Here is a 114747-nt window from a genome sequence, read left to right on the forward strand (position 1 = left end):
CTGTCCGCGCCCCCGAAGGGCCGTGATTGGGTGGACGATTTCCTAGTTGGGATCACCCCAACCAGACGGCGGTGCCTCACCCGGAGCCACTGCGACCACAGCACGACACGCCAGCGTTAACGGCGACGCCCGACCAGGCGATCAAGGACCTGGCCCGGCGGCCCGACGTCCATGGCGACACCAGTCAGGCGCCCGCGAGGTGTCCATTCCTCCGAAAGCGCGCACCCATGTCGAACTTCTGGGTTCTGGACTGGGATCGGCCGAACGAGCGTCGACGGTCTAGGTCCAGCCTCGTCTTGTCGGGCGGGTGGCCGGGGTGGGTTCTCGGTCTCGGGTTCGGTAGACGACGTAGGGGCGGAAGAGGTACCAGACGGGGGCGCTGAAGGCGTGGACGAGTCGGGTGAAGGGGAAGAGCGCGAAGAGGGTGAGGCCGATGAGGGCGTGGAGCTTGAAGGCGCCGGAGGCGGCGGTCATGGCGGTCACGTCGGGTTGGAGGATCCAGATGCTGCGGAACCAGGGAGAGACGGTTTCGCGGTAGTCGGTTTCGTGCGCGCCTGTCAGGCCGGCGACGGCCGAGATGAGGGTCGTGGCGAGGCCGGCGAGGATGGCGGCGACGAGGACGAGGTACATGAGCTTGTCGTTGACGGTGGTGGCGCTGAAGACCGGGCCGGTGGTGCGGCGGCGGTAGATGAGGAGCGCGATGCCGCCGAGGGTCGTCACGCCCGCGATCGCGCCCAGGGTGAGGGCGGTGACGTGGTACTGGTCGTTGGTGATCCCCACGGCGTCGGTCCATGACTCGGGGATGAGCAGGCCTACTACGTGGCCGATGATCACGACGAGGAGTCCGAAGTGGAACATCGGGCTGGCGACGCGGAGGAGTCTCGACTCGTAGAGCTGGGAGGAGCGGGTGGTCCAGCCGAAGCGGTCGTAGCGGTAGCGCCAGATCGTGCCGCCGATGAGGACGGCCAGCACGACGTAGGGCAGCGCGCCCCACAGCAGGTAGTCGACCGTGGTCGGGTTCATCGCTTGGCTCCCATCGCCATCGGCATGCCCAAGGGCACGGTGCCGCCGTACGGGTCGAGTCCTACGTCCTCTGCCGGGGGTCCGGCGGCGGCCATGCGGGCGGCCTCGCGGCGGGCTTCGTCGGAGGGCGGGAGGGTTGCGGCCACGGCGTCCAGGACAGCGGCGTAGGCGCTGCGGGATTCGTGAAGGGCGGCGCGGAGCAGCTCGATGCCGGGCTGGAAGGCCCGTAGGAGCCGCAGTCCTTGGGCGGCATCGCCTCTGGCCGCGAATTCGAGGACCACCGCCAGGTGGTCGGGAAGTTCGCCGGGGTCGAGCCGCCATCCGCAGGCCGCATAGATCTCCTTGATCCGGGCCAGCGCGTGGCCGCGTCGTCGAGTGTCGCCGTCGGTGTAGTAGGTCAGGTGGAGGGCTCTTCGGCGCTTGAGGTCGAAGGTGCGCACGTATTCGGCGCCGAGGTCGAGTTCGCCTGCGCTCCTGGCGTGTTCGCAGAACGCCTGCAGCGCGGGATGGCCCGATTCGGCGAGGGCTTTCTCGATGAGCGGCAGGCGCTCGTAGAAGGCGGCGTCGGGGTAGCAGAGGAGCATCGCGGCGGCTTGGCGGATCACGGCGTTGTCGTTCACTTCGCCTCCTCGGTCCGGTCCTGACGGTCGCGGCTGTGCCGCTGGTCCCGTTCCGGGAACAAGCCGGGTGGCCTGCCGTTGCCGTCCCAGTTGAGGAGGTTGAAGCGGCGTCCCGGGCCGGTGCGGCCGTCGCTGGTCTGGCGGTCGCGGAGGGCGTGGAACGTCTCGACGCTGGCGGGCCGGGGCCGGCCGGAGGCCTCGCCGAAGGGGACCGCGCCGCCCATGCCGCCCATGCCGGGGCCGCCTTCGAAGTCGAGGGAGCAGCCGATCTCTTCGATGACGCCGCGGTCGGCCTCGTCGACACCGTAGGCGGTGGGGATGACGTAGCGGTCGTCGTATTTGGCGAGGGCGAGCAGGCGGTACATCTGCTCGATGTCCTTGCCGGTCAGGCCTACCGCTTCGGCGATGGTCTCGTCGGGGGTGTCGCCGAGGTTGATGCGGCGCATGTAGGCGCGCATCGCGGCGAGCTTGTTGAGGACGGCGGTGACGGGCGCGGTGTCGCCCGCGGTGAAGAGTTCGGCGAGGTATTCGACGGGGATGCGGAGGGTGTCGACGGCGGCGAAGAGGTTGGCGGCGTCCTCGCCGTCGTGGCCGGTCTCGCTGAGGGCGTCGACGACGGGCGAGAGCGGCGGTATGTACCAGACCATGGGCATGGTCCGGTATTCCGGGTGGAGCGGGAGGGCGACGCGGAAACGCTTGGCGAGCATGAGGATCGGTGAGCGCTGGGCGGATTCGATCCAGCGTTCGGGGATGCCGTCGCGGGAGGCGGCGGCCTGGACGTCGGGGTCGTCGGGGTCGAGGAAGACGTCGAGCTGGGCTTCGTAGAGGTCGCGTTCGTCCTTGACGGCGGCGGCCTTGCCGACGCGTTCGACGTCGTAGAGGACGACACCGAGGTAGCGGAGGCGTCCGACGCAGGTCTCGGAGCAGACGGTGGGCATGCCGACCTCGACGCGCGGGTAGCAGAGCGTGCACTTCTCGGCTTTGCCGGTCTTGTGGTTGAAGTACACCTTCTTGTAGGGGCAGCCGGTGACGCACATGCGCCAGCCGCGGCACTTGTCCTGGTCGACGAGGACGATGCCGTCCTCGGCGCGCTTGTACATGGCGCCGGAGGGGCAGGAGGCGACGCAGCTGGGGTTGAGGCAGTGCTCGCAGATGCGGGGCAGGTAGAACATGAAGCTCTGCTCGTACTCGAACTTGACCTTGTCGCCGATCTTCTGCACGATCGGGTCCTGGGAGCCGAGCTGCTCGCCGCCGGCGAGGTCGTCGTCCCAGTTGGCGCTCCAGGTGATCGGCATGGGGTCGCCGGTGATGAGGGAGCGGGGCCGGGCGCCGGGGATGTCGTCGCCGAGGGGGGCGGTGACGAGGTGCTCGTAGTCGTACGTCCAGGGCTCGTAGTAGTCCTGTATGGACGGCATCTTGGGGTTGGCGAAGATCGTGGCGAGCTTCTTGAGGCGGCCGCCCGCGCGGGGCTTCAACCGGCCTGCGGCCGTGCGCTTCCAGCCGCCCTGCCAGCGCTCCTGGTCCTCGTGCCGCCTGGGGTAGCCCTGGCCGGGGCGAGTCTCGACGTTGTTGAACCACACGTATTCGACGCCGGAGCGGTTGGTCCACGCCTGCTTGCAGGTGACGGAGCAGGTGTGGCAGCCGATGCACTTGTCGAGGTTCATGACCATGGCGACCTGCGCCATGACCTTGCCGATGCGCTGTGCCATCAGTACTGGACCTCCGTGGTGCGCTTGCGGACGACGGTGACCTCGTCGCGCTGGTTGCCGGTGGGGCCGATGTAGTTGAACGCGTAGGAGAACTGGGCGTACCCGCCGATGAGGTGGGTGGGTTTGACGAGGAGGCGCGTGAGCGAGTTGTGGATGCCGCCGCGTTTGCCGGTGGTCTCGGTCTTCGGCACGTCGACCACGCGCTCTTGGGCGTGGTACATGTACACGGTCCCTTGCGGCATGCGGTGGGAGACGACGAGGCGGGCGGCGACGACGCCGTTGCGGTTGACGGCCTCGACCCAGTCGTTGTCCTTGGCGCCGATGGCATCCGCGTCCTGCGGGCTCATCCAGATGTTCGGCCCGCCGCGGGAGAGGGTGAGCATGAGCAGGTTGTCCTGGTACTCGGAGTGGATGGACCACTTGGAGTGCGGCGTGAGGTAACGGACGGTGACGGATCGGGTGCCGGTGGGGCCGATCCCGGGTTCGCCGAAGAGTTGGTGCATGTTGAGCGGGGGCCGGTAGATCGGGAGGGTTTCGCCGAACTCGTGCATCCAGTCGTGGTCGAGATAGAAGTGCATGCGCCCGGTGAGGGTGTGCCAGGGCTTGTCGTGTTCGAGGTTGATGGTGAAGGGCGAGTAGCGCCGGTCGTGCGCCTCCTTGCCGGACCATTCCGGGCTGGCCCCGACGGGCGTGGGGCCGTGCTGGGTGTCGGAGAAGACGACGCGGCGATCGGCCGAGCCGTGGATGAGCTCGTCGAAGTCGGTGCCGACGCGGGCGGCGAGGCGTTCGAAGCCTTGGGCGGCAAGGCGTCCGTTGCTGGTGCCGGATAGGGCGAGGATCATCTCGCAGACCTTGACGTCGGTGTCGAGGAGCGGCCTGCCGGTGGCCGGCGCTCGGGTGGAGGTGCCGTTGCGTGCGGCGAGCCAGCCGATCTCGACGTCCGGCGTGAACGAGACGCCTTTGACGGGAAGACCTTTGGTTTCGGCGAGCGGTCCGAGGGCGGCCATTTTGGCGGCGACGGCGGGGTAGTCGCGATCGACGGCGATGATCGCGGGCATGGTCTTGCCGGGGACGGGTGGCGCGCCTGTGGCTCTCCAGTCCGGCGCGGTGCCGCCCGGTTGCGCGAGCTCGCCCGGAGTGTCGTGCTGGTGCGGGGCGGCGACGAGGTCGGTCGCTGCGCCGAGGTGTTCCTCGGCGAGTTCGCTGAACCGCTCGGCGAGAAGCTGAAAGGCTTCGAAGTCGGTGCGGGCCTGCCAGGGCGGGTCGATCGCGGGCGAGAAGGCGTGCACGAAGGGATGCATGTCTGTTGTGGACAGATCATGCTTCTCGTACCAGGTGGCGGCCGGGAGCACGATGTCCGACAGGAGCGTCGTGCTGGTCATCCGAAAGTCGAGCGAGAGCAGCAGGTCGAGTTTCCCTCGGGGCGCTTGGTCGTGCCAGGTCACGTCTTCGGGGCGGTGGATGGGCTCGGCTTCCTCGCCCTGCACCGAGTTCTGGGTGCCGAGCAGGTGCTTGAGGAAGTACTCGTCGCCTTTGGCAGAGGAGCCGAAGAGGTTCGCGCGCCAGACGGTGAGGATCCGGGGCCAGTTCTCGGGCGCGTCGGGGTCCTCGCACGCGAAGTGCAGCTGACCGGAGGCGAGTTCGTCCGCGATGTACTGACCAGGTTCCCTGCCTGCCTCCTTCGCCTCCTGAGCGAGGAGGAGCGGGTTGCGGTCGAAGGTCGGGTAGGAGGGCATCCAACCCATCCGGGCCGAGGCGGCGACCAGGTCCGCCGTGTGCCGTCCGCCGAGGATGCCCGTACTGGTGGCCGAGGTCAGGGCGCAGGCGTTGTAGGTGTCGTAGCGCCACTGGTCGGTGTGGAGGTACCAGTACGGGGTGGATGCCATGAAGCGCGCGGGCCTGGTCCAGTCCATCGCGGAGGCGTATGCGGCCCAACCGGTCTGGGTGCGGCACTTCTCCTGGCCGACGTAGTGGGCCCAGCCGCCGCCGTTGACGCCCTGGCAGCCCGTGAGCAGGAGCAGGGTGAGGAACGCGCGGTACATGGTGTCGCCGTGGAACCACTGGTTCGTACCCGCGCCGAGCACGATCATGGCCCGGCCGCCGGAGTCCCTCGCCGTGGCGGCGAACTCGCGCGCGATGCGCACGGCCCGTTCGGCTTTGACGGAGGTCAGCGTCTCCGCCCAGGCGGGCGTGCCTGGCTGGGAGGCGTCGTCGTATCCCGTGGGCCACTCGCCCGGCATGCCCGGCCTCGCGACCCCGTATTGCGCGAGCAGCAGATCGAACACGGTGGTGACAGTGCGGCCCTCGACCTTTCGGATGGGAACGCCGCGCACCATCAGGTCGCCCTCGCCATCGAAGCGCGGCAACACGATCGCGGCCGACCCGCCTGCCTCGTAGACGCTCAGTCGAGGAACGACACCTTGAAGGTCGAGGTTCCAGCGCCCCGGATGCTCCTCATCCCACCGGTGCCCGAGGGTCCCGTGCGGGGCGAGGGCCTCGCCGGTGCGCTCGTCGATGAAGACCGGCTTCCACTCCGCGTACGGCTCCTCGCCGGGGAGGGCGTCGCGGCGCAGGAACTTGCCCGGCACGAGGCAGCCGTCGCGCTCGACGAGCTCGACCAGGAACGGCAGGTCGGTGTACTTGCGCACGTAAGCGTCGAAGGCCTCCGTCCGCGCCTCCACGAAGTGCTCCTTGAGGATCACGTGGCCCATCGCCATCGCCAGCGCGCCGTCGGTGCCCGGGTGCGGGGCGAGCCATTCGTCGGCGAACTTCGCGGCGTCGTTGTAGTCGGGCGCGACGGTGACGACCTTCTGGCCGCGGTAGCGGGCCTCGGCCATCCAGTGCGCGTCCGGGGTGCGGGTGACGGGCACGTTCGAGCCCCACAGCATGAGGTACGCGGCGTCCCACCAGTCCCCCGACTCGGGCACGTCGGTCTGGTCGCCGAAGACCTGCGGGGACGCGACCGGCAGGTCGGCGTACCAGTCGTAGAACGAGAGCATCGAGCCGCCGAGCAGGTTGACGAACCGCGCGCCGACGCCGTGCGAGACCTGCGACATCGCGGGGATCGGGCTGAACCCGGCGATCCGGTCGGGGCCGTACGCGCCGATGGTGTGGACATGCGCTGCGGCGGCGATCTCGACCGCCTCGTCCCAGGTGATGCGCACGAGCCCGCCCTTGCCGCGCGCGGACTGGTAGCGGCGGCGCTTGTCGGGGTCGGTGGTGATCTCGGCCCAGGCGGCGACCGGGTCGCCGAGGCGCGCTTTGGCCTCGCGGTACATCTCGACGAGGACGCCGCGTCCGTACGGGTAGCGCACGCGCGTGGGCGAGTAGGTGTACCAGGAGAACGCGGCGCCGCGCGGGCAGCCGCGCGGCTCGTACTCGGGCCGGTCGGGGCCGACCGAGGGGTAGTCGGTCGCCTGGGTCTCCCAGGTGATGATGCCGTCCTTGACGTAGACGTTCCAGGAGCACGAGCCGGTGCAGTTGACGCCGTGCGTGGAGCGCACGACCTTGTCGTGGCTCCAGCGGTCGCGGTAGAACACGTCCCCTTCGCGGCCGCCCTCCTTGAACACCGCCCGCATGTCCCCTGTGGACTCGCTGCGGGTGAGGAAGACGCCCGTGCGCAGGAGCAGGTCGGCGGCGCCGGAGGCGGCCTCGTCGGTTCGCGGCATGCGCCTGGCTCCCTTCGCGCGGCGGCGGGCGGCCCCCTGGTGCGGGAGTCGCTGCCCAGATTAGGTTCTTTCGACCCCGTAAAGAGGACTAATCGGCATACTGTGCACGGGGCCGATGCCACCGCTCCGGTCAGCGGCGGCGCGCTCGTTCCGCCCCGCGAGGAGGCCCTGCAGATGAGCACCGCCGGACAGACCGCGGCCGCCGAAGCCGCCGTGCAGCGCGGGGCCGGATCGAACCTGGCCCTCGCCACCGCCGCGTTCGCGCTCACGTTCTGGGCGTGGAACCTCATCGGGCCGCTCTCGAAGACCTACGCCGACCGGCTCGACCTCGACCCCACGCAGACGTCGATCCTGGTCGCGTTCCCCGTGCTCGTGGGCGCTGTCGGGCGCATCCCGGCGGGCATCCTCACCGACCGGTTCGGCGGGCGGGTCATGCTCACCGCCTCGTGCTTCGTCGCGATCGTCCCGGTGCTCCTCGTCGGGCTCTCCGGCGATTCGTATCCGGCCCTGCTGGTCTCGGGGTTCCTCCTCGGCATCGCGGGGACCTCGTTCGCGGTCGGCATCCCGTTCGTCAACGCCTGGTACCCGCCCGCCCGGCGCGGCTTCGCGACAGGGATCTTCGGCGCGGGCATGGGCGGCACCGCGCTCTCGGCGTTCCTCACTCCGCGCCTCGTGGACGCCATGGGGCTCTTGGCGACGCACCTGGTCATGTGCGGCGCGCTCGCCGTCATGGGCGTCGTGGTGTGGATGTGCGCGCGCGACGCCCCGCAGTGGCGGGCCTCGACCGAGCCGGCGCTGCCGCGCCTCAAAGGGGTCATGAAGCTCAAGGTCACCTGGCAGATGTCACTGCTGTACGCCATCGCGTTCGGCGGGTTCGTGGCGTTCTCGACCTACCTGCCGACGATGCTGGTCGCCGAGTACGGCCTCTCGCAGACCGACGCGGGCCTGCGCACCGCCGGGTTCAGCCTCGCCGCCGTCGTCGCGCGCCCGGCGGGCGGCATCCTCTCGGACCGGGTCGGGCCGCTCAAGGTCTGCCTCACCTCGTTCTTCGGGGCCTCGATCATGGCCGTGATCCTCTCGTTCGAGCCGCCGCTGGAGATCCCTGCCGGGGCATCGTTCGTCCTCATGGCACTGTTCCTCGGCCTCGGCACCGGCGGCGTGTTCGCGCTCGTCGCCGAACTCGTCGACCCCGCCCGCGTCGGCGGCGTCACCGGGATCGTGGGCGCGGCAGGCGGGCTCGGCGGGTACTTCCCGCCGCTCATCATGGGCGCGAACTACCAGGCCAACGGGGACTACACGATCGGGCTGCTGCTGCTCGCGGTCACCGCGCTCCTGGTCGGGCTGTTCACGCTCAAGGCGTTCCGGAACGTCCCGAAGCCGACCTGATTACTCCTCGCGAATGAACGTGGCCGGGCCGGAATCCCCCTCAAGGCGGAGGATCCGGCCCGCAGCGCGTCCTAGGGTGAAGCCATGCTCGAAATCAAGGACCTGCACAAGCGGTTCGGCGACACCGTTGCCCTCGACGGCGTGTCGCTCACCGCCGCCCCCGGCGAAGTGGTCGGGTTCGTCGGCGCGAACGGCGCCGGGAAGACCACCACCATGCGCATCGCCATGGGCGTGCTCGCCGCCGACTCCGGCCAGATCGTCTACAACGGCTCGCCGCTCGGGGTCGAGCACCGCCGCCGCTTCGGGTACATGCCCTCCGAGCGCGGCCTCTACCCGAAGATGAAGACCGGCGAGCAGATCGCGTACTTCGGCGAGCTGCACGGCATGAGCCGCGCCGCGGCCCGGCGCTCCGCCGCCGACCTCCTCGACCAGCTCAACCTCTCCGATCGCGCCGGCGACTTCGTGCAGGACCTCTCCCTGGGCAACCAGCAGCGCGTCCAGCTCGCGGTCTCGCTCGTGCACGACCCCGAGGCGCTCATCCTCGACGAGCCGTTCTCCGGCCTCGACCCGATCGCCGTGGACGTCATGGGCACCGCCCTCAAGGACCGCGCCGCCGCCGGCGCGCCCGTCATCTTCTCCAGCCACCAGCTCGACCTCATCGAACGCCTCTGCGACTCCGTGGTCATCATCGGCAACGGCCGGATCATCGCCGCCGGAGGCGTGGACGAGCTGAAGGCCAAGGAGGTCAAGCAGCTGCGCGTCAGCGTCCAGACCGGTGAGGACCTCACCGCCTCGCTGCCGGGCGCCGTCACCCGCGACGGCGACGACTACCTCGTGGAGGACGCCGACGACCAGGAGGTGCTGCGCATCGCCGCCGCCGCCGGGCGCGTCACCCACTTCGCCTACGACCAGCCGACCATCGCCGAGATCTTCAGAGAGGCCGTGACCCGATGAGCGCCGCCAACCCCGAGCCCTCCCGCCTGCGGGGCCTCCTCCTCGTCGCCGGGCGCGAGATCCGCGTGCGCGGCCTGTCCAAGGCCAATATCGTCAGCCTCATCGTCACCGTCGTCATCGTCGGCGCCCTCGCCGCGCTCCCCACCCTCATCGGCGGGGACGACGGCGACGAGAAGATCGGCCTCGCCGGCGCCAACGCCGCAGCGATGCAGGCCCAGCTCGACGCCATGGGCGGCTTCGACATCACCGTCTACGGCACCGCCGCCGAAGCCGAGCAGGCCGTCGAGGACGAGACCGTCGAGGCCGCCGTCGCCGACGGGTCGCTCTACAGCCGCGACGGCGTCGGCAACGAGCTCGAGACCCGGCTCGACGCCGCCTGGCAGGCCGCCGGCGTCCAGACGAACCTCGCGAACGCCGGCCTCTCCGACCAGGAGATCGCCGGGGCGCTCACCGTCAAGCCCCTCGAGTTCGTGACCCTCGAATCGGGCGGCGTCACCGGCCCGCTCGACTACTTCACCGGCCTCGTCATCTCCATCATCATGTTCATGATGCTCATGACCCCGGTGCAGTACATCGCCATGGGCGTCGTCGAAGAGAAGTCCAGCCGCATCGTCGAGATCCTCCTGACCAGCCTCAAGCCCTGGCAGCTCCTGGGCGGCAAGGTCATCGGCCTCGGCGTGATCTCCCTGGTCAACCTCGTCGCCATGGTCGCGGTCGGCCTCGGCGTCTCGGCCGCCACCGGGATGCTCTCGGACCTGCCGCCGGGCACCGCCTCCGCGGCCGTCTCCACGGTCGGCTGGTGGCTCATCGCCTTCGCGCTCTTCGGGACCCTCGCCGGCGGCGTCGGCTCGCTCGTGTCGCGCCAGGAGGAGTCCGGGTCGGTCCTGACCCCGCTCATCATGTCGCTCACCGTCAGCTACATCGGCGCGATCTTCCTGCTGAACGCGCCCACCAGCACCTTCGCCGAGATCCTCTCGCTCGTGCCGCCGTTCTCGGCCATCGCGATGCCCACCCGCATGGCGATCGCCGACGTCCCCGCCTGGCAGATCGGCCTCTCCGCAGGACTGCTGGCCCTCGCGGCCGCCGGGGCGCTCGCGCTCGGCGCGCAGCTGTACAAGCGCAGCGTGCTGTTCACCGGCTCGCGCCTCAAGCTCTCGGAGGCGCTGCGCCGCGCCGCATGAGCGCACGGAGAAGGGCCCGGGATTCGATCCCGGGCCCTTCTCGCTTGTCCTGCTTACTCCGTCAGGAACAGGAAGTACCCGGCCGAGGCGAGCATGAGCACCCACGCGATCGGGTGCACGTCGCGCCAGCGGCCCTTGGCGGCCATCATGATCGGGAAGAACACCAGGCCCAGGGCGATGCCGTTCGAGATCGAGTAGGTCAGCGGCATCGCGGCGACGATGAGGAACGCCGGGATCGCGTACTCGAGCTTCGCCCACTCGATCTCGCCGAGCGCCTTCGCCATAAGCACGCCCACGACGATGAGCGCGGGCGCGGTGACCGCCGGGTTGTTGGCGACCAGGCCGAACACCGGGAACGCCACGAGCGACACGATGAACCAGAAGCCGGTCGTCACCGCGGTCAGGCCGGTGCGGCCGCCGACGGAGACGCCCGCGGTGGACTCGATGTACGCGGTCGTGGTCGAGGTGCCGAGCACCGCGCCCGCCGACGTGGCGATCGAGTCGGTGGCGAGGGCGCGGCCCGCGCGCGGCAGCTTGCCGTCCTTGACGAGCCCGGCCTGCCCGGCGACGGCGAACAGCGTCCCGGCCGTGTCGAAGAAGTCCACGAACAGCATGGTCAGGATGACCGCGATCATGTGGACGGTGAACGCGTCCTCGAAGCCGGTGAACGCCGCGCCGAACGAGTCGAGGTTCGGGGTGAAGCCCTCGGCGAGCCGCAGGTCGATGACGCCGGTGAGGACGCCGACGACGAGGGTGGCGAGCATCCCGTAGAAGACGCCGCCCTTCCAGCCGAGGACCATGAACACGGCCGTCACGAGGAGGCCGAAGACCGTCAGCAGTACCGTGCCGTCGGTGAAGTCGCCGATGGTGACGAAGGTGGCCTCGGAGGCGACCACGACCTCGCCGCCCTTGAGGCCGATGAACGCGATGAACAGGCCGATGCCCGCCCCGACCGCGAGCTTCAGCTGCGCCGGGATCGCGTTCACGATCGCCTCGCGCGCACCGGTGACGGCGAGGACGAAGAACAGCACGCCCGATACGAACGTGCCGGTCAGCGCCGTCTGCCACGGGATGCCGAGGGTGAGGACCACGGTGAACGCGAAGAACGCGTTGAGGCCCATGCCGGGCGCGGTGGCGATCGGGTACTTGGCCCACAGGCCCATGATGAGGCAGCCGAGGGCCGAGGCCAGAGCGGTCGCGGTGAAGACCGCGCCGGGGTTCGGCGCGTCGACGCCGGCGGCGGAGAGTCCGAAGCTGAGGATGCCGGGGTTGACGGCGAGGATGTACGCCATCGCGAGGAAGGTCGTGGTCCCGGCGAGGACCTCGCGCTTCCAGTTGGTCTTGTTCTCGGTCATCCCGAAGAACCGGTCGACGCGGCCGGTCTGCGGCGCGTCCTGCTTCTCTTCTGTGGCGTCGGTGGCCATGTGGCGGGCACTCCTGTGCGGGCGTGGTGCGATGCCGGGCAGCTGGCACCTCGGAAAACAGGGTAACGGGGCAGGTACTGAACCTGCGGGTAATGTACCGGGTCCGCCGGGGAGAAGAAAGTGCTCGGGTCCTGCGAATGTGAGTTTTACGCACCCGATATGACGTGGAAAACAAGCGACGCCCCGGAGCCAAGGGGGGGACGGCTCCGGGGCGTCGACTTAGGGTCGAGCCCCCGGTGGCAGGATTCCGGGGGCTCGACAAGGACCGCACCGTCAAGCAGCGGGCGGTAGTCGCGGTCTCACTGCCCGACGAATCGGGCTTCCTGCCTTGAGACAACTGCTAAACGCGACGGCGACTCGGCCGGTTGCATAACAGTTGGGTAACGGCCACTACGCCCCTTCGGCTTCGCGGCGGCGGCTCATGAACACGAGGATCACCGCGCCGGCCACCAGGAGCACGCCGGCAGCGGCGAGCACCCAGGCGAGCGGCGAACCGGTGATGGGCAGCGACGAGCCCGGCTTGGTCGTGGACTGCTGCGGCGCTGAGGTCGTGGCGGCCGGGCTGGAGGACTGCTCGCCGGGGCTCGAGGACTGCTCCCCCGAGCTGGACGGCTCGTCCTCGGTGGTCGGCTCTTCGCCGGGGCTCGAGGGCTCGTCCTCCGTGGTGGGCTCTTCGCCCGGACTGGAGGGCTCGTCCTCGGTCGTCGGCTCCTCACCGGGGCTGGACGGTTCGTCCTCGGTGGTGGGCTCGTCGGGGCTGGACGGTTCGTCCTCGGTGGTGGGCTCTTCAGACGGGGTCTCCTCGTCCGGCTCGTCCTCGGTGGCCGGGCAGGTGTGGGTGAGGTTGAACTGCGGCTCCTTGTCGCCGCCCTTCTTCTTGTCGTCGTCGACGAGGTCCACTTCGGCGTCGGCGTCGATGAGGGTCAGGCCGGCGGGCGTGATGATGTACGCCTTGTTGTCGCCGCTGCCGCTGACGATGCCGCCGTCCGCGTTCGTGTCGTAGCGCAGGACGTTGCCGTCCTCGTCCTGGAAGACGGCCTCGATGTACTTGAAGTTCCCTTCCGCCGGAACGGAGTTCGGCAGCACGAACACCCAGCCGTCGAGCCAGGCCGCGGTGCTGTCGGGGATCTGGTCGCAGCTGCGGTCCGAGAAGCCCGCGGCGGTCGTGGGCACGTTGCCGGGGTTGATCGAGATGGTGTCGTAGCCGTCCGCGAGCGCGGGAACGGCGAAGGCGAGCGCAATGGCTCCGGTGAGGCCCGCGCCGGCCGCGGCGGCGAGGGTCGTGTGTCGGCGTGTGAATCGCAAGGGAGTCTCCGTGATGGGAATGGTCGGAGCGGTCGAAAGCGCCGGATTTCAACCGTTTCGTCTGCGGCGGAACCGCATTCGAGGATGGGCACTCCTTTAACGCGGCGGGGGGCGGGCGCGTTGCGCCGCTTTCGGCCGACACGGGTCTCACCCGAACGGCTGACCTGCGTTAACGTCTCGAACCGCCGCAGAAACGACACCGCCCCCGGGGAGGTCCCCGGGGGCGGCGCGTCGGTTCGCTTCGCGGACTACCAGTCCTGGGCCTCGCGGCGGCGGCGCATGACCATGTAGATCGCGGCGCCGCCCGCGGCGAGGGCCGCGGCGGAGACGAGGGCGATGGTCAGCGGGGTGCCGGTGGTCGGCAGGGTCGAGCCGGCGGGGCTGGTCGAGGCCTCGCCGGGCGTGCCGCTCTCACCGGGGGTCTCCGAGCTCGGGCTCGAGGACTCCTCGCCGGGGGAGGACGGCTCCTCTCCGGGGCTGCTGGGCTCCTCCTCGGTCGGCTCGCCGGGGCAGGTGTGGGTCAGGTTGAACTGGGCGCCCTCGTCGGGGTCCTCGACCTCGGCCTCGGCGTCGACCAGGGTCCAGCCGGCGGGGGCCAGGATGTAGGCCTTGTTGTCGCCGGAGCCGTCGACGATCGCGCCGTCGCCGTCGGTGCTGAGGACGTGCTCGTCGCCCTCGGCGTCCTCGTAGGTCGCGGTCACGGAGATGAAGTTGCCCTCCGCGCCGGCGGCGGCGGGGAGCACGAAGACCCAGCCGTCGATGTCCGCCGCGATGTCGGCGGGCAGGTTCTCACAGGAGTTCTCGAACTCCCCGGCGGTCGTGGGCACGTTGCCGGGGTTGATGGGGATGGTGACGATCGCGGCCTGCGCGGCCGAGGCGATGGCGAGCGAGCCGACCAGGCCCGCCGCCGCACTGAGGCCGAGAAGGCCCGTCTGCTTGAAGGATTGCTTGAGTTCCACTGGGGAAGGCTCCGTTTTCCGTCTGCCAAAGGAAACGAATGTGCCGGATTCGTGATGGGCACTGCCATCACGCTCAAGGGGAATCCGAGGTTGCAACACATTCGCATAACGAAGCCCGGCCGTTCGACGGAGCGTCAGAGCGCGGGGAAGTCGGCGCTTCGGGGTATCTGCGCCGCAAGGGAACCGGTGCGGACACGGCAGTGCCCCCGCGGTAGGGCCGCGGGGGCACTGGCTGCCGTGATCGGCGCGGCGGAGGTGATCAGGCTCCGGCGCCGCGAGACGCTAGCGCGGGAAGCCGCCGCGCGGCTTGCCCGGGCAGGTGTGCGTCAGGTTGAAGAACGCGTCGTCGTCGGGGTCCTCCACCTCGGCCTCGGCGTCGATGAGGGTCCAGCCCGGGGGCGAGACGATGTAGGCCTTGTTGTCGCCCGAGCCGTCGACGATGCCGCCGTCGCTGCCGGTGTCGAGGACGTGCGGGTCGCCGTCGCCGTCCTCGAAGAGCGCGGTCACCGAGATGAAGTTGCCCTCGGCGCCGGCGGATGCGGGGAGGACGAACACCCAGCCGTCCTCGGTCTTGGCGATGTCGTCGGGCGGGATGTTGTCGCAGGACTGCGTCTGGAACTCGGCGGCGGTGGTGGGCACGTTGCCCTCGTTGATGAAGATCGTCTCGACCGCCGCGAGGGCGGGCGAGGGGAGCGCGAAGGCGCCGAACACCCCCGCGGAGACGGCGACGCCCGTAGTGATGGATTTGACCGTGTGTCGCATGTCGATTACCTTCCGTTGTCGGTCGATTGCAGAGGGGAATGTACCGACACTCTGGAGCAATGCGGTCTGAAATGGACTATGAAAACGTTGTAGCGCCGCCGATCGGTCCACCGGCGGGGCGCCGGGACTGGACAAAGGCGGGAGATCCTATAGGATCTCGGGCATGGCAGCAGCATTGAAGCTCACCTACGACACCGCCCCCGACGCCTGGCACGAAGGCCTCCCGATCGGGGAAGGCCGCATCGGCGCGATGCTCTGGGGCCCCCGGATCGAACTCAACGAGGACGGCTTCTGGGCGGGCGACGGCTCATGGAGCGTCCCCGAAGGCGCCGAAGGCCTCGCGGCCCAGGCCGCCGAAGCGGTCCGCCGCGGCGACTACGTCGCCGCCGACCAGCTCGTGACCGGCATGACCGGCGAGGAGTGCGACGCCTACCAGCCCGCCGGCGCCTTCGTCGTGACCCACTCCGGCGACGCCGGTCCCGAGCGGCGTGAACTCGATCTGCGCGACGGCGTCGCCACGATCGAGCGCGGCCGCGTCCGCCAGGAGGCCCTCGCCTCCGCCGTCCACCAGGTCATCGCCCTGCGCTGGACCGCCGCCGCACCCTTCGACCTCGACCTGCGCTTCGAATGGCCTCATGAAGGCGGCACGATCGCCGCCGGCGCCGCCGAACTCGACGTCACCGGTCGCGCGCCCGTGAGCGTCGCCGGCGGCGTCCCCGACTACTCCCGCACCGAAGGCGTGCGGCGGCTCGGCCTCAACGCCCAGCTGCGCTGCGACGGCGACCTCGCCGGAACCGAAGGCGGCCACCGCTTCACCGGCTGCCGCAGCGTCGAGGTCTACCTCGCCCTCCGCTCCGACACCGACGAGGCGACCGCGCTCGACGCCGCCCGCGCCGAAGCCCGGCAGGCCGCCGCTGCGGGCTGGCAGACCCTCTTCGACACCCACATCGCCGCGCACCGCGAGGTCATGGACCGCGTCGCGCTCGACCTGAACCCACAGGGGGCTGTGGACGACGACGCCACCACGGCCGAGCGACTGCACCGCCGCGCCGCCGGCGGCCAGGACGAGGACCTCGCCGTGCTCGCGTTCCAGTTCGGCCGCTACCTCCTCATCGGCTCCTCCAGGGCCGGCACCCAGCCCGCGAACCTCCAGGGCATCTGGAACCACCACGTCACCCCGCCGTGGAACTGCGACTACACCACGAACATCAACGTGGAGATGAACTACTGGCCCGCCGAGACCTGCGCGCTCCCCGAGTTCCACGAGCCGCTGTTCGACCTCGTCGGCGACCTCGCGCGCACCGGTGTCGAGACCGCGCGCCGCCTCTACGACGCGGGCGGCTGGTGCTGCCACCACAACACCGACTACTGGCGCACCACGGTCCCCGTGCAGGGGCGCGCGTGCTGGCAGAACTGGCCCATGGCCGGCCTGTGGCTCTCGATGCACCTCGCCGAGCGCTGGCGCTTCTCGCGCGACGAGGAGTTCCTGGCCGACCGCCTGCCGATCGCCCTGGGCGCGGCCCGGTTCGCGTTCGACCGCCTCTCCGAGGGCAAGGACGGCACGCTCGTCACCAGCCCCGCCACCAGCCCCGAGAACGAATTCGTCACCCCCGAAGGGAACTCGGCGGTCGACGAGTCCACCGGCATGGACGCGACCCTCGTGCGCGAGCTGTTCGCCTTCGTCCTCGAAGCCGCCGACGTGGTCGCCGAGACCCTGCACGGCGACGACCTCCAGCTCGTCGAAGGCATCAGAGAGGCCATGCCGCGCCTGGCCGGGGCGAAGATCGGCGCCGACGGACGGCTCCTCGAATGGGCCGACGAGCGCGAGGAGTCCGAACCGCACCACCGGCACGTCTCGCACCTGTACGGGGTGTACCCCGGCGCCTCGTTCGCGGACGCGCCCGAACTGCTCGACGCCGCCCGCAAGAGCCTCGAAGCGCGCGGCGACGCCGGCACCGGCTGGTCCCTCGCGTGGAAGACCGCCCTGTGGGCCCGCCTCGGCGACGGCGACCGGGCGCACCAACTGCTCGGCGAGTTCCTGACGCCCGTGGGCTTCCGCGGCGAAGGCGAGTACGCCGACGGCGGCGTCTACGCCTCGCTGCTGTGCGCCCATCCGCCGTTCCAGATCGACGGGAACTTCGGCACGACCGCCGCGATCGCCGAGATGCTCGTCCAGTCCCACCGCACCGCCGACGGCGCGCCCGTCCTCGACCTGCTGCCCGCGCTGCCGAGTGCCTGGCCCGAAGGGGAGGTTCGCGGCCTGCGCGCCCGCGGCGGGGTCACGATCGAGCGGCTCGCCTGGAGCGGCGGCCGGGCGACCGAGCTGACCCTGGTGGCCGCCTGCGACACCACCGTCGTCGTCGACGGCGCAGCGGTCCGCCTCGCCGAAGGCGAACGCTGGACCGCGAAGTTCTGAGCAGCACAAGGGTTTACGAGTGCACCGGTCTTAGGAGTGCACTGGTTTTAGGAATGCACAGGGGAGCGGCCGGAGCCATGAGGCTCCGGCCGCTTGGGTATGAAGGCCCGCGGCTGCGCTAGCAGTCGGTGGCCTCACCGGTCTGGCCGACGGCGACGCCGCAGACCGACCAGTGGAACGCTCCGGTGGTGTCCGCGTTCACCAGCGAGATCCCGTCCTGGGGACTCACCGGCTCCTTCGGGCCCGGTATCGAGTTGTCGCACTCAGCCGGCTCGACGTCAGCCGCCACAGTGATGCCGCAGACCTGCCATTTGGCGAAGTCCCGCAGGTCGATGTTCGCGAGCGACGGCATGCCCTGCCCCTCAGGGGACTCGGGCAGCTCCCGGCCGTACGTCACGGCCTCGTCCTCGACATCGGAGCTGAACAGGCTCTCGCATGCGGTGTCGGTGAGCGGGCCGGTATCGCCGGTCTCGCACACCGCCGGCAGCATCGACCGGTGCTCGTCGTCCACGGAGGCGACCGTCAGCCAGTCGGGCGTGGCCGCGGTGGCGGCGCCGCCCGTGAGGGCCGCCGCTGCAGCGGCGGCGACGGCGGAGGCCGCGACCATGGTGGTGTTGCGCATTGCTTCTACCTAACACTCTCGACCAGGCCCGAGGTTGCCCTAGGACCTAGTAGTCGCCCTGGTCGGCGCCCTTGTCGGGGTTGCCGTTGCCGTTGTCCGAGATGTGGTCGGTGTTGTCGCAGTTCTGCCAGAAGGACTGGGTCAGCACGTTCTGGCCGCAGATCTGCCAGTGCGCGGCGCTCGAGGCGTCGACGTTCGCGGCGGAGACGTCGCCGGCGTTCACGCCGGACTGCGGGCCGGGGCCGATGTGGTCGCGGTTGTCGCAGTTCTGGTTGTACGACGTGGTGAGCACGTTCTGGCCGCAGATCTGCCAGTGCGCGGCGCTCGAGGCGTCGATGTTCGCGAGGCTGACCGGGCCGGCCCAGACGCCCGAGTTCTGGGCCATCGCGGGCGAAGCGGCGCCGAGGACGGCGACACCGGCGGCGGCGACGGCGAAGGCCGCGGTAGCGGTGGTCTTGCGCATTTGCTGTGTTTCCTTTCGAGTTGGATGAGGCGAGCCCGGCGGGCCCGCCCCCAGGTCGACCTACTGCGCCGTGTTGGGCATGTGGTCGTAGTTCAGGCACTGCTGGTCGAGCGACGGCGCGACGCCGACGTTCTGGCCGCAGATCTGCCAGTGGGCCGCGTCCGAGATGTCCAGGTTCGCGGCGGAGACGTCGCCGGCGTTGACGCTGGACTGCGGGCCCTCGCCGATGTGGTCACGGTTGTCGCAGACCTGTCCGAAGGACTGGGTCAGCACGTTCTGGCCGCAGATCTGCCAGTGGGCGGCGCTCGAGGCGTCGATGTTCACCAGGCTGACCGGACCCGCGTTCACACCGGAGTTCTCGGCCATCGCCGGCGAGGCGGCGGCACCGATCGCGGCGATGCCGGCGGCGGCGGCGAGGACGTAGGTGGACTTGCGCATGAAATTCCCCCGATTCGAAATGCTTTCCGGAACCGTCGGGCCGCGTTGCGACCGGCCCGACGGGGCTTGCTCATGCCGTTTCGGCTACTGGGCCGAGTCCGACATGTGGTCGTAGTTCTTGCACATCTGGTCGAGCGACGGCGCGACGCCGACGTTCTGACCGCAGATCTGCCAGTGGGCCGCGTCCGAGATGTCCAGGTTCGCGGCGGAGACGTCACCGGCGTTCACACCCGACTGCGGGCCCTCGCCGATGTGGTCGCGGTTGTCGCAGTTCTGCCCGAAGGACTGGGTGAGAACGTTCTGGCCGCAGATCTGCCAGTGGGCGGCGCTCGAGGCGTCGATGTTCACCAGGCTGACCGGGCCGGCGTTGACGCCCGAGTTGTTGCCGGCCATCGCGGGGGCGGCGGAGAGAGCGGCGGCGCCGGCGGCGACGGCGGCAACGGTGAGAACCTTGCGCATGAGTTGCGTTTTCCTTCTTGGGTTGTGCGCCCGGAGGTCCCGGGCGGCTTGACTTCGTCTTCCCCGCCCCGTTCAGGGGCGGGGCTGCGACCGGCTTCCGCGCGTCGGCACGCCGGAGGGGCGTGGGATCAGATCCCATGCACTGCAACCGGAGGGAGAGTTTGAAGGCGGACTTCAAGTTCCCCGCGCACCGACGCGCGGAGGCCTTAGTCTGGGGCGACGGACAGCTCGGCGGCGCGGTCCAACGGCCGCCCCAATTCCCCGATCACCGTGCGGGAGAGTGACACCTCTTCCCCCGCGGCGGACGGGGAGACGCAGACAGCGGTGTGGCCGCTGTCGACGCTTATTCCTGCGGTCGAGCCGGTGGCTCCACCGGGGATGATCTTCAGGTCAGGCAGGCCGGGGCCGTCGTACAGCCACGGTCTGGCCGAAGTGCGCGGCACGCCGCGCACGTCCTCGACCTTGGATCGGTCGGTCCCCCGCACAAGTTCGGCGGGGCACTCGGCGGCGGCGGCCGGCCGGCCGTCGTTCGCTCCGTGAAGCGACGCCGCCACCTCGTTGGAGGCCTGCACTGTGAGCGCGGTGAAGCTCGGTTGTCCTGCCCCTGCGGCGGGGACGCTCCCGGGCGTCGTCCCGTCGCCGAAGCGCAGGCCATCGGTCACCAGTCGCGCCAGTGCGTCGACCGGATCGGTCGAGGGCGCGACAGTCTCGTAGACACCGGGCGCCGCGGGGGCCGGGCCGTCCGCAATGGAGGCCGTTCCCTTCACGAGGTTTCCCACCAGCGGTGCCACTACTCCGGCAGTGCGGTCTCCGACAGACTCGTCATCCAAGTCGAGCAGGCCAGGCAAGGCGTCGCCCTGCAGCGCAGTGCGCACGACCCCGTCCGTCTCGTCCATCAGGGAGTCCACCGGCTCGTCCAGGCCCGACACCAGCCCCGAGACCTCCCCCTGCACCGCTGCCGCCCGATGTCCCTGCTGGTACTGCGGGACCAGTCGCGCGGCCAGGCGCGACATGTCGGACACCTCTGCGGAGAGGGGGTCGGTCATCGCGGCAAGGCCCTGCGATGCTGCGGAATCGTCTGATGCCCAAGCGGAAGCGGCCAACGCGAAGGCTCCCAGAAGCAGGGAGCCGAATGCGGTGAGCGCGGCGCCGAGAAAGAACCGGAGCACGCTGAAGCGGCGAGTGACCTCGCTGCCCCCGGCGGTGCGTCCCATCGTCTCCCCCGTCGTCCTGAACCTGAGCGCGAGCGTTCTCGCCGCTCGCAACTGTAAGAACGAAAAGGGATTGATCGGGGATACGGGGCGAATCAGATTTTATTCCCGAAAATAGGGTGAGACGGACTCACAGCTCCTCATTGCTCACGCACAGCAGCGGTTAACAGACTGTTTACATGACTTCAACGAACGAGAAATTGCTTTTTGGGAGCGTGGCGGAACAGCCCACGGCTCGGTCGAGCCCCGGCTGGACCGCGTCACTGCAAGAAGGGCTCCTACCTGATGGCTATCAAGGCCGAGTACATCTGGATCGACGGCACCGAGCCGACGGCCAAGCTGCGTTCCAAGACCAAGATCCTCGACGAGGGCCAGGAGCCCCCGATCTGGGGCTTCGACGGCTCCAGCACCAACCAGGCCGAGGGCCACACCTCGGACTGCGTGCTGCGCCCCGTCAAGGTCGTGCCGGACCCCATCCGCGGCGGCGACTCGATCCTGGTCCTGTGCGAGGTCCTCGACATCGACTTCACCCCGCACCCCACCAACACCCGCGCCAAGACCGCCGAGGTCGCCGAGCAGTACGCCGGCCAGGAGTCCTGGTTCGGCATCGAGCAGGAGTACACCTTCATGGTGGGCTCGCGCCCGCTCGGCTTCCCCGAGGGCGGCTACCCGGCCCCGCAGGGCGGCTACTACTGCGGCGTCGGCGCCGACGAGATCTTCGGCCGCGAGATCGTCGAGAAGCACCTCGACAACTGCCTCGCCGCGGGCCTGCCGATCTCCGGCATCAACGCCGAGGTCATGCCCGGCCAGTGGGAGTTCCAGGTCGGCCCCGCGTCGGCCCTCGAGGTCTCCGACTCGCTGTGGATCGCGCGCTGGCTGCTCTACCGCACCGCCGAGGACTTCGGCGTGTCGGCCACGATCGACCCCAAGCCCGCCAAGGGCGACTGGAACGGCGCCGGCTGCCACACCAACTTCTCCACCAAGGCCATGCGTGAGGACTACGAGCCCATCATCGCCGCGTGCGAGGCCCTGGGCGAGAAGGCCGCCGAGCACATCGCCGTCTACGGCGACGGCATCGCGGACCGCCTCACCGGCGCCCACGAGACCGCCCACTACACCCAGTTCTCCTACGGCGTCTCCAACCGCGGCGCCTCGATCCGCATCCCGTGGCAGGTCGAGAAGGACAAGAAGGGCTACCTCGAGGACCGCCGCCCCAACGCCAACATGGACCCCTACCTGGTGACCGGCAAGATCGTCGACACCGTCTGCTCCGCCCTGGAGAAGAAGGGCCTCGTCTAACCACGAGCCTCCCGAGCGAACGGAAGGGGCGCCGCGCATTCGCGCGGCGCCCCTTTCGTCGTCCTGCCGCCAGCGTCGAGACCGCCCCCACACGGCCAATTCTCGCAGCTCACGGCCATGGGGACGAATGTATATAATTGCCGGGCCTCCGCTCCCGAACCCCATGCAGATCGGTCAAATGCGCATCGACAATCCAGCCGCGACGCCGGAAATGACCCGGCGCGCACTCGCGTTCGGCAAGCCCGCATCGATCGGGCGGATCTATGAGTGGGGCCTCTACCACCGTTCGCGGCTGGCCGTCGACGTCCTCGCCCGCCTCGCGCACCCCGACGACCCGGGCGTGTTCCGCGACCTCCCCGCGGGGGCCGACCGGATGAACCGCGACCGCTGCAACCTCCGCGCCGTCGCCGCCCTCGGCTCCTACCTCACGCTCATGGCCCGCGACGCCGACGAGTACGCCTGGGCGCTCGAGGTCTTCGAGCTCGCGCAGCGACTCGGGCCCGGGCGCGTCCCCGCCGAGCACCACGACATGTACGTGAACGCCGCATACCTGGCCGGGCGCCACGAGCGGGCACGCCAGTTGCTGGACGAGCTCAACGACGTCGGCGACGCGCTGCGCCGCGGCCTCCCGATCCTCGAATCGCATCCCCGGCACGGCGGCTCGGCCCACGAGTACCTCCGCCGGTTCAAGCAGTTCGTCGGCTGGCCCGACCTCCTCGAGCTCGGCGAGGGCGACACGCTCGGATTCGAATCGCTGCGGACGGCCCCTGTGAAGCCGGTCGAGCACGGCCCGCTCATCTCGGTGGTCATGACCTGCTACAAGCCCGGTCCCGCGCTGCTGAGCGCCGTGCGCTCCATCGTCGCCCAGAGCTGGCAGCAGTGGGAGCTCCTGCTCGTCGATGACGGCTCCGGTCCCGAATACGAAGCGGTCCTGCGCGAGGCCGCAAGGCTCGACTCCCGTGTGAAGATCCTGATCCAGTCCGAGAACGGCGGCACCTACCAGGCCCGCAACCGCGCCATGGCCGTCGCGCAGGGCGAGTTCGTCACCGGGCTCGACTCGGACGACTGGGCGCATCCGCTGCGGCTCGAACGCCAAGCCGCCGCCATGATCGACAACCCGCGCCTTGTCATGGTCGAATCCCGCAGCCTTGCCGTCCGCGACGACCTCGCGCTCATGGTCGATCCCGAAGTGGCGCTCGTGGCCTCGCGGTCCACCCTCGTGATGGTCCGCACCGACGCGATCAGAGAGCACATCGGATTCCACGACGAAGTCCGCAAGACCGCCGACTCCGAATTCCGCATGCGCGTCAAAGAGCACTTCGGACGCCGCGCCTGGAGGCGCATGAAGGGCGAACCGCTCACCCTCGTCCGCTACACCGGCGACACCCTCTCCAGCGGCGAGGTCGGCCGGTACTGGATGACGACCAGCCGGCTCGCGTACCACTCCGGGTTCACCCACTGGCACCGCCGCATCAGCGCCGGGCAGGCCACCGCGTTCCTCCACTCCTACTCGCGGCCGCGGCCCTTCCCGATCACCGAGGACATCACCCTCCCGAACGCGCGCCTCAAGGACGCCGCCTACGACCGGGTCTACGCGGCCGACTGGCGCCATGTGGACACCGCACGCTCCGCGCTGCTCGACGCCGCCGCGAACGACGCCGAAACCGGACTCCAAGTGGCACTGGCGCACTGCCCTGAATGGCACGACGTCGACGGCGAGCGCGGGCTCATCCACCCGTCCGTCCTCGAGACCGCCTCGGCCAAGGGGATGCGCTTCATCGACGACACCGGGAGCGCGCCGGTGGTCGTGCCCACCGACGCCTACCGTGAGCTGTACCTGTTCGAGCACCCCGACGCCGACGCCGCCCTGGTGCAGTCGGCCGGGCACGCCGAGACCCCCGCACCCGAGCACCCCGTCGTCCCGCGGGCGCGCTTCGACCGCGCCGCCGCACCGCTGCGCGATGCGGTGCGGCGCCGCGACCTGGCCGCCGCCGCACTCGGCCTCGTGGCCGTGGCCGCCGAAGGAGCCGTGGCCTGGGCGGTGGCGCCTGAGACGCTGCCATGGGCGCTCGCCGCGGGCGCCACCCTCTGGATCGGCGCCTCGGGCGCGGTCCTCACGTGGAAGGCCGCGAGCGCCCTCCGCCCGTGACCGCACCCGATCCGATCCCTGGAAAGACGCGAACCCGCACATCATGAGATTGATCCGACTGTTCAAGAAGGCGCTCCGACAGCCGCTGTGGCTGGCGGCGGCGGTCCTGCCGCTGGCACCGCTCCTCGCACTGCCGTTCGGCGGCGGAGCGGAGGCGATGCTCGCCCTGGCCGCCGCGGCGCTCGTCCCGCTCGGATCGCTCGCCGCGGTCGCGGTCTGGCACGCCGCCAAGCGCATCCGCGAGCAGATCGCCCGTCCCGCGCTGAGTCCGGCGGTGCGGACGGGGACCACGAGGCTCCCCCGGCCGCGGCAGCGCGAACTCGATCGGTGGCGGGCCCGGCTCAACGGCGGCTGGGCACTCACGGCGGGAGCCGAACTACTGCGCGCCGCCGAGAACGGGCAGGAGCACTCCGAGTACCGGGTGCGGGCGCTGACTGCCCTCGCCGAGCACCATGCCGCGAAGCGCCGCGACGACCGGCCGCCACGCCACCACGACCTCGACATCGTGGTCGTCTCGGCGATGAACCTGCTCGGCGGCACCACCTCCGCGAACGAAGCCGAGATCCTCGCCTACCGGGGCGCGGGCCTGCGCGTCGGCGTCCTGCACCACCCCGTCTACGACCGGGCGCTGGACCGCCCTGTGCACCAGCGGATCCGCTCGCTCATCGACGACGACCGGGTCGTCGAGGTGCGGCCGTGGGACACGGTCCGGTGCGACCTGCTGATCGTGCGGTTCCCGATCGCCTTCGAAAGGCTCATGGACGAACTGCCGAAGATCGACGCAGGGCGGACGGTCCTGCTGGTCAACCAGACCCCGCACGAGGAGTACGGCGCGGCGGGCGGCTACGGCACCTCTTGGAGCATTCCGGACGTGCACGCGAACCTGAGCGAGTGGATCGGCCCGCACACCTGGTACGCGATCGGCCCGGCCGTGCGCGACGTGCTGCGGACCCACCACGCCGCCGACATGGAGGGCATCGACCTCGCCACCGACTTCTGGTACGAGACCATCGACCTCGCCGAATGGACCCCCGCGACCCGCCGCGTCCGCGGACCGCACGACCCGATCCGGGTCGGGCGGCACAGCCGCGACCACGTCACCAAGTTCCCGAACATGGCGAAGCGGCTCCTCGACGCCTACCCGGCGCGCCACGACATCGAGATCCACGTCCTGGGCGGCGAGCACGCGCTGCGCCGCATCCTCGGCGGCCCTCCCGCCGGATGGGTCTCCCACCCGTTCGGCGAGATCGCCCCCGTCGAATTCCTCGGCGGCATCGACGTGCACTCCTACTTCATCGATGAGCAGTACATCGAGGCGTTCGGACGCTCGCCCCTGGAGGCCATGGCCGCACAGGTGCCGTGCATCCTCCCACCGAGCTTCGCGGAGCTGTTCGGCGAAGGCGCGATCTACTGCGAACCCGGCGATGTGGAGGCCAACGTGCGCCGAATCGCCGACGACCCCGCGTATCGCGCAGCGCGCGTCGATGCGGGCCTACGGGTCATCGAGGAACGGTTCTCCCCGGCGGCCCTGATTCGCCGGGTTCGCGGACTCGGCGTCACCGGCGGGCCGCAGGCGGCCTCCACCGATACGGAACAGATCGTGAGCGCAACCCAGTGAACCTCCCCGTGAAATCCCTGATCGGTCGCGTACGGCGCTCCAAGCGGCTCACCGCCGCGGCCGGCGCCGCCGCAATCGCGACGCTCGCGGCGGCGGCCCTGGTCCTCGCGGTCCCGCCGTGGGCGGGTCTGGCACTGGCCGCGCTCGCCCTCGCCGCGCTCGCGACCGCGGCGATCGTCGGGATCCGGGTGCTGCTGCGGCTGCACCGCGACCGCATCGCGGAAACGCTCATCAGCGACGACTTCGCTCCGCAAGTCGGCGGGGGGACCTCCGCCCGCCGCATCGCGAAGGCGCACGAAGCGCTCGTCGGTGGGTTCCCGGAGAGCGCACTGGAGATCGCCAAGGAGATCACCGCCGACGCAGGAGTGCCGGTCGATCGCCGCATCGACCTGATGCGCACGGTCCTCGACTGGTACCGCGACGACGAGCGGGCGCGTCGCGAAGGGCCGCGCCGGTCGCGGCTCGACGTCGTCGTGGTCTCGCATTTCGGCCTGCCCGGGGGGAACACCTCGGCGATCACCGCCGACATCCAGGCGTTCCTCGAACTCGGCCTCCGCGTCGGGCTGGTGCACCACCCGGTGTTCGACTGGCGTATCGACGCCCCCGTCAGCGAACGCGTCCTGCGGCTCGTCGACGGGGAGCGCGTGCGGCTGCTCGGCCCGCACGACGAGGTCGAGTGCGACCTCGCGCTGGTGCGGCTCCCGACGGTCCTCGCCAAGCCGCTCGAATCACGGCCGACCGTCCACGCCCGGTCCACCGTGGTCATCGCGAACCAGACCCCGTTCCGTTTCTACGGTCCCGAAGGCCCGCGCGAGCAGGCCTGGGACATCGCCGCCGTCGAGGCCGGCCTGACGGCGTGGCTCGGCCCGCACACCTGGTACGCGGGCGGGCCTGCGGTGCAACGGATCCTCGAACGCCATCATGCGGACGCGTTCGCCGGGCTCGACCTCGCCGCGAAGCCATGGAACGAGTGCATCGACGCCGCCCAGTGGCGGCGTGGCGAGCCGCGCGTCCGCGACGGTCGCATCCGCATCGGGCGCCACTCCCGCGACCACCGCGTCAAGTGGCCCGAGGATGCCGCGACCCTGCGCCAGAGCTACCCCGAGGCCGACGGATTCGAGATCCACGTCCTCGGCGGCGCCGACACCCCCCGCCGACTGCTCGGCAGACTGCCCTCCAACTGGACCGTCCACCAGTTCGGCGCCGTGTCCTCGAGCGAGTTCCTGGCGGGCATCGACGTCTTCTCGTACTACATCGCGAGCGACGGGGCCGAGGCGTTCGGCCGGGCCCCGCTGGAGGCCATGGCGGCCGGCGTTCCGGTGGTCATGGACCCGGTCTTCCAGCCGACATTCGGCGACGCCGCGCTCTACCGGGACCCGGCGGACGTCGAGTTCACTGCGCGGAAGCTCATGGACGACCCCGAGTGGTACGCCTCGCGGCAGCGCGCGGCGTGGGCGTTCGTCGAGAAGCACTGCTCGCCCCAGGCTCTGGCGAAGCGCTTGTCCCGCCACGGAGTCGGCGTCGAAGTCGTTGAACCCCAAGGGCAGCCGTCGAGCTGAGCCGCCTGGACCCTTCCCTGGGTTCGGTGTGGGCCCCGGTGGAGGCGGCGGCGACACGTGTCAGCGATACGCTCGCCTTCACCACGGTCCGCTCCTCCCTGCACGCGGAACCCCCGCCGTGGCGACGAGAGGAACGTGATGACCCGATCCGGGGAACAGCTCCACCGGTCCGCACGGCTACGCGGCACCGGTGGGGGCGACGCCGCTGAACGGGACTTCGACGTGGTGATCGTCTCCGATCTCATGCTGCCCGGCGGGACGACGGTCAGCAACGTCAGCGAGATCCGGCTCCTTGCGGCGAGCGGGAAGCGGGTCGGTCTCTTCCACCATCCGCGGCGGGACTACGACCCGCCGCGTCCGATCAACCCGAAGGTCCAGGAGCTCGTGGACGGCCGCGACGTTGCCTGGGTCGAACCCGATGCGAAGGTCGCCTGCGACCTGCTGCTCATGCGGTTCCCGCCGTTCGCGTCCCGCCTCGGCGGCGAACTCCCCTGCATCGACGCGAAGCGGAAACTCCTCGTCGTCAACCAGACGCCGCTGACGCACTACGACACCGAGGAACGGGGCGCAGAGGTCTGGGACGTCGCCGGCGTCCACGCCAACCTGTCCGAATGGATCGGCGACCACGAGTGGATCGCCGCCGGGCCCCGGGTCCGGGACGCCCTCCTCACCCACCACGCCGGGGCGATGCGGGGAGTGACGCTCGCGGACTGGTACTGGTACCCCATCATCGACACCGCCGACCTGCCGACGCGGCCCGACCGTGCCGCCTCCCGACCGGTGCGGATAGGACGCCACTCCAGGGACGACATCACCAAATGGCCCGCTTCCGCCGACACCCTCAGGTCCTGCTACCCCGCGGACTCGGCGTTCGAGGTGCACGTGCTCGGCGGCGCGGTCGCCCCGCGACGCATCCTCGGCGGCCTGCCCGCGAACTGGACGGTCCACCCCTTCGACGCGCTCACACCGGGGCAGTTCCTCCCTGGGCTCGACTTCTTCGTGTACTACCCCGAGCCCTCCATGCTGGAGGCGTTCGGCATGGCCCCCGCGGAGGCGATGGCCGCAGGGGTCCCCACTGTGCTGCCGCCGATCTTCGAGCCGCTGTTCGGGGAGGGCGCCCTGTACGCCGAACCCGGCCGCGTGAGGAGCCTGCTCCTCGAACTGGCGGACGACCCGGAACGGTACGCGCAGGCGCAGCGGCGCGGGCCGGCCGTGATCCGCGAGCGGTTCGGATGCGACGCCCACCGCGCGCGCTTCGCGGCGATGGGCGTTGCGCTCTGACGAGCGGCCCGTGACGAGCGCCGCGTGACGGCCCCCGCTCGGCGTCAGTCCGGACACTGTGGTCCGCGAACCACCGCCCTGACCCGGTACGCTGGTCGTCACCCGGTCGGGGAGACTCGAAGGGTCAGACCCGCGATCCGCGACACCTCGCCCCGTCGCCGACGCCCCTCGGAAGGACGCCATGCCCCCCATCGACGACCCGTCGGACCGTGATGCGGTGCTCAGGTCGAACCTGCGCCAGCTCCGGCGCGGCCGCATCAGCAACCGCGCCGTCGTCGCCTCCGTGCTCCGTTCGGGCTCCCGCGAGGCGCGCCACCTCCTCGCGTTCCGGGCGGTCAACCCCCACCTGCCGCTCGAGGCGATCGCCGACGCCGCCGCAGACCCCGCGGCGCTGAACGGGCACAAGATCGATGTGAACTGGATGGCGGCGCTCGCGAGGGTCCACCTCCTCGGCAACACCAGCCGCGAGGACCAGCTCCTCGGCCTGCGACTCTTCGACCTGCTCCTGGAGCATCACCCCGAGCACAAGATCGCGAAGCGCGACAAGGAGATTCACCTCCAGGCCACGGGTGCCCTCGGCTCCCGTGAACGCGCCGTGGAGCTGCTGGAACGCTATGCGGACGTGCACCCCGAGATCGCGTACGCCGTGCGCGCCGACCTCGCCAACCCGTGGACCGCCCGCGGGTCCGAAGCGGCGTGGCTGCCCGGATTCGACGCGCTCTTCCCGGCCCCCGCGATCCGCTTCACCGACGACCCGGCCAAGGCCCCCTTCGACCGCATCGCCGTCGACCCCCTGCCCGCGGTGGACGCCGCCGAGACGATCGCGGTGATGGTCACCTGCTTCAAACCCGACGAGACGATCCTGACCGCGATCACCTCGATCCTCGGGCAGACCTGGCGAAACCTCGAAGTGCTGCTCGTCGACGACGGGTCGGGCGACGAATACTCCGGACTACTCGAACGCTGCGCCGGACTCGACCCGCGGGTGAAGGTGATCCGATCGCCGGAGAACCGCGGCACCTACCACTGCCGCAACCTCGCCCTCGACGCCACCGACGCGCCATTCGTCACCACTCACGACTCCGACGACTGGATGCACCCGCGGCGGCTCGAACTCCAGGTCGCTCCGCTGCTCGCGGACGACGCACTCGTCGGCACCGGCTCCGACTGCGTGTTCACGACCGATCGGCTCGAACTCAACCGGGTCGGGCGCCTCCACCGGTCGCTGTGCACCGCCGCGTTGCTGTACCGCCGCGAACGGGTGCTGGCGCGACTGGGCTATATGGACGCCGTGCGCAAGGCCGCTGACACCGAGTACTTCCGGCGCATGGTCGCGGCGTTCGGCGCGGCGGCGTTCACGCACCTGGAGCAGAACCTCACCCTGGTGCGGACCAGGTCCGACTCCCTTTCCGGCGGCGATTTCCGGGCCGGCTGGATCCACCCGGCGCGGGCGGTCTACCGCTCCTCGTACGAGGCCTGGCACCGCTCGATCGCCGCCGGGGACGCCTCGCCGTACCTCCCGCGCGGCGAACGCGGCCCGTTCTACGCGCCCCGCCAGTTCCGCCTGGCGCCACCGGAGCCGGAGTCCTACGACGTCGTGTTCGCGGCCGACCTCACGTCGACCGGCACACCGCGCATCTCGTTCCTCAACGACCTGCGGGCGTGCGTCAGCGCCGGGCTCAAGGCGGGCGTCATGCACCTGCCCACGCTGCGGTTCGCCGATATCCGCCGGCAGCCGCTGCTCGGGCCGGTCCAGGACCTCCTGAACGCGGGGCGGATCGCGCACGTGACCCTCGAGGACCAGGTCGACATCGGCCTGCTCGTGGTGCGCAACCCCTCGGCCGTCCAGTATCCGCCCGACACGGTGTGCAAGGCGCGCATCAGCCGCGTCGTGCTGCTCGCCGGTTCCTCACCCGCCGCTCCTTTCGGGGAGCTGCGCTACGACCCGTCCACATGCGAGGCGTTCGCCGAACGGCTCTTCGGACGGACCCCCACCTGGTTCTGCCGCAATGACGCCGTCCAGGGGGCGCTGCGCTTCCTCGGCGCCACCTCGGACCGCATCGCCGCCGAGATCCTGCCCGAGGTGGTCCTGAGCGCCGGTCCGCCCCGCTCGGGCTTCCGCGCGGCGCTGCCCGTCATGGGCCGCTTCGACTTCACCGAAGGGCACCGCTCCTGGCCGTCCGACCCGGCGGCCCTCGCCGACGCGTATCCGTCCGACCTCGGCGTGGACGTGCGCTTCATGGGGAGCCTCACGGTCCCGCTGGAGCGGCTCGGACGGACCCGGCTCCCGGCGAACTGGACCCGGTTCGGCCTCGACCCGGCCGAGGTGCGGAGCTTCCTGCATCAGATCGACTTCTTCGCGTGCTTCCCGCAGGAGGACGTGGCGTCGATCCCGCCCGCCGAGGTGCTGGAGGCACTGGCGGCGGGGTGCGTGGTCCTGATGCCGCCGCGCCTGCGCGACGCGTTCGGCGAAGGTCCCGTGTACTGCGAGCCCTCCGAGGTACTGGACGTGATCGCGGAGTTCCACGCCGACCCACAGCGGTTCGCGGAGTATTCCAGGAAGATCCAGCAGGCGACGTTCGAGCGGCACGGCCCGGCGGACTTCGCCGCGACCCTGCGCCGCCTCGCCCGAGTCCTGATCCCCGCCCACTGACACACCATCTCAGGAGCAACAATGTCCAAGCCCCGCAACGGGTCCCGTTCGACGCCGCGCCAGGTCGCGGGACTGCTCGCCGTAGCCGCCCTCATCGCGGCCGGTACGGCGGCGGTCCTGCTCGACCGGGGCGATCTCGCCTTGGCCACACTGGTCGTCGCGAACGGGCTGGTGCTGGCGGTGCTGCTGCGGCTCCATCGCGGTGCGGCCCGAAGCGGCGACGTGGGCTCCCTCGCCGCTCAGGTGCGCGAGCTCGGCGAGGGCGTCGCGCGTCTCGGGCAAGAGGTCGATGCGCTGCGTGAACGGGCCGAGTTCTCCGATCAGCGGCTGCTGGCGGTCGTCGAGAAGGAGCGGCTCGCCGCCGAAGAGCGTCACCGCGAACTCCTGCGATCGCTCGGAAGGTCCGGACACGACGACGCCGCGCCCCCGGAAGACCAGGTGCGCGGCGTGCGTTAAGGCTGCGGCTCAGGCGTTCCACGTCTCCGGGATCGGCAGCGACTCGGCAAGCGTCATGCAGGCGGTCTGCACGGCCTGGCCGCCACCGCCGTCGCCCCACTGGCACGACAGCTCAATGAGGTGGCGACCGGAGAACAGGTAGTAGTAGTGCCCTTCGACGAAGCCGCCCGCGTTCTCGGCATAGTAGTAGCGGTGCAGGCCCTGCTCGCGGTGCACGAGGGCGTCGCGGTAGTTGTCGGCCCGCGAGGTGTTCCCCAGTTCGGCGTCATGGGGCTGGACAAGCGCGATCTGCGCGGCGCGGTCGGCGTCCGCGGCGTCTTCGGGCAGGTAGTACGAGCTCACGATGATCTGGTCCGACTCGCCGCCGCCCGTGAGCTGGAAGACCTGGTCCAGGTAGTCGGGGGAGACGTGGTGGGCGCGCTCGGCGCCGGCGACGGCCTCGAAGCCCGTGGGCGCGGTGATCTGGAGCTCGTAGGGGGTTTCAGGGGCGGCCGAGGCGGGGGCGGTGGTCGCGCCGTCGCCGCTGGGGTCGTTCGACGTTGTGCAGCCGGCCCCGAGGACGAGCACTCCGGCCAGCACGATCAATCGCTTCATGGTGAACTCAGGTCTCCGTGTGTGTTCCAGGGGATCTCTCGGGTCCGCTCCATCGTATAGCACCCCCGCAGGGGCGCGGTGTCCGCGAAGCGCCGCGCATCCGGGGTCAGAGCTGGGGCAGCGCCGCCTCGAGCACGTCCGCAAGGGACGCCGCGTACGGCGTCGCCATGTGGTGCGTGTCGCGGTACACGAGCAGGTCCCCGACGACGACCGGGCACTGCTCGTCGACGCAGAACCATTTGCTCGTGTCGATGACGTTGGCGCCGATCCCCTGCTGCACTTCGATACCGACCTCGCGCCGCTCGGTGAACTTGATCCCGTAGTCGTCGTTGCACTCTGCCAGCGGGTGCAGCGAGACGCAGTCCGCCGCTGACAGATCGAAGCTCCACGGCGTGTCGGCGAGCGCTGCCACCTTGGTCGAGTCGGGCATCGACTCCAGTGTCTCAGTCCAGCCGTTGCGCCAGCGGCCGAGCCCGCCGCCCTCGCTCGCGTCGACCACCGACGCGGCGTCGGAACCGGCGATCACGATCAGCGCGGGCGGCGCTGCGGCCAGCTCTTCGAACACCTTCTCGCGCCAGTCGGCGCATTCGGTGTACTCCCGGTCGAGCGAGGAGTTGTCTACGGCGACCGAGACGGGCGTGCAGGCGCTCTTGGTGCGCGGCACGAGCTTCCAGCCGTTTTCGACAGCGAGGGACTCCAGCGCCGGGAACCACTGCGCCGCATGGGAGTCACCGAACAGGTAGACGGCGGTCGCCGACTCGGTGTCGCCGTAGACGCAGTCGTCGGGCAGCTCGACCTCGTCGGTGCCCAGGTGGCAGCCGTCCGCGTAGATCACCGGCTCGTCCTTCGTCACGTCGGCGAGCGCCGGAGTGAGCTGCGCCGGGGCCTCGGTAACCGTCAGCGCGTCTCTGAGCTGCTGCTCGATGTGCGCGTCGTCGACGGCCTGCTCGATGGCGCCGAGGTCCACCGGGTCCTGCTCCTCGGGGACCTTCGAATAGACGGTCGTGAACGCGAGCAGCACGGCGAGGCCGATCATGGAGCAGAGCACGCCCGCTCCGATGCCGGGCACGGGGCGCGCCATCAGCTTCGCCTTCCGGAACGGCTCCTCGATGTACTGGTACGAGAACTGCGCCACCGCGACCGCTCCGATGAGGAGCATCACGTTGAGCACGAGGCTCTGGTCGGCGCCGACGGCGAGCGGGACGAGGATGAGGATCGGCCAGTGCCACAAGTAGAGGCTGTAGGAGATCTTGCCGACGAACTGGAACGGCCCGGTGCCGAGCAGTGACGAAACCGGGTTCCCGCCTGCGGATGAACCCGCGATGATCACCAGTGCGGTGCCGGTGACGGGGACGAGCGCGGTGTAACCGGGGAACGGCGTCGCGTCCGTGTAGAACACGCCCGAGGCGATGATCGCCGCGAGGCCGACGATGCCGAGGACCCAGGCGAGGTACTTCGGTGTGCGCTTCAGCGTGGGCAGGGCGATCGCGAGGAGCGCTCCGGCTGCGAGCTCCCAAGCGCGCGTGTGCGCACCGTAGTAGGCGACGGGCTGGGACTGCTGGGTGACGTACACCGAGAGGACCAGGCTGACCACGAGGATGCCCGCCGCGAAGGCGGTAGCGGCGGGAATGAGGCGGTCGGGGCGGCGCTTCACGAGCAGGAGCAGGCCGAGCAGCAGCAGGGGCCAGACGACGTAGAACTGCTCTTCCACCGCGAGGGACCAGAACTGCTGGAAGGGCGAGGGCATCTGGTCGGCGTTGAGGTACTCGGTCTCCTGCGCGATGAAGCGGTAGTTGACCACATAGACGATCACGGTGAAGGCGTCTTGGAGGACCGCTTCGAGGCGGGTGATCGGGAACCACAGCCAGGCGCCGATGATGGTCGCGGTCGTGACGGCGCTGGCGGCGGGGAGGATGCGGCGGGCGCGGCGGGCGTAGAAACCGGCGATGGAGATGTTGCCGGTGTCGTAGACCTCCTTCACCAGCAGCGAGGTGATGAGGAAGCCGGAGAGCACGAAGAAGACGTCGACGCCGACGTAGCCGCCTGCGGCGAAGCCGAAGCCCGCGTGGGAGAGCAGCACGAGGGTGACCGCGATGGCACGCAGGCCTTGGATGTCGGGACGGAAGCCCATGCCCTCCCGGCGGGGCCGGGCCGCGGGGCGGGCCGGGGCCGGGCCGGTGGGTCCCGCTTCAGCTGCGGGCGGCATGGGCGGGCGGAACGCGGGACGGACCGGGTACGGGCTGGGCGCGGTGCGGGGCGGGGCGGTCGCGGCGGCGATCGTGGGCAGGTGGAGGGTCTCCTCGTTGACACCGTTCCCGGCTGCGGCTCGGGGCTGGGGCGGCCCGGGGGGCTGGGGCGAGGTCATGGTGCAGATTCTCCGTCTAGGGGTGCCGGGCGCGTCGAGTCGCCCCATACTAGGCGTTCTGTCCCCGTCCGGCGGGCCGGTGTGAGCGGCCGGTCGGTTCGGGCACATGGGGAGGGACCGCGAGTCTCCCCATCGTACCGAGGGAAGTCCGGTGGGGCCGTACCGAGCAGCGCCGCGGCCCCGACCTATAGAACAGGTCGGGGCCGCGGCGGTTCGTTAGAGCGCCTTGAGGACGCGGGGTTCGAGTCGGTAGAAGATCCAGCGGCCGAAGAACATCAGGAAGGCCGAGAAGCCGACGGCGACGCAGAGCTGGTACATGTTGGGCGCCAGGCCCGGGATGAACGCCGCGCGGTGCATCGAGAAGATGCCGATGAGCGGGTTCGTGGAGAACAGGTCGTACAGCCAGGGGTTGTCCTTCATCGTGTCCGCTTCGGAGACCTTGGTCAGCGGGAAGATGATGGCCGAGGCGTAGAAGAGGACGCGCATGAACAGGCCCAGGAACCGCTCGACGTCCTTGAAGAGCACGTTGGCGGAGGCGAGGACGAAGACCATGCCGGTCAGGAGCATCACCTGGGTGAGGATGGCCGGGAAGAGCCACAGCAGGTTGAGGCCCCACGTGCCGTTGTCGAGGATGGCGACCGCGATGAGGATCGGGAAGCCCACGATGTACTCGGCGAAGCGCGCGAAGACCTTCGAGACCGGGAAGACCTCGCGCGGGACCTTCATGACGGTGATGAGGGCCGACTGGCCGCCCAGGGAGCGGGTGCCTTCGTTCACCGCCGAGGAGAACCACTGGTAGGCGAAGATGCCGGAGACGATGAAGAGCAGGTAGCCCGGGCTCTCACCGTTGGGGTTCTCCGGCAGGGAGTTGCCGCTCTTGAAGACGACCTCGAACACGAACCAGTAGATGAGCGTCAGGCCCAGCGGTTCGATGAGCGACCAGACGTAGCCCATCGCGGTCGACTGGTACTTGACGGCGAGGTCGCGGCGGACCAGGACCGACAGGGCGTGCCGGTGGCGCAGGAGCGCGGTGAAGCCGGTCGTGAGCGGGAACTTCCGCTTGAGCGGCTTGACCTCGGCGGTGCGGATGGCGCCGGTGGCCGGGCCTTCGTCGCTGCGGGCCGAGTCGAGGAAGGCCGGGAGCTCGGCGGTGTCGTCGAGGTTGCGGCGGATCGGGGAGGCGCCGGCGACCGGCATGTCGCGGCTGGGTTCGGGGCGGGTCGCGTAGGGCGCCTGCGGGACCTGGCCGGACGGGTCGGGCTGGGGAGCCGTCACCGGAGGCGGCGGGGTCTGGTGGGCCGCGGCAGGGGGCGGCGGCGGGGTCGAGCTGTGGGGGGCCGGAGCGGTCGCCGGGGGCGGCGGGGGCTGCTGCGGCTGGTAGTGGCCGGGGGCGGGCTGGCCGTAGGGGTTCGGCTGGCCGCCGTGCTGGCCGGGGCCGTGGGGCTGCGGGCCGCCGTACGGCTGCTGACCCGGGCCGTGCGGCGGCGGGGGCTGGGTGCCGTAAGGCTGCTGCTGGCCTTGGGGCGCACCGTAACCGGGCGGCGGGGCCTGGTGGCCGGGGGCGCCGTACGCCTGCTGCCCGGCGGGCGCGGCGTAGCCGGCGGGGCCGTAGCCCTGCGGGGGGCGCGGCGGCGGGGAGCCGGCGGGCGCGCCCTGATGTCCCGGGGTGATGCCGGGCGCGGCGGAGGGCGGCGGACTGGCGAAGGCCGCCGATCCGGAGCTCATGGACCCCGGCGGGTATCCCGCGGGGTTGGCCGAAGGCCCGGCGCCGAAGCCGCCTTGGGGGGCGGTCGCATCGGTGTGGTCCGGGTTCCCGTCATTGTTCCCGGCTGGGCCGGAGACGCCGTCGGGGTGCGGGCTAATCGAGCTCATGCATCATCTCCGTCAGGTGTCGCTCCAGCGCCACCGAGTCCAGTTCACGATGTTCGAGAATCGTATAACGGCCTGGCCGGGTACTCGGCGCGTAGGCCACCGCTGTGGCGAGCTCCGCGGTCGTCAACCCGAGTTCACTTGCCGTGCGCGGCAGGCCGTGCCGCCGCAAGGCGGCCGACAACTCCTGGAACAGGGCCTTGTCGCCCCGCAGCCACGTGCATATGAGCGCCCCCACGCCCCCTTGCGCCCCGTGGGACGCGAGGCCGGGGTGGAGCGCTTCGAGCGCGTGCGCGATCTCGTGGCACCCGCCCGAGCAGGGCCGGGACGATCCGGCCATGCTGGAGGCGAGGCCGCCTTGGATGAGCGCGTCCGCGAGGGTCGCCAGGAACGCGTCGTCGGCGATCGTCCCGGGGTGGCGCAGCACGGCCTCGGCCCCGGTGCGCGCGATGGCGGCGGCGAGGCCGTCCACGGGTTCGCCGTTCACCTCGTGCGAGAGCTGCCAGTCGGCGACGGCCGAGAGGTTCGTCAGGGCGTCGCCGATGCCGGACTGCAACTGGTGCGCGGGCGCCTGGCGGATGAAGTCGAGGTCGGCGAGGACGGCGAGCGGCGGGTGCACCCCGTAGGAGACCGAGACGCCGTCGCGTTCGAGGGACGCGGTGGGCGAGGCGAGGCCGTCGTGGGCGAGGCTCGTGGCGACCGAGACCATCGGCAGGCCCAGGTCGGAGGCGGCCCATTTCGCGGTGTCGAGCAGCTTGCCGCCGCCGATGCCGACGAGCGCGTCCACCCGGTGGTCGTCGCGGAGGCGCTTGGTCAGCTCCTTGGCGCTGTCGAGGCTGCCGGGGACGACGGTGTGGACCGTGGCGTCCGGCAGGTGGTCGAGCTCGGCCGCGATGCTCTCGCCCAGGCCGGGTCCGAGCGCGACGGCGACGCGGCCGCCGGAGGAGATCCGGGAGTCGGCGAGCAGTTCGGGGAGTCGCTTGAGCGCCCCGGCCGAGACCTCGACCGTGATGGGCGCCAGGACGGTGCGCGCGAACGTCGGCACCTAGAGGCCTTCCGCGATTTCCCGCGCGACGGCCCAGTCGGCGTGGTCGTCGACCTCGGTCCAGGCCACGGGGCCCGTGGAGACGGTGCCGATCTGGCCGGCCTCGGCGAGGAGCTGGAACGCGTCCTCGTAGTAGAGGGTCGAGTCGCGCGTGTACGTCGCCTCGAGGGCCTTGGTGAGGTCTTCGGCGAGACCGGCGGGGATGAGGCTCACGCCGATGTACTCACCCGCGGCGGTCGCGATCGGCTGCAGCTTGTGGATGAGCTCGACGCCGCCTTCGCCGACGCGGACCTTCATCGCTTCGTCGGTGAGGGTCTTGTGGTCGTCCAGGGCGATGAGGAGCCGGGGGTCGGCCGCGGCCGCGGCGAGGAGGTTCCGCTCGATGCTCCTGGGGTGGACGGTGTCGCCGTTGACGAGGACGGCGCCGTCGCGGTAGTGCTCGCGCGCGGTCCACAGCGAGTACGCGTTGTTCCAGTGCGGCTTGTCGTTGTCGACGATCGTGACGGTCACGCCGTAGCGCGACTCCAGGACCGGGGCGTGCTCGCGGATCTTCTCGGCGGCGTGGCCGACGGTGATCGCGAGATCGGTGACGCCGACCTCGGCCAGGCCCCGCACGATCGTGTCGAGGATCGTCTCGGTCGCGGTGACCGGCAGGAGGGTCTTGGGGAGCGCGTCGGTGTCAGGGCGCAGGCGCTGTCCCTGTCCGGCGGCGAGGATGACGCCTCTCACGAGTTTGCGGCCTTCCGATCGACGGGTGTAACCCGCCTAGTTTACAAGTCCCGAAAGGGGGGAGGCCCCTGCCGAGTGTGCGCCTGCACACGTCGGCCGGGGCCTCCAACTGGGAAGGGGCGGCAACAGCCAGCTTGCGAGCTGTGCGTGAGCGCAGCCCGAAAGATCGGTCACCGCTTCCTTCTACAACGAGCCGCGTAGCGGCCCGGTTACGCCTTACTTCGCGACGGCCTTGGCGAGGTTCTCCGACAGGGTGTCGAGGAACTCGTCCGTGGTCTGCCACTCCTGGTCCTTGCCGACGAGGGCGGCGAGGTCCTTGGTCATCCTGCCGCTCTCGACGGTGTCGATGACGACCTTCTCGAGCTCGTCGGCGAAGCCGGTGACCTCGGGGGTGCCGTCGAGCTTGCCGCGGTGGGCCAGGCCGCGGGTCCACGCGAAGATCGAGGCGATCGGGTTGGTCGAGGTCTTCTCGCCGCGCTGGTGGGCGCGGTAGTGGCGGGTCACGGTGCCGTGGGCGGCCTCGGCCTCGACGGTCTTGCCGTCGGGGGTCATGAGCACGGAGGTCATGAGGCCGAGCGAGCCGAAGCCCTGCGCGACGGTGTCGGACTGGACGTCGCCGTCGTAGTTCTTGCAGGCCCAGACGTAGCCGCCCTCCCACTTCATGGCCGCGGCGACCATGTCGTCGATGAGGCGGTGCTCGTAGGTGAGGCCCTTGGCGTCGAACTCGGCCTTGAACTCCTCGTCGAAGACCTCCTGGAACACGTCCTTGAACATGCCGTCGTAGGCCTTGAGGATGGTGTTCTTGGTGGACATGTAGACCGGGTAGTTGCGGGCCAGGCCGTAGCGGAACGAGGCGCGCGCGAAGTCCTCGATGGACTTCTTGTAGTTGTACATCGACATGGCGACGCCGCCGCCCTCCGGGTACTCCGCGACCTGGAACTCGATCGGCTCCGAGCCGTCGGCCGGGGTGAAGGTGACGGTGAGGGTGCCGGGGCGGTCGACCTTGAAGTCGGTGGCCTTGTACTGGTCGCCGTGGGCGTGGCGGCCGATGATGATCGGCTGGGTCCAGCCCGGGACCAGGCGGGGCACGTTGCTCATGATGATCGGCTCGCGGAAGACCACGCCGCCGAGGATGTTGCGGATGGTGCCGTTCGGAGAGCGCCACATCTTCTTGAGGCCGAACTCCTCGACGCGGGCCTCGTCGGGGGTGATGGTGGCGCACTTGACGCCGACGTTGTACTGGTTGATCGCGTTGGCGGCGTCCACGGTGACCTGGTCGTCGGTCGCGTCGCGGTGCTCGATCGAGAGGTCGTAGTACTTGAGGTCCACGTCCAGGTAGGGGTGGATCAGCTCGTCCTTGATCTTGCTCCAGATGATGCGGGTCATCTCGTCGCCGTCGAGCTCGACGACCGGGTTCGCCACTTTGATCTTCGCCATAGTCTCGCTACCTCTCCTCAGCGCTCACCTGCGCCTGGTGTGGATGCGCCGCCTGACGGCGCCGGGGCCAGCGCCCCTAACAGTACGAGCGTACTGGCTTTACCGTGGAAGGCCGCGCCCGGCCCCGGGAGTCAATGGTCACAGCACGGACGCTCGGATAACGATTCCGTCTCAAGGCTGGCGTGCGCCCGGTCACGACGGGTAGCTTTCTTAACTAGAAACAATCTTTCCAATTTGTTTCGCCCCCAGACACCTGGAACTTCACGGCTCGTCCGCGAGCCCAGTCCCGACTAGCGCACGAAGGAGTGCCCGAGGTGACCGCACCTGCCGCCTCCCTTCCGCAATCCGCTGCGGAAGGCACGCCGTCCCGCACCGCCGCCATCGTGGTCAGGCGCGTGTGGACCTCTTACGCCTTCCGCCGGGTCCTCCAGTCCGTGTTCGTGATCTGGCTGGTCTCGACGATCACCTTCCTGCTCATGCACTTCATGCCCGGCGACCCGATCGAGATCATGGCCGGCCGCCTCAACAGCGCCGGCATGTCGCACGACCAGGCCATGGCCACCGCCGCGAACCTCGTCAACTACGACCCCGACGCCTCGGTCTGGGGCCAGTACCTCGAATTCCTCAAGGGCCTGGTCACCCTCGACTTCGGCAACTCCCTCACCAACCCGAGCAAGACGGTCTTCGAGCACGTCATGGAGTACCTGCCCTGGACGCTGTTCTCGGTGGGCGCGGGCGTGGTCTTCGCGGTCGTCATCGGCGTCTCTGCCGGCATGGCCATGGCCTACCGCCGCGGCTCGGCGTTCGACCACTCGATGACCTCGCTCGGCTCGTTCCTCACCGGCGTGCCGAACTACATCCTCATCGCGGCCGTGGTCGTCATCGGCTACACGGTGCTGGGCATCCTGCCCTTCCTCGACATGCGCGGGCGCATCACCGCCGGCGTCGAGCCCGGGTTCGACCCGGTGTTCCTCGGCGACGCGGTCTTCCACGCGATCCTGCCGATCATCGCGTTCGCGTTCACCGCCACCGGCTCCTTCATGCTCAACATGAAGGCCGCCACCACCGAAGTGCTCACCGAGGACTACGTGACGGTGGCGCGCGCCCGCGGCCTCAAGCCCGGCCGCATCTCCCGCGGGTACGTGGGGCGCAACGCGCTCCTGCCCGTGGTGCCGCAGATCGCGCTGCAGATGGGCATGCTCGTGGGCGGCTCGATCGTCATCGAGCAGATCCTCGACTACCCCGGCGTCGGCCAGATGCTCATGAGCGCCATCTCCGACCGGGACTACCCCGTCGTGCAGGCCGCCGTGATCATCCTCGCGACCTCGGTGGTCGTCGCCAGCCTCATCGTGGACCTCGTCCTGGTCAAGATCGACCCCCGCATCAAGTCCGAAGGGCAGGACGCCTGATGACCACCCTGGACGCGGCGATCGCCAAGCCGCGCAAGCAGTTCAAGGAGACGTTCCTCGGCCGGGTGTGGACCGGGCTGACCCGATCCCCCGCCGGGTTCGCCGGCACCGTGCTGGTCCTGGGGATCGTGCTGTTCTCCTTCGTCGGGCCGCTCGCGATCGATCAGGACAACCCCACCGACACGACGAAGATCTGGACCGAGCCGTCCGCCGAGCACTGGCTCGGCACCCAGTACGAAGGCAAGGACACCTTCACGATCCTGGTGAACTCCGGCGCCGAGCCGATCTGGGTCGGCACCCTCGCCGCTCTCATGGCCGTGTTCGTGGCCGTCGTCTTCGGTTCCGCCGCGGGCTACTTCCGCGGCAAGATCGACGCCGTCCTGCTGCAGCTCACCGACGTCACGGTCACCATCCCGCAGTTCCTGCTCATGCTCGCTGTCGTGGCGTTCTTCGACGACATCCCCGCGTGGGGCATTGCGTTCGTGGTCGGCTCCACCATGTGGGCCTTCCTGTTCCGCTCCATCCGCGCGCAGGTCATGTCCCTCAAGGAACGCGAGTTCGTCGAAGCCGCACGGCTGCAGGACCTCGGGACCGCCCGCATCGTCTTCCGGGAGATCCTGCCGAACATGGCCGGGTTCATCTTCGTGAACTTCGTGATCGCGGTGAACCAGGCGATCTACGCGATCGTCGGCCTCTACGTGCTCGGCCTCATGCCCTCCGGCACCCCCAACTGGGGCCTGATGATCCACCAGTCGTGGAGCCAGAACTTCTACCTCAACCCGGTCGCGCTGCCGTTCGTCATCGCGCCGCTGCTCATGATCGTGCTCTTCACGATCGGCCTGGTGACCATGGGCCGCGGCCTCGACCAGGCCCTCAACCCGCGACTGCGAGAAAGGTAAGAGGCATGAGCGACCCGATTCTCAGCGTCCGCGACCTCTCGATCGCCTACCGCACCGGCCGGAAGGAGTCGGTGACCGCCGTCAGCGGCGTCGACCTCGACCTCTACGAGGGCCAGTCCCTGGCGCTCGTGGGCGAGTCCGGCTGCGGCAAGACCACCCTCGGGCTCGGCCTGCTGCGGCTGCTCCCGAACCTCGGCGAGATCACCTCCGGCTCCCTCACGTACCGGCTCAAGGACGGCACGCGCGCCGACCTCCTCGCGATGAAGAAGGAGCCGCTGCGCCGCTTCCGCTGGAACGAGGCCGCCATGGTCTTCCAGGGCGCCATGAACGCCTTCAACCCGGTCATCCGCATCGTCGACCACTTCGCCGACACCCTCCGCGACCACGCGGACGGCAAGAAGTGGACGAAGGCCGCCGTCGAGGCCCGCGCCGGGGAGCTCCTGGAGACCGTGCGGCTCGACCCCGACCGGGTCCTCCAGTCCTACCCGCACGAGCTCTCCGGCGGCATGAAGCAGCGCGCGCTCATCGCGCTCGCCATCGCCCTCGACCCGCAGGTGCTCGTCCTCGACGAGCCGACCACCGCCCTCGACCTGCTCACGCAGCGCTCGATCGTGCAGCAGCTCCACGAGCTCCGCAGCAAGTTCGGCTTCACGATGGTGTTCATCACCCACGACCTCGGCCTCGCCGCCGAGCTCGCCGACCGGGTCGCCACCATGTACGCCGGCCGCATCATCGAGACCGGCTCGGCCCGCGACATCTTCTACGAGCCCAAGCACCCTTACACGGCCGGGCTCATCAACGCGGTCATGCCCGTCAAGGGCGACCGGCCCGCGCTCGAATCGATCCCCGGCTACCCGCCGAGCCTCAAGGCCATGCCCGACGGCTGCGCCTTCAACCCGCGCTGCGCCTTCGCCACCGACGAGTGCAAGCGCGACCGCGTCCCGCTCTCGCTCCTCACCGAGCGCCCTCTGGGGATGGACCACTCGGTGGCCTGCCTCCATCACGACCAGGTCCGCCTCCCCCGGAAGGAGAGCGCCAATGTCTAGCGCCCCCTTGCTGAAGCTCTCCGGCATGGAGCAGGTCTTCGACACCAAGAAGGGTCCGGTGCCCGCCGTCGGCGGCGTCGACCTCGAGGTCGAGCCCGGCAAGGTCCTCTGCCTCGTCGGCGAGTCCGGCTGCGGCAAGACCACCACCGCCCGCGCCGCCGCCGGCCTCACCCGGCCCACCGCCGGCACCGTCGAGTACCGCGGCAAGAACCTCGCGGACATGACCGCCGCCGAACGCGGCCGGTACCGCCGCTCGGTGCAGTACATCCACCAGGACCCGTACGCCGCGCTCAACCCGACCCGCACCGTCTACTCGACGCTCAGCGCCGGGCTCAAGCGGCACGGCATCGTCAAGAACCGCACCGAGGCCCGCGCCAAGGCCGCCGAGCTCCTGCAGCTCGTCGACCTCACCCCGCCGGAGTCCTACCTGGACTCCTATCCGCATCAGCTCTCCGGCGGCCAGCGCCAGCGCGTGAACGTTGCGCGCTCGCTCGCGCTGAACCCGGACCTGCTCATCTGCGACGAGTCGACCTCCATGCTGGACGTCTCGATCCGGGTGAGCCTGCTCAACACCCTCGGGAGGCTGCGCGACGAACTCGACGTCGGCTTCCTGTTCATCACCCACGACCTCGCCGTCGCGAAGTACTTCGCGTGGGACGGCGAGATCGCGGTCATGTACCTGGGGAAGGTCGTCGAGCACGGCCCGACCCCGGAGGTCATCGGGAACCCGCAGCACCCGTACACCAAGGCCCTCATCGGCGCGGTGTGCGAGCCGGACCCTGACCTGGCGAAGGCCAACCGCGCGGCGGAGCAGCTGCGGTCGGCGGAGATCCCGAGCCTCCGCGACCTGCCCGCCGGGTGCGCCTTCCACCCCCGTTGTCCCGCTTTCGAACCGGGCCTGTGCGACACCGCCGAACCGGCCCTCCAGGCCACCCCTTCGCGGAGGCGGTTGTCCTGCCACGTGGTGTCCCGCGACTTGCAGCGGGCGCCGGACGCGGACCGGACGATCACCTTCGAGGCCGTGCCCGGCTCACGGCGTCCCGAGCCCGAGACAGCGCACTGACCTCGCGGCCCGGACACCTTTACGGCTCTATCCCTACCTCATCTCGATCAACCCGTAGCCCTCACTTTGAAAGACGGCTCAACGAAAGGAACTGGCGATGACCTCTCAGCAATTCGAGCTCAGCCGACGTCGGCTCATGCAGGCGGTCGGCCTCGGCGCCGGCGCCGTGGCGACGACGAGCGTGCTCGGCGCCTGCCAGGCCAAGGGCTCGGAGGGCGAAGGCGCCTCCGGGAAGTTCGTCTACGTCTACCCGTTCGACGTGACCACGCAGCACTTCAACGCGGCGATCCCCAATGCGGCCCTGCTGGTCCCGGCCCCGAACGCGGAGCTGTTCATCCCGCGCCCGGCGATCCTGAACTGGGACAGCCAGGAGTGGATCCCGCAGCTGGCCGAGTCCGTGGACCTCGCCGGCACGACCCTGACGATCAAGCTGCGCTCGGGTGTCAAGTGGACCGACGGCAACGCCGTGACCGCCAAGGACCTCGTGGGCACGATCTACCTGCAGAAGCTCAACGCCCCGCAGGGCACCGTCGGCTGGGACCAGCTCACCTCGGCGACCGCCGACGACGACACCACCGTGACGGTGCAGTACTCGGCGGCGTTCCCCGGCGTCGAGCACGGCGCCCTCAAGGTGCAGGTGCTGCCGCACGCCCGCTACGGCGAGTGGATGGACGAGGCCGAGGCGCTGGTCGCGGCCGGTGCGATCCAGGGCTCCCCGGAGCAGTCGGCGCTGGCCGAGAAGATCGCCGCTGAGGACTTCAAGGACGCCGAGGGCGGGTTCATCTCCTGCGGCGCCTACAAGTTCAAGGACATCGGCGAGACCGTCATCACCATGGAGGTGCACCAGGACGGGCTGTTCGCCGACCAGGTGAAGTTCCAGACGTTCGAGATCCAGAAGGGCGACAACGCCACTTCGGTGCAGCTGCTGCTGGCGAGCGAGGTGGACTACTCGACGCAGGTGCTCGGCGCGACCGACCGCCAGACGATCGCGGGCGTGCAGGGGCTCAAGGAGCTCTCGACCCCCGGTTACGACGGCATCGGCCTGATGCTCAACCAGGGCCGGTTCCCGGAGTTCGCGGACGTCGACGTGCGCAAGGCGTTCATGTACGTGCTCGACACCGAGCAGATCGGCGAGATCGCGAAGGGCCAGGGCGGCTACTACCTGCCGAAGACGTACACGGGTCTGGCCGACCCGCACGCCGAGGGCCTGTTCGACGACGTTGAGCTCGAGTACTACTCGGTCGACCACGCGAAGGCGACGAGCCTCCTCGAGGGCGCGGGCTGGAAGAAGGAGTCGGACGGCTGGCACAAGCCGGACGGGTCGCTCGCGGAGTACACCATCATCGGCGTCGAGGGCTGGACGGACTTCACGCTCTCGGGCGAGCAGGCCGCGGCGCAGTTCAAGGAGTTCGGGCTGCAGATCTCGTACGAGAACGTCCCCGAGGACAACCCGTGGGGCATCTGGGGCGCGGGCGACTACGACATCGCGGTGCGCCAGTGGGCGAACCCGTTCGTGCCGTACGTCTACGGTGCCTGGCAGATGACCTGGTTCACCGACAACGGCTTGACCGCCGACGCGATGGGCATGGGCCTGCCGGTGGACGCGGTCGAGACGGCGACCCAGGGCACGGTGAACGTCGCGGAGCTGTACCTCCAGTCCCAGCAGGGGACCGAGGAGGAGCAGATGGCCGCGCACAAGATCCTCGGCGTGGTCTTCAACGAGACCCTGCCGCGCCTGCCGCTGTTCCTGAACCAGCGCGTCTCGTACGCGGTGGACGGCAAGCGCGTCAAGTCGATCGACCCGGGCGACTACGACCTGAACGACATCTACTTCGACAACCCGATCATGGTCCGCATCCTCGAAGGCGCCATCGAGCCCGCTTAGGTCGCACCCCATAGGGGTCCGTGAACCCGCTCCCCCCGAGCGGGTCCCGCGGCCCCGCTCCCCGGGCGGCCTGCTCCCGCCCGGGGAGCCCCCAAGCCCGGGCCGGGCCCCAAACCCCGGCCCGCGCCGCGCACGACCGAGGCGGGTCAGCGCGGCGAACAAGAAGAGCGAGGCCCCGGCCGCCAGGCCGGGGCCTCGCTGCTTTCAGTTCCGGCGGGCGATGGCGCGGGCTTGCCTTTCGATGGACGCCAGTCGGGCGAGTCGGCGATGGCGTCGGGCCGAAGCCCGCGCATCGCATACAAGAACCATCACCATCGAGGTTGAGAACCAGCAGGCCATGATCGCTGATCTCGCCGAACTGGTCGAGCAGCTCCAGCTGGCGGTCGAAGCCCTCCGCTCAACTGGCTCCAGCGGCGGAGCCCCGACAAGTACTCCGACCCCCGGCGCACTGCCAGGACCCGTTTCCCCATGGAGCCACAGAACCAGAATCGATCGCGCCGACGTGACCCGGCCGCGATTCGCTCCCGACCCGAACCGCCTCCCCGGCGGACCCCGACGGCGCTGCAAGGCACCTCAGCAAATCAGCAGGACCTGCGCCTAGCAAGCCGACCGGATAGTGTCGTCCTCGCCGAGACTGCCGCCCTCGACTACTTCGCCGAAACGCTCGGCCGCATGAATCGCTACTCAAGTCACCGGGCCGGCCGCGACGAACGCCAAGTCACGGTCTCGACCAACACCGCCAAGGAAGACCCGGAGATGGCGACCCTCGTCTGAGCGAGGAGGGCATCGTGCTCGATCAGGCCCTTCTGGAACCCGACGGCGACAACCGCCACCACACCCTTGACGACATCCTCGCCAAATACCCGGTCCGCGAGATCGAGCAAGTGCTCCTTTGACTCCAGTCGCGAACTCGCCGAGTGTGGGGCCTTCGGGACGACGATTGAACGGGTGAGTGCCCGGCCGCTTCGCGGCCGGGCACTCACCCGTTCAATTGCTAGTTGTTGCCGTCGTTGTTGCAGGGCGGCGGGTCGAGGGCGCCGCAGGTCTCGGACGGGGACTCGGAGGTCTCGTCGTCGCCGCCTCCGCCGCCGTTGTCCTCGGCGGCGGTGATGGTCACCGTGGAGCCGGGGGCGACCGCCATGCCGCTGGTGATCTCGCCGTCCTCGTTGGCGACCGAGGCGATGGTCTCGGCGGCCGGGTCGCCCTCGATGTTGACAGTGAGGCCGAGGCCTTGCAGTGTCGCCTGCAAGTCCGCCGGTGCGGTCGTGGCGTCCCAGGTGATCACGACGCCTTGGGCGGTGATGACCACCATCGAACCCTTGCTGAGGGTCGAACCCTCGCCCTGGTCCTGTTCGTAGACGACGTCGACCTGGTCGCCTTCGTTGCCGTACTCGACTTCGACCTCGAACCCGGCTTCGGTGAGCGTGCTGGTCGCCAGTTCGACGGTCATGCCCTTGACGTTCGGCACCGTGGCCTGGCCGCCCGCGGAGACGGTCAGCGTGATCTCAGTGGTCGGCGGGACCTCGGTCCCGGCCTTCGGGTCCTGCGTCAGCACCTCGCCGGAAGGCTCGGGGCTCTCCTGCTGGACGATCTTGACCTTGAGGCCCTGGCCTTCGAGCTTAGTTCTCGCCTCGTCCTCGTCGTCGCCCACGACGTCTTGGACCTTGACGTTCTCAGGGGCGACTCTCACCGTGAGCGTCACCGTGTCGCCCTCATCGACCTCGGCGTTCGGGTCCGGCGTCTGATCGGTGACGTAACCGATGTTCGTGTCCTTCGGGTCGGTCGCGACTTCGGTCTCGACCTTCACCTCGAAGCCGTCGTCCTTGAGCGTCTTCTCCGCATCCGCTTGGAGCTGGCCCACGACGTTCGGCACGTTGACCTTCGACGAGGCCTCCATCGCCTGCATGATCCCCCACGACGCCGCCGTGACCGCGACGAGCGCGAGGATCACCCCCAGGGCGATCAGCCACGGGCGGCGCTTGCTCGAAGAGGTCGCGATCGGCGTGATCGGGGCCGTCGAGTCGGCGCCGCCGGCGAGGAGCTGCGTGCGGTCGCCCGCACTCATCACGGCGGGGGCCATCACGGCCTGGCCGCGCGCGGCGCGGATGAGGTCCTCGCGCATCTCCCCGGCCGAGTGGTACCGGTTCTCGGGGTTCTTCGCGAGCGCCTTCATGATCACGGCGTCGACCGAGTCCGGGACGTTCGGGTTGAGCTCCGACGGCGGCCGGGCCTCTTCCCGCACGTGCTGGTAGGCCACGGAGACGGGGTTGTCGCCGGTGAACGGCGGGTGCCCCACGAGCAGTTCGTAGAGGACGCAGCCGACCGCGTACACGTCGGAGCGGGCGTCCACGGTCTCGCCGCGCGCCTGCTCGGGCGAGAGGTACTGCGCGGTGCCGATCACCGCGCTGGTCTGGGTCATGGTCGCCTGGCCGCTCGCGAGCGCGCGCGCGATGCCGAAGTCCATGACCTTGACCTGGTTGGTGTCCGAGAGCATCACGTTGCCGGGCTTGACGTCCCGGTGGATGATGTGGTGCTTGTGGGAGAAGTCCAGAGCCGAGCACATGTCCGCCACGACCTCGCACGCCGTCGCCGGGTCGAACCGGCCTTCGGCGAGCAGGACCTCTTTCAGGGTCCGGCCGTTGACGAACTCCATCACCATGTACGGGATGCCGGCGTCCTCGCCGGTGTCGAAGACCGCGACGATGTTCGGGTGGTTGAGCGACGCCGAGTTCTGCGCCTCGCGCTGGAAGCGGATGAGGAACGACTCGTCGCGAGAGAGGTCGGCCCGCAGCAGCTTCACCGCCACGTCGCGGCCGAGTCGGAGGTCCCGGCCACGGTGGACTTCAGCCATCCCCCCGTAGCCGACGACCTCGCCGATCTCGTATCTGCCGCCTAGCAGGCGGGGCTCTGTCGTCATCGCGTTTTACGTCCTCGTGTTCCGTTCATCGCGGCTTGATTCTAATCGCTACAACAGGCCCGAAAGCCCGCTATTGGTCGTCGCAGTTGGGGTTGCCGAGCATGCAGTCCCCGACTCCCGTACCCCGGCTGGTCTCCTGGTCCGGGTCCTCGGCCTCGCTGGTCGCGTCGTCGGTCACCGGACTCTCGTTCGAGCTCTGCTCGACCGGGTTATCGGACTCGCCGCCGTCGTCGCCCGACGGGCTGCCGCCGCCGTTCAACGCGATCAGCAGCCACACGATACCGCCCACCAGGACCAGCGCGGCCGCACCGGCGACCGCCATGATCATCGGGCGCTTCGACCCCGGATTGGACGCCGGGGGCGGCGATGCGGCTCCCAGGTTGATCCCGGGAGGCGGCGAGCCCGGCGGGACCTGGCCGCCGGGAGGGAGGTGCGGGGCCGCGGTCGCCGGGGCGGCGACGCTCGCGGGAGGGCCGCCCATGCTGACCACGCCGGCGCGGCGCGGGAGCTGGCCGACCGGGGGCATGACCGAGGTCGACATCGGGTCGGCGTCGACGGCGACGCGCGCGAGCGCGGCCATCTCGGTGGCGCTGGCGAACCGCTGGTGGGGGTTCTTGACCAGGGAGCGTTCGACGAAGGCCCGCACGCCGGCCGGGATGTCCGGCGGGAGCGGGGGCGGCGGGGTGCGCACGTGGTGGAGCGCGAGTTCGATGGGGTTCTCGGCCTGGAAGGGCCGGTGCCCGGTGAGGCCGTGGAAGGCCACGACGCCGAGCGAGTACATGTCGGAGGCGGGCAGTACGCCGGTGCCTTCGGCCTGCTCGGGGGCGATGTAGGAGGCGGTGCCCATGACCGAGCCGGTGGCGGTGAGGTCGCCGGACGCGCCGGAGCGGGCGATGCCGAAGTCGGTGAGGACGGCCTGGCCGTCCCGGTCGCGCACGAGGATGTTGCCGGGCTTGATGTCGCGGTGGATGATGCCGCGCTCGTGGGCCTGCTGGAGGGCTTCGGCGGTGGCGGCGATGATCGGCATGAGCTCGCGGGCGTCGAGGCGGCCGCGCTCGGCGATGAGGTCGGCGAGGGACTTGCCTTCGATGAACTCCATCACCAGGTAGGCGGTGGTCTCGCCGCTGGGCAGGTCGGCGTTGCCGAAGTCGTGGACGTTGACGATGTGGGGGTGGGTGAGGGCGGCCACAGTCTTGGCTTCGGCGGTGAAACGCTTGGCGAAACCGGGCTCGCTGAGGAGCGCGGGGAGCATCGCCTTCACGGCCACGGTGCGTTCGAGCACGGTGTCCTCGGCCCGCCAGACCTCGCCCATGCCGCCTACGGCAATGCGCTCGCGCAGGCGATAGCGTTGCCCGAGGAGCATTTCGGGGCTCAACACGGCGTCTCCTCACTTCGGTTCAGTAGCAGCTGTCGGCGGAACGGGCATCCGGGCCGATCAGCTCCGGGGGATCGACGCTTCAGTCTACTGGCAGGCCGCCTTGCACCAGGTCCGTCGCTCGGCGGCACTGCCGCGCGACACCTCGGCCGCGACCTCTCGGAAGATCCACGCGGCGGGGCGCCGTTCGGTTGCCGCGTCAGGGGATCGTGAGGAAACTGTGTCTTCGCCGCAACCGGGCCGCTTCTACGCGGTCATTCCTCCGCCCCTTCGAGGACGTGCTGCATGAGGTCCCCGGAGATCTCGGCGGCCTTGGCCGACGCCCCTTCGCCATATGAGTCGAGGAACACGCACACGGCGACGGCGGGCTCGCCGTCCTTGCCCATGGCCCAGCCGTGGAACCAGCCGTGGTCGGGGTCGGGGTTCTCGCCGTCTTCGGAGTGCTCGGCGGTGCCGGTCTTGCCGCCGACGGTGTAACCATCGATCTGCGCGGTCCGGCCGGTGCCGTTCTCGACCACCGCCTCCATGAGGATCTGCAGCTCCTGGGCGGTGTCGAGGTCGATCGCGCGGCCCAGGTCGTCCTCGGCGAACTTCTGGACGGTGTTGCCCTCGGAGTCGGTGAGCTCGGAGACGATCTGCGGGGCCATGCGCTCGCCGCCGTTGGCGATGGTGGCGGCGATGACCGCATTCTGCAGGACGGTCTCGCGGACCTCCTGCTGGCCGATGCAGGCCTGCGCGCGGAAGGCCTCCTCGGAGAGGTCGCCGGTCTGCGACGGCACCGTGGACAGCGGCGTCTCGTAGGCCTCGCCGAAGCCGAACGCCTCGGCCATGTCGGTGATCTGCTCGACGCTCAGCTCCTCGACGCACAGCTTGGCGAAGGTCGTGTTGCACGACTTCTCGAAGGCCTCTTCGAGGGTGTACTCCGCGTTGGGGCACTGGCCCGAGGAGTTCGTGATCTCGTGGTCGGTGTCGGGGGCGGTGTAGCCGTTCCCGGCCGGGACCATGTCGCTGGCCTTGCCGCCCGCCTCGATGTACGCGGCGGCGACGATGGTCTTGAACGTCGAGCCGGGCGGGAAGTACTCCTGGCGGGTGAGGTCGAGCATGTCGCCGCTCTCGTCGAGCGCGAGCTTCGCGGCCTCGGAGGTATCGCCGTTGTTGGAGGAGACCTCGGTGGGGTTCCAGCCGGGGTAGGACGCCTGGGCGAGGATCTTGCCGGTGCGCGGGTCGATCACGACGGCGCCGCCCTTGACGTCGGCGTCGGCGATCGCGTCGTAGGCCATCTTCTGCAGGTCGGGGTCGACGGTGGTGAGGACGTTGCCGCCGACCTTGCGCTCCTTGAGGATCGTGGCCCAGAAGTCGTCGAAGGCCACGAGGGAGCTGGTGCCGTTCAGCAGGTCGTTCTCGGTGTACTCGAGGTTGGACGAGCCGTAGCGGAGCGACTTGAAGCCGGTGATGTTGCCGAAGTAGTCGCCTTCGGGGTAGTCGCGCTTGAAGGAGTAGTCGCCGCCGTCGGTGGGGACCGACTGGGCGATGACGAGGTCACCGGCGAGGATCTGGCCGCGCGGGACCGAGTACTCGGCGACGATGCTCCGGCCGTCGAGCTGCCCCTGGTAGTCGTCGTGGTGGAAGAAGCCCACCCACGTGGACTGGACGATGAGGGCGCCCAGGAGGATCAGCGCCAGGACGCCGGTGCGCCGGATGGCCGGGTTCATTCGCCGCCTTCCTTCCGATGGTCGTCGCCGCCGTTCGGGGGCTGCGGCCGGCTGCTGTGAGGACTGTCGAACGCGGAGGCCGGCGGCGGTGGCGGCGTCTGCGGGGCAGGGCGCGTCGGGTTGCCGCCGGGCGGGGGCGGGCTGCCGTACGCCGAGCCCGGGGGCGGCGGCGGGGTGCCGTAGCCAGGCGGAGGCGGCGGGGTCTGCGGCGGGTACTGCGGGCCGCGGGCGGTCGGATCGCCGGGCCGGCCGGTCGGGCCGCCCGGAGGCGGCGACATGGGCGGGGTACCGGGCGGGCCGGACATGGGCGGGCCGGAGACCGGACCGCCAGGGGGCGGGCTGAGCACGTCCTCTTCCATGGTGCCCTTGGTCGGGCCGCCGCCGCCCTGCAGGTGCCCGGGGATGATGAGCTCGGTCGGCTGGTCGCCGCCCGGGATCGGCCCGGAGTCCATGACCCCGGCCGCCTCGGCCTTCGCGGCCTCCTCGGCGGCGCGCTTGGCGGCCTGCTCGGCGAGGAACTCCGGCGGGGCCTCGGTCTTCTGCAGGCCGAACGAGGCCTGCCAGGGCTTGCGGGCGTCGTCGGAGACGCGCACGAACAGGCCGATCAGCAGCCACGAGCCGACGAGTGAGGAGCCGCCCGCTGCGAGGAACGTCGTGGTCTGGCCGGTCATCGGGATGAGGCCGGTGACGCCGCCGAACACGACGAACAGTTGGAACGCGAGCAGGAACGCCAGGCCGCCGGCCATGAGCGAGCCGAACAGGTCGCGCGACATGATGCCGGTCTTGAAACCGCGCTGCACGAGGATCGCGTACAGCAGCAGGATCGCGATGAGCCCGATCAGCCCGGCCTCCTCCCCGATCGCGGCGAGGATGAAGTCGGACTCAGAGGCGGGGATGCGGTTCGGGTTGCCCGAGCCGGGCCCGTTCCCCAGCAGACCGCCGGAGTTGAGCGCGACCAGGCCCTGCACGAGCTGGTACGAGTCGTTCTCCCGGTCGCCGACATAGGCCCAGGGGTCGAGCCAGATCGCGACGCGCGTCTGGAGGTGGCTGAAGAACGGGTAGATCGCGATGCAGCCGCCGATGAACATCGTCAGACCGATGATGATCCACGAGGCGCGGCGCGTCGCCATGTACAGCATGGAGAGGAAGATGCTGAACAGCAGCAGCGAGGTGCCGAGGTCGCGCTCCATGACGAGGATGACGAGGCTGGCGGCCCAGACGATCACGATCGGGCCGAGGTCCTTCATGCGCGGCAGCTGCAGGCCCAGGATCTTCTTGCCCGCCACCGAGAGCATGTCCCGCTTGCGCACCAGGTACACCGCGAAGAAGATCAGCAGCATCAGCTTCGCGAACTCGCTGGGCTGCACCGAGAAGCTGCCGAGGCGGATCCAGTTCTTCGAGCCGCCCGAGCCGGAGATCGAGTACGGCAGGAAGCCCGGGATCGCCGCCAGGAAGATGCCCGCGAACAGCAGGATGTACGCGTAGCCGCGCAGGATCCGGTGGTTGCGCACCACCGCCAGGAACACGGTCAGCAGGACCACGCCGGCGATGTAGTACATGAGCTGGCGCCCACCCTGGCCCGCGAACACGCCCGCGTCGGCGTGCAGCGGTTCGTCGGTGATGGCGGTGCGGTCGATGCGCCGGATGTAGACGATGCCGATGCCGGTGAGGAACGCCGCGATCGGTACGAACAGCGGGTCCGCGTACGGGGCCAGGAACTTGACGGCGGTCCACGCGCACATCGAGACGATGAAGATGAGCAGCGGCAGCATGTACGTGACCGAGGTGGTCTTCTCGATGAGCGCCACGTCGATCGAAAGCTGGAAGAGGAAGACCGCGACGCCTCCCATGACGAGCATGACGACCTCGCGGAAGACGCGCTTGGGCATGCCCGTCAGCGGAGTGAGCGGCGGCTCGGACGGTCCGACCGGCCGGGCGGTCGCCGACATCGGCTGGGCCATCAGTTCCCCTTGCGTCTCAGTCAAGAATGCGTTGTGAGCCTATATCGGCCACGCTCGGTCGTCACGGCAGTCCTTTTGCGCCGATCGGACCGGTCGCGCCCGCACCGCACGCCCGTGGACCCGGGCGCGTCGCACGCGCGCGGGTACGCCACAGCCCGGTCGGTCCACGTTCAGTCCTCGCGGCAGTCCTGGGAGGCCGCCGGCTGCGTCTCGGTCTCGCCGGCGGCAGTCGCGCACAGCGGGTCCAGGCTCTCGTTCCCGGCGGCGGGGTCGACCAGGGCGCTCAGCTCGTCCTCGGCGGCGGTGCCGCCGTCGACCCTGATCCCGTTCTCGAGGTCGGACTCGACCGAGTCCACGGCGTCCTCGGCGGGCCGACCGGAGTCCGTGTCGAGCCACGCGATCCGGTAACCCGCCACCTCAAAAGGGAGGCCTCGGTAGAGGCTGATGGTGCCCGCCTCTGAGACACCGATGAAGTACTGCGTGCGCGCCCACCACACGCCGCCGCCCGCGACGAGCGCGAGCACGATGAGGCAGGCCAGGACGGTGCGCCACACCCGGCCCTTCTTGCGGGCCCTCGGCTGCGGCTCGGTCGTCTCCGACTCGCCGTCGCCGGCCTCCGATTCGTCGGTCTCCTTCACGGCGCGCAGGACGGCCGTGTCGGACTCGGCCAGGCGCGCGTCGGCGGCCGCGCCGCCGATGATCTGGCGCTGCTCCCCCGGGTCATCGGCGACGACGTCGGCGACGAGCACCGTCACGTTGTCGGGAGCCCCGGCGTCGAGCGCCTGCTGCACCAGCGTCTCGGCCGCCTCCTGCGGCGTCGCCGCGTTCTGCAGGGTGCGGGCGATGTCGGCGTCCGAGACGGGACCCGAGAGGCCGTCCGAGCACAGGACCAGGCGGTCGCCCGGGACGCCCTTGATGGTCTGGAACGCCGGCTCGACCTCGGCCGCGCCCAGCGCGCGCAGCAGCAGGGACCGCTGCGGGTGCCGCTCGGCCTCCTCGGCGGTGATGCGGCCTTCGTCGACGAGCATCTGCACGTACGTGTCGTCGACGGTGATCTGCTCGAAGCCGCCATCGCGCAGCCGGTAGGCGCGGGAGTCGCCGATGTGAACGAGGTTGAACCACTCGCCGTCGAACCACAGGGCCGTGAGCGTGGTGCCCATGCCCTCCTTCTGCGGGTCGTCGGCGACCTGGCGGCGGATGGCGCGGTTCGCGTCGGCGACGGCGTCGGCGAGCTCGTCGACCACCGAGTCCGGCGGCGGGGGCACGTCCAGCCGGGCGACGGTGTTGATGACGATGGCCGAGGCGAGGTCACCGGCGGCCATGCCGCCCATGCCGTCGGCCACGGCGATGAAGTGGGACCCGGCGAACACCGAGTCCTGGTTGCCTTGCCTCACCACCCCGCGGTCGGAGATGGCCGCGTATCGCAGGTGCAAACTCATGAATCAACCGCCGTAGCGCGGGCACGCCCGCTGTTCGATGTCGACATCGCCGTCTCTCGTTCCGCGCACTGCTAGGGGCGCAGCTCGAAGGAGGAACGCCCGATCCGGATGGGCACCCCGAGCGGGACCGGCGTGGGTGCAGTGACTCTAGCGCGCCCCAGGTAGGTGCCGTTCGTGGAGCCCAGGTCCTCGACGACCCACTGGCCGTCCTGGGGGCGCACGCGGGCGTGCCGGTTGGAGGCGAAGTCGTCGCGGATGACGATCGTGGAGTCGGGGGCGCGGCCGATCGAGATGGGCTGACCGGAGAGCACGAACCGGCGCCCCTGGAGCTCACCGGTGGTCACGACCAGCCACTGCGCCGCCTGCGCGGCCTGGGGCCGCGTCCCGCGGCCGCCAGCGGCGGGCGGGGCCGAGGGTCCGGCGGCCGGTCCGGCGGCGGCCGGGCGGCGCTGCGCGAGGAGGTCCCGGGTGATCGTCCGGGCGGCGGCGAACACGAACAGCCACAGCAGCACGAGGAACCCGAACCGGGCGACGGTCTGGACTATCTCAGGCATCGGCGCTCCCAGCGAATGAACGATCGGTCCCAGACACGTTAGCCCACGGTGGCGCGGGCGCAGAGACGAGCCGCCGGACCCGGCCGGTCATCCCACCGCTACCGGCATGGGGCCGTGAGGCTTTGCCGACAGCGGACCCCCGAAAAGCACGCGGCCCCGGCCCAGTGGACCGGGGCGTCACGTGTTCAGGCTTCAACCCGCCTGCAGCGTAAGGGAAGTGGTGCCGATCTGGATGACGTCGCCGGGCTGCATCGAGACGGTGGCGATGCGCTGGCCGTTGACCAGGGTGCCGTTGGTCGAGCCGAGGTCGGTGACCGAGACCTGGCGGCCGTCGAAGTCGACGCGCACATGGCGGCGGGAGATGCCGACGTCGGGGAGGCGGATCTGCGCCTGCTCGCCGCGGCCGATGATGGTGGCGCCGTGGGCGACCGTGAACTGGCGGCCGTCGGCCGTCACCAGCACCGGACCGGTCGGGGCCTGCTGCTGCGCGGGGCCGTAGCCGCCGCCGGAGACCGGCTGGTCCATGCCCTCGTTCAGGGCCGCGACCTCGGCGGTCACCCGGAACATGCCGGTGTCGAGGCCTTCGCCGCGCTCGATCTCGACGATGACGTCGCCGTACACGGTCCAGCCGTTCTCGCCGATGAACTCGGCCTGGGACTGGGCCAGCTCCTGCGCCAGCGCCGCCGCGTACGGGGCGAGGCGGTCGTGGTCGGGGGGCGAGAGGTCGATGACGTAGCGGTTCGGCACCAGCACGCGCCCGCCGGCGAGGACCGCCTTGTGGGTCTCCGCCTCGCGCTGCATGGCGCTGGCGATCTCGACCGGGTGCACAACGCCCTTGAACATCTTGTTGAAGGTGCCCTCGAACAGGCCCTCCAGTTGTTTCTCCAAGCGTTGCAGAACGCTCACCGGTTCTCCTCCTCGTCAGACCATCCGGACCGTGACGCTCCCGTGAATAGCCGCGTCGTCCCCCGATGGTATCGGCTGGCTTCCAGCGACGGCGAGGGGTTGAGACGCAACCCTTCCCCGAGTCGGATTCATATCCGCCGATCGGGTGAGTGCCCTGTCAGCTGGTGGTACCGAATGACGGCATGGCCAGGCAGGGGCGGGTGGCGGTCCCGGGTGAAGGCGCGTAGGGTGACGCGGGTGACAGATCGCGACTTCAGCTCATTCGTCCGGGACGTGCGCAAACGCGCCCACGTCGCGACTCGTGAGCTCTCCGACTCCGCCGGGGTCTCCAACCCCTACCTCCAGGGCGAGCGCGGCGTGCGCCGCCCCAGTGGCGCGGTCCTGCGGCAGCTGGCACTGGCGCTGCGGATGACCACCCCGATCATGTACCTGCGGGCGAACCTCGCCCCCGAGAACGGCTCCGCGACGCCGCTGGCCATCGCCACCGACCGCGAGCTGACCTCGAAGCAGAAGCAGACCCTCGCCGAGATGTACGACGCGTTCGTCTCCGAGAACGAGCGCTCCTCGGGCAAGTAGACCGGAGCCGGGCGCCGGTGGGGCGCCCGGACTCTTCAAGCTTTAGCGCGGCAGCGGGTTCTGTTGCCGCGCATTCGTTTTACGCCTCGATGAACGCGCGCAGCGCCTCGAGCACCGCGTCGTTCTCCTCGGGCAGGCCGATGGTGACGCGCACCCCGTCGCCCGCGAAGGGCCGCACCAGGATCGACCGCGCCTCGCAATGCGCGGCGAACTCGACCGCGCGCTCGCCCAGCGGCAGCCAGAAGAAGTTCGCCTGCGTGTCCGGCACGTCCGGCACGAATTCCCTTGCGGCCGTGACGGTCCGCTTACGCTCGGAGGTCACCAGCGCGACCCGGCGGCGCATCTCGCCTTCCGCGCGGAGCGCCGCGAGCGCCGCCCGCTGCGCGGCCGTGTTGACGGCGAAGGGGATCACGCACCGACTCACGGCGTCGGCCACGTCGGGCCGGGCGACCATGTAGCCCACGCGGAGCCCGGCCAGGCCCCACGCCTTGGAGAAGGTGCGGAAGACGACCGCGTTGCGCCGTGAGGCGTAGCGTTCGACGGCGTTCGGGCAGGCCGGGTCGGTCACGAACTCGCGGTACGCCTCGTCGATCACGACGAGCACGTCCTCGGGGACCGCGGCGAAGACCCGGTCGAGCTCGTCGGCGGTGACGGCCGGGCCGGTCGGGTTGTTGGGGCTGCAGATCACGATCGCGCGCGTGGCGGGCGTGACGGCGGCGAGCATCGCGTCGATGTCGTGCCGGTGGTCGGGCGTGTTGGGCACCTGGACGCTCTTGAGCCCGGCGACGGTGGCCGCGATGGGGTAGGCCTCGAACGAGCGCCAGGAGTAGACGACCTCGCTGCCGGGTCTCGCAATGGCCTGCATGAGGTGGCCGATGAGGGCGACCGAGCCGGTGCCGGTGACGATGCGCTCGACCGGCAGGCCGAGCCGTTCGGCGAGGACGCCGCGGAGTTCGACGACGCCGAGGTCGGGGTAGCGGTGGACGTTCTCGGCCGCTTCGGTGATCGCTTCGACCACACCGGGAAGCGGGCCGTACGGCACCTCGTTGCTGGAGATCTTCACGGCGTCAGGGATCGCCTTGCCGGGAACGTAGCGGGGGATGGATGCGAGGTCTTCACGCAGAGGATCGCTCATCGTGAGGGCTCCTTGTCAGGGTCGGCCTTCTCGCCGCCCACCTCGACGACGGCGGTGCCAGGGGATTTGTCGTGGAGGCATTGGCGGAAGGGTTGGTCTCGGATGCACCATATCCCGTCGAGGATCCACAGGACCGCGCCGAAGGGGAAGCAGATGAGCGGGAGCGCGAAGTACGACCACCGCAGCAGGAGCCGGCCCCAGCCGAGGCTCACGGGCGCGAGCGAGACGACCTTGATGCCCATGAGGCGCTTGCCGAGGGTCTGGCCGGTGTTCAGGGTCGCCGGGACCTCGTAGGCGAACCACAGGCCGAGGGCGATGAGGAGCACGACCCAGAGCTGGTCGGAGAGGCGGGAGGGGACCTCGACGTCCTCGGGGTTGGTGGCGGCGACGGCGTCGAGGAAGTACGGCCAGAACGTCTGCATCATCTGGTAGATGAAGTAGCCGTTGACGACCGCGTTGAGTGCCAGCATGCACAGCACGTCGACCAGTCGTGCGACGAAGCGCTGGCCCGGGTGGGCGAGGACGCGGCCGCCGAGGATGCGGCTGACGTCGCCGCGGGTGATCCATCCGACGGTGACGCCGAGGGAGCGGATCGGGATCGTGTCCGGGGGCTGCACGGCGCCGGGGACGCGCTGGATGATGCGCGGCGGCGGACCGTCGCCGTAGCGGCGGTCGGCGGGGAGGGTCTGGACGACCGGGTCCGGTGTGGAGGGCCGGGCGGGGAGGGGTTCCGGTTCGGGGTCGACCGGCTCGGGTTCGGCGGGGGGCTCGGCGTCGGCGGGGACGGGCTTGCCGATCCAGGCGCCGCCGTCCCAGTAGCGCTGCGTGGCCGGGTCGGCGGGGTCCGGGTACCAGCCGGGTTCGATCGTGGTCATCGAGGCCCATTCTTGCAGCCTCGTCCCGACATTCCCAGTCAGTTCGGCCACAGCCGATCCGGGGGCCGATGGAACCTCGCTGAAGACAACGACACGGCCCAGTCGGTTACTGCCTCGACTGGGCCGCTCGCAACAAGCTGCACTTCCGACCGAGTTACCAAGCGTGAAGTCTTTAATAGCGGTGACTGGCCCCTAGGTGGCTGGTCCCGCTGTGCCTCCCGACGGCTCAGGTCGCACGTGGGTGCTCGGCGGCGGTGCCCGAATCCTTCCGATCTGCGGAGACCATGTCCCCGGTAAGTCCTTCCGGATCCGTAACTCATTTCTACCCGTCTACTGACGGGTAGTAAACCCCTAATCGCAAAAAATCCGAGCAGAGTTCTCGAAAGGGCGGCCGCGTCCGCCCCGTGGCCGCCGGTTCCCTTGATTCGCCACGGAACCGGAGGATCTGGTCTACCTTGCGGGACATCAGGGCCGCGCGCCCGCATCAGCCGAGGAGGCCGCCATGACGACGTACCCGCCGACCCCGGGGCCGCCCGAACCCGAACCGCCCGAACCGGAACGGGGCAACGAGACCGAGGAGGGCGGGACCCCGTTCTCGGGCAATCAGCCGGGTCCGGCGCCGTCCGGGCCCGAACCGGGTTGGCATCCGCCCGGGGCGAACCCCGAAGGCGTCCCGCATCCGACGCACGGGGAGACCCCCGGCGAGACGCCGCGAGCGCCCTCCGACAAGCCGTTCGGCGGCATCCCGCCGGCGCCGCCGCCGCCCGGCGCGGGGCCGGGCGAGGGGTCGCCTTCCGGGGGCGGGTACAGCCCGTACTCGGGCGGCGCGGTCCCGCCGCCGCCACCGCCGCCCCCGGCCTACAACGCCGACGGGCCGCTGCGGGGCCAGCAGCCGCGCAACGGGCTCGGCACCGCCGCGCTGGTCTGCGGCATCGTCGCGATCGTCCTGTCGTTCATCCCGGTCGTCAACACGTTCACGTGGCCGCTCGGGGTGCTCGCGATCGTGTTCGGCGCGGTCGGCTGGGCGCGCGCGAACAAGGGGGTCGCCACGAACAAGCCGATCGCCATCACCGGACTGGCGCTGGGCATCGTCTCGTTCTTCACGTTCTGCCTGATCTACGTCATCATCGGCGCGGGCAGCGGCTCGATGTACTACGACGCGGCGCCGACGCTCTAGCGGCGCAACGAGAGCGGGCCGGGCGCACACAGCGCCCGGCCCGCTCTCGTGTGCTCAGACCTGGAGCCAGGCGCCGCGGCGCATCACCGACACGAGGTCGAAGTCGTCGTCCAGGACCACGGCGTCGGCGTACTTGCCGGCCTCGATCGCGCCGACATCGCTCAGCCCCAGCAGTTCCGCGGGCGTCGCGGACGCCATCTGGGAGGCGGCCTCGACCGACTGCCCGGCCAGTCGGACCGCGTTGCGGAACGCGTCCAGGAGCGTGATGGTCGACCCGGCGATGATGTCGGTGCCCGCGACGGTGGCGACCCCGTCGTTGACCTCGACTTCGTGGCGGCCGAGGAGGTACCGGCCGTCGTTCAGGCCGGCCGCGTCCATGGCGTCGGAGACCAGGAGCGTCCACGCCGGCAGCGAGGTGTCGAACGCGAAGCGCATGGTGCCCGGGTGCAGGTGGACCGGGTCGGCGACGATCTCCGAGAAGATCCGCTCGTCGTTCAGCAGCGCCGGGATCGGGCCCGGTTCGCGGTGGTTGAACGCCCGCATCGCGTTGAACAGGTGCGTCGCGGCCTGCGCGCCCGCGTCGATCCCGGCCGCTGTCTGCTCGTAGCTGGCGTTCGTGTGCCCGATCGCGGGCACGACCCCGCGCTGGTCCAGGAACTCGATGGCCTCGAGCGCGCCGTTCAGCTCGGGCGCGATGGTCACCATCTTGACCGCGCCGCCGCCGGCCTCGATGAGCTCGGTCAGCTCGGCCAGGTCGGGGTCGCGCAGCACCTCGACGCGGTGCGCGCCGCACTTCGCGGCGGAGATATAAGGACCCTCGTAGTGGACGCCGGCGAGCGTGCCGTCCGCTACCAGCGGTTTCAGCGCCCGCGTCGCGTCCAGGAGGAAACCGTGCGTGGACGACACGAGGGAGGCGACGAGCGTGGTCGTGCCCCGCGAGGCGTGGAAGGCCGCGGCCCCGCGCGCCGACTCCGGGTCGCCGTTCGCCAGCGAGAAGCCCCCGCCGCCGTGGCAGTGGACGTCCACGAAACCGGGCAGGACCCAGCCGGTCGGCTCGCCGTCGCGCTCGAGGATGCCCTCGAACCGGTCGCCGTCGACGACCAGGGTCCCGTTGACGATCCCGTCAGGGGTGACGATGCGGCCCACGGCCGGCAGCAAGACGCCGTCCACGGCGCTCCTTCCAATCGATCCGGCGTGTATGGACCCACCCCGGTGCGGCACAATGATCGTGAGCGCGCGAGCATGACTTGAGCACCGCCCGAGCGCCAGAAGACGTACAACGAACACTATCGCGCAGACCGCGGCCCGCCCGCCGCGATCCCGACCCGAGGAGCGACGTGGACCGCTATGCCCGGTGGAACACCCTGCTGGAGATCCTCGCAGAGACCGGACGCATCACAGTGGAGGAAGCGGCCGAACGGCTCGGCGTCTCGCAGGCGACGATCCGCCGCGACTTCGACCAGCTCTCCCAGCAGCAGATGATCACCCGCACCCGCGGCGGCGCCGTCGCGGGCGGCATCTCTTACGACCTCCCGCTGCGCTACAAGACCGCCCGGCACGTCGAGGAGAAGCACCGCATCGGCACCGCCGCGGCCGGACTCGTCAGCCCCGGCCAGGTGATCGCCCTCAACGGCGGCACCACCATCACCGAGGTCGCGCGCGCCCTCGCCACCCGCACCGACCTGGTCGCGACCCCCGGCTCGACCGGGCTGACGATCGTCACGAACGCGCTCAACATCGCCAACGAGCTCATCGTGCGGCCGCACCTCAAGGTCGTGGTCGTCGGCGGCGTCGTGCGGCCCCAGTCGTACGAGCTCATCGGCCCGCTCGCCGCGCCGATCCTCCGCGAGATCACGCTCGACATCGCGTTCCTCGGCGTCGACGCCATCGACATGAAGCTCGGCGCGACCAGCCACCACGAGGGCGAAGCGGCCATCAACGCCCTCATGGCCGCCCGCGCGCGCAAAGTCGTGGTCATCGCCGACGGCTCCAAGATCGGCGGCCACGCCTTCGCCCGCATCTGCCCCACCGACCGGGTCCACACCCTCGTCACCGACGGCAACGCCCCGCCCGAGCAGCTGCGCGGCTTCGAGGAAGCGGGCATCCGCGTCATCGTCGTCTAGCGCCGACACCCGAGCGGCGCTCGCGGTCACGAGACGAAGACCGCCGCGCTGCCGCAGCGACGAGCACGGCCGGCAGCGCGAGTGCTGCCGGCCGTGCTCCTTGCGTCCTAGCGCTGCGGCGCGGTCGCGTCAGGCAGGGTCGGGTCGAACAAGCCGGTGCCCTCGGGGGTGCCGGTCGTCGGTTCGAAGGGGCGCATCTCCTGCGTGTAGATCCCGTCGTCCGATTCAATCGTCTCCTTAGGACGGCCGAGGCGGTCGAGGGCGAACGAGACGAACAGGGCCACCAGGAGGATCCCGGCGTAGATCGCCTGGGAGTAGTCGGCCTGCCAGGAGCCCTCCCCCGCGTCGGCCACGGTCCGGCCCCACAGGACCAGGCCCGCCCAGACCGCGACCGTGGTGAGGACGCCGCCGAAGACGCCGCCGCGGCGGCCCCACAGGCTGGTCCCGGCGAGGAGCGCGATCGCGAAGGCCAGCAGCTGCGGCTCGACCGCGACGGCGAGGTCGGCGTACGGGCCGAAGTTCAGGGTGTGCTGCCCCTCGATCGGGCCGAGCGCGTACATGTACGACACGTACCCCGAGGCCGCCGCCAGCAGCATCGACAGGACCGTGCCGCCCAGCAGCAGGAACACGGCCGAAGCGGAACGACCGCCTTCCCCGTCGGCGAGGCGCTTGACCGCGCTGAAGCCGTCGCGGACACCGGGGGCGAGGCCGATGAAGCCGCCCGCGACCGCCAGGACCGCCGCGCCGCCGAGCAGGTACAGGCCGTTCGGCGGCCCCGGCAGCGTGACGACGTCGCCGGGATCGGCGAGGCGGTAGGTGACCGGGAGGGCCGCGACGACCACGACGCCGATCGCGAGGCCCGCGAACCAGGCCGGGACCCGGAACGCGGCCACGAGCAGCACGTAGAGCAGGCCGGCCACGGCCGCCGCGCCCGCCACGTACCCCATGTAGATCCACACGTTCGCCTCGAACGGGCGGGCGACCGTGATGACGAACGCGAGCGCCGGAGCGGCCAGGTTCACCGCCCCGAGCCGGAGCGACAACCCGATCGCCAAGGCCGCCAGCAGGATCGGCGCCAGGTGCAGGGCATGGCGGCTGAGGGCGTCGGCGAGGCCGTCGAACTCGTCGCCGAACAGGGCGTCCCGGCGGCGGTAGACCAGGAACAGGGCGTTCAAGGTCAGCAGCAGGAGGATCGCCTCCCAGATGAACTGGAAGACGACCCGGTCGCGCGGCGCCGCGGGCTCGGCGTACGCGACGGCTTCGGGGGCCTGGCCCGCGAACGGGTCGACGGGCCCGCCGTCGCCGGTGGCCGGCAGGCCGGCACCGGGAGCGGCCAGCGGCGGCGGCGTGAACTCGAGCTGGCGGGTCTGGTCGAGGGCGCTCTCGTCGCGCTCCGGGGGGATGTACGTCATGCGTCTGTCCTTTATGGGGGGATCAGCGGCCGTGGCGCGGGGAGCCGAAGCCGTCGCGGGGCGAGTCGCGCAGGTCGTCGAAGACGCCCGAGGCGCCGAAGGGGTCGGCGGCCGCACCCTGCTTGGGGATGCCGCCGGTGGTGCGCATGCCGCCCGTGTTCGACCACGGGTCGCGGCCCGAACCGAGCCCGGCGAAGTCCTCGTCGAAATCGTCGAGCGTCTCGGTGCGCTCGCGCTCGGCCGGCGGCGGGTCGTCCTCGCGCAGGTCGGCGACGGACCCGGCGCGGCGGGTGGAGGCCGTCTCGTTCTCGTCAGCGGTGTTCATGACCTCGACCAGCCGCGTCACCAGGAACCCGGCGACGATGGCGACCAAGGCGATCCAGCTCGGGTCGAACGACCAGCCGCGGCCCTCGGCGAGCCGCATCAGGCCCAGCACGAGCGCGGCGGCGAACACGGTGCCGCACACCCCGCCGCGGCGGCCCATGAGGCTCGTGCCGCCGACGAGCGCCGCGCCAAGCGCCACCACGGTGAGCAGGATCGGGTCCGGCAGCGCGGCAGCGCCGCCCTCGGGAACGCCGGTCCAGGCCGTCACCACGCCCGCGGCGCCCGCAAGCGTCGAAGAGAGCAGCACGCCGAAGAACACGAGCCCGCCTCGTCCGTGCCGCTCCCCCGCCGGGGTCTCGCGGATCGGCGCGAGCCGCTTGCGCACGCCCGAGAACGCGCCGACGAACCCGAAGAACAGCGACACGCCCACGGCACCGCCAAGGGCCGCAAGCACACCGGTGCCCGGCAGATCGGAGAGCATGAACGTCGAAGGGTCGCCCGCGGAACCGGCCCACAGGCCGATCGCGCCGCCGACCGCGCCGCTCGCGGCCCAACCGGGGGCGCGCAGCCACGCCGTCAAGGTCGCCAGGACGATGCCGACGAACGCGGCCACGCCGAGGCCCACGCCCAGCGCCATGACCGCGCCCGAACCGGAGGCGTCCACGAACATCCACGCCGCGAGCAGCGCGATAGGGCCGACGGCCAGGTTCACCGCGCCGACTCGCAGGGACACGGCCATCGCCGAAGCGAGCATCACGATGGGGGCGAGGGCCGCGAACAGGTCCGTCCAGGACCCGGCGCCGTCGGTCTGGGAGACCGCGAACAGGACGCCGCCCGCGAGGAGCAGCAGGCCGATCTCCCAGACCACGTGGACGGCCATGCGGTCGGACGGGGCCTCGTCGTCGCCCGACGGCGCCGACTTCCCTGCGTCGGTTCTGATGAGTGTCGTCTCTTCACGACTAGGGGGGTCAAACTTCATGGGTCGCACCTCAAAACGCGCGAAATATGGGGGATATCGGGGATGGGGTCGGTCGGTCAGGGACGGGACGGGGACTCGTCCTGCTCGTCGTCCTGCGGGGGGATGCGGCAGGAGTGCTCGAGCCAGAGCGCGGCCGCGGTGAGCGCGGCGCACGCGACGGTGCCGAGGGCCGCCGAAGGCAGGTCGTCGGCGGCGGCGGTCAGGCGGCCCGACTGGACCGCGAGCCACACGGTGAACCCCAGGTAGGCGCCGAAGAAGAGCGAGCCGGCGATCGAGGCGGCCTTCGCCAGCACCGCGTAGCGGGCGATCTGGAGCGCGTGCTCCGGACCCTCCAGTCGGCCCGGCTCGTGGGACGGCAGGCCGCCCGCGCTCGCCGTCTGGGTCTGCCTCCGGCTGGGGCGCAGGGTCTTGCGCGTGGTCCAGGCCATCCACGCCAGCAGTACCGCCAGCGCGAACAGGACCAGGGAGTTGTACCAGGCCAGTTCGGGGGCCTGCTGGTAGTAGCGGGCGACGAGGAGCAGCGTCAGCGCGGCCCCGGCCAGACCGACCACCGCGAGGGTGGACGGCGAGGTCGGCTTGAGGCTCGGCTTCGGATGGTGCCCGTCGTCACTACTCATGATGCTCCGACCATATCGGGTGAAGCCTGCGGAGTGCACGCGCGTCCGCCGCGAGGGACTCGTCGCGTAGCAGGTCCCTCACCCGGCCCTTGCCGGGGAGCTCGGCGTCGCGGTCGATCGCGAACCAGGGGACCAGGACGAACGCCCGCAGATGGGCGAGCGGGTGGGGCAGCTGGAGGCGGGGCTCGTCGGAGTGGACGGGGGCGCCGTCGTCGTCGGTGACGGCGATGAGGTCGACGTCGAGGGTGCGGGGGCCGTAGGGGCGCTCGGGGTCGCGGACGCGTCCGGCGTCGGCTTCGAGGCGCTGGCCGAGGGCGAGCCAGTCGTCGGCGGTGCGGTTCGGGTCGTTCGCGATGACGGCGATGTTGTAGTAGGTGGGCTGCTCGTCGTCGCCGCCCCAGGGCGGGGTCTCGTAGACGTCGGAGACGGCTTCGGGGTCGACGGCGGCGATGGCGGCGGTGAGCGCGGCTTCGCGGTCGCCGAGGTTGGAGCCCATGGAGAAGACGACTCGGGTCATCGCGGGGGCCTTTCGATGGTGACGGAGACGTCGGCGAACCGCTGGGCGATGGGGGCCTGCGGCTTGTGGACGGTGACGCGGGCGGAGTGGACGCGGTCGAGGGCGAGGCAGGCGTCGGCGAGGCGTTCGGCGAGGGTCTCGATGAGGTTGACGGGTTCGCCGGAGACGATGTCGGCGAGGGCGTCGGCGAGCGCGCCGTAGTCGACGGTGTGCTTGAGGTCGTCGCTGGCGGCGGCTTCGGTCGTGCTGGTGCGCAGGGAGACGTCGATGATGAAGTCCTGCCCGGCTTCCCGTTCGTGGTCGAAGACGCCGTGGCGTCCGTGCACCCGCAGGCCGGTCAAGGTGATCAGGTCGGTATCCACGCGCCGAGCCTACTCGAAGCGGCGGGCGCGTCGAGGAAGGACGATGCGGGGGCTATTCGGGCTCGTCGTCCTCTCTGACGCGGACGACGAGCCAGGTGGCGACGGCGAGGATGACGCCGGCGGCGAGGATCGGGATGAGGCGGAGGTTGCCTTCGAGCCAGGTGAGGAGTTCGAGGTATTGAGAGGTGGGGTCGACGAGGACGAGGGCGGTGAAGAGGGCGGCGACGCCGCCGATGCCCATGACGAGCCAGGAGCGCCAGCCGCCGGCGACGCCGAGGCGGCGGCCGAGGACCTGGGCGGCGTTGAAGATGCGCTTGGCGCGCAGGACGCGGATGGAGCCGACGAGGGTGGCGAGGCGCAGGACCTGGGCGCCGCCGGCGGCGAGGACGAGGCTGACGAGGGTGAGGAGGCAGACGAGGAGCATCCACTTGTGGCGCCAGAGCCATTCGCGCTTGCGTTCGGCGGCGAGGAGGAGGATGACGGACTCGGCCCACAGCACGATCCCGGCGGCCCAGCCGATCACCTTGCCCGCCAGGGCCATCTGGCCGTCGGTGCCGAGGGTGAGGAAGACGGCGGGCACGGAGGCGCAAACGGCGATGATGACCGGGAGCCGCAGTTTGAACTGGAGGAACCGGGCTACGACGGTGAGCTTGTCGGGGCGCCAGAAGGGGGTGGGAGGCACGGTTCCAAACTACCGGTCAGCGGCACGGGCGCGCGGATCGGCTAGACTCGGCTCTCGCGCCCCCGTAGCTCAGGGGATAGAGCGTCGGTTTCCTAAACCGTGCGTCGCAGGTTCGAATCCTGCCGGGGGCACTTTCCTCACTCGCAATCACCAGCAAAAACGGCCCCTGACCAGGGATTTCCCGGTCAAGGGCCGTTCCTGTCGTCGATGAGGCGGTCGGTGGCGGACTTCGAGGTGCCGAACAGGGCCGCGATCTGGCGCATGGTCAGGTTGGTGCGCCAGTAGGCGGCGACCAGCAGGACCCGGTCGGCGAAGTCGAGCTTCCAGGGGCGCCCCCGAAGCGCCGGGTCGGCGCCCTCGCGCTGGAGTTGGCGGACCAGCTTGGCGGGCTGCCGGGCCGACAAGCCGCTGAACAGCTCGACCATCGTCTCATCCGCCGCGCTGATCACACCCGTCACTCAGCCATGATCTCATGCGCCCCAATAACATTCGGACCAGCAAGTAGGGTGTTGGCCATGATGCTGATCTCCAGCGGAGCACCCGCCTCGGACGCCCCTGTCCTGCGCAAGGGAGGCGTGCCGCTCGTGCCAGAAGGGTTCGTCTGGACGGCGCCGCCCAGGCTCGGCTGAGCCTGGGCGGTAGTGGCTGACTGCGTCCGAGGTCAGGACCGGACGGTGAACTTCAGCCTGTTGCTTTCCTCGGTGCCGTTGGACACCGAGATCTGACCGCCACCGGCAGGCAGGCCGCGCGGGACACGCACCTTCACCTGGTTGTCCTCGCCGCGGTGGACGACCTCGCCGCGGCGCGAGTCCTGTCCGACCTGGAAGGTGACCTTGTCGACCGCCATCAGGTGGCTGCCCCTGATGGTGATGGTGTCGCCCTCCCGGCCGGACTCCGGCGACGCCTGCTCGATGCTCGGCGCCCGAGTGTCGAGGTCGCTGCGGTGGTCGCGGTCGCGGTCAAGTTCGGGCCGCTGCTGTGCCTGTGTCATCTCTTTCTTCCCCCGTGAATGACTGACTCCGGATGATCCGAGAGTCGTTCACAACCGATTCTGCGGGAGGCAGCAGCCGGCATGGCTGAATTCGCGGTGGACGAGCTGTCAGAAATGCGACTCTTCATCCCAGGCCAATTCCAACCGCGACGATCCATTCCGACTACGATGCCGCACGGATCGCGGGCGCCGATGGACGAGACAAGGACGGTGCCATAGCGCCGGACCCCGGCAACGTGGATTCGAATCCCAACGCCGAGCGGGCGGGTCCTTTGGGTTGGCGGCGAAGCTTCTTCGACCGCGACGGCGTCTACCGGATCTGCTTCGCCGACGACCGCCCCGATCTGGTACCCGTTGGCCCGACCACGCCACCACCCTGCCGGGGCACCATTTCCGGAATCGCGAGACCCGCGCGGCATTCCTGCAGCCGCTGGACGATGGCGAGCCGCGCCTGAGGAGCGGCAGCTCGCCAAGCGCGGCTGGATGCAGGCCGCGAGCGTCCTGATCGCCCGGTTCAGCTTTCGCGGACGTACACGGGGACGCCGAAGCCGTCGGCTTCGGTGAGGACCGCTTCGATGGCGGCGCGCTCGTCCTCGGTTCGGTAGGTGATCTCGATCAGCGTCCGGTCCGGGTCGTCGCAGCCGGGGGAGGCGGCGCGCACCTCGATGTGCTCACCTTGCGCGGTCAGCTCGGCGACGAGGTCGCCGTGTTCGGCGATGGCGTCGTCAACCGCTGCCGCGCCGGGCAGCTCGTCGCAGGGCGGATGCGTGATCTCGTCCCCTGAGGGGAGGACGCCGGTCAGCGCCAGCGCGGCGGCGGCGAGCAGCCCCAGGGCGAGGGTGATCCCGGTGCCGATGAGGACCCGGCGGAGCCGGGGGCGCGGTGAGGAAGGCTCGGTCATGACGATTCCTTAGTGGATAGATGCGGTGGTGGCGGGTTCGTTCATCTCGTGCCGGTGGGCGCACGCGGCGATCATGTGCTCGTCGTGGGTGGCGATGGCAACGGTCGCGCCGCGGCGGGCGAAGTCGGTGAAGAGGCCGATGACGCGTTCGCGGTTCGCGGCGTCGAGGGAGGCCGTCGGTTCGTCGACGAACAGGACCCGCGCGTCGCGGTAGACGGCGCGGGCCAGGGCGAGGCGCTGCTTCTCCCCGCCGGAGAGGTGTCCGGCCGGCTCCCCTTCGCGGCCGCCGAGGCCGACGTGCTCCAGCGCCGCGCGCACCTTCGGGTCGGCGCGGCGGGTCCGGCGCAGCGCGACGTTGAACGCGACCGGCTCGTCGTCGATGATCCCGTAGTCCTGGAGCACGAAAGCGGCGTGATCGCGCCAGAACGCGCGGCGGGCCCGCGGCGATCCGCTCGAGATCGCGGTCCCGTCGGCGGTGACGCGTCCGGTCGTGGGCGGCAGCAGCAGCCCGAGCGTGTGCAGCAGCGTGGTCTTGCCCGAGCCGCTGGGGCCGGTCAGGGCGGTCATCTGCCCTGGGGCGCACCGTACTGACTCGCCGTGGATGATCCGGCGGCGGCCGATGGCGACGCCCACGTCGTGCGCTTCGATGATCATGGTGGTCCTCTCCTAGAGCCTGCGGCGGGTGGTGCGGGAGAACACGGCCGCGGCGGCCGCTCCGTGTCCGAAGTAGAGTGCGGCGAGTGCCGCGGCGCCGGTGGCGGCCGTGGCCGCCAGCGCGAGCGGGTCGGTCAGGTGGAACGCGAGCACGACCGCGACGATCGGTGCGCCGATGAGCAGTTCCCGCAGTGCACGCGGCCGCGCGGCCCGTTCCCAGGTCCCGCCGCTCAGCCGCATCGGAAAGTCGCGGCGGGCGTTCAGGAGCGCGGCGACGATCGCGTTCACGCCCGCCGAGACCGCGAACGCGACGGCTAGTGCGGCGACCGCGACGGCGAGGAGCCGCGCCAGGTAGGCCGCGAACTGGGCCTGGACGATGCCCTCCTCGGCCATGTACATGGGGAAGAGTTCGCCCGGGACGCCCAGTGACGCCAGGCCCGCTTCGTCCAGGCCGGCGGCGTCGAGCCGCTCCCTCGTGGGGTCGGCGCCGGTGAACACGATGTTTCCGGTGGAGGCCAGGTTGGCGATGTCGTCGTCGTCGAAGACGGAGCCGATCGCGGGCGCTTCGAGGACCAGCACGTCGCCGCGGAACAGCAGCTCGCCCGAGCTGCCGCCCCCGGCGACCGGATACTGGACGCCCGGCGCGGGCGCGAGGAGCCGGACCGCTTCGAGCACGTCGGCGCCGTCAGTGTCCGTGCCCCGGCGCCACAGGTCCAGTTGGGCCCCGAGCTCGCGTTCGAGCATCTGCGTCGTCGACGGCGAGTCGGCGTCGACGAGCGCATCGGGGCCGACCGAGCCGCCGACCAGTTCGACCCAGTTGGGGTTGACGATCGACACCGCCGAGTACGGGCCGAAGTCGCCGCCCCAGTCCGCTTCGGTGATCGTGTACGACATCGCCGCCGCCCCCTCGCTCTCGGCGGCGGCGACCATGCGGGCGAGGTCCGGGGCGATCACGTCGAAGTGCTCGTCCTCGATGACGAACGACAGCGACACCTGGTCGGAGAACTCGTTCCAGGCCGCGAGCTGCCGGGCCGTCTGCCCCGCGTCACTCGAGGCCGTCCACGCCGGGCCCGCGCATGCGACGAGCGCGATGAGGGTGGCGGCCTGCACGGCCCGCGCCGGCCCCCGCAGCGTCGTCGCAGCGGGCCGGCGCGTCGCGAACAGGTCCGCCGAAGGCCAAGCGAGGCAGGACGTCACGACGATCACCACGGCCGACACCGCCAGGGTCACCGCCTCGAACAGCAGCAGGCCCGCCGCGAACACCGGCACGTACACCCCGCCGCGCAGCACCCCCACCAGGGCGCCCGCGACCGCCGCGACCAGCACCGCGGAGCCGACCAGGAGCAGCAGGTATCCGCCCACGTCCTGCGCCTGGATGCGCAGCGGGCTGCCGCCGCCGAGGACCCGCAGCGCCCGGGAGCGGGCCCGGGACGCGAGCCAGAACACCGTCAGCGCGGCCACCAGCAGTGCCGCGGCCAGCACCGGGGCCGCGAACCCCGTCTCCAGGGCCAGGTGCAGGACCGTGTCGAGCACTGCGGCGTCGAGGCGCGTCACCGCGACCCCCTGCGACGTGAGTTCGGCGATCGCCGCGTCGAGTTCCGCCGGGTCCTGGACGAAATAGGTGCCGTCAGGCGGCGAGTCGGCCAAGCGCTCGACGCCGAGCACCGGCGACGGCTCCCGGTCCCCGAACCAGGCGACCTCCCCGGCCGGCGCCCCGTCCATCGCCACGAACACTTCGCGGCGGTGGTCGTCCAGGTCGGGCGCGAGCTTGAACAGTCCCAAGTGGTGCTCGCGCCCGACCGATACGACGAGGTCGGTCGCGGCCCGCCGGTCCAACTGCGCGTCGTCGAAGTCCAATGCGATGCGCGCCTGCGCGCCGAGTCCCTGCGGCCAGGACCGGTCGTGGAAGTCCGCGACCATCACCGCCATGAACCCCAGCAGGGCGAACAGGGCGGCCATCGTCGCCGCGACGATCTTCTTCTGCATGGCCCCAGTCAACGAGAACCGGGCGGTCCGGCGCATCGGCCCGCGGCCTGGACTTCGCCGCGCGCCACGGACCCCGGTCCGTAGGCCCCAGGTCCGATGCCCGAAGCCGGGCCGGCCCATACGATGGGGCGCATGGCAGCATCTCCGCCCTCGGCAGTAGCGAAACGACTGGGCGTCGCGGCCGCGGCCGCCGCGGTCCTTATCGCCGTCGCCGCGCTGCTGCTCGGCCTGAGCCCGCTGGCCACCGCCGCGGCGGCACTCGTCTTCGCGCTCGCGGCCGCACTGTGGGCTTTGGTACGGCTGCGCCGGGAACGCGCCCGCCTGCGCACCGAAGTCCACGACCTCGAGGTCTCGGCACTGCTGCTCGCCGAGCGCATCCGCGTCGCCCGGGAGGTCCACGACCTGGTCTCGCACGGGCTCGGCATGATCACCGTCCGCGCCTCCAGCGCCCTCCACCTCGCCGGGCAGGACCCCGGTCGCGCCGACGCGCTGTCCGCGGCCCTCGCGGACATCGAGCAGACCAGCCGTGAGGCGACCAGCGGTCTGCGCCGCACCATCCAGGCCCTCCGCGACCCCGACGAGACCGCCGCACTGCGGCCGGTCGAGACGCTGGAGGCGCTGCCCGCCATCATCGCCGGGGCCGAAGCCTCCGGTCTGACGGTCGACTACCGGCACGGCGACACCGCCGCCGTCCCGGCCAGCGTCCAGGCCACGATCGTCGCCCTCGTCCGGGAGGGCCTCGCCAACGCGGCGCGCCACGCCGGACCCACGGCCGTCGCCGTGGACCTCGACTCCGACCAGGACGCCGTGACCGTCCGCGTCCGGGATGCCGGTCCCGCCCCGTCGTGGCGGGCCCGCCCCGGTTCCGGCCACGGGCTCACCGGGCTCCGCGAGCGCGTCGCGGCCCTGGGCGGCACCCTCCACGCGGGGCCCGCCGCGGGCGGCTACGAACTGCGCGCCGCGTTCCCCGGAGCGGCCCCGTGACCGCCGACCCGGCCGCGGGCATCCGCGTGGTCCTCGCCGACGACCACGGTCTCCTGCGCGAGAGCCTCGCAGCCGTCATCGACTCCGATCCCGGACTCCACGTCGTCGGCCAGGCCTCCGACGGTGCCGAAGCCGTCGAGGTCGTCGGCAGGGCCGTGCCCGACGTGGTCCTGATGGACGTGCGGATGCCCGAAATGGACGGACTGGAGGCGACCCGGCTCATCTGCGCGGATCCGGCGCTGCAGCGCACCCGCGTCATCGTCCTGAGCATGTTCGCGCTCGACGAGTACGTCCATCGGGCGCTGCGCAACGGGGCCAGCGGTTTCCTGCTCAAGGACGCCCGGCCCGCCGACCTCATCGACGCGATCAAGCGCACCAGCGCAGCGGAGTCGCTGTTCGCGCCCAGCATTCTGACCCGACTCGTAGAGAACTACCTCGACGCCGCGCCGGGTCGGCCCGGCCTCCGGCGGCTGGAGGAGCACCGACTCACCGAACGCGAGACCGAGGTGCTCGTCCTCGTCGCGAGAGGACTGTCGAACGACGAGATCGCCGCCCGCCTCCACCTGGCGGTGAAGACCGTCAAGCACCACATCTCGCACCTGCTCGCCAAGACCGCGTCCCGCGACCGGGCCCAGCTCGTCATCACCGCCTACGACACCGGGCTCGTGCGGCCCGACCCGAGGCGGGCCGGCCCTTGCGCCTCGTGAGCGGCAATCACGCCGCGAATCCGAAACTTCCGGAGAAAGTTCCGATAGTTCCCCGAAACTTATTGACGAAGCTCGATGCCGTGCGCATACTTCTCAAATCGATACTCTTCGATGCGATTTGGAGGACGCATGTCTGAGACACAGCCCCCGAAGGAACCCGCCACCCCGTTCAGCCGCAGGGGACTCCTGCTCGGCGGCGGGGCGCTCGCGCTCGGCGCGGCGTCGGCGCTCGCCCTTCCCGGCACCGCGAACGCGCAGACCCTGACACAGAACGCGACCGGCACCCACAACGGGTACTACTACTCCTTCTGGACCGACTCACCGGGCCGCGCCTCGATGACCCTCGGCTCGGGCGGGAACTACAGCTCCCAGTGGAACGGCGCCAACAACTGGGTCGGCGGCAAGGGCTGGGCCAACGGCGGGCGCCGCAACGTCAACTACAACGGCTGGGTCCTCCACGGCAGCAACGGCTATCTCGCCCTCTACGGCTGGACGTCGAACCCGCTGGTGGAGTACTACATCGTCGAGTCGCACGGCCCGTACAACCCCAGCAGCGGCGCGACCCACCGCGGCACCGCCTACATCAACGGCAGCAACTACACCCTCGGGCACTCCATGCGCTACAACGCGCCTTCCGTGGAGGGCACCAAGACCTTCGCGCAGTACTGGAGCGTCCGCCAGAACCTGCGAAGCAGCGGCACCATCGACACCGGCGCCCACTTCGACGCCTGGGCCCGCGCCGGGATGAACCTGGGCGCGTTCAGCTACTACATGATCATGGCGACCGAGGGCTACCAGTCCACCGGCAGCTCCAACATCACCGTCAGCTGATCCGAGTCGAGAAGGGAGGCGCGGTCGCGCCTCCCTTTTCCGTGCCTTGACAAGGGTTCTCGCGCCCGGATACGCTGGACCCTCCATATTTGTAGATTTGACAATATAGGGCGGGTGCACGATGGGCGAGGACGAGCAGGGCGGGTACGTGTTCCGGGGGAGCGTGCAGACCGGGGCGATCGGGAACGGGGCGTCGGCCACGGTCGGGGCCATCGGGGAGGGCGCGCGCGGGTACGTGTTCGCCGGCGGGCGGGAGGCCGACCGGGAGCTGCTGCGGCTCATCGCGGAGCTGCGCGCGGTCCTGGACGAGCTGCGCGAAAGCGTCGGCGCGGACTACGAGGTCATCGCGGACACCATCGACGACCTCGAGGAGTCGGTCGTCGAAGCCAAGCCGCCCGGGCGCCTCCACAGCAAGCTCAAGGCCATGGAGCGGCTGGTGAGCCCGTTCGCGGCGCTCGCCGAACTCGTGGCGAAGCTGCTGGACCTGCTGCCGCGCAGCGAGTCCTGAGACGCGGCAGCGGGCGGGACCCGGTGGTCCCGCCCGCTGATTCTCAGTGTGTCAGCACTGTTCGCGAATATCTGAAGATCAAGTGCAGAGCTCGGGGAGGCCCCCACCGGCCTCCCCGAGGCTCTATCCCACCAAACAGAACAAAGTCTCGGGGCGCTGCGACCCCTGCCGGGCTCGCAGCGCGGTCTTCTTGCTTAACGGAAACGCGCGGTGTAGATGTCGCCGTCGCGGATCCAGGCGAGCTGGAGCGAGGCGAACATGTCGTCCACGATCTCCTCGTCCGGGAGCCCGTAGTGCTCGCCGAGGCTCCGGCCGCGGTAGTGCCACAGGAGTCCTCTCTGGACCTGGGCGGCATCCGCGGTGTGCTTCCCGCACGAGCGGGCGCAACGGTAAAGGACGTGTCCGCTGCGGTCGTACTCGATCGCCATCACCTGCTGGCACATCGAGCTCCGCAGCTTGCCTGCCGCAGCCGACCCCAGCAACGTCTGGGCCTCAAGACGTTCCATGGCACCCACCCCTCTTCGGCGACGATCGGACCTCACCGGAACGCGCCCGGCCAGGTTCTGCAAAACCACTGGCGTGTCCGGTTGTGCGATGCAGGTCGCCGCGAGGCGAAGGCGATTGCCGTACCGAGGGATTTGCGTCTCCTTGGTCGACGATGCGCCGTCGCGTGCACGAGCGCCGGTTTGACGGCTTTTCGAGCCCGTGACCACGGTCGCACACTTTCAGCGTCCGTGTCTATGTGCATTCTCACATGAATCCTAACATGCATCAACACGGGGCAGATGCACGTGCATCCGCGCGCGCATCTGCGCGAGCATCCTCATGTGCACTCACTCTGTGTAATGTGGGACACTTGATCCGACCAGCGATGGGGATGTCGGAAAACTCCTCCGCGCGGCCGCTCTGGTAGGGCCGTGCCCGGAATCACCCGACCTAACCGGAAGCAGTCGCATTTTCGGAAAGATCCGGTCGGAGACGCCGGCCATTGGTGGAAGGATCTGAATGGACAAGGCACGTAACGGCATCCCGGCAGGGGAGCTTCCCTCGACACTGGCCTGGCGCAAGAGCGTCCGCAGCGGCCCCAACGGCGGCAACTGCGTCGAGCTGGCAACGCTCCCCGGCGGCGAGGAGATCGCAGTACGGAACTCTCGCTTCCCCGAGGGCCCGGCCCTCATCTACACGGTGGCCGAGATCCGCGCGCTCGTCGAAGGCGCCAAGGACGGCGAGTTCGACGACATGATCGCTTAGGACGCCCCGGGGCGAGAGCCCTTGGGCACCACTCACCCTGGCGGGACCGGCCGAGCGGCTACCCTGTCAGGGTGAGTTTTTCGTACACGGCCCGTTGATCTCGGAGGGAGGTGAGCCATGGCGAAGTTGAACCCGGACGACCTGCCCAGCGGGACGACCACGCTGCGCGTCATGATCGGCAGCAAACTGCGGCAGTTGCGCCAGGACGCCGACATCTCCCGCGAGGACGCGGCGTACGAGATCCGGGCCGACGCCACCAAGATCAGCCGGATCGAGCTCGGCCGCGTCTCCTTCCGGCTGCGCGACGTCCGCGACCTGATGATCATGTACGGCGTCACCGACGAGGACGAGATCGAGCGCGTCGTCGAGATGGCCAGCGAGGCCAACCGGCCGAGCAAGTGGAAGCGGTACAACGACTTCCTGCCCGACTGGTTCAGCAACTACCTGGAGATGGAAGGCGCCGCCTCGATGATCCGCACCTACGAGGTGCAGGTCATCCCCGGTCTGCTGCAGCACGAGGCCTACGCCCGCTCCGTCATGATGCTCGGATACGGCCACACGCCGCTCACCGAGATCGACAAGCGCATCGAAGTGCGCATGAAGCGCCAGGAAGTCCTCGACCGCGCGGAGAAGCGGCCCGAGCTGTGGGCCGTCATCGACGAGGCCGCGCTGCACCGCCCGTTCGGCGGCGCCAATGTGATGTACGGGCAGATCAAGGCCCTCATGGAGTTCTGCGACAAGCCGAATGTGCGCATCCAGATCGTGCCGTTCACCGCCGGCGCCCACTCCGGTGCGGGCGCACCCTTCACCTGGCTGCGCTTCGCCTACGAGGAACTCAGCGACGTCATCTACCTGGAGCACCTCACCGGCGGCCTGTATCTCGAGCGCGACAACGAGATCGACGCCTACCAGGCGGCCATGGAGCACCTGTGCGTCCAGGCCACCCAGCCGCACAAGACCCAGGACTTCCTGAAGAACATCCTCGATCAATACAGTTAGTAACCGCCGTGCTGTCTGGACGGACGCGCACCGGATCTCGAAATTCACCCGATCGAGTGAGGCCGCACGTCACGACGAAGGCGCGCGACTTCCCCACCGCGCGCCCTCACTGCTGCTGCGTACTAGGCCTTGTAGCCGAGCCCTGCCATCATGATCCGGTGGTACGGCTCGAGGTCCTCGGCGGCCGGGACCTCGCGGTCGGGCTCGCCGGGGAACCAGCGCGGGACCCACTCCAGGCCCGGCTCCACGAGCGGCAGCCCCTGGAAGTGCTCGAGGATCTTCTCGGGCTTGCGGACCCAGCCGTTGCCGAGGGCTTCGAGACCGGCCTTCTCGATGGCCTTCTGCTGCGGTTCACCGGTGTCGGCGAAGTCGGTCATGAGCAGGTAGGACCCGCTCGGGCACGCGTCGAGGAGGGCCCCCACCCATTCGCCGGGGTTCTCCTCGTCGTGGAAGTGCATGAACAGCCCCACCACCATGAGGCCGATCGGACGCTCGAAGTCGATGACCTTCCTGACGTCCGGGTGGTTCAGGATGCTCTCGGGGTCGCGCAGGTCCGCGGTCACGATCGTCGTCGACTCGTTGTCGGCCAGCAGCGCCCGGCCGTGCGAGAGCACGATCGGGTCGTTGTCCACATAGCAGACCACCGCCTCCGGGTTGATCTCCTGGGCCACCTGGTGCGTGTTGCGCATCGTCGGGAGCCCCGCACCGATGTCGAGGAACTGGTCGATGCCGTGCTTCGCCATGTAGGCGACGCCTTTTTCGAGGCCCAGGCGGTTGTCGATGGCAACCTCCTTGGAGTTGGGCACGTGCTTCATGTAGGCGGCCGCGCCCTCACGGTCGGCCGCGAAGTTGTCCTTGCCACCGAGGATCGCGTCGTAGACGCGGGCGATGGTGGGCTTGGAGATGTCGAAATCGGGTACGTACTCTGCCATCGGTGCTGCCTCTTCGTCGAAGGAACCGTCGTTAAGGACAAAGGCGCGCGCCGGCCCGGCACGCGCCTTCGGTGGTCGTGGGGGTCAGGCCTTGTAGCCGATGCCGGCCATGATGATCCGCTGGTGCTCTTCCAGGTCCTCCACGGCCGGAACCTCGCGGTCGGGATCGCCGGGGAACCAGCGGGTCGGGTACTCGATGCCCGGGGGCACGAGCGGCAGGCCCTGGAAGTGCGCCTCGATCTGCTCGGGCGTGCGGATCCAGCCGTTGCCGAGAGCCTGGATGCAGGACTTCTCCATCGCCTTCTGCTCCGGGTAGCCGGTGTCGGCGAAGTCGGTGATGTGCAGGTAGGACCCGCTCGGGCAGGCGTCGAGCAGCGTCTTGATCCAGCTGCCCGGGTCCTCGTCCGGGTGGAAGTGCATCATCAGGCCCACGACCATGAGGCCGACGGGGCGGGTGAAGTCGATGAACTTGTTGACGTCCGGGTGGTTCAGGATGCTCTGCGGGTCGCGCAGGTCCGCGGTCACGATCGTCGTCGTCTCGTTGTCGGCCAGCAGGGCCCGTCCGTGCGAGAGCACGATCGGGTCGTTGTCCACGTAGCAGACCTTGGCGTTGGGGTTGATCCGCTGCGCCACCTGGTGCGTGTTCTCCATCGTCGGCAGGCCCGCGCCGATGTCGAGGAACTGGTCGATCCCCTGCTTCGCGACGTACTCGACGCCCTTGGAGAGGCCGAGGCGGTTGTCCTGGCTCGCCTCCTTGATCTTCGGGACGTGCTTGGCGATCATGGCGGCGCCTTCGCGGTCGACGGCGAAGTTGTCCTTGCCGCCGAGGGTCGCGTCGTAGACGCGGGCAATGGAGGGCCTGGAGATGTCGAAGTCGGGCACGTACTCTTCTGCGTTCTCTGCCATCGGTGCAGCCTCTTCGTCGAAGGAACGGTGAAAATATCCTACGACCTGAATCACACTGCTACGCGCGGGGATCACCCCATCGGGACACAGTGCTCACATTCGTTTCAAACGAAACATGAAGCGCACCAACCACTCCAGCCGACAACGGTCCACTGCGGCCGCTCGAACGCGAGGGAACGCCGAAGGGCCTGAGCACCGCGCCGAAGCTTGCGAGTCGCACAACGGCACAGGCGCTCAGGCCCTTCGATCGAAACGCTTATTCCTCTTCGTCCTCGGGGTGGGCTGCGATCCACTCCTCGACCTTGTCGTCCCGCACCGCCTCCCAGAGGCTCACGGCGTCGGGGTTGCTCGCGTCCGGGTTCTCGGGGTCGTCGGCGTAGATGACGACCGACTGGCCGCCCTGCGTGCCGGTGCCGAGGTTCGGCGTGGTCATGAACTGCAGGTCGTCGCTGCGCATGTTCATGAGGGTGATCCCGGTGGCGACCGCGTTGAACTCGGTGTCGACCTTCACCGCGTCCGAAGTGGAGTCGATGAAGGAGGTGAGCTTGTCCTCGTTCGTCAGCACGCCGGCGCTCAGCGCGGAGTCCATGATGGCCTTGATGAGGTCCTGCTGGTGGCGCATGCGGGCGAAGTCGCCCTCGAGGTACTGGTAGCGCTGGCGCACGTAGTCGAGGGCCTCGGTGCCGTTCATCTTGTTCGGCCCCTCCTCGAAGAACGTGTGCTCGCCGTGGATCGACTCGACCCCGGGCGGGTCGGTGATATAGCCGTCGGCATCGGCGGCCTGGACGTCCAGGGTCACGCCGCCGAGGGCGTCGACGACCGCCACGAGGCCGTTGAAGTCGATCTCGACGATGTGGTCGATGCGCACGCCGGTGAGGTTCTCGATGGTGCGGACGGTGAGGTTCACGCCGCCCCACGCGTAGGCCGCGTTGAACTTGTCGAGGGTGTCGGAGACCGTCGCCTCGGGGTCCTCGGGGATGTAGACGTAGAGGTCGCGCGGGATCGAGATCCCGTAGGCGGCGCTGCCGTCCTCGTTGACGTGCATGAGGATCGTCGTGTCCGAGCGGGCGTCGGCCTCGTCCTCGCCCTCGCGGTGGTCCGAACCGATCACGAGGAGGTTCATGGCCTCGTTGAGACGCTCGGGGCGGTCCTCCTCGGGGATCGCGTCGAGGTCGAACGCGCGGTCGAGGTCGGCGTTCGTGCTGTTCGCCGTGGACCACACGGCGAAGCCGCCGCCGGCCGCGGCGATGGAGGCCACCAGGCCGATCCCGGAGCCGATGAGGCCCCGGCGGGTGGGGCCGCCGGCCGCCGTCTGAGCGACCCGGGCTCCGCCGCCGCTGCCGCCCGCGGGCGGCACCGAGGCGCTGCCGCGGTAGTTGGAGCCATATTGCGTCATGGCCCCAGCTTACGTGGTGGCCGCCAGGGACCTTGGACGCGCAAGCCCCGGTCGTGCCTCGGAATCCTCTGAGGTGACGGTGAGTCCGAACACCCCGAGGAGGCGGTGCGCGCTAGCGCAGTTCCGCCGCGCTCTACCGCTATCGCAACTCCGTCGCGCTCTACCGGCTATCGCAACTCCGTCGCGCTCTACCGCTATCGCAACTCCGTCGCGCTCTACCGGCTATCGCAACTCCGCCGCGAAGTAGTCGATCGTCGTCTTGAGGCCCGACTCATAGTGGACCTGCGGCTCGTAGCCGAGCAGCTCGCGGGCCGAGGTGAGGTCGGGGCGGCGGCGCTCCGGGTCGTCCGAGGGCCGGTCCAGGTACTCGATCGTCGAGGACGAGCCGGTCAGGCGCAGGATGATCTCGGCCATCTCCTGCACCGTGAGCTCGTACTCGGTGCCGAGGTTGACCGGGCCGTACTCCCCCGACTCGAGGAGCAGGATCAGGCCGCGCACCAGGTCGTCGACGTAGCAGAGCGAGCGGGTCTGGGTGCCGTCGCCGTAGATCGTCAGCGGCTCGCCCGCGAGGGCCTGCGAGATGAAGTTCGGGATCACGCGGCCGTCGTCGGGGCGCATGCGCGGGCCGTACGTGTTGAAGATCCGCACGATCGCCGCGTCGAGCCCCTTGTGGCTGCGGTAGGCCGCCACGGCGGCCTCGCTGAAGCGCTTCGCCTCGTCGTAGCAGGAGCGGACCCCGATCGGGTTCACGTTGCCCCAGTAAGACTCCGGCTGCGGGTGCACGAGCGGGTCGCCGTAGACCTCGGAGGTGGAGGCCATGAGGAAGCGGGCGCCGTCCGCGAGGGCGCGGTCGAGCGCGTGGAACGTGCCGATCGAGTCGACGCGCAGGATCTCCAGCGGCAGGGTCTTGAAGTCGATGGGGCTGGCGGGGCACGCGAAGTGCAGGACCGCGTCGAAGGGCGCGTCGCCGACGGGCAGGCCCTCGGTGACGTCGGCCTCGACCACGGTGAGGCGGGGGTGGTCGGCGAGGTTGCCCCTCGAGCCGGTCACGAAGTTGTCGACCGCGGTCACGTCGCAGCCCTTCGCGAGGAGCGCGTCGACGAGGTGGCTGCCCACCAGGCCCGCGCCGCCCGTCACGAGGATGCGGCTGCCGGTTCCGTAAGTAGTCATCAATTTCCAAGATTATCAGGGTTGGCCTGGCGTTCACCTGGGCGCAAGCTGAGCGTTCCCTCAACGCACCCCGCTGTGCCGTGTCAGTACGCGCCCTTTCGGCGCAACACTACAGCGACGGTGCGGAACAGGATCTGAAGGTCAGTCGTGAGCGACCAGTTGTCGACGTAGTAGAGGTCGAGCCGGACCGCGTCGTCCCAGGACAGGTCGGAGCGGCCCGAGACCTGCCACAGGCCGGTGATGCCGGGGCGCACGAGCAGGCGGCGGCGCACGTCGCCGAGGAAGTCGCCGTTCTCGGCCGGGAGCGGGCGGGGGCCGACGAGGCTCATCTCGCCCCGGACCACGTTGACGAGCTGCGGGAACTCGTCGATGGAGGTCCGGCGCAGCCACTTGCCGACGTTCGTGATGCGCGGGTCGTCCTTCATCTTGAACAGGAGGCCGTCGGTCTCGTTGTGCATCATGAGCGCCGCCTGGCGCTCCTCCGCGTCGATGTACATGGTGCGGAACTTCCAGCAGCTGAAGGTCTCGCCGTCGCGGCCCACGCGGTTCTGGCGGAAGAACACGGGCCCGGGGCTGTCCGCCTTGATGGCGATCGCCACGGCCAGGAACAGCGGCGAGAGCAGCACGAGGCCCAGCACCGAGGAGGAGATGTCGAGGACGTTCTTGATCAGCCAGCCGACGCCGGAGATCTTCGGCTCCTCGACGTGCAGCAGCGGCAGGCCCTCGACCGGGCGGATGTGCACGCGCGGGCCCGCGATGTCGGTGAGCTGGGGCGCGACCACCAGGTCGCGGCCGGTGCCCTCGAGCTGCCAGGCGAGGCGGCGCAGGTCGGAGGCGTCGGCCGAGGCCGAGCCGCACACGGCGAGGGTGTCCGCCTCGAGCTGTTCGGCGCAGGTGACGACGTCGGTCCCGGCGAAGACCGGGACCGGAGTGTCGAGGTTGCGGACCGAGGAGGCGCCCTCGGTCACGTATATGCCCACGGGGACGAGCCCGGCCGCGGAGGCGCGGCGCACCGTCCGGTACACCTCCAGGGCCTCGGGGTAGGAGCCGATGAGCAGGACGCGCTGCACGCCGCGGCCGGTCGCGCGCATCCGGTGCAGGCCGTACCGGGCGCCGTAGCGGAACGCCGAGACGAGCACGGCCGCCGCGAGCAGGATGACCGCGACCGCGACACGCGAGACGTCGGCCTTGAAGGTGAGCGCGGCGAAGGAGACGAGGGCCAGCATGAACATGGAGGCGCGGATGACGCGCTTGAACTCCTCGTTGCCCATGCCGAAGTAGCGGCGGTCATAGGAGCCGGTGCCCCAGAGGGCCAGCAGCCACGCGAGGGGCAGCAGCAGCCAGACCGTCAGGTAGAAGAAGTGCAGCTGGTCGTCGGTGTCGAAACCGGCTTTGGGCGAGCGCGTCAGGTTGACCGTGATGACGGTGGCGAGCACGGCGGCGAGCAGGTCCGCGCCCACAAGCGCGGCCTGGTAGTAGCGGTGCCAGTTGGAGGCGCGGACGAGGCGTCGCCAAGTGGAGCGGGTGACCCCGTTGGTGACGAGCTGCGGGTCACCGGAGTCGCGAGTTCTGGCCACCGGCGTCCCCGTCCGTCCGTACGGAGCACCCCCACTTCCGTGGAGATCCTTTGCTGGGCGTTCCAGGCTCGTAGCCACTGCACATCCCTGCGGTCGTCAGCTTACGGTGGAGGTGAGTGTCCGCGGGCGGAGATCTGCGCTGCGTCTCCAGTGACCGGGCGGCCCGCCGACACGGTACCCGACAACCTACACCTATTCGGCTGCTGAGGTATGTTCGGCCGAGCTGAAAGACGCCCGCGCCACCCCCGACCGCACGAAGGAAGCCTGTGAAGATCGTCATCGCCCACAACAGGTACTCCTCGGCGCAGCCGTCGGGCGAGAACACGATCGTGGACTACGAGATCGGGGCGCTGCGGGAGGCGGGCGTGGAGGTCGTGCCGTTCCTGCGCTCCTCAGATGAGATCGGTTCGCTTCCCGCGCATAAGAAAGCAGCACTCGTCGCCTCGCCGGTGCACGCGGCCGGGACGCAGCGCGAGCTCGCCGCGGTGCTCGAGCGCGAGCGCCCGGACCTGCTGCACCTGCACAACCCGTACCCGCTCCTGTCCCCTTCGGTGGTCGGCACCGCCCACAAGCACGGGGTCAAGGTGGTGCAGACCATTCACAACTACCGGCACGACTGCATGAACGGGCTCTACTTCAGGGACGGGCACGACTGCCGGGACTGCCACGGGAAGCGCTGGAACGGGCCGGGCGTCCTGCACGCCTGCTACCGGGGCTCGCGCCCGCAGAGCGCCGTGATGGCCGTCGCCCTCGGCGTGCACCAGGGGACGTGGCGCGGCGTGGACCGCTTCATCGCGCTCACCGACGCCATGGCGGCGTACCTGCGGAGCATCGGCATCCGGGACGAGCAGATCCGCGTCAAGCCCAACGCCGTCGCCGACCCCGGCGAGGTGCCGCTCGGCACCGGGTTCCTGTTCGGGGCGCGGCTCGTGCCCGAGAAGGGCGTGGCGCTGCTGCTCGACGCGTGGCGGCGCGCGGACCTGCCGGGCCAGGTGCTGCGGATCGCCGGCGACGGGCCGCTGCGGTCCCTCGTGGAGGCGGCCGCGGCCGAGCGCGACGACATCGAATACCTCGGGCAGCTCGAGCCGGAGGCGCGGGACGCGGCCCTGGCGGCCTCCGCGGCCGTCGTCGTGCCCTCGATCTGGCAGGACATCCTGCCGACCACCGGCATCGAAGCGCTCGCGGCCGGGCGCGCGGTCGTGGCGACCCGCATGGGCGGCGCGCCGTTCATCGCCGGGGCCGACACTGACGCGCCGGCCGGCGTCGCTGTCGAAACGACGCCCGAAGCGCTCGCGCGCGGCCTCGAAGCCGTCGCGAAAGACCCGGCGTACGCCGGGAACGCGAGGGCGCGTTACGAGGCGGTGTTCGCGCCCGAGGTGACCCTGCGGCGGCAGATCGAGATCTACGAGGAGCTGGTCGCGGCCTAGCGCAGCGACGCGCGGGCGTTGCTCGCGATGCTGGCCAGCAGGAACAGCGCGTTCACCGCGCCGAAGCCGAGCAGGACCACGGCCATGAGCTCGGGCCAGATGAGCGCGAGGGCGATCACGACGATGATGAAGCCGTAGTCGCGCACGAGCTTGATCAAGCGCACGTTGATGTTGGTGCTCTTGACCATCGAGACGCCGTCGTCCTCTTTGGCCATCACGGCCGTGACGAGGTTCGTCATCCACAGGGCCGCGAACGCCGCCCCGCACCACGCCGGGAGCTCGGGCGTGTAGGCGCTGGTGACGGCCACGACCACCGAGACGACCGAGGCCTGGATCGCGATGTCGCACAGGATGTCGACGCGCGCGCCCGCGTCGGAGCCGGTGCCGGTAACGCGCGCGAGCTGGCCGTCGGCGCAGTCGAGCATGTACGCGACCTGCCAGATCACGAGCGCGGCGATCGCGACGGGCCACCACGGCGCGCCGTCCCGCGCGGCCGGGAGGTAGGCGATGACGCCGGCGCTCGCGCCGACGCCGAGGAGCAGGTTCACGAAGGAGAGGTGGGTGGGCTTGAGGCCCATTCGCCATGCGGCGTAAGCGAAGTAGGCGGCGCCGCGCTGGTCGAGGAGGGTGGCGAGGCCGCCGCCGCGGTGGGCGGCGAGGAAGTCGGCGGGGCGGTGGGACGGGCGCTGTTCGGACACGCGGGCATCCTATAGCGCGCACGTTGCGTCCCTGTCCGGCAGCGGAACGTGTCACGGACGACTCCGTTCATGAGCTGCTTTGATACAGATAGTGAACTTCCGAAACCCGGTTGTGTCAAGATCCCGACACTACGACCCATCGCCGGTCCCTAATATGAGCGCGATCCACACCATTTGGGACGAAAGTTCTTCTCCCTTGGTAGCCAGCACATGACCGAAAGTCTTAAGGTTGATGGACCTTTCATTCCTGGGGAGGAAACTATGGGGGACGAGGTGACCGGCACTGCCCTGCGCCATTGGGACCACCCCGCGTACACGGCGCGACTCCAGGCGGGCCGCACGGCCCTCGCGCAGCTCCTTGCCGACCGGCGACTCGACCGGGACCGGCCCATGACGGGCCTCGAACTGGAGCTCGACCTCGTCACGCCGACAGGGGATCCGGCGTTCGCGAACGACACGGTGCTGGAGCACCTGCACACCTCAGGCGAAGAGGACGCCCTCTACGGCGCTCAACACGAGTTGGGCGCCTTCAACATCGAGCTGAACCTGCCCCCGCGCCTGCTCGACGGGGCCGGGATCTCCTGGTACGAGAGCGATCTGACGGCGGTGCTGTCGGAGGTGCGGGAGGCCGGGGACAAGGCCGGAGTGCAGGTGTGTCCTATAGGGACGATGCCCACCCTGTTCACCGACCACATGAGCGTCGACGCCCTGTCGCGGACGCGGCGGTACCGGATCCTCAACGACGAGATCATGGCCCAGCGCGGCGAGCCCCTGCGGATCGACATCCAGGGGGCGGAGTCGGTGGACTTCACGTCCTCGTCGATCGCGCCGGAGGCGGCGAACACGTCCGTGCAGTTCCACCTGCAGGTCTCCCCCGAGGACTTCGCGCGGTACTGGAACGCCGCGCAGGCGATCGCGGGCGTGCAGGTGGCGATGGGTGCGAACTCGCCGTACCTGTTCGGGCGGCAGCTGTGGGCCGAGACGCGGGTGATCCTGTTCGAGCAGGGCACCGACACGCGGCGGGCGAACCAGCGGGAGGCGGGCGCGAAGCCGCGGGCGTGGTTCGGGGAGCGGTGGATCGACGGGGTGCTGGAGCTGTTCGACGAGAACTACCGGCATTTCGCGCCGCTTTTACCGCTGTGCGACGAGGAGGACCCCCTCGCGGTGACCGCGGCCGGCGGCGTCCCGTCGCTCCAGGAGCTGCGGTACCACAACGGGACCGTGTACCGGTGGAACCGGCCGGTGTACGACGTGCACTCGGGGCGCCCGCATGTGCGGGTGGAGAACCGGGTGGTCGCGGCGGGGCCGACGGCCGTGGACATCTGCGCGAACATGGCGCTGTTCTACGGCCTGGTCGGGTACTACGCGAACGCGCCGGTCCCGTTGAGCGAGCGGATGGACTTCGCGCAGGCCGCGGCGAACTTCCGTTCGGCGGCGCGGCACGGCATCCAGGCCGACCAGTGGTGGCCGGGCCGCGGGCTCGTGCCGGCGCGAGCGCTGGTCCTGGACGAGCTGCTGCCCGCGGCGGCCGAGGGGCTGGCGGCGATGGGCGTGGTCAGCCGCGACGTCAGCCGCTATCTCGGGGTGATCGAGGCCCGGTGCCGCCGGGGCGTGAACGGCGCGACCTGGCAGGTCGCGCGCGTGCAGGTGGCCGAGCACCGGCATCGGCTGGAACGGCGCGACGCGCTGCGGGCCATGGTGCTCGACTACGCGGCCCGCTCGGCCGACGGCCGGCCGGTGCACGACTGGGAAGTGTGAGCGATCGTTTGGAGTGACGAACGGCGGAGGCCGGGACCGTAAGGCCCCGGCCTTTGCTGTGGAGTGGCGGGCGGCTGCGCCGCTGGCGCGGCGCGCCCGCGCGCGGGCGTAGGGCGTGGCCCTTCCCACCCGCATCCGCCTCCTACCAACCGAAGAAATGCGATCACTGTCCCATACAGGTCAGACATCGCCCTGAATGCGAGGAGGTGTCGCGAAGGAACGGCGGCCGGGGCTCCTCGGGGCTTAGGCGGGGTTGTCGGGGCTCGGCTCGTCTGCGTCGAGTTTGCGGCGGGTTCGGGCGGTCTTGCGGGGGCGGCGCTTGGGCTTGTCCTCGGTCTCGGTCTGTTCGGTCCCCGTCTCGGGTTCGGCGGTGAGGGTCGCGCCGGGTTCGACGGGCTTGAGCTCCTGGACCCAGTCGAGTTCGGGGTCGGGGCCTTTGCCGGGGAGGTCCTTCGTGTCGCCCTTGCGGGTGTCGTCGTAGGCGGAGGCGGGTTCGGGGACGGTCCAGCCGGGGGCGGTCTCGACAAGCCCGGTCGGGGCCTCGAGGGGCTCCGTGACCTGGGGCGCGCTGGCTTGGGGGGCGTCGTCGAGCTGGCCGCCGGACTTCGGGAGGGCGCAGACGATGAGGGAGCCGAGGAGGCCGGCGATCGCGGCGTACGGGCCGACGAGGATCACCGACATCGAGTCGGCGCTGTCGACCGGGGACGGCCCGGCGTAGAAGTGGGCCACGGTGACGATGAGCGGCCCGGCGATGCCGGAGGCCGCCGCGATCCGGTAGCCGGAGCTGGAGATCGGGCCGCGGCGCGCCAGGATCGCGACGACCACGCCGATGAGCGCGGAGCCGGTGACGAACGGGACCGAGATCGCGAAGCCGCGCATGCCGAGGAACGTGTCCGGGCCGACCCACGAGCCCCATACCGCGAGCTCGGCGACCGGGGAGACGGGCTCGCCGACCTCCACGAACACGGCGAGGACCGCGAGCAGCCACACCAGGGCCACCGAGGCGCCCACGTTGACCGCGACCGAGCGGGAGCTGAGGCCGATGAGCGCGAGCGCGAAGCCGACCGCCGCGCCGAGGCCGGCCGCGATGAGGGGCTCGGTGGGGAAGCTCGTGAAGGCCGCGCCGCGCTCGGCCGAGAGGGAGACGAGCGGGCCGACCGCGAAGGCGCCGACGGCGCTCGCGAGGACGGCGGTGACGCGGATGGCGGGGCCGAGGCGGGCGGCGGCGCGGGAGCCGATCGCGCCCGAGGCGAGGCCGCCGACGACGCCGGAGGCGGCCGAGAACCAGGCGACCCAGGCGAGGTTCGCGTTCGAGCGGTAGTCGAGCACCGGTTCGGCGGCGCCGGGGGCGGCGTCCGCCCAGGAGAGGAGTCCGAAGCCGTAGGCCAGCCCGAGCTGCGCGAGCGCGGCGAGCGCCGCGACCGCGAACCCGGCGCCGACGGTCTTCGCGGCGTATCTAGGTGACATACGTCGCACCGTACTGCGTGTACGCAATGGAGTCTCGCACGGGCGATCGCGTGAGGCGAGGAAGCGGGCGGGGAGTCCGTCTCACAGGTGAGGAAATGCGGGGTGCCCAGCTCAGAGAGCCCGGCTATGCTCGGGGCATCAAGGCCACCTGCCCGGTCGCCGTGCGAGATCATGCCGATCAGCGAGGAGCATTGCATGTCCGACGCCTACGAGGCCCTCACCGCGTCGCTCGCGGCCGTCGACCCCGAGATCGAGAAGGCCATCGAAGCCGAAGGGCGCCGCGAGTCGGAGAAGATCCGCCTCATCGCGTCCGAGAACTACGTCTCCCAGGCGGTCATGGAGGCGACCGGGTCGATCCTGACCAACAAGTACTCCGAGGGGTACGCCGGGAAGCGCTACTACGAGGGCCAGCAGTTCATCGACGTCGTCGAGCAGCTGGCGATCGACCGGGCGAAGTCCCTCTTCGGGGCCGACCACGCCAACGTCCAGCCGTACTCCGGCTCCCCCGCCAACCTGGCCGTCTACATGGCGTTCCTCAACCCGGGCGACAAGGTCCTCGGTATGGGGCTGCCCGCCGGCGGGCACCTGACCCACGGCGCGAAGGTCTCGGCCACGGGCAAGTGGTTCGACGCCGTCCACTACGGGGTCCGCCGCGAGACCGGCCGCATCGACCTCGACGAGGTCGCCGAGATCGCGCGCCGCGAGCGCCCGAAGATGATCATCTGCGGCGGCACCGCGATCCCCCGCACCGTCGACTTCGCGGGCTTCAAGGCCATCGCGGACGAGGTCGGCGCAGTGCTCATGGCCGACATCGCCCACATCGCCGGCCTCGTCGCGGGCGGGGCGCACCCGACCCCGGTCGGACTCGCGGACGTCGTCACCACGACCACGCACAAGACCCTGCGCGGCCCGCGCGGCGCGATGATCCTCACCAACGAGGAGCACGCGAAGGCCATCGACAAGGCGGTCTTCCCGGGCCTCCAGGGCGGCCCGCACAACCACACCACCGCGGCCATCGCCGTGGCGCTGCGGGAGGCCGCGAAGGACTCCTTCAAGGACTACGCGGCGCAGATCGTGAAGAACGCGAAGGCGCTCGCGACGGGCCTGTCCGCGCGCGGCTTCGACCTGGTCTCGGGCGGCACCGACAACCACCTGATCCTGGTCGACCTCACCAGCAAGGACATCCCCGGCAAGCCGGCGGCGAAGGCCCTGGACGCGGCGGGCATCGAGCTGAACTTCAACTCGGTCCCGTTCGACCAGCGCAAGCCGTTCGACCCGTCGGGCCTGCGCATCGGCACCGCCTCGGTGACGACCCGCGGCATGACCGAGGGCGACATGGACCTCATCGCGGGCTGGATCGACCGGGCCGTGTCCGCCGCGAAGGACGGCAAGGACAACGAGCTCGACGTGATCGCGGGCGAGATCCGCGAGCACACGAAGGCGTTCCCCATTCCGGGCTGGAAGGCCTAGCCTTCCGAGCGATTCCATTCGCGACACTTACGTCGCAGGGCCCCCGACCGCAACGGTCGGGGGCCCTGTTCGCTGTGGACTCGGTTACTCCCCGCAAGAATTCACGGATCCGCCTGCAACACCCGGGGACCCGATGGGCGTCTACCTCATACCCACATCCCCTGGCCGGGATCGCCCCTGACCACGGCGCCGCGGCCGATCCACAAAGGAACCCGTACATGTCATCGCCACACCTCAGGACCGCCGGCCGGCGCGCGCTCGTCGGCCTGGGCGCCGCCGCCCTCGGCGCCGGCGCGTTCGCGGCCCCCGCAGCCGCCCAGACCCCCGAAGTCGAAGAGACCTTCGTCGAGGACTACTCGCCGATCACCGTCGGCGACGACCTCAAGCTCGCCGTCGCCCAGATCATCTTCGCCGAGGCGTTCCCGCTCGGGCACGAGCTCACCGCGACGATCACCTTCGACGCCCCCGAGGGCACCTTCACCCTCGACAACGACGACGACGCCGACTGCGCGGTGCTCTCGGACACCGTCGTCGAATGCCAGGCCGACGCGGCCGAGAGCGTCGCCTTCGACTACCTGTACGCGCCCGTCCTCGAAGCCGAGCCGCGCGACTACGACTACACCGTCGAGTTCAAGGTCGACGGCACCACGGTCACCACGGTCGACGACGTGATCGAGGTCCGCGCGCACGCGTCCGACCCGTTCCTCTACCGCGGCGCCGAGATCGAGTCCGAAGCCGGGGGCACGAGCGACACCGCGCCCGAATACTTCCAGACCGACGCGCTGGCGGGTGACACCGTGGCCCTGGCCTACGGCGTCGCCGCGCCCGGCTACGTGCTCTCGGGCACGGCCGAAGTGACCGCGCCGTACGAGAACTGCATCGACGAGTACAAGGGCGGCCCCGGCATCACCTGCGTCGTGACGGACTTCGAGGACGTGCCGGGCGGGACGTTCGCGCCCGACGCCCCGATCTTCTTCACGGTCGCCGAGAACACGCCCGGGCCGCTGACGCTGTGCGGCTGCGACTACGACGTGCGCGCACTCGACGCCGCGTCCCTCGAGGAGGAGTTCGGCGACGTCGACACCGAGAACGGCGAGCAGCTCGGCCTCGCGGTCATCTCCGAGAGCGAAGACCCGGCCGACTTCGCCCCGAACGGCTACGTCGACCTGACCACCACCCCGAACCCGTTCGACCTGTCGGTCGCCGCGACGAACGCCAAGGGCGCCAAGGGCGACCAGAAGACCCTCACGGTCCCGGTGAAGAACCTCGGCCCGGCCGACGCGATCAACGTCTTCGACGGCCCCGGCTCGTACGGCCTCATCGGCGATCTGCCGAAGGGCCTCGAGCTCGTCAAGATCGACAGCGACGGCGACGAGGTCTTCTGCTTCGAGCCCGACGACCCGATGATCGAGCACTCCTTCCCGCAGGTCGACCCGGCCAAGACCGACTTCGTCTGCATCTTCTCCGGCCTCGGCGAAGGCGAGTCGTTCGACTTCAAGTTCACCGTGAAGATCACCGATGCGACCGCGAACGCGAAGGGCACGCTCGAGGTGGCCGCGATCGACAACGACGGCTATCCGGGCATCGCCGACGCCGACACCAAGAACAACAAGGCGGACATCACCGTCAACGGCAGCGGTAACGGGAGCGGCTCCACCACGCCGAAGCTGCCGAAGACCGGCGTCTCGCTCGGCATGATCATCGGCGCCGCGGCGCTGGTGCTCGTGGCCGGCGTGGTCATGTTCGCCCTCACCTCGCGCCGCCGCAAGGCGGGCGCTGAGGGCTAGGACCCGACGATCGCGAAGGGGCGTCCGGCTTCGGCCGGGCGCCCCTTCGCCGTGCGCCCGGTAACGGGCAGGTGAACAAAGGCGCAACCGGGTGCGGTGCTGCCGCGTTGGACAAGTAAGAGACGTCACCCGAGCGGGCTTGACCGACTCCGCCCGGCACAACCGCAAAGGAACCCCTATGGCACTCCTCAGACTCCGGCGCGCAGGGACGCGCACGGCGGCCGTCTTCGGCGCGGCCGCACTCGGCGTCGCGGCGTTCGCGGCCCCGGCGGCCGCCGCACCCGAACCTATCGAGACGTTCCTCGGCTTCGAAGGCCCGTTCTACGCCGAGGGCGATCCGGACCCCGAGGGGTTCGAGATCTACTTCGGCGACGACTTCACGCCCGGCGCGCACACCGTCACCATGACGCTCGCAATCGACATCGCCGACGACGCGTTCCTGTTCTCCGGCGGCGACATCGGCGACCGCTGCGAGGCGAACGCGGCCCAGACCGAGGTCGTCTGCACCGAGGAGGCGTCCGACTCCGGCATCCGGTTCGAGTTCGACGTCCAGGTGCCCGACGCGGCGCACGTCGGCACTTATCCGTACACAGTGGATGTCAGGGTGGACGGCGAAGTGGTCCACAGCGAGGCGAAGGACCTCACGATCGCGCCGCCGGACGACAGCACCACGCCCTACCCCTACCTGCACGGCGACGTCGAGTTCACCGGCGTCGGGCAGAGTTCGAGCGTCGGGGTGCGGCCCGAGTTCTACCAGGACGAGCCGCTGGCGCCCGACGCCGCGGCGGTCATCGTCGAGTTCTCGGGCAGCGACTGGGGAAGCGGCGTCTATGTCGGCGCCGCCGAATACGCCAACTGCCTCGGCGACAACTGGCATGCCACCTGCATCATCACGGAATTCTCGGACTCCCCGGGCACCGCCTTCACACTGAACCTGCCCGTCCCTTACACCGTCTCCGAAACGGCCCCCGGACCGTTCGAGATCTGCTCGTGCACCTACTCGGTGTCCACGGCGACCGCCGCTGAGCTGGAGGCCAACTACGGCGGCGCCGACTTCGAGCAGGAACTCAAGCTGCAGGTCGTCGACGAGCCCGGATCGGAGTTCGGCCACAACTCGTACGGGCTGATCCGGATCACGACGACCGAGAACCCGATCGACCTGTCGATCGACCCGATCAACATCAAGGGCGCCAAGGGCACCCAGGCGACGATCGAGGTCGAGTACGCCAACGAACGTGCGGCGGACGCGCTCTCGCACCCCGACGGGCCGGGCGCGTTCGTGGTCCTCGGGAACCTGCCTACCGGTGTGACGATGGCGCCGAAGGACGAGATCAACTGCATCGAGGAGGTGCATTGGGACCGCTTCGTCCCGGCGATCGACCAGGCGACGATCGACGACCTCGACTTCGCCTGCTACTTCACCAGACTCGGGGCCGGTGAGACGCAGACGATCGAGCTGGAGGTCGAGATCACCTCCGACAAGCCCGCGTCCGACGGGATGCTCGCCGTGGTCGTGCAGGACGGGTTCGTCCCCGACGCGAATCTGAAGAACAACACCGCGAAGTTCAACCTCAACACGGCCGACGGCTCCGGGCAGCTGCCGAAGACCGGCGTCTCGCTCGGCATGATCATCGGCGCCGCGGCACTCGTGCTCGTCGTCGGCGTCGTGCTGTTCGCCCTCTCCTCGCGCCGCCGCAAGGCGGGCACTGAGGAGTAGGCGCCAGCGCCTGGAACGCGAGGGAACCAGCAGAGGCCCCGGTCGACACGGCCGGGGCCTTCTCGTGTGCGGAGGCGCGGCCGCGTGCAGGCTCGCTGCGGCGGTGGCGGTGGCGGCGCGACGGGAACCGGGCCGGGACGCCGGAGGCGGGCCCCGCCTTTCGGCCGGGCCCGCCTCCGGGAGAGCGAAACGCGCCCGGCTCTTGGGAGAAAGCCGCAGCGCGTCGCGTTCTAGTGATTTGAGTTGTGCAGTCTTCGGTCGGCGCCTTGTGGGCGGCGAGCCTCAGGCCTTAGCGGGCCAGGCCGGCGAGGGCGCGGCCCTCGACGCGGTCGGCCGCGCGGCGCAGGACGCCGGCGGTCGAGAGGCGGACCTTCTCCGGGCGGGTGACGCCGAAAGCGTAAGGCTTGTCGGCACGCCCGTCGTCAACGACCGGGGCGTTCGGCAGAGCCGAGTTGGCAACGGTGTTGGCGGCGTCGACTGCGAGGAATGCTCCTACGAACTCGTACATGATGATTCCTTCCCGGCAGGGTGAGCCGGATAGTGATCTTTCTTGGGGAACCGCTCGTCGATGACGCCATTGTCGACGGCGGGAATCCGGTGCGATCGCGGTGGACCGCCTCCGGGCCGGGGCTTGAGAGCGGTTGCGGGTTCACCGTCCCGCTCCTGCTTCCCTCGGCTTCGTATTCAATGCTAAGACGTGCTTGCTCGGTAAATCCAGGGATTTCGCGTGGGTCACAGGTGTCCCGCAACACTGTCCACAAAGAGCTTAGTTACCGTTCGGTTATCGAATTTCAGAGGCGGATTCGGGAAGCGTGACGGTACTCTGTCCGGATGCGGGACTTGGGAGTTCGCGTCGGGCATTGGACCGGCGAGCACACCGGCTGCACGGTGCTGCTGTTCGAGAAGGCCACGACCGCTTCGGGCGAGGTGCGGGGCGGGGCCCCGGCCAGCCGCGAGATCGAACTGCTCGACCCGATTCGCGCGAACACCGGGATCGACGCGGTGCTGCTCACCGGTGGCTCGGCGTTCGGCCTGGCAGCGGCGGACGGGGTGATGCAATGGCTCGCCGAGCATGGCCGCGGCGTGATCACACCGGGCGGGACGGTGCCGATCGTGCCGACGCTCGGACTCTTCGACCTCGACGGTTCCGGCATGGTCCCCGGTGCGGCCCAAGGCTATGAGGCATGCGATGCGGCGATGGCGCCCTTCGAGCCGGCACTGGACGGCCCGATCGGCGCGGGTCGGGGCGCGACCGTCGGGCAGTGGCGGGGCGTGACACTGCCTTCGGGGCTGCGTACGGCGACCGTCTGGGCCGGGAGCGTCGCGGTGAGCGCCCTCGCGGCGGTGAACGCCTTCGGCGAGCCCGGCCCGCTCGACCGGGGCCTGCTGCGGCCCGAAGGGTTCGCGACGGGCACGTTCGGGCGCAACACCACGATCGGGGTCGTCGTGACGAACGCGCGGCTCGACAAGGTCGAATGCGCCCTCGTCGCGCAAGGCGCCCACGACGGGCTCGCGAAGGCGATCAGCCCCGTGCACACGCGGATGGACGGCGACGCCTTCGTGGCCGCGTCCACGGGCAGCCTCGAAGCCTCCGTCGACGTCGTGCGGGCGCTCGCCGTGGAAGCCGTGGCGGAAGCGATCAGCGAGGCGATCTGAGGGTCCGAACGGAGGCGACCTGACGGGCCGAACGCGAGCGGCGTGTCCGGGAGCGTCACGGAGGGTCGTCGCAAATCGGGCGTTCGCAGGCGCCCCCGGTTTCGAAGGTACGTGTCGGGTCCGACAGTGTTCGCGCCGGGCGTGTCGGGGCTCGGATCGCTTAAGCTGCAGCACATGAGACGTTTTCGTGCCGCTGCGCTCGTGCTGCCGCTGCTGCTCGCCGGGTGCGCGCAGGACTCCGACCCCGAAGGGCCGGAAAGCAGCGCCGCCGAGCAGGAGACCGGTGCGGAACAGCCCGCGAGCTGGATCTACCAGCTGTCCGGGTACGAAGACGACTCGCTCGACGCGCTCGTGGCCGCGCCCCATGAGGCCGCCGTCATCGACCTCGCGCGCGACGGCGGCGAGGACTACTTCAGCGCCGACGAGATCACCGCCCTCAAGGACTCAGGCAAGACCGTCTACGCCTACTTCACCATGGGCTCCATCGAGACCTACCGTCCCGAATACCCGGTCGTCGCCGAGACCGACATGGTCCTCAACCAGTGGGGCGACTGGCCCGACGAGTACTTCGTCAAGTACTGGGACCAGCACTGGTGGGACCTCGTCATGCAGCCCCGCCTCGACCAGGCCGCCGCGGCCGGATTCGACGGCGTGTACCTCGACGTGCCGAACGCCTACGAGGAGATCGACCTCGCGCTCGTCCCCGGCGAGACCCGGGAGTCCTTGGCGCAGAAGATGGTCGACCTCGTCATCGCCGCCGCCGACCACGGCGGGGACGAGCTGCGGATCCTCGTCCAGAACTCCCCCGAGCTGCGCGAGTACCCCGGCTACATCGACGCCATCGACGGGATCGGCATCGAAGAGCTGTTCTTCCTCAACGAGGACGAGCCCTGCACCGAGGACTGGTGCGGCGAGAACCTCGACAACACCCGCGCGATCCGCGACGCCGGGAAGACCATCCTCGCCGTCGACTACGCCTCCGAACCCGAGCACGTCGCCGAAGCCTGCGAGCAGTACGCGACCGAAGGGTTCGCCGGAGCCGTCGCCGGCGTCGACCTCGACGCGGTCTACGCGCCGTGCCCCTGACCGGAGCGGGGCGCCATTAAGGCGTTCCCCTCCCAGAAGTGCTTGCGCGAGCGCTTCATCTGGTACATCGCCTGGTCGGCCGCCCACAGCGTCTGCGACGGGTTGCCGCCCGCCGCCAGGCGGGCCCAGCCGATCGAGACGTCGACCGGGGTGCCGGGCACCGAGTACTCCCAGTTCTCGCTCGAGACGGCGACCCTGATGCGCTGCGAGACCGCGTCCGCGTCGTACTCCGTCGCGCCCGGCAGCACCAGGATGAACTCGTCGCCACCCGTGCGCGCCAACAGGTCCCCGGTGCGCACGACGCTCGACAGGAGCGCCGCGACCCGCTGCAGGATCCCGTCCCCCGCCTGGTGCCCGTGGGTGTCGTTGACGGCCTTGAAGCCGTCGAGGTCGAGCACCGCGATCATGCCGTCGCCGTCCACGTCCGACAGGAACTCGTCGAGGCGGCGCCGGTTCGGCAGGCCCGTCAACTCATCGGTGTTCGCCCGGTCCGCCCAGCCCGCGACCGCGCGCCGCAGCTGGTCCCGGTCCACCAGCGCGCCCGCCGAATCCAGGTAGATCGAGTGGAACTCGTTGATCTGCTTGTACAACGCGTACGTCGTCGCGTGCGCCGCGAGGATCGACGCCGCATGGTCGCCCTTCGCCACCAGCGCCAGCGAACGCAGGTGCTGCGGCTCCATCACGCCGAGCGTCTCGTCCCCTATCTCGCGCGCGTCCAGCACCTCCAGGGCCTCCAGGCCGCGCGCCTGCGCGATGAGGCGGGACGCTCGCGCAAGGGTCCGCAGGTCCATCGCCTCCACCGAGGAGGTCTCCTCCGGCAGCAGATGCTCCACGGTCCAGTTCTCGCCGACCCCGAGCAGGCTCACGCGCGCCAGCGCGTAGTGGATCCACTCGATCTCGCGCGTGTCGAGCTCGTGCAGGCTCGGCTTGACGCGGCGGAGCTCCTTGAGCAGCAGGTAGTTGCAGGCCCGGGCGTCGCCGGTGTAGTAGCGCAGCAACGCGTCCCGGACCCGCACCTCGACGCCCTCCACCGAGGAGCGGCCGACGCCGGTGCGCTCGGCGAGGGTGTGGCACTCGTCGAGCGCGTGCGAGGCCTGCTGCTGGTAGCCGCAGTTGGAGAGGATCACGGCGAGGTCGTACCAGGCGTCGACGGCGGCCTGGCTCTCCTCGGCCATGGTCTGGAGCGCGCGGCGGGAGAGGACCAGCTGCTCGGCGGTGAGGCCGAGGGCCTTGATGTAGTGGTGGTAGTACCAGGCGGCGAGGGCGTGGTACTTGCCGGTGAGGCGGGCGTCCTGGCAGCGGGAGACGGCGGCGCCGGCCTGGTCGATGGTGCCGGGGATCTTGTCGGTCGCGCGCTGCGAGATCTGGCCCTGGAGGATGAACAGCCACGCCTGGGCGCGCTGGTGCACGGTGTCGGAGTTGTAGACGATCCAGGTGGCCTCCGCGACGGCCTCGGCGACCTGGCCGGACCGCATCAGGGCACGCAGACGCCGATACTGATCGGCATAATCACGCGCAGACGTGATCCCCCTCCGTGGCGTCACGCGCTCTATCCTGCCACCGCGAAGCCGATATATCCAGTGGCGCACGTCGTGGCCGGTATTGACCATGGGTCCTCGAAGAGTCAAGTGCCCGAACCGTTTTCCTCCATATGCCGGGCGCGGCGAATACAGTGTGAGCAGTGCCCGAAATGGAAGGATGGTGGGCTTTGCTCCCTCGGAGTCCGTACAGTGTCAGGCCGTGCACCGCCTGCGGCGAACCGCTGCAGGCGACCCCCGGCGCGACGGTGCTCGCGTGCCGCTCCTGCGGCACCGAGCTCTACGGCCGCCCGGACAAGCGCCGACTGCAGGACCCCGACTGGATCGCGTTGCCGCCCAAGCCGACGATGCGGTACGCGGACGACACCCCGGAGGCGCTGACGGCGCCGGAGGCGATCGTGCCGTTCGGGATCCGCCCGGCCACGGCGAAGCGGATCCTGCGACGCTGGGCGCAGCGGCCCTGGTGGACGCCGCGCGACTTCCGGCGGATCGACGAATCGGAGTCGTTCCGTGGGGCGTACCTGCCGTTCTGGGTGTGGCGGGCGCGCACGCGGTCGCGGTACAAGGCCGCGCGCGGGGAGTACGAGTGGTCGCAGGGCGGCGGCGGCCGGGTGCGCGGGGTCAAGTGGTTCCCGGCGGCGGGCGCGGTGGACCGGGACTTCGCGGCGGTGCCGATACCGGCGACGGTGCGGCTGGAGGGGACGGCGCTGGCCGAGCTGGCGCGGGACTGGTCGCTCGGCGACGCGGTGGCGTTCGAGCCGCGGATGCTCGACGGGTACTGGACGCAGGGGTACGAGCTGGGGCCCGAGGTGGGGCTGGAGCTGGCGAAGGCGCGGATGGCGGCCGAGGTCGAGCGGGAGGTGCGGGCGCGGGTGGGCGGCGACGAGCAGCACGTGCCGAGCATCGAGACGGTGTACGCGGAGCTGGGGTACCGGCTGGTGCTGCTGCCGGTGTGGCTGGTGTCGTACGGGCACCGGGGGCGGCGGCGGATGGTCGCGGTGCACGGCGAGAGCGGCCGGGTGGTGGGCGAGCGGCCGTGCAGCGCGGTGAGACTGGCTTTCGCCACCGCCCTCATGCTGGCTGTGGCCGGGGCCATACAGTATTTCGGCTTTTAGTCCCTTTCATCCACTGCGGCAGGGCTGCCGGGCGGTAGACGAAACATGTGCTTGATCTTGATGTTCTATGGTGCCTGGGACGCAGCGCGCCGGCCGAGCTGCGCGCGCCTCCCCCTGCGCGCGCCGGCCTCCCCTTCTCGGCGCCGCGACACCCCGCCGAACTCCGGGAGTAGCAATGGGCAGCCCGATGAAGCACGCCGCCGCCAAGGCCTCGTCGCCGTGGTGGGCGAAGGCCATGGTCGTCTCCGGCTCCATGGTCATGGTCGTCTCCGGCGGCGGCGCGATCGCCGCCCAGGTGGGCGTGAACGTCCTCGAGGACTCGGTGAACCAGGCCGACCTGCTCGGCGAGCAGCGGGTCGAGGCCGAGGAGGGCGAGAAGATCGAGGGCCCGCTGAACTTCCTGGTGCTGGGCACCGACGAGCGGGTGGGCGCGGGCGGCGAGGCCCGCACCGACGCGGACATCATCGTGCACGTCAACAAGGACCTGACGCAGGTCAGCATGATCTCGCTGCCGCGCGACCTGTACGTGGAGGTCCCCTCGGGGGTGCCGGCGTCGGAGACGAAGCTGACCGAGGCGTTCGCCTACTCCGAGGACTGGGGCGAGTCGTTCCAGAACACGGCCGAGACGATCACGCACCTCACGGGGATCCAGTTCGACGGCGGCGCGATCGCGAACTTCGAGGGCTTCCTGGAGATGGTCGACGAGCTGGGCACGATCGAGCTGTGCCCGTGGCACGAGATCACCTCGATCCACGGCGACAAGAAGACCTACCCCGAAGGCTGCGCCGAGTACAACAAGGAGGACGCCCTCGACCTGGTGCGGCAGCGCTACGGCTGGGACGACCCCGAGGACTACGAGAACGGCACCTGGGGCGATTTCGGCCGCCAGAAGATGCAGCAGCAGGCGATCAAGAAGATCCTGGAGCGGGCCAAGGAGCTCGGGTACGCGACCGACCCGGTGAAGGCCGTGGACCTGCTCAACAGCTTCGGCGACGCGCTCACCCTGGACGTGGGCGGGTACAACCTCATCGACATGATCACGCAGATGCGCGACGTGGACCCGGGCGGGATCGTCTCGATCGGGACGCCCTCCTCCGAGGGCGACATGAACGGCACCTCGTACGTGATGATCCACGAGGGCACCGACGAGGAGACCGCGGCCGATTCGCTGTGGCAGGCGATCGCGGACGACACGGTGAACGAGTGGGCGTGCGCGAACGACCAGTGGATCAGCGGCGACTCGAAGCCGGACTGCGCGGCCGTCCCGGTCGACGGCGGGCAGGCCGCCGAAGAGGGCACCGCGAGTGACGAACCGACCGTGAACTGAAGTCGCGCCCCTGGTCAGACCGGGTGCAACCCCTCGCGTTTATCGAAGCGTTATCAGTAGTGAATAATGCTGACCTGACCATTGGAGTTGCATGGCTGGCAAAAGCGGCGCGCCTTGGTGGGCGCACATGATGCTGTACGCGGGCGGTCTGACGATGGTCGTCGCCGGAGGTGCGGCGGCGGTGACGCAGATCGGCTACAACACCGCGAACGGCGCGGTGGAGAACGAGGACATCCTCGACAACCGGGCCGAGATGGACGTCGAGAACATCGAGGGTCCGTTGAACATCCTCGTGCTCGGCGTCGACAAGCAGGGCGGCTCGACCCGCTCGGACACGATGATCATGGTGCACGTCAACAAGGACCTGACCGACGTGTCGATGGTGTCGCTCCCCCGCGACCTGTACGTCGAGATCCCCGACTGCGGGCCCGACTGGGGCAGTGAGCCCTGCATGCAGAAGCTCAACCACGCGGCGTCGATCAGCGACGACTGGGAGAACGTGACCCTCCCGAACGTGGTGAGCACCATCGACAACCTCACCGGCGTCGAGTTCCACATGGCCGCCACCGTCGACTTCAACGGCTTCATGGACCTCGTGGACCTGGTCGACGAGATCGAGCTGTGCCCGTGGCAGGAGATCCAGTCGATCCACGGCGAGAAGCGGGTCTTCCCCGAAGGCTGCGCCTACTACGACAAAGAGGAGTCGCTCGACCTCATCCGCCAGCGCTACGGCTGGACCGACTGGGAGAGCGGCCTCGGCGGCGACTACGGGCGCCAGGCCATGCAGCAGCAGGCGATCAAGGCGCTCATCAAGGAGCTCAAGGCCGACGGCTACCACAAGGACGTCGGAAAGCTCACCGATCTGTTCGAGGGCCTGCAGGGCAAGCTGACGCTCGACCTGCCCGACGGCCTGACCGCCGTCGACCTGGCGATGAACCTGCGCGACCTCAACCCCGAGGACATCACCTCGATCCGGGTGCCGGCGACCTCCATCGAGACCGAGGTCGGCTCCTCGGAGGTGATCACCGAGGGCGACCTGCAGATCGCGGCCGACGCGCTGTGGAGCGCGCTGCAGAACGACACCATGGACGAGTGGATCGCGCAGTACCCCGAGTGGGTCAAGCAGACCGGGAACGCGTCCACCGAGACCGAGCCGGCCGGGGCCGAGGGCGGCGCCGAAGGCACCGGCACCCAGGACGGCGGGACCGGCGGTTGACAAGACCGGGCCCGCGTGCAACGCCGGGGCCGGTTCGCGCGTGACTCCTACGGCAATGTGTGATCTGACCCGGGAGTGACATGGCCGGCAAGAGCGGAGCGCCCTGGTGGGCGCACCTGATGATGTACGCGGGCGGCCTGACGATGGTGGTCGCCGGCGGCACTGCGGGCATCACGCAGTTCGCGTCGAGCGCCGCCGAGAACGCGGTGCCGACCGAGAACATCCTCGGGGACGCGCAGGCCGAGGTCGAGGACATCAAGGGTCCTCTGAACATCCTCGTGCTCGGCGTGGACAAGCAGGGCGACTCGACCCGCTCGGACACGATGATCCTCGTCCACATCAACGAGGACCTGACCGAGACGACGATGGTGTCGCTGCCGCGCGACCTGTGGGTCGAGATCCCCGACTGCGGGCCGGGCTACGACAACAACCCGTGCGAGAACAAGATCAACCACTCGGCGTCGATCAGCGGCGACTGGGAGGTGACGCGCCCGAACGTGGTGCAGACGATCTACGACCTCACCGGCGTCGAGTTCCACATGGGCGCGACCGTGGACTTCGAGGGCTTCCTCGGGCTCGTCGACATGGTCGGCGAGATCGAGCTGTGCCCCTGGCACGAGATCCAGTCGATCCACGGCGAGAAGCGGGTCTTCCCCGAGGGCTGCGCCATGTACGACAAGGACGAGTCGCTCGACCTCATCCGCCAGCGGTACGGCTGGGACTGGGACTCGGACTGGGAGGAGGGCCGCGGCGGCGACTACGGCCGCCAGGCCATGCAGCAGCAGGCGATCAAGTCGCTCCTCAAGGCGTTCAAGGAGAAGGGGTACCTGACGGACCCCGGCAAGCTCACCGACATCCTCGAGGGCTTCGGCGACTCGCTCACGATCGACAAGCCCGACGAGTGGTCGATCACCGACCTCGCCGTGAACCTGCGCGACATCAACCCCGAGTCGATCACCAGCGTCCAGGTGCCGTCCTCGGCCGACCAGACGACGCTCGGCGGCGAGAACGTCTCGATCGTCATGACCCACGAGGGCGACGAGGAGGTCGCGGCCGACGCGCTGTGGGAGGCGCTGCAGAACGACACGCTCGACCAGTGGATGGCGCAGTACCCCGAGTGGGTCAAGACGCCGGGGAAGACGCCCACCGAGACGGCGTCGGAGACGGCTTCCGCCGACTAGACGGAGCGACGGGAAAGGGGCCGCCGGTGCGGCCCCTTTTTCCGTGCCTAGCGGGCGGCGGCTCTGGCCTCGTCCTCGTCGTCGACCTTGCGCCACTCCATCTTGCTGGACTGCCAGCCGTCCTCGTCGTGGCCGAGGCGCCAGTACCCGGAGATCGACATGCGCTCCTTGGGGACCTCGTGCTCGAAGCGGAGGAGGCGGCGCAGGTCGCGGACGAAACCGGCTTCGCCGTGGACGAAGGCGTGCACGTCCCCGGCGGGGAAGTCGAAGGCGCGCACCGCTTCGACGAGGCGCTCGCCGACGCGGGCGCCGCCGCGGTGGAGCCACGTGACGTGGAGGTCGGCCGCGGACTTGAACTGCTGCTCCTCGTCGGGCCCTTCGACCTCGAGGAAGACGTGGGCGCGGGCGCCGGGGTCGAGGCGTTCGACGGCGGCCGAGATCGCGGGGAGGGCGCTCTCGTCGCCCGCGAGGAGGTGCCAGTCGGCGTCGTGGGCGGGGGCGTACGCGCCGCCGGGGCCGGCGAAGCGCAGCAGCGCGCCGGGCCGGACGTTCGCGGCCCACGGCCCCGCGACGCCCTCGTCGCCGTGGTAGACGAAGTCGATGGAGAGCTCGCGGGCGGCCCGGTCCCACTTGCGGACGGTGTAGGTGCGGGTCACCGGCCACTGCTCGCGCGGGAACTCCTCGCGGATGCGGGCCAGGTCGAACGGCTCGGGGTAGGTGACGCCCGGGGCGGGGAACTGGAGCTTCAGGTAGTGGTCGGTGCATTCGCCGCAGTCGAAGTCGGCGAGGCCGTCGCCGCCGAGCACGACGCGGATCATGTGCGGGGTGATGCGCTCGCTGCGCAGCACCTCGGCGGTGGTGACCCTGGGGGCCCGGCGTTCGCGGCCTTCAGCCATCTCGGCTCCTCCCGTTCGCGCCCTACCGGGGGCGCGAGCCTCCGGCGCCTGCGGCGCGGTCAACTTAGGTTTCCCTAACTATCACATCCGGAAACCGGGAGCCGCCAGTGGGACCGGACACGGACCGGGGCCGCCACACCCCCAGCGCGGCGGCCCCGGAACCTTCCCCCCGGTCAGTCCGGTCGCGGGCTCACGTCCCGCATCACCGAGCGCAGGAGCGGGCGAGACAGGGCCCCGGCGGCGACCACCGCGACGACCCCGGCGGCCACGGTCGCGCCCAGGATGAGCGCACCGCTCGCATCGAAGCCCATCGCGCCGATCACCGGCATCGTCAGGACCATCCCGGTGAGGATCGACGCGCCGCCGATGACGACGAGCGGCAGCAGGGCCTCCTGCCGGCGGGCCTTGTCGAGGACCTCCTGCTCGGTCCCGGCGAGGTGCAGCAGCCGGTAGGCCTGGCGGCGGTCGAGGACCGAGCCGATCGCGCTGATCGCCGCCGAGACGGCCGCGGTCGCGAACACGACCGCGAGGACGACCGTGACGCCGGTGCGCACGGACCCGACGAGCCGGTTCGACATGATGCTCGAATCGACCTCGCGCTCGGGCGGGTTCCCCGGCAGGGCCGCGGTCATGGTGCTGCGCACCGCTTCCAGCTCCGCGCCGGTCGTCGTCGCCTCGATCACCGCGTGCTCGGCATCGGCCGTGAGGTACCCGCTCGAGTCGACCACCGCGACCTCGGCGGTGTCGCCGAGCCGGGCGGCGAGGTCGGCCGCGAGGACGTCCGCCTCATCGGCGGGCACGGTGGTCGCCACGGTCTCGGTGCCCTGCGCGCTCGTGTCCGTCTGCAGCATCGGGAACATCGCGACCGAACCGGCCACGAACCCCGCGATCGCCACCCCGGCGACCGCGCGCCACGCGGCCTTCGGGTCGTCGGCGAGCCGCCGCGCCGCCAGCAGCCGCGCCGGGCCCCGCGCAGTGCGCGCCAGGAGCCGCCCGAGCTTCTGGACGATCCACGGGCCGACCAGGTTCACCGCCGCGAGCGTCGCGGCGAACAGCCCGATCAGGATCACCACGGCGACCATGTCGCCGCCGACCATGTTCGAGCCGACCATGAACGCGATGGCGAGCACCGCGAACACGACCAGGCGGATCGCCTTGAGGCCCTTCGTCTTCACGCGCCGCGCCACCCCGAGCGGGCTGATCACGACACTGCGCAGGCCGATGAGCGCCGACACCGCCACCAGGGCGGGCACCGCCACTGCGACCGCGGCCATCCACGGCGCCCCGGCCCACAGGTCGCCGACGTACCAGCGGCCGCCGTCGATCGGGATGAGCGCCACCAGCGGCGTCACCAGCATCCACGCGAGCGTGCCGACGACCGCGCCCGCGGCGGCCGCGAGCGTCGTCTCGATGAGCGTCAACCGCATGACCTGGCCCGGCGTCGCGCCGATGAGCCGGAGCGTCGCGAGCCGCTCGTCGCGGCGGGCCACGGTGAGCCGCGCGGCGGCCGCACCGAAGACCGCGGCGGGCACGGCCATGAGGATCGCGGCCAGGACCATGAGGACCATGTAGAAGCCGTACACGGTGTCGGCGCGGCCGACCGCGAACGAGTCGATCTCCCTGGGCGACACGCCGTCCGCGCTGGTCCGCTCGGCGAGCATGGCCGGATCGGCGGCGTCCCGGCCGACGACGGCCACGAGCTCGTTCGGGTGCGCGAGCGCCTCGGCGCCGAGTTCGCCGGCGACGCGGACATCGCCGTACCGGGCGAGGAAGTCCGCAGCGGGGACGCCCTCGAGGAGGTCGGCGGCGGCCGGCGAGAGCCAGACCTCGCCGGGCGCGGGGAACGCGTCCATGCCGGGCGGTACGGGCGCGTCGCCGTCCAGCGCCGCGAGGTCGACGCGGGTGACCGACTCGCCGCCGAAAAGGTCGGCGGCAGTGGCGATCACCGCCGAAGCGGACCCGGTCGCCGCGGCCGGGTCGCGCCACGCGGTCCGGTCCCCGCGCTCGTCGAACGCGAAGTTCCCGGCGACCGCGAACTGCAGCAGCAGGGTCGCGACGGCCACCGCGAGCGCGGTCAGGCCGGTGCTCAGCAGGGCACTGCGGCCCCCGAGGCGGGTCAACCGCCACGCCAGCTCGGTCATCGCCACACCTCGACCACGGGCTCGGGACCGAAGTCGGGGCCGGCGTTACGCCGCGCACCGGACGCACCGGGCGCGAAAGCGTCACCGCCACGCCCGACCGTGCGCGCCACCGTATCGGCAGCGGAAACGCCCCGATCCGCTGCACCGCCAACCGGAACCGACCCGGCCGCGAACGCGTCCGGACCCGCTCCGCGCTGCACCCCAGCGGGAGCCGCGCCGCCGAGCGCAGTACCCGCGTCCGGCATCACCGTCGTCCGGCCATCCCGGGCCGGTCCCGTGCCCGCGAACGCGTCACCACCGTTACCGACGACGCGCGCCACCGCATCGGCCGCGGGCGCGTCACCCCGATCCGCCGCGCTCAACGACCCGGCTGCTGCCGGACCGCCTTGCGCTCCGAACGAAGCGTTGCTTTCCCCGGCGGGGACGCCGCCGCGCAGCGGCGGTGCCTCCGCGCCCTGCGGGGCCGGGCCGGCTCGCAGGCCCGCACCGACCGACTCGTGCGCGAAGCCGTCGAAACCGCCCTCGCCGTTCCCGGTCCGCGGGGTGCCGCTGAGGCGCCCGTCGCGGATCTCGATGGTCCGGGTGCAGCGCGCGGCGATACGCGGGTCGTGCGTGACGACCACGAGGGCCGCGTCGAGTTCCCTGACCGTGTCGAGCAGGACCCCCATCACCTGGTCGCCGGTGGCGCGGTCGAGCGCGCCGGTCGGCTCGTCCGCGAACACCACCGCCGGGCGCACCACGAGCGCCCGCGCCAGCGCCACCCGCTGCGCCTCGCCGCCGGACAGCTCGCCGGGGCGCCGGTCCTCCTTGCCCTCCAAGCCGAGCCGCCGCAGTTCGGCGCGGGCCGGCTCGAGCGCGGCCTTGCGGGGCGTGCCGCCGAGCATGAGCGGCAGCGCCACGTTCTCGTCCGCCGGGAGCTCCGGGAGGAGCTGCCCGAACTGGAACAGGAACGCGAAGCGGGTGCGCCGCAGGTGGCTGCGCTGGCGCTCCGAGAGCGTGTCGATGCGCTCGTCGAACAGGCGCACCTCGCCCGAGTCGGGGCGCATGATCCCCGCGAGGCAGTGCAGGAGCGTCGACTTGCCCGAGCCTGACGGGCCGGTCACGGCCACCGACTCGCCGGGGCCGACCTTGAAGTCCACGCCGTCGAGGGCGGGGGCGGTGCCGAAGCGCTTGGTGAGGGCGCGGGCGGTGAGCATCGGGGGCCTCATCGGCGGACCTTCCCTTCGTCCGAGATGAAGGGCAGGGCGGTCCCCGCGATGAGGAACGCGATCGTGAGCACCAGGCTCAGGACCATCGTGATCTCAAGGAGTTCGTTCATGGGACCAGCTTGTCGGGGAACGGGGTCCCGCTGCTTCGGCTCGGCGGCCGGTTTCGGGCCGCGCGGGTCGGCCGTTCGACCGAGGCCTCCGGAATCGCGGCTACCTTCGTGGCATGACCTCCACGTCCACCGCGCGCTCGCTGCACGGCCGCTTCAACCGGCTCCTCATGCTGCTGCTCAAGCTCACGACCATCGGGATCCTGCTGCTGACCCTCGCCGCCGAGATGACTTCGGCCCTGCCCGACCAGCGGCCCCCGATGATGTCGTGGGTCGCCTGGACGCAGTTCGCGGTCGCCCTGTTCGTGATCGGCGTGTACGTCTGGTATCGGCCCGGGCGCAAGCGGTGGATCGCGGCCGCCTCGATCGCGTCGCTCGCGGCGACCGGGTTCGACGCGCTCTACGACCAGGGCGTGCGCGGCGTGGCGACGGCCGAGCTGCTGGCGCTGGGCCTGCTCATGCTGTTCTCCGTGCGGCACTGGGACGCGGCCCCGGGCCGGTGGGTGGCCATCGCGAACGGCGCGGCGGTCATGCTGATCGGGTACCGCCTGTTCGCGTTCGACGTGGAGAACACGGCGGTGGGCGGCACGGTCCTCATCTTCCTGGCGATGATGACCATGATCGGCTTCGGCGCCTACCTGCGGAGCATGGACAAGCTGCGCCGCGAGACCCAGGAGGAGGTGCGGCAGGCCGAGCGGCTCGAGCTCGCCCGCGAGATGCACGACTTCGTGGCGCACCACGTCACAGGCATGGTGGTGCTCGCGCAGGCCGCGCAGGTGACGAACACCGACCCCAAGAAGGCGTTCGCCGACATCGAGGAGGCCGGGCTGGCCGCGCTCACCTCGATGCGGCGGATGGTGAAGATGCTCCGCAACGACGACGGCGGGGCGGGGACGAATCCGCTCGGGGACCTCGCGCAGATCGAGGACCTGGTGGAGCGGTTCAACCGGGAGGGCACGGACACGACCTGCTTCATCTCGCCGGAGCTGGCGGGAAGCGCGGTCGCGCCGGAGATCGCGGCGACGGCGCACCGGATCGTGCGGGAGGCGCTGACGAACGTGCGCAAGCACGCGCGCGGGGCGACCCGGGTGCGCGTGGTGGTCGCGGCCGCGAGCGGGAACGGCCTCGAGGTGTCGGTGCGCGACGACGGCCGGGCCGCCCGCGGCCGGCTCTCGGAGTCGGGCGGAGGCATGGGCCTGGTCGGCCTCGGTGAGCGCATCGAAGCGGTCGGAGGCCAGCTCAGGGCCCAGTCGCGACCCGAGGGCGGGTGGGAGACGGCGGCGTGGCTGCCGCGTGCGACGGCCCCCGCGGAGTGACCGGGAATGAGTGAACGAGGAAGGCCCCGACCTGCTGGTCGGGGCCTTCCGCTACTGGTGGCAGGTGCAGGATTCGAACCTGCGAAGTCGATGACGGCTGATTTACAGTCAGCTCCCTTTGGCCACTTGGGTAACCTGCCGTGGCTTGTAGCGAGAGCAAGAATAACCTCCCCTCCTAGGCCGCGCGCAAGCGGGTTATCCCCAGTTGAGACCGCGTTCACTGCGGCCGGGCGGGAATGCGCCCGCCCGGGCCCGCGGGGCAGGACTAAGCTTGGCGGTCGCGCCCCTCGCGCCCCCACGCTGACCTTGAAAACCGCAAGGAAGGACCGGACTGCCATGGCTGACGCCTCGTTCGACATCGTCTCCGAGATCGACCTGGCCGAACTCGACAACGCGATCAACCAGGCCCAGCGGGAGCTGGCGACCCGGTTCGACTTCCGGGGCACCGGCGCGAGCGTCGAGCGCTCCGGCGACGAGGCGGCGCTGATCACGGCCGAGACCGAGGACCGCGTGAAGGCCGCCCTCGACGTGCTCAAGGAGAAGCTGATCAAGCGCGGGATCTCCCTGAAGGCCCTGGACGCGGGCGAGCCGCGCCAGTCCGGCAAGGAGTCGAAGATCGACGTGACCTTCAAGCAGGGCATCTCGACCGAGGACGCGAAGAAGATCGGCAAGATCATCCGCGACGAGGGCCCCAAGGGCGTCAAGCCGCAGGTCCAGGGCGACAAGCTGCGCGTGACCGGCAAGAAGCGCGACGACCTGCAGGAGGTCATCGCGCTCCTCAAGGGCAAGGACCTCGAGGTCGCGCTCCAGTTCACGAACTACCGCTAGACCGTGGGCCTCTCCTTCATCAACGTCCTGGTCCTCGCCCTGTTCGTCGTGGGCGGGGGCCTGGTCGCGCTGATGGTGACGATCACGCAGCGCAGCTACAAGAAGGACGAGCAGTCCGAATTCTGGGTGGTCTACCCGACCGCGAAGGGCGAGCGGCGCGTGGGGCCGGCCCCGGCGGCCGAGGAGGACTAGACCGGCTTCAGCCCGCGAGGCGGTGCGTGAGGCCCGTGTGGCGCTTCCCGGTCCCCTTGGTGCGCACGGCGACCGCGAGGGCCTGCTTGGAGCCGACGAGGACCACGAGGCGCTTCGCGCGGGTGATCGCGGTGTAGATCAGGTTGCGCTGCAGCATGGTCCACGCGCTCGTGGTCACCGGGACGACGACCGCGGGGTACTCGGAGCCCTGCGAGCGGTGCACGGTGATCGCGTAGGCGTGCACGAGCTCGTCGAGTTCGGCGAACTCGTACTCGACCTCCTCGTCCTCGTCGGTGCGCACGGTCAAGGTCTGGGCGACCGCGTCGATGGCCTGGACGAGCCCCACGGTGCCGTTGAAGACCCCGGCCTTGCCCTTCGCGTAGTTGTTGCGGATCTGGATGACCTTGTCGCCCAGACGGAAGACGCGGCCGCCGTGGCGGCGCTCGGGCAGGCCGTCCTTCGCGGGCGTGAGCGCCTCCTGCAGGCGCGCGTTGAGGTTCCCGGCGCCGGGCCCGCCGCGGTGCATGGGGGCGAGGACCTGGACGTCCCGCACCGGGTGGATGCCGAAGCGGCCCGGGATGCGGCGGGCGACGATGTCCACGACCCGGTCGGCGACCTGCTCGTTGTCGTCGCACGCGAACCAGAAGAAGTCGGGGTAGCCGTCGAGCTGCGGCAGCTGACCCTGGTTCACCTTGTGGGCGTTGGCGACCACGCCCGATTCGGCGGCCTGCCGGAAGATCCGGGTGAGGCGCACGCGCGGGATCGCGGGGGCGGCGAGGAGGTCGCGCAGGACCTCGCCGGCGCCGACGCTCGGCAGCTGGTCCACGTCGCCGACGAGCAGCAGGTGCGCGCCCGGCGGGACGGCTTTGACGAGCTTGTTCGCGAGGATCGTGTCGAGCATCGACGACTCGTCGACGACGAGCAGGTCCACGTCGAGGGGGTTGTCGCGGTCGTAGGCGGCGTCGCCGCCGGGCCGCAGCTCGAGCATCCGGTGCAGGGTGCGGGCCTCGAACCCGGTGAGCTCGGCGAGGCGCTTCGCGGCGCGGCCGGTGGGGGCCGCGAGCATGACCTTGGCGCCCTTCGCCTTCGCGAGCGCCACGATCGAGGAGACGGTGAAGCTCTTGCCGCAGCCGGGACCGCCGGTCAGGACCGCCACCTTCTCCGTGAGCGCGAGCCGCACGGCCTCGGCCTGCTCGGGCGCGAGTTCGGCTTCGGTGCGGCGCGCGAGCCACGCGAAGGCCTTGTCCCAGTCGACGGCCGCGAACGCCTCGAGCCGGTCCTCGCCCGCGCCCAGGAGCGCGGTGAGCCCGGCCGCGAGGCCGCGTTCGGCGTGGAAGAACGGCGCGAGGTAGCGGGCGGGCACGGTCGAGTCGCCGGCGGGCACGTCTTCGGCGATCACATGCTCGCGGTCGGCGGCGAGCTCGTCGAGCGCCCGGGCGACCGGACCGGGTTCGAGGCCGAGGAGTTCGACCGTGTCGGCCACGAGGTTCGGGGCGGGCAGGAAGCAGTGCCCGGCGTCCGAGGCCTGCGAGAGCGTGTACTGCAGGGCCGCCTTGATCCGCTCGGGGGCGTCGTGGGGGATGCCGACGGCGCGGGCGATCGAGTCGGCGGTCTTGAACCCGATGCCCCACACCTCGTTCGCGAGGCGGTACGGCTCGTTCTTGACCACGCCGATCGCGGCGTCCCCGTACTGCTTGTAGACGCGCACGGCGAGCGACGTGGAGACCTCCACGGACTGGAGGAAGACCATGACCTCCTTGATCGCTCGCTGCTCCTCCCAGGCGGCCGCGATCGCCTTGGTGCGCTTGGGGCCGAGGCCGGGGACCTCGGCGAGGCGGGCGGCGTCCGCGTCGATCACCGCGAGGGTCTCGACGCCGAAGTGGGCGACGATCTTCTCGGCGGTCTTGGGCCCGACCCCTTTGATGAGGCCGGAGCCGAGGTACCGCTCGATGCCCTGGACGGTCGCCGGGAGCACGGTCCGGTAGGACCAGACCTCGAACTGGCGGCCGTACTTCGGGTGGCTCGACCACCGGCCCGTGAGCGCCAGCGACTCGCCGACCTGCGCGCCCAGGAGCGGGCCGACGATCGTGACGAGGTCGCCGCCGCCGCGCGCCGGGCTGGCGCGGGCGATCGTGTAGCCGGTCTCCTCGTTCGCGTACGTGACGCGCTCGAGGACCGCCGCCAGTTCCGTGCCTTGGGGTTCCGCCATGGGGACACGGTAGAGGGCGGGTGCGTCACCGGTCCGGCCGAAGCGTTCGAACCGTTGACGCGCCCGCCCTCAGACGCCTCCCGGCTAGTCGAGTACCAGTTGGCGGGTGGCCGCGGGCGGGTCGTCCGTGGCGTCCTCGACGGCGTTCGTCGGCAGCAGGCGCCAGTCGGGGCGCGCGAAGAACTCCTGCGTCTCGCGGTACACCAGCGGCGTCAGCATCATCAGGCCGATGAGGTTCGGCAGCGCCATGAGCCCGTTCGCGATGTCCGACAGGCCCCACAGCAGGTCGAGGCTGGTCACGGCGCCCAGGTAGGAGACGAGGACGTACACGATCCGGTAAGGCCAGATGAGCGCCCGGCCCGTGTACCGCTCGAGGCACTTCTCGCCGTAGTAGGACCAGCCGATGATCGTCGAGAACGCGAACGTGGCGAGGCCGATGGCGACGATGAACCCGCCGATCGCGCCGCCGGTCGTGCCGGCGCCGCCGAGGCCCTCTTCGAACGCGAGGCGGGTGAGCGCCGAGGAGGTGACGAGCTCGCCGTTCTCGTCGACGGTGCCGAGCACGCCGGTGACGACGATGACCAGGCCCGTCATGGTGACCACGATGATCGTGTCGATGAACGTCTGCGTCATCGACACCATCGCCTGCCGCACCGGCTGGTCGGTCTTCGCGGCGGCGGCCGCGAACCCGCCCGTGCCCAGGCCCGACTCGTTCGAGAAGATCCCGCGCGCGAACCCGATCTGGATCGTCAGCATGATCGCCGAACCGGTGAACCCGCCGACCGCCGCGCCGCCGGTGAAGGCCTGCTCGAAGACCGTGACGAGCGCCGTACCGAGCACGTCCCAGTTGAGGGCGAGCACCACGAGCGCGCCGGCCACGTAGAACACGATCATGAAGGGCACCAGGGCGGCCGAGACGTGCCCGATCCACTTGATGCCGCCGAGGATCGTCACGGCGGTGCAGACGAAGATCACGAGGCCGGTGAGCTGCGGGGTCCACCAGGAGTCGGCGGCGAGCTGCGCGTCGATCGCGCTCGTGACGTTCCCGGACTGCACCGCGTTGCCGATGCCGAAGCTCGCGATGACGCCGAACAGGGCGAACAGGAACGCGAGGACCTTGCCGATGGGGCCGGGGATGCCGTCCGACAGGTACCGCTGCGGGCCGCCGGACTGCTCGCCCTGCCGGTTCACGGTCCGGAACTTGACGCCGAGCAGCGCCTCGGAGTACTTGGTGGCCATGCCGAGGAAGCCGGTCACCCACATCCAGAACAGCGCGCCCGGGCCGCCGATCGCGATCGCCGCGCCCACGCCGCCGATGTTGCCGACGCCCACCGTGGCGGCGAGCGCCACCGAGAGCGCCTGGTAGTGGCTGAGGTCCCCTTCGGACCCGCTGTTCTCCTTGCGTTTGAACAGGGCCAGCCAGAGCGCGTAGCCAAGGCGGCGGAACTGGATGCCCCGGAGCTGGATCGTGAAGATCAGCCCGACCCCGAAGAGGGTGAAGACGAGCAGCGGGCCCCACACCACGGCGCCCACGTCGGCGATCGCCGACCCGTACTTCTCGTTCAGGCCGTCCGCCCACGACTGGATCGCATCCGTCACCGGGTCAAGGAAGTCCATGAAGTCCACATGCTCCTTTCAGGGGAGGAATGCGCGGAAGGTCGGGGTGCTCCCGCGCCCGCAGAGCATATAGGGGATTGTCTGACCCTCCCGGTACGGTGTCGCCATGAGCGAACGATGGTTTGAAGGCCCCCTCTTGGGATTCGACACCGAGACGACCGGCGTCGCGGTCGACCGCGACCGGATCGTCCAGGCGGCCTTGGTGAGCGGTCCGCAGCCGGGCGTCGAGACGGCGCGCACGTGGCTGATCGACCCCGGCGTGCCGATCCCCCCGGGCGCCACCCGCGTCCACGGCATCACCGACGAGCGGGTGCAGGCCGAAGGGCTCGCGCCCGCCGCGGCCCTGGCCGAGGTCGCGGCGGCGCTGCGCGCGGCCGTGGACAACGAGGTGCCGGTGGTGGCGTTCCGAGCCGGGTTCGACTGCACGCTGCTGTCGTTCGAGCTGGAGCGGCACGGCATCGAGCAGCCCGACTGGGCGCGCATGGCGGTCGTGGACCCGTCGGTGCTCGACAAACGGGTGGACAAGTACCGCAAGGGCAAGCGGACCCTCGGGGTGACGGCCGCGCATTACGGGGTGCCGCACTCGGAGGCCCACTCGGCGGCCGGCGACGCGATCGCCACGGTCGCCCTGGCGCGCGCGATCGGCACGATGTACCCGGAGGTCGGGGCGATCACCCCCGGCGAGCTCCATGCCGCGCAGGTGCGCTGGCACGCGGAGGACGCGGCGAGCCTCGAGGCGTTCTTCCGCCGCAAGGGCCGGGACGAGGCGGTGGAGCGCCGCTGGCCCCTGTGCCGCTGAGCCGCGGTTCGCGGGATGCGGCGTGCTCCCGTCCACAAGCCCCCACCCACCACAAGAGGGGAAGATAAGGTCTGCGGCGATCGTGGCAGCCGGGTCCGACAGAAAACCGCCCCGAACGACGACTGCGGGCCCCGATTCACTGGATCGGGGCCCGCAGTGCGAGTTCGGTTCGCGTACCTGGCGGCGCGCTTAGTGGCCTTCGGCTTCGCCCTCGGGCTCGTAGTACTCGCGCTCTTCGGGCGCGAGCGCCTGGCCCACCGGCAGGCTCGCCGGGACGGAGGTGCCGTCGGCGAAGTGGAACACCACGTCGAGGGTGTCGCCCGGGCGGAGTTCCTCGCTGAGGTTCTCGATGAGGAAGTAGGAGCCGGATTCGGCGCCCTGGTCGAGTCGCACGTAGTCGGCCGGGGCGATGACGATCGGCTCGTAGGCCTCCTCGCCGTCGAGCTCGTCGACCGCGGGGGCCTCGGAGGTCGCGCCGTCGGCCGGAGCGCTCGTCTCCTCCGTGGACTCGCCGGTGGTCTCGTCCGACTCCGGGGACTCGCTCGCGCCCTCGCGCGCCGCTTCCATGGCCTCGGCGGCCTGGGCGGCGGGGTCGACGA

95 protein-coding genes, 2 tRNA genes and 1 pseudogene (1 of these 98 only partly in view) are annotated in these 114747 nt (G+C 70.3%); 41 read left to right on the forward strand and 57 right to left on the reverse strand.

From position 1 onward, the window contains the following. Positions 1-279: 279 nt before the first annotated feature. The 4 genes from narI to J5V16_RS20650 are packed head-to-tail and all read right to left on the reverse strand — an operon-like array spanning position 280 to position 7020. Entirely contained in the window at positions 280-1023 is a 744-nt protein-coding gene (gene narI, locus J5V16_RS20635) for a respiratory nitrate reductase subunit gamma (RefSeq protein WP_208498873.1), read from the reverse strand. After that, a complete protein-coding gene (narJ, locus tag J5V16_RS25240; RefSeq protein ID WP_307793032.1) occupies positions 1020-1643 on the reverse strand; it encodes a nitrate reductase molybdenum cofactor assembly chaperone in 624 nt (207 codons plus the stop codon). Before narJ ends, narI begins: the two co-directional genes overlap by 4 nt. Beyond that, positions 1640-3352, reverse strand: a complete 1713-nt coding sequence (gene narH, locus J5V16_RS20645; RefSeq protein ID WP_208498874.1) for a nitrate reductase subunit beta — start codon at positions 3350-3352, stop codon at positions 1640-1642. The genes narJ and narH overlap by 4 nt, the downstream gene beginning before the upstream one ends. Next, positions 3352-7020, reverse strand: a complete 3669-nt coding sequence (locus J5V16_RS20650; protein WP_208498875.1) for a nitrate reductase subunit alpha — start codon at positions 7018-7020, stop codon at positions 3352-3354. Before J5V16_RS20650 ends, narH begins: the two co-directional genes overlap by 1 nt. A 174-nt stretch (positions 7021-7194) precedes the next feature. Between J5V16_RS20650 and J5V16_RS20655 the strand changes: the two genes are divergently transcribed. From J5V16_RS20655 to J5V16_RS20665, 3 genes are all read left to right on the forward strand, one after another. Beyond that, positions 7195-8406: a nitrate/nitrite transporter gene (locus tag J5V16_RS20655; RefSeq protein WP_208498876.1), complete on the forward strand. Its 1212-nt coding sequence runs from the start codon at positions 7195-7197 to the stop codon at positions 8404-8406. A gap of 84 nt (positions 8407-8490) precedes the next feature. Beyond that, positions 8491-9360, forward strand: a complete 870-nt coding sequence (locus J5V16_RS20660; protein WP_208498877.1) for an ABC transporter ATP-binding protein — start codon at positions 8491-8493, stop codon at positions 9358-9360. Continuing rightward, positions 9357-10541: an ABC transporter permease gene (locus J5V16_RS20665; RefSeq protein WP_208498878.1), complete on the forward strand. Its 1185-nt coding sequence runs from the start codon at positions 9357-9359 to the stop codon at positions 10539-10541. The genes J5V16_RS20660 and J5V16_RS20665 overlap by 4 nt, the downstream gene beginning before the upstream one ends. A gap of 53 nt (positions 10542-10594) precedes the next feature. On the opposite strand, the gene J5V16_RS20670 is transcribed toward J5V16_RS20665, so the two are convergent. From J5V16_RS20670 to J5V16_RS20685, 4 genes are all read right to left on the reverse strand, one after another. Further along, complete coding sequence (locus J5V16_RS20670; RefSeq protein WP_243901522.1) at positions 10595-11965, reverse strand: NCS2 family permease; 1371 nt, start codon at positions 11963-11965, stop codon at positions 10595-10597. A 390-nt stretch (positions 11966-12355) separates the two neighbouring features. Next, positions 12356-13270, reverse strand: coding sequence for a hypothetical protein (locus J5V16_RS20675; protein ID WP_208498879.1), 915 nt, complete (start codon positions 13268-13270; stop codon positions 12356-12358). Positions 13271-13518: 248 nt separating this feature from the next. Then, positions 13519-14229 carry a hypothetical protein gene (locus J5V16_RS20680; RefSeq protein ID WP_208498880.1) on the reverse strand — a complete coding sequence of 237 codons (711 nt, stop codon included), beginning with the start codon at positions 14227-14229 and terminating at the stop codon, positions 13519-13521. A 282-nt stretch (positions 14230-14511) separates the two neighbouring features. Further along, entirely contained in the window at positions 14512-14991 is a 480-nt protein-coding gene (locus J5V16_RS20685) for a hypothetical protein (protein WP_208498881.1), read from the reverse strand. A 163-nt stretch (positions 14992-15154) separates the two neighbouring features. On the opposite strand from J5V16_RS20685, the gene J5V16_RS20690 reads away from it, so the two are divergent. Continuing rightward, a complete protein-coding gene (locus tag J5V16_RS20690; protein ID WP_208498882.1) occupies positions 15155-17407 on the forward strand; it encodes a glycosyl hydrolase family 95 catalytic domain-containing protein in 2253 nt (750 codons plus the stop codon). A gap of 118 nt (positions 17408-17525) precedes the next feature. Here J5V16_RS20690 and J5V16_RS20695 read toward each other — a convergent pair whose 3' ends face one another. From J5V16_RS20695 to J5V16_RS20715, 5 genes are all read right to left on the reverse strand, one after another. Then, positions 17526-18029 carry a hypothetical protein gene (locus J5V16_RS20695; protein WP_208498883.1) on the reverse strand — a complete coding sequence of 168 codons (504 nt, stop codon included), beginning with the start codon at positions 18027-18029 and terminating at the stop codon, positions 17526-17528. A gap of 46 nt (positions 18030-18075) precedes the next feature. Beyond that, positions 18076-18492 carry a hypothetical protein gene (locus J5V16_RS20700; protein ID WP_208498884.1) on the reverse strand — a complete coding sequence of 139 codons (417 nt, stop codon included), beginning with the start codon at positions 18490-18492 and terminating at the stop codon, positions 18076-18078. 60 nt (positions 18493-18552) lie between these two features. Then, positions 18553-18930 (reverse strand): hypothetical protein, encoded by a 378-nt coding sequence (locus tag J5V16_RS20705; RefSeq protein ID WP_208498885.1) that lies wholly within the window; start codon positions 18928-18930, stop codon positions 18553-18555. 84 nt (positions 18931-19014) lie between these two features. Further along, complete coding sequence (locus J5V16_RS20710) at positions 19015-19389, reverse strand: hypothetical protein (RefSeq protein WP_208498886.1); 375 nt, start codon at positions 19387-19389, stop codon at positions 19015-19017. Between the two features lie 206 nt (positions 19390-19595). Then, the gene (locus J5V16_RS20715; RefSeq protein WP_208498887.1) at positions 19596-20603 is read right to left on the reverse strand and encodes a hypothetical protein; all 1008 of its coding nucleotides are present in this window, start codon (positions 20601-20603) and stop codon (positions 19596-19598) included. 282 nt (positions 20604-20885) lie between these two features. On the opposite strand from J5V16_RS20715, the gene glnII reads away from it, so the two are divergent. From glnII to J5V16_RS20750, 7 genes are all read left to right on the forward strand, one after another. Continuing rightward, positions 20886-21899 carry a glutamine synthetase gene (glnII, locus tag J5V16_RS20720; RefSeq protein ID WP_208498888.1) on the forward strand — a complete coding sequence of 338 codons (1014 nt, stop codon included), beginning with the start codon at positions 20886-20888 and terminating at the stop codon, positions 21897-21899. Between the two features lie 163 nt (positions 21900-22062). Beyond that, the gene (locus J5V16_RS20725; protein ID WP_208498889.1) at positions 22063-24048 is read left to right on the forward strand and encodes a glycosyltransferase family 2 protein; all 1986 of its coding nucleotides are present in this window, start codon (positions 22063-22065) and stop codon (positions 24046-24048) included. Positions 24049-24091: 43 nt separating this feature from the next. After that, on the forward strand, positions 24092-25666 hold the full coding sequence (locus tag J5V16_RS20730) for a glycosyltransferase family protein (RefSeq protein ID WP_208498890.1): 1575 nt from the start codon (positions 24092-24094) through the stop codon (positions 25664-25666). A gap of 8 nt (positions 25667-25674) precedes the next feature. Then, positions 25675-27225, forward strand: coding sequence for a glycosyltransferase (locus J5V16_RS20735; protein WP_208498891.1), 1551 nt, complete (start codon positions 25675-25677; stop codon positions 27223-27225). A gap of 138 nt (positions 27226-27363) precedes the next feature. Then, positions 27364-28506 carry a glycosyltransferase family protein gene (locus J5V16_RS20740; RefSeq protein ID WP_208498892.1) on the forward strand — a complete coding sequence of 381 codons (1143 nt, stop codon included), beginning with the start codon at positions 27364-27366 and terminating at the stop codon, positions 28504-28506. Positions 28507-28687: 181 nt separating this feature from the next. Continuing rightward, entirely contained in the window at positions 28688-31159 is a 2472-nt protein-coding gene (locus J5V16_RS20745; RefSeq protein WP_208498893.1) for a glycosyltransferase, read from the forward strand. A gap of 21 nt (positions 31160-31180) precedes the next feature. After that, positions 31181-31615, forward strand: coding sequence for a hypothetical protein (locus J5V16_RS20750; RefSeq protein WP_208498894.1), 435 nt, complete (start codon positions 31181-31183; stop codon positions 31613-31615). Between the two features lie 9 nt (positions 31616-31624). Here the strand turns inward: J5V16_RS20750 and J5V16_RS20755 are convergent, their stop codons facing one another. From J5V16_RS20755 to J5V16_RS20780, 6 genes are all read right to left on the reverse strand, one after another. Then, positions 31625-32209, reverse strand: coding sequence for a hypothetical protein (locus J5V16_RS20755; protein WP_208498895.1), 585 nt, complete (start codon positions 32207-32209; stop codon positions 31625-31627). A 106-nt stretch (positions 32210-32315) separates the two neighbouring features. Continuing rightward, positions 32316-34574: an acyltransferase family protein gene (locus J5V16_RS20760; protein ID WP_208498896.1), complete on the reverse strand. Its 2259-nt coding sequence runs from the start codon at positions 34572-34574 to the stop codon at positions 32316-32318. Positions 34575-34790: 216 nt separating this feature from the next. Continuing rightward, positions 34791-36446 (reverse strand): ABC transporter permease, encoded by a 1656-nt coding sequence (locus J5V16_RS24690; protein ID WP_243901524.1) that lies wholly within the window; start codon positions 36444-36446, stop codon positions 34791-34793. Next, entirely contained in the window at positions 36433-37488 is a 1056-nt protein-coding gene (locus tag J5V16_RS20770) for an iron-containing alcohol dehydrogenase family protein (protein ID WP_208498897.1), read from the reverse strand. The genes J5V16_RS24690 and J5V16_RS20770 overlap by 14 nt, the downstream gene beginning before the upstream one ends. After that, the gene (locus tag J5V16_RS20775; RefSeq protein WP_208498898.1) at positions 37489-38217 is read right to left on the reverse strand and encodes a phosphocholine cytidylyltransferase family protein; all 729 of its coding nucleotides are present in this window, start codon (positions 38215-38217) and stop codon (positions 37489-37491) included. Between the two features lie 216 nt (positions 38218-38433). Then, complete coding sequence (locus J5V16_RS20780) at positions 38434-39654, reverse strand: NADP-dependent isocitrate dehydrogenase (RefSeq protein ID WP_208498899.1); 1221 nt, start codon at positions 39652-39654, stop codon at positions 38434-38436. A gap of 314 nt (positions 39655-39968) precedes the next feature. On the opposite strand from J5V16_RS20780, the gene J5V16_RS20785 reads away from it, so the two are divergent. From J5V16_RS20785 to J5V16_RS20805, 5 genes are all read left to right on the forward strand, one after another. Continuing rightward, positions 39969-41063, forward strand: coding sequence for an ABC transporter permease (locus J5V16_RS20785; protein ID WP_208498900.1), 1095 nt, complete (start codon positions 39969-39971; stop codon positions 41061-41063). Continuing rightward, entirely contained in the window at positions 41063-41962 is a 900-nt protein-coding gene (locus J5V16_RS20790; protein ID WP_208498901.1) for an ABC transporter permease, read from the forward strand. Before J5V16_RS20785 ends, J5V16_RS20790 begins: the two co-directional genes overlap by 1 nt. Before the next feature lie 5 nt (positions 41963-41967). After that, entirely contained in the window at positions 41968-43008 is a 1041-nt protein-coding gene (locus tag J5V16_RS20795) for an ABC transporter ATP-binding protein (RefSeq protein ID WP_208498902.1), read from the forward strand. Next, positions 43001-44071 carry an ABC transporter ATP-binding protein gene (locus J5V16_RS20800; protein ID WP_208498903.1) on the forward strand — a complete coding sequence of 357 codons (1071 nt, stop codon included), beginning with the start codon at positions 43001-43003 and terminating at the stop codon, positions 44069-44071. The genes J5V16_RS20795 and J5V16_RS20800 overlap by 8 nt, the downstream gene beginning before the upstream one ends. A gap of 97 nt (positions 44072-44168) precedes the next feature. Continuing rightward, positions 44169-45956 (forward strand): ABC transporter substrate-binding protein, encoded by a 1788-nt coding sequence (locus tag J5V16_RS20805; protein ID WP_208498904.1) that lies wholly within the window; start codon positions 44169-44171, stop codon positions 45954-45956. A gap of 994 nt (positions 45957-46950) precedes the next feature. Here J5V16_RS20805 and pknB read toward each other — a convergent pair. The 7 genes from pknB to J5V16_RS20840 all read right to left on the reverse strand — a co-directional run bounded on the left by pknB (position 46951) and on the right by J5V16_RS20840 (position 56820). Continuing rightward, entirely contained in the window at positions 46951-48873 is a 1923-nt protein-coding gene (pknB, locus tag J5V16_RS20810) for a Stk1 family PASTA domain-containing Ser/Thr kinase (RefSeq protein WP_208498905.1), read from the reverse strand. 70 nt (positions 48874-48943) lie between these two features. Continuing rightward, the gene (locus tag J5V16_RS20815; protein WP_208498906.1) at positions 48944-50251 is read right to left on the reverse strand and encodes a serine/threonine-protein kinase; all 1308 of its coding nucleotides are present in this window, start codon (positions 50249-50251) and stop codon (positions 48944-48946) included. 251 nt (positions 50252-50502) lie between these two features. Then, positions 50503-51960 (reverse strand): penicillin-binding transpeptidase domain-containing protein, encoded by a 1458-nt coding sequence (locus tag J5V16_RS20820; protein ID WP_208498907.1) that lies wholly within the window; start codon positions 51958-51960, stop codon positions 50503-50505. Then, positions 51957-53921 (reverse strand): FtsW/RodA/SpoVE family cell cycle protein, encoded by a 1965-nt coding sequence (locus tag J5V16_RS20825; RefSeq protein ID WP_208498908.1) that lies wholly within the window; start codon positions 53919-53921, stop codon positions 51957-51959. Before J5V16_RS20825 ends, J5V16_RS20820 begins: the two co-directional genes overlap by 4 nt. Before the next feature lie 170 nt (positions 53922-54091). Next, positions 54092-55360, reverse strand: coding sequence for a PP2C family serine/threonine-protein phosphatase (locus tag J5V16_RS20830; RefSeq protein WP_208498909.1), 1269 nt, complete (start codon positions 55358-55360; stop codon positions 54092-54094). Positions 55361-55431: 71 nt separating this feature from the next. Then, positions 55432-55914, reverse strand: a complete 483-nt coding sequence (locus J5V16_RS20835) for an FHA domain-containing protein FhaB/FipA (RefSeq protein ID WP_208498910.1) — start codon at positions 55912-55914, stop codon at positions 55432-55434. A 192-nt stretch (positions 55915-56106) separates the two neighbouring features. Next, entirely contained in the window at positions 56107-56820 is a 714-nt protein-coding gene (locus tag J5V16_RS20840) for an FhaA domain-containing protein (RefSeq protein WP_205325867.1), read from the reverse strand. A gap of 237 nt (positions 56821-57057) precedes the next feature. On the opposite strand from J5V16_RS20840, the gene J5V16_RS20845 reads away from it, so the two are divergent. Continuing rightward, positions 57058-57396, forward strand: a complete 339-nt coding sequence (locus tag J5V16_RS20845) for a helix-turn-helix domain-containing protein (RefSeq protein WP_208498911.1) — start codon at positions 57058-57060, stop codon at positions 57394-57396. Between the two features lie 79 nt (positions 57397-57475). On the opposite strand, the gene J5V16_RS20850 is transcribed toward J5V16_RS20845, so the two are convergent. After that, entirely contained in the window at positions 57476-58531 is a 1056-nt protein-coding gene (locus J5V16_RS20850; protein WP_208498912.1) for a histidinol-phosphate transaminase, read from the reverse strand. After that, positions 58528-59406 carry an RDD family protein gene (locus tag J5V16_RS20855; protein ID WP_208499009.1) on the reverse strand — a complete coding sequence of 293 codons (879 nt, stop codon included), beginning with the start codon at positions 59404-59406 and terminating at the stop codon, positions 58528-58530. Before J5V16_RS20855 ends, J5V16_RS20850 begins: the two co-directional genes overlap by 4 nt. Before the next feature lie 502 nt (positions 59407-59908). On the opposite strand from J5V16_RS20855, the gene J5V16_RS20860 reads away from it, so the two are divergent. After that, a complete protein-coding gene (locus J5V16_RS20860) occupies positions 59909-60583 on the forward strand; it encodes a DUF4190 domain-containing protein (protein WP_208498913.1) in 675 nt (224 codons plus the stop codon). A gap of 54 nt (positions 60584-60637) precedes the next feature. Here J5V16_RS20860 and nagA read toward each other — a convergent pair whose 3' ends face one another. Next, complete coding sequence (nagA, locus tag J5V16_RS20865; RefSeq protein WP_307793033.1) at positions 60638-61753, reverse strand: N-acetylglucosamine-6-phosphate deacetylase; 1116 nt, start codon at positions 61751-61753, stop codon at positions 60638-60640. 167 nt (positions 61754-61920) lie between these two features. Here nagA and J5V16_RS20870 point away from each other — a divergent pair, with 167 nt between their 5' ends. Then, positions 61921-62706 (forward strand): DeoR/GlpR family DNA-binding transcription regulator, encoded by a 786-nt coding sequence (locus J5V16_RS20870; protein ID WP_208498914.1) that lies wholly within the window; start codon positions 61921-61923, stop codon positions 62704-62706. 107 nt (positions 62707-62813) lie between these two features. Here J5V16_RS20870 and J5V16_RS20875 read toward each other — a convergent pair whose 3' ends face one another. From J5V16_RS20875 to J5V16_RS20900, 6 genes are read right to left on the reverse strand one after another with little or no spacing between them, the layout of a single operon-like run. Continuing rightward, a complete protein-coding gene (locus J5V16_RS20875; RefSeq protein WP_208498915.1) occupies positions 62814-64118 on the reverse strand; it encodes a hypothetical protein in 1305 nt (434 codons plus the stop codon). A gap of 22 nt (positions 64119-64140) precedes the next feature. Further along, on the reverse strand, positions 64141-65421 hold the full coding sequence (locus J5V16_RS20880; protein WP_208498916.1) for an ABC transporter permease: 1281 nt from the start codon (positions 65419-65421) through the stop codon (positions 64141-64143). A gap of 56 nt (positions 65422-65477) precedes the next feature. Further along, a complete protein-coding gene (locus J5V16_RS20885; protein WP_208498917.1) occupies positions 65478-66038 on the reverse strand; it encodes a DUF3180 domain-containing protein in 561 nt (186 codons plus the stop codon). Then, complete coding sequence (folK, locus tag J5V16_RS20890) at positions 66031-66555, reverse strand: 2-amino-4-hydroxy-6-hydroxymethyldihydropteridine diphosphokinase (protein WP_208498918.1); 525 nt, start codon at positions 66553-66555, stop codon at positions 66031-66033. Before folK ends, J5V16_RS20885 begins: the two co-directional genes overlap by 8 nt. Beyond that, a complete protein-coding gene (folB, locus tag J5V16_RS20895; protein ID WP_208498919.1) occupies positions 66552-66917 on the reverse strand; it encodes a dihydroneopterin aldolase in 366 nt (121 codons plus the stop codon). The genes folK and folB overlap by 4 nt, the downstream gene beginning before the upstream one ends. 52 nt (positions 66918-66969) lie before the next feature. Beyond that, positions 66970-67599 carry a hypothetical protein gene (locus J5V16_RS20900; protein ID WP_208498920.1) on the reverse strand — a complete coding sequence of 210 codons (630 nt, stop codon included), beginning with the start codon at positions 67597-67599 and terminating at the stop codon, positions 66970-66972. A 58-nt stretch (positions 67600-67657) separates the two neighbouring features. Here J5V16_RS20900 and J5V16_RS20905 point away from each other — a divergent pair. Next, a tRNA-Arg gene (locus J5V16_RS20905) sits at positions 67658-67730 on the forward strand. A gap of 72 nt (positions 67731-67802) precedes the next feature. Here the strand turns inward: J5V16_RS20905 and J5V16_RS20910 are convergent. From J5V16_RS20910 to J5V16_RS20930, 5 genes and pseudogenes are all read right to left on the reverse strand, one after another. Beyond that, a pseudogene (locus tag J5V16_RS20910) lies at positions 67803-68057 on the reverse strand (helix-turn-helix domain-containing protein); the annotation flags it as partial. 203 nt (positions 68058-68260) lie between these two features. Then, the gene (locus J5V16_RS20915; protein ID WP_208498922.1) at positions 68261-68590 is read right to left on the reverse strand and encodes an IPT/TIG domain-containing protein; all 330 of its coding nucleotides are present in this window, start codon (positions 68588-68590) and stop codon (positions 68261-68263) included. A gap of 514 nt (positions 68591-69104) precedes the next feature. After that, entirely contained in the window at positions 69105-69491 is a 387-nt protein-coding gene (locus J5V16_RS20920; protein ID WP_208498923.1) for a hypothetical protein, read from the reverse strand. 9 nt (positions 69492-69500) lie between these two features. Further along, positions 69501-70145 (reverse strand): ABC transporter ATP-binding protein, encoded by a 645-nt coding sequence (locus J5V16_RS20925; protein WP_208498924.1) that lies wholly within the window; start codon positions 70143-70145, stop codon positions 69501-69503. A 12-nt stretch (positions 70146-70157) separates the two neighbouring features. Then, positions 70158-72131, reverse strand: coding sequence for a hypothetical protein (locus J5V16_RS20930; RefSeq protein ID WP_208498925.1), 1974 nt, complete (start codon positions 72129-72131; stop codon positions 70158-70160). A gap of 132 nt (positions 72132-72263) precedes the next feature. Here J5V16_RS20930 and J5V16_RS20935 point away from each other — a divergent pair, with 132 nt between their 5' ends. The 4 genes from J5V16_RS20935 (at position 72264) to J5V16_RS20950 (ending at position 75161) form a co-directional block, all read left to right on the forward strand. Beyond that, the gene (locus tag J5V16_RS20935) at positions 72264-73115 is read left to right on the forward strand and encodes a sensor histidine kinase (protein ID WP_208498926.1); all 852 of its coding nucleotides are present in this window, start codon (positions 72264-72266) and stop codon (positions 73113-73115) included. 20 nt (positions 73116-73135) lie between these two features. Continuing rightward, a complete protein-coding gene (locus J5V16_RS20940) occupies positions 73136-73822 on the forward strand; it encodes a response regulator transcription factor (protein WP_208499011.1) in 687 nt (228 codons plus the stop codon). A gap of 129 nt (positions 73823-73951) precedes the next feature. After that, positions 73952-74653 carry a glycoside hydrolase family 11 protein gene (locus J5V16_RS20945; protein ID WP_208498927.1) on the forward strand — a complete coding sequence of 234 codons (702 nt, stop codon included), beginning with the start codon at positions 73952-73954 and terminating at the stop codon, positions 74651-74653. Between the two features lie 121 nt (positions 74654-74774). Then, entirely contained in the window at positions 74775-75161 is a 387-nt protein-coding gene (locus tag J5V16_RS20950; protein WP_208498928.1) for a hypothetical protein, read from the forward strand. A 194-nt stretch (positions 75162-75355) separates the two neighbouring features. Here J5V16_RS20950 and J5V16_RS20955 read toward each other — a convergent pair whose 3' ends face one another. After that, positions 75356-75667, reverse strand: coding sequence for a hypothetical protein (locus J5V16_RS20955; RefSeq protein WP_208498929.1), 312 nt, complete (start codon positions 75665-75667; stop codon positions 75356-75358). A 499-nt stretch (positions 75668-76166) separates the two neighbouring features. Here J5V16_RS20955 and J5V16_RS20960 point away from each other — a divergent pair, with 499 nt between their 5' ends. Together J5V16_RS20960 and J5V16_RS20965 are read left to right on the forward strand one after the other, a co-directional pair. Then, positions 76167-76412, forward strand: a complete 246-nt coding sequence (locus J5V16_RS20960) for a DUF397 domain-containing protein (RefSeq protein WP_208498930.1) — start codon at positions 76167-76169, stop codon at positions 76410-76412. A 117-nt stretch (positions 76413-76529) separates the two neighbouring features. After that, positions 76530-77411: a helix-turn-helix domain-containing protein gene (locus J5V16_RS20965; protein ID WP_208498931.1), complete on the forward strand. Its 882-nt coding sequence runs from the start codon at positions 76530-76532 to the stop codon at positions 77409-77411. A 122-nt stretch (positions 77412-77533) separates the two neighbouring features. Here J5V16_RS20965 and J5V16_RS20970 read toward each other — a convergent pair whose 3' ends face one another. The 5 genes from J5V16_RS20970 to J5V16_RS20990 all read right to left on the reverse strand — a co-directional run bounded on the left by J5V16_RS20970 (position 77534) and on the right by J5V16_RS20990 (position 83470). Next, the gene (locus J5V16_RS20970; RefSeq protein WP_208498932.1) at positions 77534-78343 is read right to left on the reverse strand and encodes an SAM-dependent methyltransferase; all 810 of its coding nucleotides are present in this window, start codon (positions 78341-78343) and stop codon (positions 77534-77536) included. 84 nt (positions 78344-78427) lie between these two features. Further along, positions 78428-79249, reverse strand: coding sequence for an SAM-dependent methyltransferase (locus J5V16_RS20975; protein WP_208498933.1), 822 nt, complete (start codon positions 79247-79249; stop codon positions 78428-78430). Between the two features lie 256 nt (positions 79250-79505). Next, positions 79506-80645, reverse strand: coding sequence for an LCP family protein (locus tag J5V16_RS20980; protein ID WP_208498934.1), 1140 nt, complete (start codon positions 80643-80645; stop codon positions 79506-79508). A 222-nt stretch (positions 80646-80867) separates the two neighbouring features. Then, positions 80868-81815, reverse strand: a complete 948-nt coding sequence (locus J5V16_RS20985; RefSeq protein ID WP_208498935.1) for a UDP-glucuronic acid decarboxylase family protein — start codon at positions 81813-81815, stop codon at positions 80868-80870. Positions 81816-81898: 83 nt separating this feature from the next. After that, a complete protein-coding gene (locus tag J5V16_RS20990) occupies positions 81899-83470 on the reverse strand; it encodes a sugar transferase (RefSeq protein ID WP_408612506.1) in 1572 nt (523 codons plus the stop codon). Between the two features lie 188 nt (positions 83471-83658). Here J5V16_RS20990 and J5V16_RS25625 point away from each other — a divergent pair, with 188 nt between their 5' ends. Further along, entirely contained in the window at positions 83659-84819 is a 1161-nt protein-coding gene (locus tag J5V16_RS25625) for a glycosyltransferase family 4 protein (protein WP_208498937.1), read from the forward strand. Here the strand turns inward: J5V16_RS25625 and J5V16_RS21000 are convergent. Then, entirely contained in the window at positions 84816-85517 is a 702-nt protein-coding gene (locus J5V16_RS21000) for a CDP-alcohol phosphatidyltransferase family protein (RefSeq protein WP_208498938.1), read from the reverse strand. The two genes, J5V16_RS25625 and J5V16_RS21000, sit on opposite strands and share 4 nt — an antisense overlap. 261 nt (positions 85518-85778) lie before the next feature. On the opposite strand from J5V16_RS21000, the gene J5V16_RS21005 reads away from it, so the two are divergent. Further along, entirely contained in the window at positions 85779-87275 is a 1497-nt protein-coding gene (locus J5V16_RS21005; protein WP_408612507.1) for a glutamate--cysteine ligase, read from the forward strand. Between the two features lie 243 nt (positions 87276-87518). On the opposite strand, the gene J5V16_RS21010 is transcribed toward J5V16_RS21005, so the two are convergent. Beyond that, positions 87519-88742: a hypothetical protein gene (locus J5V16_RS21010; protein WP_208498940.1), complete on the reverse strand. Its 1224-nt coding sequence runs from the start codon at positions 88740-88742 to the stop codon at positions 87519-87521. A 195-nt stretch (positions 88743-88937) separates the two neighbouring features. On the opposite strand from J5V16_RS21010, the gene J5V16_RS21015 reads away from it, so the two are divergent. The 3 genes from J5V16_RS21015 (at position 88938) to J5V16_RS21025 (ending at position 93716) form a co-directional block, all read left to right on the forward strand. Next, the gene (locus J5V16_RS21015) at positions 88938-90212 is read left to right on the forward strand and encodes a serine hydroxymethyltransferase (protein ID WP_208498941.1); all 1275 of its coding nucleotides are present in this window, start codon (positions 88938-88940) and stop codon (positions 90210-90212) included. A gap of 218 nt (positions 90213-90430) precedes the next feature. Next, a complete protein-coding gene (locus J5V16_RS21020) occupies positions 90431-91999 on the forward strand; it encodes an LPXTG cell wall anchor domain-containing protein (protein ID WP_208498942.1) in 1569 nt (522 codons plus the stop codon). A gap of 178 nt (positions 92000-92177) precedes the next feature. Continuing rightward, on the forward strand, positions 92178-93716 hold the full coding sequence (locus tag J5V16_RS21025; protein ID WP_208498943.1) for an LPXTG cell wall anchor domain-containing protein: 1539 nt from the start codon (positions 92178-92180) through the stop codon (positions 93714-93716). Positions 93717-94005: 289 nt separating this feature from the next. Here the strand turns inward: J5V16_RS21025 and J5V16_RS21030 are convergent, their stop codons facing one another. Next, positions 94006-94224 carry a hypothetical protein gene (locus J5V16_RS21030; protein WP_208498944.1) on the reverse strand — a complete coding sequence of 73 codons (219 nt, stop codon included), beginning with the start codon at positions 94222-94224 and terminating at the stop codon, positions 94006-94008. 323 nt (positions 94225-94547) lie between these two features. Here J5V16_RS21030 and J5V16_RS21035 point away from each other — a divergent pair, with 323 nt between their 5' ends. Both J5V16_RS21035 and J5V16_RS21040 read left to right on the forward strand, forming a co-directional pair. Beyond that, positions 94548-95372, forward strand: coding sequence for a P1 family peptidase (locus J5V16_RS21035; RefSeq protein ID WP_208498945.1), 825 nt, complete (start codon positions 94548-94550; stop codon positions 95370-95372). Positions 95373-95546: 174 nt separating this feature from the next. Then, the gene (locus J5V16_RS21040) at positions 95547-96458 is read left to right on the forward strand and encodes an endo alpha-1,4 polygalactosaminidase (RefSeq protein WP_208498946.1); all 912 of its coding nucleotides are present in this window, start codon (positions 95547-95549) and stop codon (positions 96456-96458) included. Here J5V16_RS21040 and J5V16_RS21045 read toward each other — a convergent pair. Then, entirely contained in the window at positions 96440-97933 is a 1494-nt protein-coding gene (locus tag J5V16_RS21045) for a GGDEF domain-containing protein (protein WP_208498947.1), read from the reverse strand. The two genes, J5V16_RS21040 and J5V16_RS21045, sit on opposite strands and share 19 nt — an antisense overlap. A 233-nt stretch (positions 97934-98166) precedes the next feature. Here J5V16_RS21045 and J5V16_RS21050 point away from each other — a divergent pair, with 233 nt between their 5' ends. From J5V16_RS21050 to J5V16_RS21065, 4 genes are all read left to right on the forward strand, one after another. After that, the gene (locus tag J5V16_RS21050; protein WP_208498948.1) at positions 98167-99111 is read left to right on the forward strand and encodes a hypothetical protein; all 945 of its coding nucleotides are present in this window, start codon (positions 98167-98169) and stop codon (positions 99109-99111) included. A 175-nt stretch (positions 99112-99286) separates the two neighbouring features. Then, positions 99287-100438 (forward strand): LCP family protein, encoded by a 1152-nt coding sequence (locus J5V16_RS21055; protein ID WP_208498949.1) that lies wholly within the window; start codon positions 99287-99289, stop codon positions 100436-100438. A 91-nt stretch (positions 100439-100529) separates the two neighbouring features. After that, positions 100530-101654 carry an LCP family protein gene (locus tag J5V16_RS21060; RefSeq protein WP_208498950.1) on the forward strand — a complete coding sequence of 375 codons (1125 nt, stop codon included), beginning with the start codon at positions 100530-100532 and terminating at the stop codon, positions 101652-101654. A gap of 80 nt (positions 101655-101734) precedes the next feature. Continuing rightward, positions 101735-102835 (forward strand): LCP family protein, encoded by a 1101-nt coding sequence (locus J5V16_RS21065; protein WP_208498951.1) that lies wholly within the window; start codon positions 101735-101737, stop codon positions 102833-102835. A 47-nt stretch (positions 102836-102882) separates the two neighbouring features. On the opposite strand, the gene J5V16_RS21070 is transcribed toward J5V16_RS21065, so the two are convergent. From J5V16_RS21070 to J5V16_RS21080, 3 genes are all read right to left on the reverse strand, one after another. Beyond that, complete coding sequence (locus tag J5V16_RS21070; protein ID WP_208498952.1) at positions 102883-103731, reverse strand: siderophore-interacting protein; 849 nt, start codon at positions 103729-103731, stop codon at positions 102883-102885. 173 nt (positions 103732-103904) lie between these two features. Continuing rightward, positions 103905-105872 (reverse strand): FtsX-like permease family protein, encoded by a 1968-nt coding sequence (locus J5V16_RS21075; RefSeq protein WP_208498953.1) that lies wholly within the window; start codon positions 105870-105872, stop codon positions 103905-103907. Further along, entirely contained in the window at positions 105869-107080 is a 1212-nt protein-coding gene (locus J5V16_RS21080; RefSeq protein ID WP_208498954.1) for an ABC transporter ATP-binding protein, read from the reverse strand. Before J5V16_RS21080 ends, J5V16_RS21075 begins: the two co-directional genes overlap by 4 nt. Positions 107081-107303: 223 nt before the next feature. Here J5V16_RS21080 and J5V16_RS21085 point away from each other — a divergent pair, with 223 nt between their 5' ends. Beyond that, positions 107304-108503 (forward strand): sensor histidine kinase, encoded by a 1200-nt coding sequence (locus J5V16_RS21085; RefSeq protein WP_208498955.1) that lies wholly within the window; start codon positions 107304-107306, stop codon positions 108501-108503. 55 nt (positions 108504-108558) lie between these two features. On the opposite strand, the gene J5V16_RS21090 is transcribed toward J5V16_RS21085, so the two are convergent. Beyond that, positions 108559-108643, reverse strand: a tRNA-Tyr gene (locus J5V16_RS21090). A 196-nt stretch (positions 108644-108839) separates the two neighbouring features. On the opposite strand from J5V16_RS21090, the gene J5V16_RS21095 reads away from it, so the two are divergent. Further along, a complete protein-coding gene (locus J5V16_RS21095; protein WP_208498956.1) occupies positions 108840-109331 on the forward strand; it encodes a YajQ family cyclic di-GMP-binding protein in 492 nt (163 codons plus the stop codon). A gap of 3 nt (positions 109332-109334) precedes the next feature. Then, the gene (locus tag J5V16_RS21100; protein WP_208498957.1) at positions 109335-109523 is read left to right on the forward strand and encodes a hypothetical protein; all 189 of its coding nucleotides are present in this window, start codon (positions 109335-109337) and stop codon (positions 109521-109523) included. Positions 109524-109530: 7 nt separating this feature from the next. Here J5V16_RS21100 and recD2 read toward each other — a convergent pair whose 3' ends face one another. Next, positions 109531-111732, reverse strand: coding sequence for an SF1B family DNA helicase RecD2 (gene recD2, locus J5V16_RS21105; protein WP_208498958.1), 2202 nt, complete (start codon positions 111730-111732; stop codon positions 109531-109533). Positions 111733-111816: 84 nt separating this feature from the next. Beyond that, positions 111817-113349, reverse strand: coding sequence for an alanine/glycine:cation symporter family protein (locus J5V16_RS21110; protein WP_208498959.1), 1533 nt, complete (start codon positions 113347-113349; stop codon positions 111817-111819). Between the two features lie 106 nt (positions 113350-113455). On the opposite strand from J5V16_RS21110, the gene J5V16_RS21115 reads away from it, so the two are divergent. Then, entirely contained in the window at positions 113456-114148 is a 693-nt protein-coding gene (locus J5V16_RS21115; protein ID WP_208498960.1) for an exonuclease domain-containing protein, read from the forward strand. Positions 114149-114337: 189 nt separating this feature from the next. Here the strand turns inward: J5V16_RS21115 and J5V16_RS21120 are convergent, their stop codons facing one another. Continuing rightward, a protein-coding gene (locus tag J5V16_RS21120; protein WP_208498961.1) for a copper chaperone PCu(A)C crosses the window boundary here: on the reverse strand, positions 114338-114747 show its 3' portion. The gene runs 307 nt beyond the window's last position; 410 of the gene's 717 nt are visible here — the last part of the coding sequence; its start codon lies off the right edge, out of view; it ends in the stop codon at positions 114338-114340.

Source organism: Glycomyces niveus, assembly GCF_017592475.1.
GTDB classification, from domain to species: domain Bacteria; phylum Actinomycetota; class Actinomycetes; order Mycobacteriales; family Micromonosporaceae; genus Glycomyces; species Glycomyces niveus.

What these genes read in the sequence shown, in the direction of transcription:
- J5V16_RS21110 (WP_208498959.1), bottom strand. Translation starts at nt 113,349, where the DNA reads ATGGACTTCCTTGACCCGGTGACGGATGCGATCCAGTCGTGGGCGGAC.
- J5V16_RS21045 (WP_208498947.1), bottom strand. Translation starts at nt 97,933, where the DNA reads ATGCGGTCCGGCCAGGTCGCCGAGGCCGTCGCGGAGGCCACCTGGATC.
- J5V16_RS20935 (WP_208498926.1), top strand. Translation starts at nt 72,264, where the DNA reads ATGGCAGCATCTCCGCCCTCGGCAGTAGCGAAACGACTGGGCGTCGCG.
- J5V16_RS20925 (WP_208498924.1), bottom strand. Translation starts at nt 70,145, where the DNA reads ATGATCATCGAAGCGCACGACGTGGGCGTCGCCATCGGCCGCCGCCGG.
- J5V16_RS20725 (WP_208498889.1), top strand. Translation starts at nt 22,063, where the DNA reads ATGCAGATCGGTCAAATGCGCATCGACAATCCAGCCGCGACGCCGGAA.
- J5V16_RS20830 (WP_208498909.1), bottom strand. Translation starts at nt 55,360, where the DNA reads ATGAGTTTGCACCTGCGATACGCGGCCATCTCCGACCGCGGGGTGGTG.
- narH (WP_208498874.1), bottom strand. Translation starts at nt 3,352, where the DNA reads ATGGCACAGCGCATCGGCAAGGTCATGGCGCAGGTCGCCATGGTCATG.
- J5V16_RS20730 (WP_208498890.1), top strand. Translation starts at nt 24,092, where the DNA reads ATGAGATTGATCCGACTGTTCAAGAAGGCGCTCCGACAGCCGCTGTGG.
- J5V16_RS20710 (WP_208498886.1), bottom strand. Translation starts at nt 19,389, where the DNA reads ATGCGCAAGGTTCTCACCGTTGCCGCCGTCGCCGCCGGCGCCGCCGCT.
- J5V16_RS20835 (WP_208498910.1), bottom strand. Translation starts at nt 55,914, where the DNA reads ATGCCTGAGATAGTCCAGACCGTCGCCCGGTTCGGGTTCCTCGTGCTG.
- J5V16_RS20805 (WP_208498904.1), top strand. Translation starts at nt 44,169, where the DNA reads ATGACCTCTCAGCAATTCGAGCTCAGCCGACGTCGGCTCATGCAGGCG.
- pknB (WP_208498905.1), bottom strand. Translation starts at nt 48,873, where the DNA reads ATGACGACAGAGCCCCGCCTGCTAGGCGGCAGATACGAGATCGGCGAG.
- J5V16_RS21040 (WP_208498946.1), top strand. Translation starts at nt 95,547, where the DNA reads ATGAGACGTTTTCGTGCCGCTGCGCTCGTGCTGCCGCTGCTGCTCGCC.
- J5V16_RS20665 (WP_208498878.1), top strand. Translation starts at nt 9,357, where the DNA reads ATGAGCGCCGCCAACCCCGAGCCCTCCCGCCTGCGGGGCCTCCTCCTC.
- J5V16_RS20780 (WP_208498899.1), bottom strand. Translation starts at nt 39,654, where the DNA reads ATGGCGAAGATCAAAGTGGCGAACCCGGTCGTCGAGCTCGACGGCGAC.
- J5V16_RS20855 (WP_208499009.1), bottom strand. Translation starts at nt 59,406, where the DNA reads ATGACCACGATCGAACCCGGCTGGTACCCGGACCCCGCCGACCCGGCC.
- J5V16_RS21060 (WP_208498950.1), top strand. Translation starts at nt 100,530, where the DNA reads ATGGCTGGCAAAAGCGGCGCGCCTTGGTGGGCGCACATGATGCTGTAC.
- J5V16_RS20965 (WP_208498931.1), top strand. Translation starts at nt 76,530, where the DNA reads ATGGCGAAGTTGAACCCGGACGACCTGCCCAGCGGGACGACCACGCTG.
- J5V16_RS24690 (WP_243901524.1), bottom strand. Translation starts at nt 36,446, where the DNA reads ATGAGCTCGATTAGCCCGCACCCCGACGGCGTCTCCGGCCCAGCCGGG.
- J5V16_RS20715 (WP_208498887.1), bottom strand. Translation starts at nt 20,603, where the DNA reads ATGGGACGCACCGCCGGGGGCAGCGAGGTCACTCGCCGCTTCAGCGTG.
- J5V16_RS21010 (WP_208498940.1), bottom strand. Translation starts at nt 88,742, where the DNA reads ATGTCACCTAGATACGCCGCGAAGACCGTCGGCGCCGGGTTCGCGGTC.
- J5V16_RS20860 (WP_208498913.1), top strand. Translation starts at nt 59,909, where the DNA reads ATGACGACGTACCCGCCGACCCCGGGGCCGCCCGAACCCGAACCGCCC.
- folK (WP_208498918.1), bottom strand. Translation starts at nt 66,555, where the DNA reads ATGACCCGAGTCGTCTTCTCCATGGGCTCCAACCTCGGCGACCGCGAA.
- recD2 (WP_208498958.1), bottom strand. Translation starts at nt 111,732, where the DNA reads ATGGCGGAACCCCAAGGCACGGAACTGGCGGCGGTCCTCGAGCGCGTC.
- J5V16_RS21020 (WP_208498942.1), top strand. Translation starts at nt 90,431, where the DNA reads ATGTCATCGCCACACCTCAGGACCGCCGGCCGGCGCGCGCTCGTCGGC.
- J5V16_RS21075 (WP_208498953.1), bottom strand. Translation starts at nt 105,872, where the DNA reads ATGACCGAGCTGGCGTGGCGGTTGACCCGCCTCGGGGGCCGCAGTGCC.
- J5V16_RS20950 (WP_208498928.1), top strand. Translation starts at nt 74,775, where the DNA reads ATGGGCGAGGACGAGCAGGGCGGGTACGTGTTCCGGGGGAGCGTGCAG.
- J5V16_RS20930 (WP_208498925.1), bottom strand. Translation starts at nt 72,131, where the DNA reads ATGCAGAAGAAGATCGTCGCGGCGACGATGGCCGCCCTGTTCGCCCTG.
- J5V16_RS20685 (WP_208498881.1), bottom strand. Translation starts at nt 14,991, where the DNA reads ATGCGACACACGGTCAAATCCATCACTACGGGCGTCGCCGTCTCCGCG.
- J5V16_RS20885 (WP_208498917.1), bottom strand. Translation starts at nt 66,038, where the DNA reads ATGAGTAGTGACGACGGGCACCATCCGAAGCCGAGCCTCAAGCCGACC.
- J5V16_RS21095 (WP_208498956.1), top strand. Translation starts at nt 108,840, where the DNA reads ATGGCTGACGCCTCGTTCGACATCGTCTCCGAGATCGACCTGGCCGAA.
- J5V16_RS20820 (WP_208498907.1), bottom strand. Translation starts at nt 51,960, where the DNA reads ATGAACCCGGCCATCCGGCGCACCGGCGTCCTGGCGCTGATCCTCCTG.
- J5V16_RS20850 (WP_208498912.1), bottom strand. Translation starts at nt 58,531, where the DNA reads ATGAGCGATCCTCTGCGTGAAGACCTCGCATCCATCCCCCGCTACGTT.
- J5V16_RS21035 (WP_208498945.1), top strand. Translation starts at nt 94,548, where the DNA reads ATGCGGGACTTGGGAGTTCGCGTCGGGCATTGGACCGGCGAGCACACC.
- J5V16_RS20945 (WP_208498927.1), top strand. Translation starts at nt 73,952, where the DNA reads ATGTCTGAGACACAGCCCCCGAAGGAACCCGCCACCCCGTTCAGCCGC.
- J5V16_RS20655 (WP_208498876.1), top strand. Translation starts at nt 7,195, where the DNA reads ATGAGCACCGCCGGACAGACCGCGGCCGCCGAAGCCGCCGTGCAGCGC.
- J5V16_RS21080 (WP_208498954.1), bottom strand. Translation starts at nt 107,080, where the DNA reads ATGAGGCCCCCGATGCTCACCGCCCGCGCCCTCACCAAGCGCTTCGGC.
- J5V16_RS20985 (WP_208498935.1), bottom strand. Translation starts at nt 81,815, where the DNA reads ATGACTACTTACGGAACCGGCAGCCGCATCCTCGTGACGGGCGGCGCG.
- narI (WP_208498873.1), bottom strand. Translation starts at nt 1,023, where the DNA reads ATGAACCCGACCACGGTCGACTACCTGCTGTGGGGCGCGCTGCCCTAC.
- J5V16_RS20825 (WP_208498908.1), bottom strand. Translation starts at nt 53,921, where the DNA reads ATGGCCCAGCCGATGTCGGCGACCGCCCGGCCGGTCGGACCGTCCGAG.
- J5V16_RS20960 (WP_208498930.1), top strand. Translation starts at nt 76,167, where the DNA reads ATGGACAAGGCACGTAACGGCATCCCGGCAGGGGAGCTTCCCTCGACA.
- J5V16_RS20790 (WP_208498901.1), top strand. Translation starts at nt 41,063, where the DNA reads ATGACCACCCTGGACGCGGCGATCGCCAAGCCGCGCAAGCAGTTCAAG.
- glnII (WP_208498888.1), top strand. Translation starts at nt 20,886, where the DNA reads ATGGCTATCAAGGCCGAGTACATCTGGATCGACGGCACCGAGCCGACG.
- J5V16_RS20760 (WP_208498896.1), bottom strand. Translation starts at nt 34,574, where the DNA reads ATGACCTCGCCCCAGCCCCCCGGGCCGCCCCAGCCCCGAGCCGCAGCC.
- J5V16_RS20955 (WP_208498929.1), bottom strand. Translation starts at nt 75,667, where the DNA reads ATGGAACGTCTTGAGGCCCAGACGTTGCTGGGGTCGGCTGCGGCAGGC.
- J5V16_RS20970 (WP_208498932.1), bottom strand. Translation starts at nt 78,343, where the DNA reads ATGGCAGAGTACGTACCCGATTTCGACATCTCCAAGCCCACCATCGCC.
- J5V16_RS20875 (WP_208498915.1), bottom strand. Translation starts at nt 64,118, where the DNA reads ATGACGTACATCCCCCCGGAGCGCGACGAGAGCGCCCTCGACCAGACC.
- J5V16_RS21005 (WP_408612507.1), top strand. Translation starts at nt 85,779, where the DNA reads ATGGGGGACGAGGTGACCGGCACTGCCCTGCGCCATTGGGACCACCCC.
- J5V16_RS21085 (WP_208498955.1), top strand. Translation starts at nt 107,304, where the DNA reads ATGACCTCCACGTCCACCGCGCGCTCGCTGCACGGCCGCTTCAACCGG.
- J5V16_RS21025 (WP_208498943.1), top strand. Translation starts at nt 92,178, where the DNA reads ATGGCACTCCTCAGACTCCGGCGCGCAGGGACGCGCACGGCGGCCGTC.
- J5V16_RS20920 (WP_208498923.1), bottom strand. Translation starts at nt 69,491, where the DNA reads ATGACCGAGCCTTCCTCACCGCGCCCCCGGCTCCGCCGGGTCCTCATC.
- J5V16_RS21055 (WP_208498949.1), top strand. Translation starts at nt 99,287, where the DNA reads ATGGGCAGCCCGATGAAGCACGCCGCCGCCAAGGCCTCGTCGCCGTGG.
- J5V16_RS20750 (WP_208498894.1), top strand. Translation starts at nt 31,181, where the DNA reads ATGTCCAAGCCCCGCAACGGGTCCCGTTCGACGCCGCGCCAGGTCGCG.
- J5V16_RS20980 (WP_208498934.1), bottom strand. Translation starts at nt 80,645, where the DNA reads ATGACGCAATATGGCTCCAACTACCGCGGCAGCGCCTCGGTGCCGCCC.
- J5V16_RS21065 (WP_208498951.1), top strand. Translation starts at nt 101,735, where the DNA reads ATGGCCGGCAAGAGCGGAGCGCCCTGGTGGGCGCACCTGATGATGTAC.
- J5V16_RS20740 (WP_208498892.1), top strand. Translation starts at nt 27,364, where the DNA reads ATGACCCGATCCGGGGAACAGCTCCACCGGTCCGCACGGCTACGCGGC.
- J5V16_RS20795 (WP_208498902.1), top strand. Translation starts at nt 41,968, where the DNA reads ATGAGCGACCCGATTCTCAGCGTCCGCGACCTCTCGATCGCCTACCGC.
- J5V16_RS20745 (WP_208498893.1), top strand. Translation starts at nt 28,688, where the DNA reads ATGCCCCCCATCGACGACCCGTCGGACCGTGATGCGGTGCTCAGGTCG.
- J5V16_RS20660 (WP_208498877.1), top strand. Translation starts at nt 8,491, where the DNA reads ATGCTCGAAATCAAGGACCTGCACAAGCGGTTCGGCGACACCGTTGCC.
- J5V16_RS20800 (WP_208498903.1), top strand. Translation starts at nt 43,001, where the DNA reads ATGTCTAGCGCCCCCTTGCTGAAGCTCTCCGGCATGGAGCAGGTCTTC.
- J5V16_RS21115 (WP_208498960.1), top strand. Translation starts at nt 113,456, where the DNA reads ATGAGCGAACGATGGTTTGAAGGCCCCCTCTTGGGATTCGACACCGAG.
- J5V16_RS21030 (WP_208498944.1), bottom strand. Translation starts at nt 94,224, where the DNA reads ATGTACGAGTTCGTAGGAGCATTCCTCGCAGTCGACGCCGCCAACACC.
- J5V16_RS20690 (WP_208498882.1), top strand. Translation starts at nt 15,155, where the DNA reads ATGGCAGCAGCATTGAAGCTCACCTACGACACCGCCCCCGACGCCTGG.
- J5V16_RS20755 (WP_208498895.1), bottom strand. Translation starts at nt 32,209, where the DNA reads ATGAAGCGATTGATCGTGCTGGCCGGAGTGCTCGTCCTCGGGGCCGGC.
- J5V16_RS20880 (WP_208498916.1), bottom strand. Translation starts at nt 65,421, where the DNA reads ATGAAGTTTGACCCCCCTAGTCGTGAAGAGACGACACTCATCAGAACC.
- J5V16_RS20705 (WP_208498885.1), bottom strand. Translation starts at nt 18,930, where the DNA reads ATGCGCAAGTCCACCTACGTCCTCGCCGCCGCCGCCGGCATCGCCGCG.
- J5V16_RS20700 (WP_208498884.1), bottom strand. Translation starts at nt 18,492, where the DNA reads ATGCGCAAGACCACCGCTACCGCGGCCTTCGCCGTCGCCGCCGCCGGT.
- J5V16_RS20650 (WP_208498875.1), bottom strand. Translation starts at nt 7,020, where the DNA reads ATGCCGCGAACCGACGAGGCCGCCTCCGGCGCCGCCGACCTGCTCCTG.
- J5V16_RS20915 (WP_208498922.1), bottom strand. Translation starts at nt 68,590, where the DNA reads ATGACACAGGCACAGCAGCGGCCCGAACTTGACCGCGACCGCGACCAC.
- J5V16_RS20975 (WP_208498933.1), bottom strand. Translation starts at nt 79,249, where the DNA reads ATGGCAGAGAACGCAGAAGAGTACGTGCCCGACTTCGACATCTCCAGG.
- J5V16_RS20695 (WP_208498883.1), bottom strand. Translation starts at nt 18,029, where the DNA reads ATGCGCAACACCACCATGGTCGCGGCCTCCGCCGTCGCCGCCGCTGCA.
- J5V16_RS21015 (WP_208498941.1), top strand. Translation starts at nt 88,938, where the DNA reads ATGTCCGACGCCTACGAGGCCCTCACCGCGTCGCTCGCGGCCGTCGAC.
- J5V16_RS21070 (WP_208498952.1), bottom strand. Translation starts at nt 103,731, where the DNA reads ATGGCTGAAGGCCGCGAACGCCGGGCCCCCAGGGTCACCACCGCCGAG.
- J5V16_RS20670 (WP_243901522.1), bottom strand. Translation starts at nt 11,965, where the DNA reads ATGGCCACCGACGCCACAGAAGAGAAGCAGGACGCGCCGCAGACCGGC.